This window comes from Pseudoalteromonas sp. JC28 (assembly GCF_013319255.1).
Taxonomy (GTDB): Bacteria; Pseudomonadota; Gammaproteobacteria; order Enterobacterales; family Alteromonadaceae; genus Pseudoalteromonas.
This window is the reverse complement of sequence record NZ_QOKX01000001.1, coordinates 1-115,343: the sequence shown is the minus strand read 5'-3', so window position 1 is coordinate 115,343 and position 115,343 is coordinate 1. Positions and strand designations below refer to the sequence as shown.

Below are 115,343 nucleotides of genomic sequence, written 5' to 3'. Positions count from 1 at the left end.
AACTACAAGCACCACAGCGCAGAACATTTTGATATGGATCTGGCGAGCCAATACGCTATCCATGCCGTTACAGAAGCACTTGAGCATGCAAATTTAGCCTTAACTGAGATGGACAGTACCCGTGTGGCATTTATTCTCGGTAATGCAAACTGCGGTATGTTTTCATTGATGGAGAGCCTTAAAGGTCAGCATCAACTAGGGTTTAAGTTTTATCCACCACATCAAATTGCAACCGATGTCAGCCGCCACTTCGATATTCAGGGCCCTGTAATGACTTTCACCTCGGCCTGTACCGCAAGTAGCAGTGCCATTGCTTTTGCTAAGCAACTTATCGAAAATGACCAAGCAGATGTTGTCATTGCTGGCGGTGCAGATGCCCTCAGCGAGTTAGTTTACGGCGGCTTTCAGTCGGTACAATCCTTGAGTCCTGAACCTTGTGCTCCGTACAGCGAAAAAATGGGATTAAGTTTAGGTGAAGGCGCAGGTTTTTTAGTCTTTGAATCGCAAACACATGCTAATAAGCGTAACGCAACGCTGCGATATCAATTGCTCGCGACAGGGTCGAGCTTAGATGCTCACCACGCTACAGCGCCTAACCCCGAGGGCGATGGTGTACGCCGCGCTTTTACGCAGACATTGTCCTATGCGCCCGTTGCAGCAAGTGATATTGAATATATCAACAGCCACGGGACTGGTACGCCAGCAAATGATGGCGCAGAGCTAAAAGGGATCCAATCAGCCATTGGTGAACAGGCCATGCGCGACGTCTCGGTTTCAAGTAGTAAATCTTACTTTGGTCATACCCTTGGTGCCGCTGGTGCCGTAGAACTTATTTCAACTTTGGTCAGTCAGGATGAAGGGCTTCTACCAGCAACACTGGGTGTCGACTCAATAAGGTCTTGTTGCCAAGCATATCAATTAGTGACCAATCAGGCGAAACCTCAGGTTGTTGATGTTTTTGCAGTGACTAACTCAGCGTTTGGTGGCCACAACACCAGCATGCTACTCAGTAAGCATCAGAAAACGTCGATTAACACGGCGCCAAATCCGGTGTATCTACTTGCTGCCACCAGCCTGTCTGATACTGAAGTATACAATGCTCGACAAAATAGCACCGACCACTTTGCTGAATTTAACTTAAAACAGCAGTTCCCTGCACTTTTCCAGCGCCGTACACCGTGTGTTGCACAATTTGCCTTGGGTGCCTGCCAATTTACCTTACAAGACAGCGATCTCGATCTAGCGCAATTACCACTGCCAGAATTCGCAGCCTACTATGCTAATCCCATTGGTTCGCTGGAAACCTTAGATAAAAACCTCGCATCATTTCAAGATGGCATTGCAGAGCTAAAAAGTACGCATTTCCCCAATACCGTCGTCAATGCCACATTAGGGCAACTGGCACTCGGCTTCGGCTTTAAAAACTCGGCCACTTGTGTGAGTGATTTAGGCAATGACTTTTTACATGCGCTTTGGAGCGCAGCACTTGATATGCGTGAAGGTCGAAGTCGATATGCGATGGTATGTAGCTCGCAAGACGATACTGCACTCTCGCAACAAGTCTGGGCTGCACATCAATTCCAAGCAGATATCGGTCATTTTTCCAGCGCCACGCTCTTGGCAACCAGCGAGGTGTTACCGGCAGGCTACCAACCTCTCGCAGAAATCATTGATTTTATTCAAATCAATGATGCGCAGGAACATCAAGCACTAGACAGATTATTAGCAAGCCATGCTAGGAAGCTGAGCCAAGTGGGCAATGTCGTGTTAAGTACTTATCACGATGAAGCGTTTGCCACCATTGCAGCAAGCTTGGACAGCCATTTACCACAGGCCCAACTTATAAAATATCAGCCACAAACCACGCCTCTACACAGTACAGAATTAGCAGTGCGTGCGCTAATGCATGCACTCAACACCCCAGCTGGTGATACCGAGTTAGATCAAACCCTACTCCTAAGCGTTAATCTCGCGGGAAGTATGACGGGATGTATTTTACGAACAGTAAGGAAATAAGATGACGACCGTGATCGAAGTGAAGAACTTAAGGAAGGTCTACAAAAGAACACGAAAAGTTGCCGTCGATGACGTCTCTTTTAGCGTTAGCGAAGGCGAATGTTTTGGACTCCTTGGGCCCAATGGCGCCGGAAAAACCACGACGTTGGAAATACTTCAGGGCTTGCGTAGTGCAACGTCAGGTGAAGTGACGTTATTCGGTCTTAATTGGAAGCAACACGAAACCAAACTTCGCAGCCTTATGGGTGGCGTGATGCAACACAATAACCTCTACGAAAAACTCAAAGTAAAAGAGTGCGTCGAGCTATTTGCCAGCTTTTACCCAAGCTACACGCCAATTGATACGCTGCTTGAGCGCTTCAATTTAAGCGAGAAAAAGGACGCTTGGCTAAGCGAACTCAGCGGTGGACAAAAGCAACGCGTATTTTTGGCGATGGCAGTGGTTGGCCAGCCCAAGTTGGTGTTTTTAGATGAGCCAACTACGGGACTTGACCCCACGAGTCGCCAGGAATTTTGGCACATCATTAAAGATCTCAAAGAAGCTGGTACCTGTGTGATGTTAACGACGCACTACATGGATGAGGCAGAGTTCTTATGCGACAACTTAGCCATCATTAATTCAGGTCAAATCATAGAGTCAGGCGCGCCAAGCGACATTATTAATCGCACCTTTGAGACTCCGGTGATTAAAGAACCCAGAAAAGCCACACTCAACGACGTATTTTTGAAACTCACAGGTTCCACGATGGAGAGGGAAAGTTATGCCTGAGTTAAGTCAAACTAAGTTATATCCATTTTGGCAATTAATGATGGTCAATATTCGACCTTTTTTCCGTGATAAAGCGGTATTGCTATGGACATTCGGTTTACCTATTTTTATCGCCCTATTGTTGATCCAAGCCTTCTCCGGTGGACCAAAAATGTCTCCTATGAATGTGGTGGTGATGCATGGCGAGCAAATTGAACAGAAATGGCTTAAAGCGATGGAGGAAGATCCACTCGTTACCGTTACCCGCCTCTCACAAACCGATTCAATTGTGCTGGAAGACAGCTTTGCTTCTGCTCAGCTGGCGGAAGTGATCAGCTCACCAGGCTCAGTGCTACGTAAGCTGCAAAATGAGGTGAGCCCTGAAGTTTATCTTGCCCCCAATGCTATGTTTTCTACTCATAACTCCGATGAGTCGTTAATGGCACGTAACTATCTATTGCGTCTTAAAGCGCAAGCTAACGGCGAAGAGATGCGAAGCAATGTCATTAGCGTCAAAGGTTATCGTTACACTGACTGGTTGATCCCGGGGATCATCGTGTTACAAGTCCTTGGTTTAGCACTGGTGTCGATTGCCAACAGTTTAGTGTCGGACAGACAAAACGGCTTTTTTAAACGTCTACGCCTTTCTCCTTTCAAACGCCGTGATTACATCATTGGGATCGTGCTCGCACGCTTATTCTTGCTGGTGTTCCAAATGCTGATTCTGTTCGTCGCATTTCACTTTTTATTTGGTTACACGCTGCAAGGAAACGTGCTGGATATCATTGCAGTAATGGCACTCGGTTCATTTTGTATCTGTATGCTCGGCGTGTTAGTCGGCGCCCGTAGCCAACGGGTTGAAGTCTCATCAGGGATAGCTAACTTACTTTACTTTCCGTTGATGTTTTTATCGGGCATCTATTTCGACACCGCTAACTTCCCCACTCTACTGCGAGAAATAGTTTCGTTACTGCCAACCACTGCGTTTTTGGATGCACTGCGCTTAGTCGCAAACCAAGGCGTTGAACTGGCTGCGGTAAGTCGTCAACTGATTATTTTAGGCGTCACCAGCGTGGTGTTTTTCCTCATCGTTTACTTCTGCTTTGACTGGGGAGATGAAAAATCATGATCACCGATAACTTGCCGCACAAGGCACCATTTAAGTTTGCAGACAAGATAATCGAACATTCACCGGGAGAGATGATTGTTGGACTAAAGTTTGTCTCGCATAACGAACCAGGCCTGCAAGGACATTTTCCGGATGAGCCTATTTTCCCGGGTGTGTTAATCATTGAGACCATGGCGCAGATCAGCGGCTTGTGCTGCAACAACACGCACAAAGGAGGCATGCTGTCTTCCATAGAAAAAGCCAAATTTAGTCGCCCTGTTCGCCCCGGCGAAATCATTAAAGTAACGGCAAAACTAGAAACTGAATTTGGTGCGATGGCGCGCTTTAAAGCACAAGCACACGTTGAAGATGAGTTGGTTGCAAAAGCTGAACTCACGATTGTTTACACGGATTAAGGAACTTGGTTGTGTTTACTGGAAAGACAGTAGTAGTGACTGGCGTATCCAAAGGGATAGGCAAAGGCATCGCACTCGCCTTTTTGCAAGGTGGTGCTCGAGTATACGGTATTTGTCGCACACAAACCCCCATCGCGGAGTTACACAAACCTGAGTATCAAGCTCGTTTCACTCAACAAAGCGGCAATATTACCGACAGCGAGTTCGTCAACTCCGCTATTCGCCAAGCGATAAGCGACACGGGTCGGGTTGATGTGTTAGTGAATAACGCTGGGATCACGAATGATAGCTTGTTCTCTCAGATGTCGTACGACGCTTTTCATAACGTGTTAGATATCAACTTCAAGGGTACATTGCTGTGTTGCCAAGCGGTGTTACCAGTCATGACTAAGCAAGGTGCAGGCAAGATCATCAACATGGTGTCGCAAAGTGGAATAAGCGGACGTGAAGGCCAAGCCAACTACGCGACCTCAAAAGGCGCAATTATTGGCCTCACTCGGACTATTGCACGGCAATATGGTCACTGTGGTGTTTACTGTAACGCACTCGCTCCGACGTTTATTGCAACCGATATGATTGATGATATCCCCGCAAGCATTATCAACCCGGTGCTTAAACATACCGCACTAGGTCGTGTTGGGAGTGTCAAAGAAATTGCTGATGCCACGCTATATCTCGCTTCTAGCGCCTCTAACTACCAAACTGGAAATGTGCTTCGTTTGGATGGAGGGCTTGCGGTATGAATGCTCAAGCATTTATTTTACTTTATCCAACAAGTGAGTTTGATAGCCACTTCGTTACCCATTTGCTGTCGCAAAAACATCCGTTACTCCTTATCAATGCAAGTGCTGAGGTGCTCGAGCATAATCCAGAAGCGAGCCATATCCACCTCAACGCTCCCCTCTCGGAGTTAAATACCAATACATTACTAGATTGGTTTGAACTCAATAATAATCAGCAAGAAGTGATGGTACTGCATTGTGCCAATCGCCTTGATGAAAGCAATCTACTCGAAGACATTGCCGTTGGCGAGCAAGTGATTGCGCGTCTAGAAAGCGTATTTTCGGTCCTCAGAGTCATCGCGGACAACCTCAGAGTAAGTGGTGGAAACCTCGTCTTTTTAACTCAATCAGACACCTTAAATTACGAATTAGAAGCCACCGCCAGTGTCTGTAACCACGCTCATAATGCGTTGATGATGACGCTCGCGCGCGAGTATCAAGGTAGCAAGCTGGCAGTTAACAGTTTTGTGTTACCGCTACTGGCTACCGATAGCAAAGCCGCAAGAATCCAAAAGCGCAACCTAAAAGGAGGCGTATTGGGTGCACGACCTGCAGTATACAGCTATCAAGACTTGGTGGAATACCTAGTCAACTTTATGAAAACCAACACCATGCTCACCGGTCAATCCATCGCATTCACACCAACGCTGGAGCTCAAGCTATGATGCCGGTTGACTTATACTGTTTCCATCACGCAGGTGGCTCTTCTTTGTTTTTTAGGGAATGGGCCAAACATTTACCTGCGCATTGGCAACTCCACGGCATCGACTTACCGGGCCGTGGTACTAAAGCAGGCATGCAATCTTTACGGGACTGGGATGAGGCACTTAGTCACCTAAGTAGTAGCACGCAACTTCAGCCGCGTAGTGAGCGGCTGTGCGTGTTTTTTGGTCACAGTCTTGGCGGGATGGTGGCTTATAAGCTTGCCGATCATCTTGCTAAACACGCACTGACAACACCGGATTTACTCTGTCTATCAGGGTGTCGCGCGCCAAGTATTCCTTCAGCTACCCAGTACTCAAAATTGACTGACTCGGACTTGCTCACGACTTTATATCATCTCGACATGCTGCCTAAACATCGTTTAACGAAGGACGTAGAAGCGGTTGTGGCCGCCATGTTTAAAGACGACTTTATGTTAGCCGAGCAACCCGTCAGTACTGACATTACGTTAACGATGCCGGTCGAACTGATCCTCGCCACACAAGATCACTTGGTTAAGCCTGAGTCACACCAAGCTTGGTCTGAGTACTGCGAGAACTATTTTCAATACCATCATGTCGATGGCGGTCATATGTATTTACAGCAACGCCCAACGCTAGCGTGTGAGGTGATTGTCGCCGCAGTAGCGCGACACCTAGCACGCTTGCAGCAAACAAAATACCAAAAAGCAAACTGGCAAAAGCCGTTGTGTTAAGGCGAAAAAACAAGGATCACGCAATGAACTCACAGTCCAATTCCGCCAATTTCAAGTCACTGACAACGAGGCAACTTCACGTATGGCAAGCCCAACAGCTTGATTTGGCAAATCCAGTATATAACATCGCTTGCGCGGTACAATTTACCGGCGGGCTCACAGCCGAGGCACTAGAGCAAGCCTTGGTGTTGCTATTTGCAAGGCACCCAGTTTTATCGAGTCGTATTGATGAGGCTCAAGGCGAACCACAACTCGAATTATTAGCCTGTGCCCCTAAGTTATTAGCCGTGCCTGATGAGATTGCCGCTTTTAGTGACTCTGTCACCGCCAAAACCTTAATTGAGCAAGCCATCGATATCACTAAAGAGACCTTTCAATTCTACGCTTGTAGCTCAGAAACTCGGTTGCTATTGACCATCAAAGGACATCACATCAACTGTGACCAGTGGGCATTGCAAGTACTAATGAGCGATTTACTCGCATGTGTAGAAGCGGTGCTTGATAACTCTGAACTTGATCTCGCCCCCCTTGATTATCAAGTGATGTTTGAAGAAAAGCCTGAGCGTGCAGCAACTTCACAACAGAGCGAACTCTATCCTATCGATTTTTACCAGAGTAATACTGAGGCACTAGCGCACCATTATGACGGCATCGCGTTTCGTGAAGAAAACCCAGAGGCACTCAAACAAGTAAAACAGGTGGCCTCTCAAGCTGGTGTTACGAGTTTTAGCGTCGTGCTTGCCAGCGTCTTTTTGACTTTATTTCATACCACAGGGCAAACCGATTTGACCATAGGGATCCCGATGGCTCGCCGCACCCGTAAAACACGCGCGATCTTAGGTCATTACTCAGACGTTGAAACGGTTTCTATTTGCGATATTGAGCAGTACACAGGTGCATCGCTTATCAGTGAAGTCAGTAACCAGCTCACCCAATTACTGCTTTCAGGAAATAATAATAAAGACGCTGCAAAGCATATTAATGTCACCTGTAACTACTTAGCCAAGCTAAAAAGCAATGGTATTCGTCCAGGGATCACCCCGTTGATGATTGGTCGCCAAGGGTACGAACTTGCTTTGGGCACAGCGGGAGATACCATTATCAAAGGGGTATCCATTGAGCCTGGTGTTTCACAATTTGATATCGAATTTACGCATTTTGAAACAGAAGGAGGCCTTTGTCGTAAAGTGGTCGCCGCTAAGTCTGTCTTTTCTCGCGTGGCAATGACACGGATCACCGATATTCAGGCGCGCTTTATTGAATTACTTACCCACTCTAGCGATCTTAATATCGCCGAGCTGCCTGTACTGGATGAAGAAGAGCAAAAGCTGATCTTGGCGCGCAGCAATCAAGATAATGAAACGTTCTTTTCCGACACCACTTTAAATCACTGGTTTGAACAAGCGGTAAGTAAGCACCCAGATCAAATCGCGCTACAAACCCAAACACAATCTATCGATTATAAAACCCTTAACGCCAGAGCCAACGCCCTTGCCTTGCATTTACGGGAGCAATATCAGTCTCAGTATCAGCGAACCCTCACTGCCGATACGTTAATTGCGCTGTACATGCAGCCTTCTATCGAGATGCTGATTGCAATTCTTGCTGTCACTAAAGCGGGTGCGGCTTATGTGCCGCTGTCTCCCGACCATGCCAGCGAGCGAACAACCTTTATTCTAAGTGATACTAACCCAAGCCTATTGATTGTCGATGAACAAGAGTATGCCGCTGCACAAGAAAAATGCCGTTTGGCGGAGGTGGCTTGCCCACTAGTTACACCACTCAATGCTCAGCAACAAAGCGACACAGCCCCTGTCATACACCAATCACCGCAGGATTTGGTATACATCATTTATACCTCGGGTACGACAGGCCAACCAAAAGGCGTGATGCAAACTCATGAAAACGTCGCTCGATTGTTCACGGCGACGGAGCAAGATTATGGCTTTGACCATCACGATACTTGGGTGCTTTACCATGCCTATACTTTTGACTTTAGTGTATGGGAAATGTGGGGCGCCCTACTTTATGGCGGTAAACTCTGTATTCCTGACAACAGCCTGATCCGCGATTTTGAGGCCTTTGCAGACTACTGCTCAGATAATCAAGTGACTGTGCTTAATCAGACTCCTGCCGCATTCTATGAATTTAGTGCAGCGGCACTAAGCGCAAAATTGAATTTTGACAAACTGAGGTATGTGATTTTCGGCGGTGACAAACTCAACCCCGAAATGCTCAACCCTTGGTGGAACCGCTACGGCGATGAACAGCCGCTATTGGTCAACATGTATGGGATCACTGAAACCACGGTGCATGTCACCTTTAAAGCACTCACGCAACAATCAAGTTCTAAAGCCTCTCATATCGGTAGACCCATATTAGATATGAAAGCGTACGTACTAAATTCCAAATTGCAGTTGGTCGAACCCGGTGCCTGCGGTGAGTTATATATTGGCGGTGCAGGTCTTGCTCGTGGTTATTTAAACCGCCAAGCGCTCAGTCAAGAACGCTTTATTAGCAGCCCGTACGCAAGCGAACAAGATATTCAACAAGGACGAGCCAGACTGTATAAAACCGGTGACTTGGCAAGACGCCTGCCGGATGGTGAGTTGGAGTATATCGGTCGTAACGATAATCAGGTGAAGATCCGTGGCTACCGTATTGAACTGGGTGAAATCGAAAGCGTGATCAACCAATTGCCAGAAGTTGCCCAAGCGGTGGTTATTGACCGTACCCTACAAAGTGTTCCCTACCTAGCCGCTTATATCAAGTTTAAGCCACAACATCACGGCCAAACTGCCCAAGTGAAAGCCCATGTGAGTCAAGCGCTACCCAGTTATATGCAGCCAAAAACGTGGACTGAGCTTGCGGAAATACCTTTGACTGGCAACGGTAAATTAGACCGTAAAGCGTTGCCAGAGCCTGAACTGGTAAGCCAAAGCGAATATGTGGCGCCGCAAGACGAAACGGAAGCGCAACTGTGTGAAGCATTTAAAACTTTGCTTGGTGTTGAGCAAGTGAGCACCAAAGATGATTTCTTTGCTATCGGTGGTGATTCTATTCTCACGATTCAACTCGTTGCTTTGCTCAGAAAGCAAGGCATTGAACTGCAAGTAAAAGATATCTTTGATTGTCCAACTGCAGCGGCGTTAAGTCAGCGTATTGTTAGCGTACAAGCGACTCAACGAGAGATAGCACAGGAGCAAGGCCTGCTGAGCGGACGCTTTGATCTACTGCCAATTCAACAATGGTTTTTCAATAAAGCACTACCGGAGGAGAATCATTGGAATCAGGCATTTGCAATCAGGATCCCAAGCGGCTTTAGCCAAATTCAATTACAAGAGGCGCTACACAGTTTAAGTGATCAACATGATATGTTGCGCACAACCTTTATGGAATTTGAAGGCCATATTACGCAAGAATATAACGATGTGAGTACCATGGCGCCACTCAACGTCCTTAACGGCAAGTCACACGATGTACAAGCAGAACTCAACGCGCGACAAAGCCAGTTTGATATTTGTAATGGCCCACTTTGGCAAGTTACACATATCGAAGCGTTTTGCGAAGACTACGACCTGCTTCACTTTGCACTTCACCACTTAATCATCGATGCGGTTTCTTGGCGGATCATCGCGCAAGATCTGCAAACCCTTTTAGCACAAGGAGAGTTGCTGAGTAAACGTACCAGCTATCGACAGTGGGTAGAAATGATGCAAGCGTACCCGGCAGCACACCCGCAAGAAATGGCATTTTGGCAGCGTTTAGCAACCAACTTGCCAAGCTATCCGCCAAGCATGGCTGCAACACCGTCAACCGCTTGGTTAGAGCTAGACGCGCACACCACGGCCCGCTTCATACGTGACGCGAATGCAGGCTTCAATACGCAAGGTGAAGAGTTACTACTGGCTGCTTTGTGCCAAGCATTGAGTAAAACCTTTAAGCAAACTCAGCATGCTATCACGTTGGAAAGTCATGGTCGTGAAATGTGGCGTGATGATGCTGATATCAACCAAACAATTGGCTGGTTCACTTGTTTGTACCCGCTACGCCTGACTCAACAAGCGACACTAAGCGACACCATTATTGATGCCAAAGAAGCGCTACGCCAGATCCCGAATAAAGGTCTTGGTTTTGGTAGTGCACAACTGCAAGACACCAGCTTAACGTTGCCAAGTATCAGCTTTAACTACCTGGGCCAAATGGGTGGGCAAAGCGATGCGCTTTGGCAGATAGACAACCAACTGCAAACCGAGACAAGTTCTGCACAAAACGGCTCGGATCTGATCCTCGATATCAATGCGCTAGTTCAGGGCGAACAACTCAGGATCAAAGTGGATTCATTACTAGATGGCAATCTTACCGATGCCTTCGCTACTCACTTAACACAAGCGCTACATGACGTATTGGATACAGCGCTCGAGGCGAAAAAGCGCGGCGGTGTATGCACCCCTAGCGATTTTGGCGCGGGCTCGCTTTCTCAGGAGCAACTAGCTGCACTGCAATCTCAGTTAAGTGAAACACAACTAGAACAAACCACGACTCAGTCTGAAAAAACACAAGAATTAGAGATTTAAACCATGTTGAATTTATGCCAATCACTTGCAAAGGATAACATTGCGCTTTGGGCCAATGGAGACAAACTTAAGATTGTCCATGGTGAGCAAGGACTCAGCCAACAATGGGTTGACTACCTCAAAGCAAATAAAGCCGCATTATTAGATTACCTTGTATCGCAGCAAGTTTTTTCCGAACAAGACTTTGAACAGTTGCTAGCGACTGAGCATAAAAAGGCATCTGAGATCCGTGCCATCTTTGATGCTAACAGTATGCAAAAAGGTTTTGTTTATCATCACCTTGCCCAACCAAATGACGATGCTTACCGCGTTCAGTTAGTCATCGATTACCATCAAGCACTCGATGTCGATGCTTACCAACAGGCTTGGATCTTGGCATCAATGCGTTACCCTGCGCTACGTACTGCGTTCAACTGGGAAAATGAAATCATCCAAGTGATCAAAGGAGGAGCCGGATTTACCCCAAATCACTTCAGTTTTCACGACTTGAGTAGGCTAGACCACATTGAACAACAGACACGTATCGATAAGCTCATTCACGACGACCGTAATACGCCTTTCGATTTGACTCAGCCGGGATTAATGCGCTTTGCTATCGTTAAGCGCGCCGATGCACATTACACCCTAATTAAAGCAGAACACCACAGCATCAGCGATGGTTGGAGCTTTCCGGTGATGCTGCAAACCGTGCATCAAAACTACGCCAAACTAACCAAAGGCGAGCCGGTCATTGTTGAAGAAGAAACGGCTTACCTACAAACACAAGCGCGCTATCAGCAAAATCAAAAATCTAGCGATAGCTATTGGCAAACCCAAAAGGCACAATTTGGTGAGCCCAATGATATCAACCGCTTATTGAGTAAAAATATTGACCAATCTGGCTCGTCACAGATCCACAAAGCAGCGGCGAGCGAATTAAAGCTCTCTTCAGAGCGCCATCAACAGCTCAAAGCATTTGCTAAACAACACGGACTAACGCTGAACGTCTTAATGCAATTTGCTTGGCATAAAGTACTGCAATATTACTGCGACGCTGAGCAAACCATAGTAGGCACAACGGTCTCGGGTCGTGAACTCCCCATTGACGGGATCCATGCCAGTGTTGGTTTATATATCAACACCCTACCTCTTTCCCTTGATTGGCAAGAACCGGCCAGTATTCGCACCCAGCTTACAGCGCTGAAAGAAAAAATTGCAGAACTTAACGGCAACAGCAGTGTTTCACTGTCGCAACTACAAGAGCCGAATACTCGCCTGTTCAACAGTCTATTTGTATTTGAAAACTATCCGACACCAGCGGGACAAGACGTGCTCGAATGGTCATTCGATAAGATGATTGAAAAAGTAGACTATCCGCTCACCATCAGCATTGTTGAACAACAAGATATCTTGCTACTTAAGTTGAGCTTCTGCGAAACCATGCTGGCACCAAGCAAAGCACAGCGATTGCTCACCCAAATGACATTGGTGTTAGATGCCATTATTGCTGATGAGAACCAGCCGCATAGCCAAATTTCTTTGTTAAGTAATGATGAGCGAGCACCAATGGTTGAGGTAGATGAGCATGCGGATTATTTGCACTCTACTATCCATGAATTGGTTGCTCAGCAAGTACAAAAAACGCCAACTCGAATAGCGCTGGTTGAAGGCGAAATGCAGCTGACCTATCAAGAATTAGAACAAAGCGCGAATAATCTTGCCGCCTACATTAAAGATCATGTGGACGTTGGCAGCCATCGCTTTGTTGGGCTTTTCTGTGAACGCTCTATTGCAATGGTAATCGCAAAACTGGCTATCCTAAAAGCGGGTTGTGCTTATGTACCGCTTAACCCTGATTATCCAGATCAGCGCATAGAGTATATGCTCAACGACACGCAACTTGGTTTGATTTTAACACAAAGCGAGCTACGCCCGCGTATCGAAACACTCGTTGTAAGTTGTGATGCAGAGCCGCAAATTACCTGCTTAGATAGCTTGTCTTTGTCTGATGCAGCGCCCGTACTATCAGGCGCACATGCGCAAACCGAAGCCTATGTGATCTATACATCCGGTACGACAGGTGAGCCAAAAGGCGTGGTCGTTCCACACCGTGGCGTTGTTTCTTTGGTACAAGATACTGATTTAATAAACACGTCAGAAAACGACGTGTTTATTCACCTATCTAATCCAAATTTTGACGCCGCAACGTTTGAAATTTGGACACCACTGATAAACGGCTGCAAATTGGTTGTAGCAAGTGCGCAACAAGGCGCGGATCCTGACAGCCTATCAAGGTTAATTAAACAACACGGTGTTAGTGTACTTTGGCTAACGCGCACACTGTTTGATTCGCTGTATTTACAACAACCTGATATTTATGACAATGTCCGCTGCGTACTAACAGGCGGTGAGGCAATCACTCCAAGCATAGTTAAACGCATTCTCGCCAGAGATACGCGACCAGAGTTGGTGATAAACGCATATGGCCCAACTGAAAGCACGACATTTACCACTTTCTATCCATGTGCCAATATTGATGGCCCGGTGCCCATCGGCCAAGCCATTAATCATCGCCAAGTATTATTGCTTGATAAACATCTTAATCCAGTGCCATACGGCGCGACAGGCGAGATATTTATAGCGGGTGCCGGACTTGCCTGTGGCTACCTTAATAAACCAGAAATGAGTGCTGCGCGCTTTATCGATAACCCGTTTGCAAGCGCAAAGGCCAAACAACTCGGGCTAGATAAACTGTATAAAACGGGAGACTTAGGACGTTGGTCCGAGTCTGGCGTACTAGAGTTTTTAGGCCGTAACGATCACCAAGTGAAGATCCGCGGGTTTAGGATTGAGCTTGCTGAAATAGAAGCTCAACTCAACGAATTGGCGCAAGTGAAAGTCGCCGCTGTGGTGGTATTCGAACAAGCGGGCAACAAGCAACTTGCTGCATACGTGGTACCAGAGCACGGCGAGTTAGACCTCAATGCAGTAAAACAGGAACTGGCTCAGGTTTTACCTAGCTATATGATCCCAAGCTACTTTGAAGTGATGTCGGCGTTACCGTTTAACAACAATGGTAAGCTGGATCACAGGCAATTGCCCACTCCAACCGTGGTGGATGAAGACAACTATCAAGCCCCGAGCAGCGAATTAGAAAAACAATTGTGTGGTATTTGGCAGTCAGTATTGGGTCTAGAACAAGTGGGCGTTAATGATGACTTTTTCAAAGTCGGTGGCGATTCTATTGTCAGTATTCAACTTGTGTCTGCGCTGCGTAAAGCTGGCTTTAACCTTCAGGTTAAAGACATCATTGACGCCCCAAGCGTGGCAGCGCAGGCCTATTTAATTCAACACGTTAGCACTGAAACCATTGAACTTATCACGGAGCAAGGTAGGTTAAGTGGTGAGTTTGCACTACTGCCTATCCAACAGTGGTTTTTCGATTTAGGGCTACCAAATCCACACCATTGGAACCAAGCATTTACCCTTAACTTACCTGAACACATTGAACACCCGGAGCTGACTCAAGCTATTCAAGCGCTGAGCGAGCATCATGACATGCTACGTTGTCACTTTGTTCAGACCAGCAACGGGGTAAAACAAGCGTACCAAGCGGCAATAGAGCTTGAAGTCCCATTACTTGATGCAACGGCTCTGAGTAAAGACGCGTTATTTAACGAATTGACCAAACTACAAAGCCAATTTGATTTATTCAATGGCCCCCTGTGGCAGGCAGCGTTGGTGAAAACGGCCGAGGGCAGTCAGGTATTCTTTGCCTTCCATCATGCCATTATTGATGTGGTATCGTGGCGGGTGTTAAGCCAAGACTTACAAACCCTATTAAATGGTGAAGCACTAACAGACAAGCTTACCAGCTATCGTCAGTGGGTGGATGCCATTGCCACCTACCCTTCGGCTCACCCTGAGCAAGCGTACTATTGGCAGCGGGTACAAAAAGGCTTTACTAGCCAACCCACTTACTCAGCACAATCACAATACAGCATCACGTTTGAGCAAGAAACGACCGCTAAATTGCTACGAGATGCCAATCTTGGTTTGAATACTGACATTAACGACTTGCTTTTGGCGGCACTCAATATTGCCCTACACAGCACTTTTGACAGTACCGTTAATCATATTCAACTTGAAGGTCATGGTCGTGAAAATATAGATCCGCGCTTGGATGTGTCGCAAACCTTAGGCTGGTTTACCAGTATGTATCCTGTGCGCCTTGAACACCACGACGACGTTATTGCAAGCATCGCAAACACCAAAGAAATGCTGCGCCAAATCCCGGATAAAGGCGTGGGTTATGGCGCTTTTGTGCAAGCAGACAAAGTCAGCGCAATTCGCCCTCAGGTGAGCTTTAACTACCTAGGTCAATTGAATCAGCAACAACAGCAAAACCGAGATTGGCAGCTGGATGATACTCAAGCAGGCTATGTGATGACTGAGGCAAACGCTCAGGCTGACAATGCACTGCTACTCAACATCAATGGCGCAGTTCGCGGTGACAAGCTTCACTTTGATGTGGTTTCGAGGTTGAACCAATCACAGTCGTTGGCATTTGTTGAGCACTTTGAAATGGCGCTTCATCAGGTCATTAATGCAAGCTGTGAACTAGCCGCGCAAGCGCCGCAGCAAACCCCTAGCGATATGGGGTTAAGCGACTTATCTTATGGGCATTATCAAGCGCTGAGCAAGCACTATAATATCGAAGCACTTTACCCGGCTAATAGCTTGCAACAAGGCTTTATCTATCATGCTGTTAACTTCCCAACGGATGATGCCTACCGAGTGCAATTGGTCATGGATATTGAACAAGCGCTAGAGGTTGAACACTTTATTCATGCCTGGCGTTTAGCGTCGCTTCGCTTCCCTATTCTACGCACCGCTTTTGATTGGCAAGAATGTCTACTCCAAGTAGTGTGTCGCGACGCCAGTATCGATGACAGCCACTTCACCATAGTAGATCTGTCATCCCTTGACGAGCACGGCCAACAGCAAGCCATCAGCAAAGCGCAAGCCGAAGATCGACAAGTTCCGTTTGACCTAAGTCAACCGGGGCTTATTCGCTTCACCTTATTTAAGCGCAGTGAAAACCTCTACACACTTATCAAAACCGAACACCATGCCATTAATGATGGCTGGAGTGGACCGTTAATGCTGCAAGCAGTCGCTGAGTATTATCGCCAGCTTTGTGCAGGGAAAACACCAGAGGTGCAAGCGCAGCAAACCTATTTAGAGGCGCAAGCTTATTACCTTAAAAATGCCAAGCAAACTCAGACATACTGGCAGCAACAACAAGCCGAATTTGATACCGCAAACGATATTAACTTATTACTCGGTGGTCAGTATGACTTGTCGCAAAGTCGAATCGTTGAGCAAGTGCAATCGGTGCAGTTTAGTCTTCAAGGCGAGGCGTTTAGGTCGCTACAACATACTTGTCAACAAGCTGGCGTAACCCTCAACGTTGCATTGCAATTTGCTTGGCATAAGTTACTGCAAACCTATTCTGGTGATAGCCAAACGATTGTTGGTAGCACAGTTTCCGGTCGTGAAATTCCAGTCAATGGGATTGAACAAGCGGTCGGTTTGTTCATCAACACCTTACCTTTAGTGGTGAATTGGCAAGCAGAAGCAAGTTGTAATGACATTCTCAAAGCCATTCAAAAAGGCGTAGCTGCACTCAATAGCCACAGCGACATGAGCTTGTCAAAACTGCAACGTGATGGTCAACGCTTGTTCCATACCCTCTTTGTATTTGAAAACTACCCGACTCCAGAAAATACCGGCAGCTGGAAGTTTAGAGAATCAATAGAAAAAGGCGACTATCCGATTTCTGTGGTGGCTCAAAGCGAGCAAGACCGCTTAGACTTTGTGATGCACTACAACGGGGAATGGTTAAGCACAGCGCGGGCAGAGTGGATCCTTGACCAAGTACAAGCTATTTTGGTTCAGCTTGGGGAGCGACTGACACAAAGCCATCAAAGCATTAGCTTGGTCAATAACCAAATGCAGACAACGCTTAGCCAATGGCACAACAACGCCGAGTCGTTTACCACCGACAAAGATTTGGCCAGCTTAGTAGAGCAGCACGCCGCTAACACCCCTGAGCAGACGGCCATGTTAACCAGCAGTGGTGAAGCACTGTCTTATGCCGAAGTGAACGGTAAAGCCAATGCCCTTGCACAGCAAATCCTTGCTCAGCACCCCAAAGCCCAAGCTGGCCTATTGCCTGCCGATACCCCTATCGCCCTCTACTTTTCTCGCAGTAGCGAGATGCTTATTGCTATTTTGGCCGTGCTCAAAGCCGGTGGTGCCTATGTGCCTGTTTCACCAGATTACCCAGAAGCTCGGGTTGAGTTTATTTTAACTGACACCAACACCGACTTAGTGCTAACCCAGGAAAGCCACTTGCCATCACTTAACCCTGTGCTTGGAAAAGCGGCGGCGCTCGGCGTAAACACCCATGCGCTTGCGGTGGAGCACGAGAACTTAGTGCGTCCAACCGCGTTGGCTAACTTGGCTTATATCATCTACACCTCAGGGACAACCGGACAACCAAAAGGTGTGATGCTCACTCAGCACAATGTGCTTTACTATCTTCACGCCTTAACCCGCCAGCTAGGTGACAAGTATCGTAATATCGACTTTTCTTCTAACTACTGTTTTGACCTGTCGGTGACCACCACCTTATGCCCGCTCCTTGCTGGACAAACGGTGTGTGTTTATGAAGGCGATATTCTTGATGCCGCCGCCTTTAGAACTCATCTAAATACCGCGAACGTTGGCTTTGTGAAAACCACACCGAGTCTTGCCATGGCGCTATTGCCTGGCAGCGACGCACAAGTCGATGCCCTAATGCTCGGTGGTGAAGCGCTGACTGAGCAGGCCATTGCCGCATTAAGCGACCATGTAAACGCTATTTTCGATGAATATGGCCCAACGGAAGCCACAGTCGGTGCGATGCTAGCACAGGCCTACCCACGTCTTCATCAAGGCATAGGTAAAGCCTACCCTAACGTTAATCTTCATGTGCTGTCTGAGTCGCTGCAGCCCATGCCCATTGGTGCGCCGGGTGAGTTATATATTTCAGGCCTTGGGGTTGCCCGTGGTTACTTAAACCGCCCTGAACTCAATGCTGAGCGCTTTATTGATAATCCATTTAGTCACGACCCCGCCCATAGCAAGCTGTACAAAACCGGTGACCTTGCCCGTTTCCTAGACAACGGCGACTTGGTGTATCTCGGTCGTAACGATGAGCAGGTGAAAATTCGTGGTTATCGTGTCGAACTAGGCGAGATTGCCGCTGCTATTGTCGACCAACAAGGCGTACAAAACGCTGTGGTGATTGACGTGCCTGCACCGCAAGGCAAAGCGCTGGCCGCTTATCTTGTCGCAGAGCCTGACCTTGAAATTACCGAGTTAAAGCTCGCCCTAAGTGCTGCTTTACCTGAATACATGGTGCCCAGTCACTTTACTCTAATCGAGCATATTCCACTCACGGGTAACGGTAAGCTTGACCGCAAAGCACTCCCCGTGCCAGAGCTTCAAGCCGACAACCTCTATGTGGCACCGCGCAATGCCTTAGAGACCCAACTTTGTGAGATTTGGCAACAGGTACTTGGCCTTGAGCAAGTGGGGATTGAGGATAATTTCTTCAGTATCGGGGGGGACTCTATCTCGGCTATCCGGTTGATGAATGCGTGTAATAAAGCACTGGATTTAAACATCCCAATTTCAGCCTTGTTTGAGCATACCCATATTGCCGCAATCGTCGACAACTTAGAGACGCTGAGCGTGGATATCGAGATTAAAGCAGGCTCCGGATCACAACAAGAACAAACTAATAGCATGAGGATTTAACCATGTTGTCATTGCTCGCTGAACTGAAAGATCACAATCTCTCAATCTGGTTGCAAGACGGCGGACTAGAGCTGTCATTTGGCGCGCAAGCGCCAGATGCTGCGCTTGTTGCAAAGTTAAAGTCAAACAAAACGCAGCTAATGGATTACCTTGAAGCAAAAGCAATTTTTTCAAAGGATGCGTTTAATACACTGCCAGAATTAAACCGCTATCCGCTTTCGTTTGCGCAAGAGCGTTTACTCTTTATCGAACGGTTAGAAAATGGCACCAACGCTTATCATATTCCGTTTTTGGTTAAACTCTCTGAGCACACAGAGCTTGCGCGATTAACGCAAGCACTGAATATCGTGTTAGATAGGCATGAAGTACTTCGCAGTGTCTATCGTCAAGACGAGCAAGGCCACGACTATCAAGAAGTGTTGAGCGCTTGTATTGAGATTACGCCTAGCCCTGTGGCTGACTTAGCTGCGCTTAATACGGCTGTGAAACAAGCTATTAGTACACCATTTGACTTAGCTAATGAGCCTATGTTCAAGGTTTGCTGTTGGACATTAGGCGCTGAACGTTACATGCTATTTATGTGGCACCATATTGCGTTTGATGGCTGGTCCACCGAAATCTTTATGCGTGAGCTACACCAAGCCTATTTTATGCTAGCTTCAGGCAAAACGCCTGAGCTACCAGCGCTTGAGTTACAGTACCAAGATTACGCAAAGTGGCAGCGCGAGTATCTCAGCGGCGATACCTTAACTAAGCTTTTAGACCACTGGACTGATGCACTTGCAGGCGCTGAGCAGCTTGAATTACATTCGCCACTACCAAGGCCAAATGAATATCAATATCACGGTGCCGACCACCGTATTCATTTGGGTCAGGAACGAAGCGAAGCCCTCAAGGCCATAGCCAAAACGCAACAAACCAGTCTTTATGTAGTACTGCTCAGCAGCTGGGCATTGACATTACAAGCAACCAGCGGTCAGTCAGATTTAGTCATAGGTACGCCATCTGACAACCGTCACCTAAGCCAGACACAAAATCTTATTGGCTTTTTGGTCAATAGCTTAGCCCTGCCAGTTCATATTGATAACGCACTCGACTTTAATACCTTAATCCAACAAGTGCACCAAACCTTAAAAGCGGCAAAGGCGCACCAAGATCTGCCATTTGATAAATTGGTCGACGCCCTAAAATTACAACGGGATCCGTCTCGCCATCCGCTATTTCAAATGATGTTTGCGCTTGAACAATTTAAAAATAACAGCGACGACAGCAGCCAACAGCTGTTTACGCCAGTGGATGAGTCACAGGTAAAAGCGCTCCATAAAGTGGCAAAGTTCGACATTAGTTTACTGCTACAAAATGGTGACGAAGAAGTATTTGGTGATATTAACTACGCCACTGCGCTATTTCCTAGTGACTGGATCGCAACTCTTGCTGAGCGCTTTATCAATATTATCGATCAAGTGATCGCCAGAACTGCACAGCCACTTGCAAAAGTAGCCCTACAAAATAGAACTGAGACTGACACACTCCGTGCTTGGCACAACAACGCCGAGTCGTTTGCTACCGACAAAGATCTGGCCAGCTTAGTAGAGCAGCACGCCGCTAACCCCCCTGAGCAGACGGCCATGTTAACCAGCAGCGGTGAAACGCTGTCTTATGCCGAAGTGAACGGTAAAGCCAATGCCCTTGCGAAGCAAATCCTTGCTCAGCACCCCAAAACCCAAGCTGGCCTATTGCCTGCCGATACCCCTATCGCCCTCTACTTTTCTCGCAGTAGCGAGATGCTTATTGCTATTTTGGCCGTGCTCAAAGCCGGTGGTGCCTATGTGCCTGTTTCACCGGATTACCCAGAAGCTCGGGTTGAGTTTATTTTAACTGACACCAACACCGACTTAGTGCTAACCCAGGAAAGCCACTTGCCGTCACTTAACCCTGTGCTTGAAAAAGCGGCGGCGCTCGGCGTGAAGGCGCTCAGTGTGAATACCCGTGCACTGGCGGTGGAGCATGAGAACTTAGTGCGCCCAACCGCGTTGGCTAACTTGGCTTATATCATCTACACCTCAGGGACAACCGGACAACCAAAAGGCGTAATGCTCACGCAGCACAATGTGCTTTACTATCTTCACGCCTTAACCAGCCAGTTAGGTGACAAGTATCGTAATATCGACTTTTCTTCTAACTACTGTTTTGACCTGTCGGTGACCACCACCTTATGTCCGCTCCTTGCTGGACAAACAGTGTGTGTCTATGAAGGCGATATTCTTGATGCCGCCGCCTTTAGAGCTCATCTAAATGCCGCGAACGTTGGCTTTGTGAAAACCACACCGAGTCTTGCCATGGCGCTATTGCCTGACAGCGACGCACAAGTCGATGCCCTAATGCTCGGTGGTGAGGCGTTGACCGACCAGGCCATTGCCGCATTAAGCGACCATGTGAACGCTATTTTCGATGAATATGGCCCAACGGAAGCCACAGTCGGTGCGATGCTAGCGCAGGCCTACCCTCGCCTTCATCAAGGCATAGGTAAAGCCTACCCTAACGTTAATCTTCATGTGTTGTCTGAGTCGCTGCAGCCCATGCCCATTGGTGCGCCGGGTGAGTTATATATTTCAGGTCTTGGGGTTGCCCGGGGTTACTTAAACCGCCCTGAACTCAATGCTGAGCGCTTTATTGATAATCCATTTAGTCACGACCCCGCCCATAGCAAGCTGTACAAAACCGGTGACCTTGCCCGCTTCCTAGACAACGGCGACTTGGTGTATCTCGGTCGTAACGATGAGCAGGTGAAAATTCGTGGTTATCGTGTCGAACTAGGCGAGATTGCCGCTGCTATTGTCGACCAACAAGGCGTACAAAACGCTGTGGTGATTGACGTGCCTGCACCGCAAGGCAAAGCGCTGGCCGCTTATCTTGTCGCAGAGCCTGACCTTGAAATTACCGAGTTAAAGCTCGCCCTAAGTGCTGCTTTACCTGAATACATGGTGCCCAGTCACTTTACTCTAATCGAGCATATTCCACTCACGGGTAACGGTAAGCTTGACCGCAAAGCACTCCCCGTGCCAGAGCTTCAAGCCGACAACCTCTATGTGGCACCGCGCAATGCCTTAGAGACCCAACTTTGTGAGATTTGGCAACAGGTACTTGGCCTTGAGCAAGTGGGGATTGAGGATAATTTCTTCCAAATCGGCGGCGATTCAATTGTCAGTATTCAGCTGGTTTCACGCTTAAGAGAAGCAGGATTAACTGTACAAGTTAAAGAAATATTTGCCGCCCCAACTCCCGCGCAGCTGGCAAAGCTTATCAGTGCGAATGGCGACAAGAAGGTTACGATAAAAACCGAACAAGGCCAGCTTGAAGGCGAGTTCGATCTACTGCCTATCCAGCAGTGGTTCTTCGCAAATCAGTTTGCTAACCCCGCACACTTTGCCCAAACTTTTGCCACTGTAATGCCAAGCGCAATCAGTGATGAGAGATTAGTTGAGCTATTGTCCGAGCTTGCTGAGCAACATGATGTGCTACGCCTTGTTTTCAATCAAAAGACGGCGCATATTACCCAGCAGTACCAACAAAATAATACCATGGCGCCTCTAGTTAAACTTGATGCAGACACACTCAGTGACGACGAGCTTGCCAAGCAATTAACCCGCTTGCAGTCACAGTTTGCGTTAAATTCAGGCCCTCTATGGCAGCCAATTCGTGTCAAACGCCAAAGCCAAGATGTATTGGTATTGGCCTTCCACCACCTGATCATTGACTTTGTCTCTTGGCGGATCCTAATTGAGGACTTAAATAGCCTTTATCAAGGCAAAAAATTGGCGCAAAAAACCTCAAGCTACCGTCAATGGGTTGAGACCTTAAACCAATACGCACATGTTCAAGCCGAACAAATCGATTACTGGCAAGAAGTACTTGATACTTGTCAAACACACTTAACAGCGAATAGTACACCGAGAAACCAAGTAATTAAACTTGACTCTGCATTTACACAAACGCTGCTGTTTGACGCTAATCAAGGCTACCACACAGAGCCTCGAGACCTTGTCGTCGCCGCACTGTCCCTAACTCTAGCTCATATCACTGGTAGTAATGATCAGATTATTGCGCTTGAAGGACATGGTCGTGAACACATCGCCGAAGATATAGATCATTCACGCACCGTAGGCTGGTTTACGTCATTATATCCACTAGCACTCCATGCGGGTTCTAGTCTCGAAAGCGCTATCGTCAATGCCAAAGAGCAGCTGCGTAAATTGCCAGACAATGGCGTTGGTTTTGGTCAATTCTATTTTTCCAAACAAGTGACGGGGACTTTACCAACCGTTGCATTCAACTATTTAGGCCAAATCGGTGGCACTAAAACGCAGCAACCTCATGGCGACTTTTACTTGACCGAAGCCATTACAGGTCAACCAGTCGCAAGCGAAAATAATGGTCATTACGTTCTTGATATCAACGCGGCTATTATTCATGGTCAGCTTGTCTTAAATTGCACCACAGCATTGTCTGAAACCGAATTTGCCCTATTCCAAAGTCAGTTCACTGCCAGTCTACAAGCGGTGCTGGACACGGCATTACATACCAAAGCGCTTGGCGCCAAACAAACGCCGAGCGACTATAACCTGACAGGCGTCAGCTTCGCCCACTTAGATGCACTGCGCACACGTTACGACCTAGCCGCGGTTTATCCCGCAACAAACTTGCAGCAAGGTTTTATTTTCCACCAGCTTAATAGTCCAGAAGATACCGCCTATCGTGTGCAGTCACAGATGCAGTATTTCGATAAAATTGACACTGCGCTTTACTGTCGTGCGTGGCAACTAACCTCGCTGCAATATCCAGCGCTGCGCTGCGCTTTCGATGTTGAAGAAACCATGCTGCAACTTATCGTGGATCACACCTGTGTTGATGAAGATAACTTTAGCGTGATTGATATCAGTCAATACTCAAAAGCAGAACAACAAGCACACATAGAAAAGCTTGCAAACCAAGTGCTAAATCAGCCCTTTAATTTTGCAAGACCGGGGTTATTTACACTGCATTTGGTAAAACGCGGTGAAGCGCATTATCACCTAATAAAAACAGAGCATCACAGCATTTGTGATGGCTGGAGTGGCCCGTTAGTTATGCAGACCGTTCACCAGAACTATACGCAATTACTACAAGGTCGAGAACCTGTTTTACAGGTGGATAACGCCTATTTAGATGCCCATGCTTACCTAAGAGATAATCAGGCCGCCACCAAAGCATTTTGGCAATATCATGTCGCTGATTTATCACAAGCAAACGATCTTAACACCCTGTTTAGTCACTCAACAGATTTAGAAACGCTCCGTCATAATCATGACCAGCAGGCGCTGCATTTTGTCCTACCAAACGAGATGTTAAGTAAGTTGCAGCAAGCATGTCAGCAACATTCTGTCACGCTCAATGCTGCGGTACAATTTGCCTGGCATAAGCTTATCCAAATCTATACTCGCGACGAATTTACTTTAGTAGGTACAACTATCGCAGGTCGCGACTTACCAATTGACGGCATAGAGCAAAGTGTTGGAGCTTACATCAATACGCTACCGCTTTATCTTGATTGGCCTACAGATGCTACCATCGCGCAACAACTCGAGAAGATCCAAACTGCCATTTTGGACTTAAATAGCCATGCGAATGTGTCACTCGCGTCACTGCAACAAGGCGGTAATCGGCTATTCCAAAGCCTAGTCGTTTTCGAAAACTACCCAAACCTTGAAAATGAACAAGCAGAGGCACAACAAGCTCGCTGGCAGTTTGACGCAGCACCAGAGCAAGTTGAATACCCACTTGCATTGATAGCAAAGGAGCAAGGAGAGCTACAACTTGAGCTGATGTACGACGCCAGCTTGCTTTCGCCAGCACGTGCCGTACAACTGCAATCTCAACTGCTACTTATCCTCAAGCAAGTCGCTGACAATACTCACTTACCGCATCAACACATTGAAATTGCCAATACAGTGGAAAAGGCCCGTATTCTCAACGAGTGGAATGAAACCGAGCGCCAGTCATGTGGCTTCGAGAACTTCAACGACTTATTTAGTGAAAAAGTCGCCGTATTCCCGGGTGCAACCGCTGTGGTCTGGCAAGATGAATCACTAAGCTATCAAGCACTCGACCGCCAGGCTTGCCAGCTTGCCCAGCAATTATTGGTGATTAAGGCTGAGATTTATGGCGACGAGTATCAAGGTGATTTTCCAGTCTTGTTGCTGCATGAAAAACAGTTGGACTCTATCGTTGCGATCCTCGCTATTCTTAAAGCAGGCGGTGGTTATGTTCCTGTATCACCGGAATTTCCTGACTCAAGGATTGAATATATTGCCAAGGACTGTGGTGCGAAAATCGTGGTCACCCAATCGGGATTAGTGGATAGAGTTGCGAGTACAACACTTGCCTCACTGACACATGTACTCAGCGATGCACCAATGGAGGAAACAAGCTTAGACCAAGCGGTATCGGTGAGCCCGTCTGATTTGGCTTATATTATCTATACCTCTGGTACCACAGGTAACCCTAAAGGCTTAGAAATCAACCATGCGGCACTATTAAACTATGCCACTGACGACCACTTTATCGATCCCACACAACTGAGCAAGGTCCTTAGCTTATCGAGTATTAGCTTCGACGCGTTTATTTTTGACTGCTTTGTCACACTCAGTAATGGCGCAGCACTACACCTGATAGATAAACAGACTCAACTTGATCCAGAACGACTGATTGAATACTGCCAAGCACAGCAGATTGATACGTGTTTTGTAACCACTGCGCTATTTAATCGTTTAGCTAACGAAGACTTCTTCTTACACGCCGGACTTAAACAGATTAATTTTGGTGGAGAGGCGGTCGACTTAGCTATGGTTGAGCGAGTAAAGCATCAAGCGCCAGAGCTGATGCTTTACCACGCCTACGGCCCAACTGAGACCACCGTTTATGCGACTTGCTGCTTACTCAACACTGTAAATCACGGAGCACCTATTGGCCGTGCCATTGCCAATAAATCTGCTTACGTGTTGTCGCCTGCTGGAAAAATACTTCCACCGGGCGTGGCAGGAGAGCTTTATATTGGCGGCGCGGGTATGGCAAGAGGCTATTTACACCGTCCAGATTTAACCGAACAAGCATTCTTAGTTAATCCGTTCGCATCGGATAGGTATCTCGCAAACGGTTGGAACAAAATGTATAAAACGGGAGATTTGGTTAAATGGCGTGAAGATGGCTTATTAGAGTATGTTGGTCGTAATGATTTTCAGGTGAAAATTCGTGGTTACCGCATCGAACTTGGCGAGATTGAAACTGCGATTAAGCAACAACCGCAAATTCATACTGCGTTTGTAAACGTGAATGAACAAGATGGGATTAAACGTATCGTGGCCTATTTGGTCATGGCAAATACTGAGTCACTGGGTGAGGCAAAGCTTAAGCAAACACTCTCTCACATGCTGCCGAGTTATATGCTGCCAAGTGCCTACGTCACATTAGACGCCCTACCGGTTACGGTTAATGGCAAGATTGATGCCCGAGCACTACCGCAGCCCGATTTTAGCCAAACTGAGACCCTCCATGCTCCAAACACAGAACTGGAGCGGCATATCGCTAAAATCTGGTGTGCTGTTTTGGGGATTAAGCAGGTTGGCTTGGAAGATAACTTCTTCCATATCGGTGGGGACTCAATTATGAGTATTCAGCTCATGTCGGCTCTCAAACGTGCTGGCTATTCGCTGTCGACCAAAGACATATTTACGTATCCAACCCTAAAAGCGCTTTGTGCATTTTTGGCAAATAATGAACAGGTAGAAATTGTGGCTGAACAAGGTGAGCTCAGCGGAGAAATCAAGTTATTACCTATCCAGCAATGGTTCCTCAACTCCCACTACCGTCATAAAGCGCATTTTAATCAGTCGGTCATGCTCGCACTTCCGCACAATACCGCGCTAGATACTTTGGAGCGTGCACTCGTGCAGCTGCATCAACAACATGACATGTTACGCGCTCAGTTTAGCAAAACCGAGACTTGGCAATCCCAATATCAAAGCGTTGCTGCTTGTCCAACACCAAAGCTTATCCATTTGGACACCTCGGGGCTTGATGAGCAGCAAACCGGTCTGGCGTTGAGTAAAATACACGCCCGTTTTGAACTCGGTTCAGGTGCTTTGTGGCAACCGGTTTTACTCAGCGATGATACGCCGCTAACTAGGCTTGTACTTATCGTTCATCACCTTGTTATTGATGGTGTTTCGTGGCGTATTTTGGTCGAAGACTTAAGCCGCTTGCTACAAGGCGACACCTTAAGCGACAAAACCAGCAGTTATCGCCAATGGTCAGACGTTGTGGCCCAGCATCCTTTTGAACAACAAATACCGTATTGGCAAAACGTGCTAAGCACACAACAAAACATACCTTACGGTAAATCACAACAGCGTCTTACGCATCAATTTGATACTCAGCTTACTGAGCAATTGCTACGCCTTGCTCCTGCTGGATTTAACACAGAAATCAATGATCTCTTAATGAGTGCGTTTACTCGGGCTTGGTGCAATACCTTTGCTACAAACTATTGCCACCTCACGTTAGAAGGCCACGGCCGAGAACATCTGAGTGACCATATTGATACGTCAAGAACACTAGGCTGGTTTACTAGTATGTTTCCGGTTGCTCTGAAAAATGACACGGATTTATCGACGCTGATTATTCAAAGCAAAGAAACGCTTCGTGCCATTCCAGATAAAGGGCTAGGTTTCAGCGAATTGGTCAGACGTGGGGAATTTTCCTTCAATCAATTACCTAAAGTTAGCTTTAATTACTTGGGACAACTTGATAGCAATAGCGATGCACAAGATCAGGGTATACGAATGCTAAATGCACACTCAGGCGATGCCAGCAGCAAGGATAATCAGGATGAAATGGCACTCATCGTGAACGCCGAAGTGCGTCAAATGCGACTACAAGTGGGCATTGCAAGTCAGTTAGATGAGACGCAAACCACCGCATTCATAGAGCAGTTCGATGCTGCCCTTCGAGCCGTCGTTTCACATTCGATTACAGCCGCAAATCCCCAAGGCATAAAAACCCTAAGCGATATTGAGATCGGCGCGTTGGTGAATGAAGCCGATGCACCTATTGAATGGTTTTTCTTCCCTCCGGGTGGCGGTGGTGCTGAGAGTTACTTGCAATCCATTGCTCCCAAGATTTCCGCGCCTTGTTATTGCTTCAATAACATCTACGCCGCACAGGAAAAACCAAAGGGCTCGCTCGCCTATGACTATTATCAGTTCCAAACATTGGCGTTGCAGTATGCTATTCATCTTAAAAAGCTAAAGCCTAGTGGTCCTTATCGGATTTTTGGTTGGAGTTTTGGCGCAACGCTAGCACTTGAGGTTGCCAAACTGCTGCAAAATGAGGGGGACACAGTCGAACACTTGGTATTCGTCGACCCTTGTTTTGACTATGCCACGATGCATGATGAAGTTTTTGCTCTACACCCAGAGTTCAGTCATCTTGAGCCCGATAGAATTAATTATCACTACCAAAATGATCCGGCATTTTCTAGCACCGCAAAGGTGACGCTATTTAGTGCTGGTTGTGCGGTTGAAGTGGCTCAGTCGGATAGCCTAGAGTTGCAACTTTCCAGTCATATAATCAACCGATACGTTGATAAGAATCAAAATCTTATCGAAGAAGCAATGCAACCCAGTCAGGTTCAAGTGTTCACCATGAAAGGGTCGCACAACAGTTGGGTAAAAACACCGGAAGACTTAATAAAAATGTCAGAAATTATGAACACTCTTTAACATTTTATTCGTTAATATAATGTTAAATTAAATTTTCTAGAGTGAGGCATTAAAGGGAGCTCCCCTCTTCACTCTAGGATTAATTAATTGCCACATTTTCTCACAATATATGATTAAGGAATTACAAAATGGCTAAGGAAAATGTAGATGTACTTATTATCGGCGCTGGACCTGCTGGGACAATGACCGCTGCAAAGCTAATTCAAGCAGGGTTAACCGTGAAGATCGTTGAACGTAGCCACTTTCCACGCTATGTTATCGGTGAAAGTCTTCTACCACAAAGTATGCAGCATTTAGAAGATGCTGGATTTATGGATGCGTTAGTCGCACGCAATTACCAAAAGAAAATCGGTGCTAATTTTAAACAAGATGACTTCCAAGAGTTTTTCGATTTCTCTAAAAATTACACCGACGGCTGGACATGGACATGGCAAGTTCCAAGAGATGACTTTGACAATGTACTGGCTGAAGAAGTGCAAAAAATGGGTGCCCCCATCGAATTTGGCACTTCCGTAGTCGATGCCAATATGGATCTAGAAGAACCTATCATTAAGGTAGTCAATGAGGCTGGCGACGAGCAGGAGATCCAAGCCAAATTTGTTGTTGACTCAAGCGGCTATGGCCGAGTACTAGCAAATCTACTTGACTTAAATGAACCTTCGTCAGCACCGACTCGGGCAACTTTGTTCGCGCAATTTAAACCAGCTGATGGCATAGAAACTGGGGCTGAAAACAATAAAGTAACGATTCTGGTTCACGAAGAGGATGTATGGGTTTGGCTAATACCTTTCTCTGACGGTCGTGTTTCAGTCGGCTTTGTTGGTAACCCTGAGTATTTGGAGAGTGCAGAAGGCGATGCTAAAGCGCGCTTTTTAACCTACCTTGCTCGCGATCAACATGCATCAGCAATGTTGGAGGGAATGGCGCTGTGTATGGAACCAAAGGAGATCAAAGGCTACTCTAAAGGTATCAAACAACTGTTTGGTAAAAACTTTGTCCTAACCGGTAACGCCAGCGAATTTATTGACCCCGTATTTTCAGCCGGTGTTATGTTTGCCATTGAGTCAGGCGCACGCGCTGCTGATCTCATTGTTGCGCAGTTAAATGGCGAAGAAGCAAATTGGCAGCAAGAATATGAAGCGCATATGCTTAAAGGGATTGCTGTCATGCGCACCTATATTGAAGGCTGGTACGACGGGCGCTTGCGCCGTTTATTTTTCTCAAACAACAAGCCTGAAAAAATTAAGAGCCAAATCACTTCTGTGCTTGCGGGTTATGTATGGGATGAGACTAACCCATTTGTGAACCGCAGCGAGAAAACTTTGAACTTGCTATCTGATCTCCATAATAACCCTGAAATGGCGTGATTTTAGCTTTTGAGACCGGCGTGGGAATAGCTTCTCACGCCACATAATATACTAACAAAGATGCGTTTCAGTAGTAGTGAAAGTAGTTGTGCGATGCCTATAGTTTCCCTTATTTGCGATTAAACAAAGTGGGGAATTTTGTTGTAGGCCGACCATAGATGTGGCACTTGGCGCTTTAAAGGACTTAGACAATGAAAACTAACTTTGTATACACTGCTGCACTTTCAGCGTTATTAGCAGGCACTGCACTTGCAACTCCCGCACAGGCCTCAGAATATAAAACAATTCTAATTCATGGCTTTCAAGCGGACCAACTTAACCGCCCTAACAGCACCAATGTCGAACTTGAAGGTGAAGAATACTGGTCATCTTTTTGGATAAACCACGCTGATGAGCGTATTGATTGGCCTTCTTATGAGCGTTTGCAAGGCAAAATCGCAACAGATTATATTTGGCCAAAGCTAAAAGCATTTGCAGAAAATGGCACTTGTAATCCTGGCTGTGTCTTTGTTACCCACTCAACGGGTGATTTAGTCGCGCGCTATATCTTAGATAACCAAGCAACTTGGCTTGAAAATGCGGGCCTTCAACCACTTAATATCGTTGCTACTTTTGACCTTGCAGGCGCGGGTGGCGGAAGCGAACTCGCAGACACAGCTATCAACGCTGCGACTTCTGGTGGTGTAGTAGGTGAACTAACTCGCCAAGCAGTTGAGGCATGGCTGGGCAGCATGCCTGAAGAGTTTGGTATCATGTGGGATTTAAAAGTAAATAATGCGCGACAAGTTGCTCAGTATCCGAGTGACAATGCGCCTCGCCTACGCTTTGTTGCTGATGCAAGCGACTATTACGGCCTAACTTCAGGCTTCTTACCAGGTAACGACGATGGTGTTGTATCAACGCACTCTTCTTGTGGTGCATCAGCAAAAGGTGACTTTGGTAGTTGTAGTACAAGCGTTGCTATCAACGGTCAGTTAGCCTCCCAAGACGATGCAGTAACTAGCTTTATGCCATATCACTATCCACTACTAATGAGCGCGGAATATAGCCACGGTAATCTGCCAGATGCTGGATACCAAGGCAAAGTAACAGCGGCTCGTACTCAGTTTAACGCGGGTTATAAAACGATTAGCTACAACACCTATGAAGAAACAACGGGTAGCTGGTTTTGGAAAAAAACTTACCGTTATGTTAGCGAGTCTAACTCACAAAGTTTTTCACAGTTAATACTAAACTCACTGTAACTTAACGGTTATTTTGCTAATTTCTATACCCAAGGAACTGCTCTATGCAGTTCCTTATATTAACCGAGTATTGCTATGAAAAAGTTTTTGTTGATTAGCGCCATTCTTATTGTGATCTGTATCACTGCAGGATATTTTGCCTTGCAGCGCGAAGCTCTGCCCTCAACTGAGTTAGCAGCAACACCACAAGTCACCACACCTATTTTGACACCACCAACAACACCACCAGTCACACCTAAAACTGCGATAACACAAAAACAATCACTCATCGAATCGCTACCACTGGCACAAGCTGCGCAATCAGCTGCGGCACACTATGAATATACTATTTCTCTACCGCCTTATTCACAGCCCCTTGGCAAAGGTGATTTTGATAGGCTCAATCCAAATCATTTCTATGCCATCGAAATGCCAATTGAAGAAAACAACGAACAAGTGTCTTTGTCGCTGAATCAATATCGCTTTGTACACCCCGCTACTATCGAGATAAGTTTATCTGGTAGTCAATTTTCTAATGCAACCGCAATGATACTTGACCCTACATCGCAGCAAACCTTATCTACCACCCGCCTCATAGAGTCTAATGGTATTTGGCTTGGCGCAGTCGATGGCGAGACGACATGGCCTCAAGAGCTGAATGTTGTTGTGCGTGCTAAACCAAACTCGGCTAAGGCCGTTGCATTAACAGCAAGTATCCGCTATTACCAACCCAGCGCCACACTGCTCGCCATTGCTGAACCTTACCCCGAGCAAGCTGACTTGATAATTCCATTGCAACTTAAAGTAAAGCAAAGTGGTACTTATCGTATCCGTGCAAACCTATTTACTCCCGATGGCACACCAATCAGTCATTTGGTTGAAAAGCAAAAGTTAAGCGAAGGGAAACAGGTATTCAACTTAAAAGCACATCAGTCGGTGCTTGCTCCTTTTTCAGCTAAATCCGGCCCATCCCAGTTCACGTTAAAGACATTTGTGATTGAGAGAATGTCGCCAATGCCGGGAGAGCTTGCGCAGTTTGGTGATAGCAAAATAACCGAATACCACATCACTGATTTCTACTTTGACGCACTGGAGAAGCGCCCATATAAGCCCTCGGCTGCCGAGCGTCAACGTCTGGGTTACTTGCAAAAAATGGCAGGTAAGTAAAGTAACTAACCTTTGATTCGGATAATTAGCATAAAAACAAACGGTGACCCTTTTTAGGTCACCGAGTTAGCTAAGCTATATCGCTTCAGCCGTCGTCTTGGGCTTCAGCTCAGCAATGCGATAAAAACCAAGTGCGGTGATAGATACTAAGGTCATGATGATAAACAGCATCATACCGGAGTAAAAATCTAAAATAAGTCCGCCTAAAATGGGCGCTAATGCATACCCTAATGAACACAAGCCAGCAGCACCAAAATAGCTAGCTTTCAGGTTATCTGGTGCCAACCTGTCAATATAGACATTGATGTTAGTAAACATAATTGCTTCGCTCAGACTCAACACCATCATGGCTACAATCCATCCCCAAATATTGTGTACATCATTCAAGGCCATCATGACTTGTGAAATAATCAATATCACGCCACCCGCATAAAGCCTATTTTCAATGCGCCAATTACGCATCAGATGTAGTAATGGAAACTGACAAACGATGATCACACTAGAATTTGCGATGATTAAGCTAGAAATTAGCCAAGCTAGATCGGGGACCTCTGCACGCGTCAAATACTGCACTAAGCTAGAGTCACATTGCGCATAAACCAAATACACTAAAGTTGTAGCGATGAGCACAATTAAAAAAACTTTATCTTTTCGTAAGATCCCCAGCCATTTTGCAAACTTCGGCACAGACTGAGCGGCAGACTGCAAAGCGAAAGTCTGCGCTTCACTCAGTTTAGGTCTAAAGTAAAGCAGCGCGAGCAACAAACCAATATACGAAATGCCAGTATAGATAAAGCTAAACTGCTCACCATTAAGCCCCGCCCATAGCCCGTACAATGGTCCTAAAGCCGCTCCCACATTCACGAGAAAATAGAGTAAATGCAGTGCAAGCTCTCTGTCTTTTGCGTCGGCAAGTTCTTCAGTAAGTAACGCTTTACTAGGCGCATCCCAAAGCGTCCTAGGTAGACAAGCTAAAAACACTGAGGTTGCAAACAACCACAACGACTCAGCCACAGCCAACAGTGAAAAAGAAATCACACCAACAAACACTGCCGCGTAGAGCATTTTGGTGCGACCAAAGCGATCAGCGAGATTCCCCGTATAAAACCCCAAAAATACGGCGAAAGTCGCTGACACCGTCAGCAATAAACCGACCTCTGTTGCACTCAGTCCATAATTTTCGTAAAGAATAACAGCCAAAAAAGGCCATACCATGTAGTAACTAGCGCGAACGAAAAAGTTACCAACAAGCATTACCCAAACTAAAGGTGTAAAGCGCTTTAACCGCTCAATTGCAGAGCTATTCTCCATTGATGTTCCTTGATTATTATTGATTTACGCAGAACCCTAATTCCTAAACCTTAGTTTAGGTCAAGCATTTAACTGCATTCTATTATCTTGGATACTGGAATTTTATGAAGAAAAAATTTCATCCTTGAAATCACAAAGGGAGATAAACTAACTCAATAAAATTAAGCATTAAAACCGCTTAACGTAGAACACATTAAAAAAGTCAAGACCGGGGTTGTGGTCGCTCAAACCAGCATTAGAATAATGCAGATATCGGATCCCTACTTTAGTACTGGGGTTCAAATTAACACTAAGTCCAATGCGGTCTTCAAACTGATAGTGAACACCAATGTCTTTACCCGCAAATCGAGTATCACTGACGTAGGTCATGCCAATTCCAAACTCAAAATTTACCGGCTTTCCAGCAAACTCGGTCAGTGGAACACTAAGCACTGGTGACAATGCAATGGCAAACGTCGTGTCTGAGCGTTTTGGTTTGCCGTATTCCCAATAGTTGGTGCTCAGCTCAAAATAAACATAGGCACCTTCTCCAAAACCATAATCCGCTAAACTATAATGCAAGGGACGATACCCAAGCCGCAGTCCTTTTACATCCCCTTCTCCCATCACATAATCAACTGCAACTTCACTAGCATGTGAGTAAGTAGACACAAACAACATAAGCAAGAATAAAACTAAGCGCATAACGACTCCTCTACAACGAGAGCAATTTTACGCCGTTATTTAATTCTTAAAAGACACCAAAAGACCATATAATAATTGCCATTTAAGCACCAACATGGAATTTTAATGGGTACATTAATTTAACCAAAACCAATAACAAATTATGAGTTATACTATTAAAAACGATCTTGAGAATGTGGTATGCAGTATATAATTGGGAGCGTTATAGGGATATTTAGTGTATTCAGTGCCTTAGCCGCAGCACCAACAAAAGTTGATATCTATACCGAGCATTTTCCTCCGTACCAGATAGAGCAAAAGAACGGCACCATTACTGGGCTTGCCACTGATATCGTACGCCTCATTATGTGGGAAGCAGAGCTAAGCTATCAAATTTATATGTTGCCTTGGACTCGCGCAAAAGCCTTCTCCAAAAAATCCCCTTATTCATTGCTCTACTCGATCGCCAGAACGGAGCAACGTGAAGAAAACCATATCTGGATTGCGCCACTTTGTGAGCTAAAGGTCGCCTTTTATAAGCGTGCTGATATTGCCGATCAGCAGGTGTGGGAAATATGGAAAATCAAACAACATGTTGTCGCTGTTGCGGCTGATCAACTCTCCGAAAACTATTTAAAAGCACAAGGCTTTGTCGCCGATAAGAATATGCTATCAGTAACCAGTTTTAGTCGTGCAGGTGAGCTGCTTGAAAGAGGCAGAATAGACTTTATTTTTGGTGCCGAAAATTTTGTAGATAGAATGGCTGCTAGAATGGGTTTAGTGGAGCAATGGGACAAAGTGCTAGAAGTCCCTGAGTTAAGTAAAACCCTCTATTTAACCGCCAACCCGAGCGCTCCTCCAGAGTATATAAATCGGCTGCGCGCCGCCGCTGAACGAGTGCAGATGCAACGCAAAAAGGTTGATGTCGGCTGCCCCATTGACGAGTAATTCATCGTTTGCTACTGAACTTTGTACGTCGCTGTGATAGCATTTTCAAAATTGTATACTTTATTCAAAAAACAACAAATGAAAGTACTCACAGGAATGTTATTACTCGTGCTCTTTGTAGCATGCGAAACACACGCAAGCCCAAAGATCATCAACGCGGTTTCACGCTTTGGCCACCCTCAGGTGATGAAGCCCGCAGACAAGTTTGGCCATAGTCCTTATTCGCCACTTTTTGACAACGGCGCATGGCATGGTCACTTACTTCCTGATAGCGCGGCGGAATTTGGTGGTTTCACGGGTAACGCGATTATCACCGAAGAGTATTTAACCTATTTATTTGAACGTATTGAGCGTCTACAGGTTTTTCACGGTGATATCAAATTGCAATTTGATGCAGCGCAGTACAGCCTACCAGGAGAGCTGGTACAAACGCTCAGACATGAGCTCGCGACGGTGACGATCCGCTTACGCTTTGTTAGCGAGCGCACTTCTCTTATTCAAACCACTATTCATACTAAGCAACGACTTACTTTAAAATTGGACGGCAAATTACTCCACCAACTTAGTCAACAACAAGCACTGGACCAACAATACCCTAAGCTCGCTCCAACCATGGTTGCCAGCGAAAGTGGGATCAGTACCACTTTTGGTCGTGTTCGCGATCCGTGGGCGCTTCTGACCTCTGGTAGCAACGAGTACTCAATCACCCGCACAATCCCTTTCAAAAATGTGGTGGAAAATGACCGTTATTATAGCGAGACACAAATCTCTGGTGATCTGCAGTTTTATACCGCCATAAGTTATGTCCACAATCAACAGGAACGCATACAAACAGCAAAGGCCGTTGCCGAAATTCTCTCATCCCCAGCTACGTATTGGCAACGCTCTAAAGCTCGCTGGATGGGCTATTTAGCACGCTATCAAACCTTACCACGAGATAAACAAACATTGGCGATAAAAGCCGTTGAAACCCTCATTGGTAACTGGCGATCTCCTGCAGGGGCAATCGCGTTTGATACCGTATCGCCTTCGGTCACTGCTCGCTGGTTTTCCGGCAATTTAACTTGGCCTTGGGACAGTTGGAAACAAGCGTCAGCGCTGAGACTATTTGCACCAGATTTAGCCAAGGCCAACATTGATGCCGTATTTTCCTATCAAATAGCAGCTAACGATCCTGTGCGACCCCAAGATAAAGGCTTATTACCCGATTTAATTGGTTATAACCAGCCACCAGAACGTGGTGGCGATGGCGGTAATTGGAGCGAACGGAATTCAAAACCCTCGCTGGCCGCTTGGGCGGTGTTGAATACCTACCATGCCAGCAAAGACAAAGCTTGGCTTGCACAAATTTACCCTAAACTTGTCGCCTATCGTGATTGGTGGCTACGCAACCGTGATCACAACCAAAATGGTATTCCAGAATTTGGTGCAACCATAGATAAACACCATAATAATCAAGCGGGTGAGTTGTTATTTTATCTACATGAAGGAAAGCAAAAGCATGCCCATTTTGGGCTAAAAGCCTATCGCGATGCGCAGGCACAGGGTAAACAGATAAGTATTCCCGCACAGACCGCAGCGTCATGGGAATCTGGAAGAGACGATGCTGCTAACTTTGGTTTTATCTCACCACAGCAGCTTGAGATCTATGTGAAACAAGGTGGCGATGCTAAAGACTGGCAAGTCGAATTTGCTAGCAATATGGACGCCCAAGGCCATCTGCTAGGCTACTCTTTGATGCAAGAGTCGGTTGATGGGGCCAGTTATTTTTATTCTGACACCAAAAACTTGAGTACCATCGCCAATATCTTGGCTAAGCCACAGGAAGCCAAAGCCTTTTCAGCACAAGCAAAGCAGATCGCCGATTATATTAACCGCTGCATGTTCGACGATAACAGCGGATACTACTACGATATTCGTATTGCCCCATCACCGCTTGAAAATGGCTGTGCAGGGAAACCTATCATTGAACGTGGTCGTGGTCCGGAAGGTTGGGCTCCGCTCTTTAATCAGGTCGCAACAGCGTATCATGCTAAACGCGTCTCTGAAGTAATGCTCAGCCCCAGTGAATTCAACACCTATATTCCTCTAGGCTCTGCATCCCAGACCAACCCTGCATTTGGCGCAAACATCTATTGGCGTGGTCGTGTCTGGCTTGACCAATTGTATTTTGGCTTGATGGGACTAAGTTATTATGGTTATGGAACTGAAGCGAACACTTTGCTTGATCGATTTATGCAAAATGCGGATGGTCTGCTGCAAAACGCGCCTATTCGCGAAAACTACAATCCACTCACCGGCGAGCAGCAAGGTGCACCGAACTTTTCATGGAGCGCGGCCCATATTTTGCTGATGATAGAAGCATTTGAGATGGACAAGCCCAAAGCACCAATTAAAGAAGAAAAGCCAGTTTCACAGCAAATCACTACAAACTAGCCGAAAATTTGCTAGCAATTCAGTGATGAACCGTCTACATTTTTTAAATGATACAAAAACAAAATTAGACGGATCGCAATGAGTTGGTTTTACCGTATTTACCATTTTGCCCTAAAGTGCATTGTTATTTTTATCGGGATCCCGAATCCCAAATTACATCAGGGAAAAACGGGGCTGTTAGACGCCATTAAGGCGCTGGGGTTAAAAAATGGAGATAACGTCTTAGTCGTGACCGACCAAGTGCTGCTCAAGCTCAACTTGCATCAGGTTGTGGAAAACACACTACGTGAGTCAGAGTTAGTCACGCATTATTACGCAGATGTTTTACCCAACCCAACCATAACAAACGTTGAAGATGGTCTAAAGGTCTACCAACAGCATCAGTGTAAAGCAATTATCGCGCTTGGCGGTGGCTCGGTACTCGACACGGGCAAGCTGATCGGTGCTCGAGCTGTCAAGCCGAACAAACCGGTGACTAAACTCAAAGGGTTGTTTAAAGTCTTAAAACGCCTACCGCCGAATATCGCGATCCCAACAACCGCAGGAACCGGCTCGGAGACCACCGTTGCCGCCGTTGTTAACGATCCTAGCAATCACGCCAAATATGCCGCGACTGATTTTTGTTTAGTGCCGCACCATGCCGTATTATTACCGGAATTAACCACAAGTATGCCTGCACATATCACCGCGACTACGGCAATTGATGCACTAACCCACGCCATTGAGGCACTACTGAGCATTAACTGTCTTAAGTTTAGCCGCGGCCGTGCTCTTGAGGCCTGTAGAGCCATCTTTGAATATTTACCCAAAGCACAACAAGACCCACAAAATCTAGAAGCAAGGGCGCAACTACTACTCGCTTCCCATTACGCAGGACAAGCTTTTACCAGAACTTCTGTCGGCTACGTACATGCAATTTCACACCAATTGAGCGCTCAATATGGTACGCCACACGGGCTTGCCAATGCGGTGTTACTCATGCCCGTGCTAACCTGGTATGGCGAGCGCATTAACCAGCAACTCGCGCTCATCGCCAGATACTGTGGATTAACCTCGTTAGACTATCCCGTCGAACGCCAAGCGGACGACCTGTTGGAGCACATCAAGCGCTTATTGCTTGATTTACAGATTCAAACCACGCTCGCCGAAGTACTTCCTGATGATGCCGCGCTACTCGCAGAGCTGGCGCTAAAAGAAGCACATCCAGATTATCCGGTGCCCCATTTTATGGATCCCAGCGCCTGCCAACGCATTATAAAAGGTATCGCTCCTACGCCTTAATAAGCACTTTGTTTAGTGTTTTGACTCAAAGAAATTTAAAATAAATACAAACTTTTCAAAATCTTACAAAAAAAACATCAAGTAAAAGCACTAAAAACATAAAGCCTATTAACGAACAGTTAAAAGCCAACAAACGCAAACAAAAACAATTCTCAATAACGATTTTTAATGCTAGTATGCGCGACTTTTGAAAAGCAAACTGGTGTATTTTGGAACGTTATTACTCAGAAGTATTAAGTTATATCGCTCGTTCAGTGGGGTGCAAAGATAAGGCTCAAAATATAGTCCAAGAGGCGTATACCCGAATACTAAGTTATAAAAGCAGCAATCCAAAGCAGGATAACACGCAAGAGCGCGCGCTGTTTTTTAAAGCCGCAAAAAACATTGTGATTGATCAGTATCGCAAAAATCAAACCGTTGCTGAGCCCGACGACTTCGAATTAGTCGCGCCAAGTTATTATGAGCCTGAGGCTAAGCTTGCAAGTCAACAACAACTGGCATTACTTAATCGAAGTATCGACTCCTTACCCCTAAAAACTAAGCAAGCATTTGTGCTCTATAAATTTAAAAACTTAAGCCAGCCACAAATAGCAGAGCAAATGGGGATATCTGTCAGCATGGTCGAAAAACACTTGGCAACTGCCATGCTCGCTTGCCGTAACGCATTACAAAAACAATAAGAGAATCGCAATGGACCGTCATAATGTATCAATACAGCAGCAAGTAAACCACTGGCTGGAACTCGAAAGGCAAGGGCTCAGTAAAACGCAGCAGCAAGCGCTCAATCGTTGGCTTGGTGAGAACCGTGCGCACCAAACAGCCTATCAAGAAAGTAAACAGATTGAGCGACTGTTATCGCAATTTTCAGATCAAGACATTGCACAATTAGAGAATCCACTTACACACTCGAAGCTTAAATCAAAGACAACTCAGCGGTACTTCGCCATTGCTGCATGCTTTGCACTTTTTGCGTTGAGTTTCTTTGGCTATCAAACGTGGTTCTTTCAAGTAAACAAAGACACCTTTCACGCCAGCTATCAGTCAGCACGAGGCGAATTACGCAATATCTCACTGCCCGACCAATCTCGACTGACCTTAGATGCCAAAACTTCCCTCGCTATTGATTTTGATGGCAATCGGCGTAGTAATAAACTACTCAGTGGACGCGTATTGTTTGACGTTGCCAGTGACAAAAGCCGTCCATTTGTTATCAGCGCCGGTAACACAAAAATTACCGTATTAGGTACCCGCTTTTCTGTTGATAAAAAACCCAATAGCGTTCGCATTGTGGTGGATCATGGCCGTGTAAACGTGCAAAGCCAAAATCAGCAAATAACGCTGACAAAAGGTCAAATGGCGGTCGTGGACAGTGACGGCATTGTCAAGGCTGAGTTTGATCCAAACCTCAATCTCGTTGATGCGTTTAAGCAAGGACGACTCGTGTTCGACAATACACCACTTAACGAAGCACTTGAGGAATTTAAACGACATCATGCGATAAGTTACACCTTAAGCGCTCAATCAACTGAGCAATTGGTTATTTCGGGTACTTTTGTAGCATCAGAGCTCGAAAGCTTTTTAAACTTACTTCCACATGTTCTCCCTGTAGAAGTTAAAGAGTATAACAATCATATAGTTATAGTTAATTCTCGATGATGAGATAAAAATATTCAAATTTTTATTGAGGAGTTCTCATTCTCATTCGTTTTCATCTTAGGTAATTTATTTGGACGCATAACAATGAGAACTCGCTCTGTTTTAAACACAAGACTCACTCCCTTAGCATTTGCACTCGGGCTTAGCCTGAGCCTGCCTGCAACCGCGCAGAGTCATGTTGCTTTATATCAATTTAATCTTACGCAGCAACCTATTAGCCATACCTTAACGCAGGTAGCTGAAGCTGCGAGTATGAATCTAATTGCCGATGCGAAACTATTAAATGGCCTGCAAGCCCCAGCACTTAAAGGAGAGGTAAGTTTAACCGAGGCACTAGAACGCACACTAAAAGGTAGCCAGCTAACAGCGAGCATTATCGACAACAACATCGTTATTAAAGCGGCGATTAACGGGTCAGCGCCTGTAAAAAGCAAAACCAATAATACTCAGGAAAAGGCAAAGCACAGCCAAACACCAAATCCGCAAGATAATATTGAAGTTATCACGGTCAAAGGCGATAAACTCAATCTTAATCGTGAACAGATTGCTCGAACCAAGGGTTTATCTAACTCGGATATTTTCTCAACGTTTTCTGGTATAGAGGCAAACAATATTCGAAACGAAGCTGGCGCACTTGATATTGGTATTCGCGGCGTGCAAGGCGAAGGTCGAGTGCCGATTTTCATCGACGGTAGTTTGCAATCAACGCACACAAACCGCGGCTATATGGGCTCGTCTGACAGAACCTATATCGATTCAAACTTGATAAGCTCGGTTAATGTCGAAAAAGGCGCATCGGCCAAAGCATCACCTTTCGGCTCAGGTGCAATCGGCGGAACAGTCAATATCCGAACATTGGGCACACAAGATATTCTCCAAGACGGTAAGCATTTTGGCGCTTTAGTTAAGGTAAATACGCATAACAACAATAAAACACCTGAAGTACCAGAGAGCTTTGGCCTGCAAAGTTATTATGAAATCAGCAACCACAATGACACACTCGACTTTGCAGGCGGCGGGTTTACGCTAGCAACCGCTTATCAACAGGATAACTTACAAGCAGTACTCGCTTATAGTAAGAAAAAGGTTGGTAACTACTTTGCTGGTAAAAATAGCTTTGACGACTTTGTTGAAACCGTGGAGTATGTACGTTGGGTGCCTTCAACTGATCATGAGGGGCAATATGACGAAGTAACAGTAGTCGACCAGATCCCACCTCCAGTTAACCAAAATGGCGAAGTCGTCAATACAAGCTTTGAAAGCGACTCATATCTTGCCAAACTAACTTATGCGTTTACGGACGAACAATCATTAGAGGTGAATACACGCTACCATAAGCAAGAAGCGGGAGAAATGCTGGCCACCTACTGGTACAAACAACGAGCCGGTGACACCAAGTTTTGGAAGGTGATCGATGAAAATGGCCAAGAACAATGGATGTCCGAAGAAATTCCAGAAGGCGTAGAAACCATGCCGCAGTGGGCTCCAGGCTCTGCTCTGGTAAACAGTGCCAGTGCGTTATACCGTTTTTTACCGAGTAATAACTCATTAGTCGACCTCAGTGTTAACGTTTGGCGTACCAGCGCAAGGTTACAGCAATATAATGCACTTGGCAGTAACCTGGGAGCAAATGCGGGGCAATATTTTCACCGTTATAATAATAAGCGTCATGGGATAAGTGCATTCAATACCTCTGCATTATCGTTGGCAAGTACACCGATTACTTTGACTTATGGTCTATCTTGGCAGGTTGAGAAATTAAGCCCTCATAAAGACTGGAAAGACAATTTTAATCGAGACTGGTACCCTGCTGACTTCAATTTAAAAGCCACTTCACGACATGGCAAACAAACAAAACGTGCATTATTCGCCAATGCCAATATCGATCTTGCGCCTGTAGAGTTTGCACTGAACGTAAACCTTCATGACTCGGTCAACGAGGACTATCAAACAGGCGAAAAACTTACATTTGATGCCAAAGCGGATGTGACTGTACAAGCAAATTATCAACTGCTTGATAATACAGTTATTAAAGCCAAATATAGCAACGCATATCGAATGCCAAACCTGTACGAAACAACAGTTTCTAATGAGGTGTTTTCCTACTCTAGTGACTACCCGATCACCCCTGAAAAAACGAAATCGTATGATATTGGCTTTGAGAGTGACTTTAGCAACTTACTCAGCCACGGGGATAAGCTAATTATCTCGGCGGAGTACTTCTACACAAATATTGAAAGTATGTTGGCAACAGGCTTCTTGCCTAAACCCGACGCACCTTCATGGGATCAAAAGTTCACCTTTACCAACTATGATAAGTTTGAACTTCCCGGCACGGAATTTGGCCTTCATTACCAAAGCGACTTATTTTACAGCAGGTTATCTTACACAAAGTACACCGACGTCAAAATGTGCTCACGCTTAATGGCCGAGGCTGCAGGTGTCGATACTTGTAATACGACCGGCTTTGCAGGGAGTTTAACACCACTTCGTGTGCCCCCTGAAAAAAGCTATATCGCAACGCTTGGTATGACACTCTTTAACGACACAATTGATACGGGTTTTACTTACAAAAAACACGCTGAGAAACATCACCCGGGCGGCTTTTTGGCAGGGACAGGAGTAACTGCGCTTGAGTATATTCCAGCAGGCTATCAGCTCGACTTTTACCTTGATTATATCTTTAGCGACAGCATCAAAGGCAACCTAGCGATCACCAACTTGACCGATCAGTATAAAGTTTCAAGCGGCTCAATCGTCGCGATGCCAGAACCTGGCCAAACCATTTCGATTGGCTTAGAACTCAAACTTTAATCAACACTTAGGCGCTGTACTTTTGCTTAAAGACAGCGCTATATTTTTACATCACCTTGGAGCATCAATGACTACCGTTACCTCTGCACTTTCTCGAGCGCAAAACTTAAAACATGCAACTGCAGATACCCACGACAATGTAGACAAATCCATTATGGCGCAAGACCCATTCGCCAATACACAAAGCTATCTCGATTTCTTACGACTACAGTTTTATTTTTTAAAAGATGTGAGCGCCCTTTATGAACACCCAGAGTTGTTAGCGCTTATTCCTGATTTGGCCGCGCGCCGCCGCTTAGGCTTGCTTGAGCAAGACTTTATCGACCTTGAAACCACCATCCCTACTCCCTACTTAATGCCAGAAGTAACCAATAAGACCGACGTCGCCAGAGCGCTCGGCTGGCTATATGTGGTTGAGGGCTCAAAGGTCGGTGCAGCCATGCTGGGTAAACAAGTTGGGGCCAAGCTCAATTTTGATGCGCAGCACGGCGCTCGATATTTAGCAGGCCCAGGAGCTGGTCGCGGCAGCGCTTGGCGAGAGCTTGTGCAAATCATAGACGCAATTGAATTGAGCGAACAGCAAGAACAGGCGCTAATTGAAGGTGCTCGTCAGGCATTCACCCGTTTCCAAGCATTCCAGGCACACGTTTATTCATGATGTTTAAAGCCGCCTTAGCCAACTATAAAAAAATAGCCCTACTGCTATGCGGATATCTATTTGTAGCCCTCGGTGTTATTGGTATTGTTTTGCCCGTCATGCCAACCACTGTGTTTTTTATTCTGGCTTTGGCGTGCTTTTCAAAAGCCTCTCCTAGGTTTGCCTTGTGGCTGCTAAATCACCCAAGGTTTGGCGCTTCATTAACGCAATGGAAGCAATACAAGGTTATTCCGCTCAAGGCCAAAGTCATGGCAACAGTGGGCATGACAGCAAGCTATGCGTTACTTATTTTGCTCTCACCAGCGGCCTGGTTGGCCTGTGTAGTTGGCAGTATAAAGATCGCAGTAATGTCTTATATTTATTCCAGACCATCAAAGCGTGTGTAATACCAGTTTACATTTTTATAATTTAAAACGCTCAACCAGCGTTGCTAGACGATGCGAGAAGCTACTGAGTGACTCGCTGCCTTTAGCCAAGCTTTGCATCGCCTGAGCATTCTCATTTGCGGTACTTTGTGCATCGAGCATCACCTGCTCAATTTGCTGACAATCCGTCGCTTGGTTATCAGCGGCTTGGCTGACTTCTTCACTCAACTGCGTAACCTGTAAAATAGCGTTGGCAATTTCATCCATGGCACTGGCAAGCGCCTCACTTTGTTTAACACATGAAGCAACATCACGTTGGCCGGAATTAATGGCCTCAGAGGCGCTATGTGTATCCTGTCTCAGTGCTGCGATCATTTGGTTAATTTCATTAGTCGACTCTTGCGTCCTTGATGCAAGCGTTCTAACCTCATCGGCGACCACCGCAAACCCTCTTCCCTGCTCACCAGCTCGAGCCGCCTCTATTGCTGCGTTTAGCGCCAACAGATTGGTTTGCTCAGCGATAGAAACAATGGTATCCAAGATACTGCCGATATTCTCACTATGTGTGGTCAATTTAGTCATACTCTCTACCGCTTCACTCATACGTGTGCTGAGCGATAGAATATGTTCTTTATTGTCTTGTGTGTATTTACTGACCTCGGTTTTATGCTGGTTAGCGGTATGGATGCTCGCGAGGCTATCTGACGAGCGTTCGGAAACCGCCAAAGCACTAGCTGAAATACTCTGTGCTAAGCGATTGGCATTATCCATGCGGCGCATTTGCTCAGTCGCATTATTGGCTATTTGTTTACTTTCGCTTAATGATGATTCCGATAGTCCTTCTAACTCATGAACCTGATTATTGATTGACTCTAGCAAAGCACGGAGATTGTCTTTCACCTGATTGATATTATCAATTAACTGACCAAATTCATCATCACTGCGCTTACTCATTTGCTTCGAAAAGTCTCCAGCAGCAAGGTATTTAAGCATTTTATTCACCGCAGCCAACGGCCCAAGCATTGCCCGGCTGGTTGAAACCGAGATAAACGCACCTAAAGCAATAAAAACAATCACCAATAAGATGGCGGTATTTTGCGCCCGCTCGATAAGGGTTTCAGCATTATTTTGAGAACGATTAAACGCCGCATTGGCGCTTTGCTGCATTTTCTCAAGCTCGGTTAAAATGGCAAACGCATGCTGCTCTGACTGCTTGTATAACATCGCCGCTTGCTGCTGCTGACGCAGTTTCTCTTGTACCGCGACATAAAGATGACCGGGCTCACCCAGCTTTTCCCTGAGCTTAGTCATGCCCTCACTAAACTGATTTAACAAATCATCTGCATCCATGCCATAGGCTTGGCGCTTCAAAAACGTTAGGTTATTTTCAATATTATCTAACAAAAACAGCATGTCTTGCTGGTGCTGATCTACTTGCTCTAGCGTTAAACCGCTGATCCGCTGACTGTTGTTTTCCAGTGTAAACAACATGTCATCAATACGAACGCCAGTCCCGACCATTTCTTCCAACTGCCGTGTTTTGTCTGTCTCGATTAACTCAAGATCCAGCATGGCATTGCTGGCCTGTTCTTTATCCTGTTTAAGTGCTTGATATTGCGACTGGATCCGTTGCTGCGCTTGTACAACATCTGCCTTAGCCTGCAACATTTGTTCTGCGGCACGACTGAGCTGCTCACCCAGCGCCAGAGTTTGCTTTAATGGTGTGACAAATTCAGGCATGGCTTGCGTCAATGACGTTAAGTGCCGCTGGCGCTCAACATACAGTTGCTGCTGTGTGGTAAATTGCTGTCGAGCCCGATTGATATCTTGCTCGCTTTCGAGGGTATAAGCTTGAGAAACCAACTTGCTGAGCTTAAGCTGTTCAAGTTGCAAGGCGTCAGCACTGCGCTGAATAGGCAAAGTAATTTGCCCCATATTTTGATTAGCGGACTTTATTTGCGCCAATGCTAAATAGGCAAGCACGCACGCAAGTAACAGCAGCACGCCTAATGCACTAAAGCCTAAAGTAATTTTTTGTTTTATTGTTAGTTTACTTAGCATAATGTCATTGCTCTATTTTGAGTAAACAAACTATGTTACAAATGGGATAAAAAACCAAGTAAATACTCTAAAAATTACCAACATATCTTTTAAAAATGTAGCTTCAAATTTGCGGTTTTGCTTACTTAGTTTTTGATTTTATTTTTAGTTTTAGCGATCATTGCAGTTAGGTCTTTTATTATTTAAGAGCATAACAAGATGAGAGAAACCGCAATCAACGAAGCAAAGGCCTTATGCCAAAACCATAAGAGCGCATTTTTATCTACCTTCTCTAACAACCAAAAGGGCTTTCCTTTTTCTTCTATCGCTCAATATGTTTTTCTTGAAGATAATCACTTTTACTTCTTTATTAGTGATATCGCCCAGCACACCAAGAATTTAGCCAAGCACCCGGCACTTTCGTTTATGGTGCTCGGTGATGGTGCGGTTGAAGACGTTGAAAATGCGCGAGTTACTATTCTTGGGCATGCACACAAACTACCAAGAGCGGATAGCGAAAGCCTGATTGCACAATTCGTAATAAAGCACGAAAAAGCTCAGCAATATGCCATGCTCGGTGACTTTCACCTATGGCGAATTGAAGTGGCGAGGGTTCGATATGTAGGCGGTTTTGGCCGTGCATTTTGGCTAGAAAAACAGGAATGGTACTAACGTAGGTGCTACACTGCAAAAGCGTGTTCAAACTCGCTTTCTCGTCTATGCGATTGCGGTTGATTGGTCATCTCAGCCAAGGTTTTGCGCCAAAAACCGCACGAGCTTTCAAGCTTATCTTGCATACGCACTTTCCAACGACCTTTGTATACTGACCAAATGTGTGCCATAAACTCGGTGGCGTAACGCTTTCTGCGCTCGGCAGGAGTAATATAAAGCGCACAGACTTCAAACTCTCGGCGGTTTGAAATACCTATTACGGTAAAGCCAACCAACTTACCATCTGCATAAAAAAGATAAGCGATATTGGTTGCGCTACACAGTTCAAACGAGCCCACTTGCTTTTGATAATGGCTCGCTTCTAGCAAATGTGTAAAAGTCTGCTCGCTGTATTTATCAACTCGAATTAACTCTAGTTCAACCACTTTTTTAATCTCCCGCTTGGTGTACGGTTGATCATGCTTAAAGTTTGTGGGCGAATTGTGAAGTTTTTAGATTGATTTAGTAAATTTTAGCGGCTTGACCTTTAACCAAATTTCCAGCGCAATCACCTTTTCACTTGGCGAGCCTCCATTTTCTTGTGAAATTACTTCAGGATAATGTTCAATTAAGGGCGCATCTTCTGGCTCGTATCCGCTTTGTGGCAGCCACTTTGCGAAAATATCTAATTGGAAACTCAACAAGTCTTTAATTGCTCCACGGTAATCAAAAATTGCGTATATTCCCGCGCTGAGCACATTGAGTTGATATGGCCGAGTCACCGCAGATTTTAACTCGTCGTTAATCACAATTGCGCCATCGTAACGCGCTTTATCTAGTGGCGTAAAAACGGGGTTATCATGACCAAAACCAAACTTTTGTACTTGGCTATAATCCAGTCCATGTGCACTAGCCCACGCTGCAAGCTGCTGCCAACAGGCGCTAATTCCTTGCAATTGGTAGCCTTGTGACGCGCGTAATGTACATAAAGGTAGCTGTGAAATGGAGTGTAGTTTAACCGGCTGAATAACACTGTGTCGCTCAGCTCTTAATGCGTGTATTCGGGTAAGTTGTGTCGTGTTAAGGGCCGGCTCAATGTTATTTTTTGTCACCAATTTACGTAGTTGCTCTGTTTTTCGCACACTTGAAGGAGTCACACCAAAATGCTCTTTAAACGCTCGCGAAAAGTTTGCGCTACCAGAAAAACCAAACTGTAGCGCAATATCTGTCACATTGTACTCTTCGGCTAGCAACAACATATTGGCCGCGCGCTCCAACCTCACGCGATTAGTGTACTGGCTCAAAGATTCACCAATCACAGCTGCAAAAATGCGCTGGAAATGAAACTTAGAAAAATGGCTCAGGCTCGCCGCTTGCTGTAACGAAAGCGGCGACTCTGGATTACTATGCACCCACTCAATGACAGGTTGTAACCGCCCTAAATATATCTCTTCAGCGCTTAACTTTTGCTCAGTTGATTGATGCAAGCTGTATCTCTCCCGATTGGCTCTTAGCCTGTTGATAGTGCCGCCAACACAGTATAAGTGTTAACCCTGCCGCTATAAAATCAGCCCCTACAAGTGCCATAAATACACCATTTAAGCCAAAGTAGTGCGGTGCAATAACGATTAATGGAACTAGAATAAACATCACCTTCAAGGCGCTGTAAAAACAAGCGCGTTTGGCATCACCTTTTGCTTGATAAAATCCAGATGCTAAAATTACCACGCCAAATAGCGGCATCCCCCAAAGGGCTGAGCGAAAAACGCGCTCTCCTATTTCGAGAAATTCACTCGCTTCGGTAAACAGGCTCAGCCATAGCCTCGGCAATCCCATCAACCCTAGCGTCAATAGCAGTGCAAATCCTGTCATACCCAAAAAAGCAACTCGCGTACACGCTCTTACTCGCCCACTATGTCCTGCCGCTAAGTTATAGCCGACGATAGTTTGAAATGCGATCAACATTGCAATCGCGGGTAGAATTGCAAAATTAATGATACGTCCCAGCATGCCGTGGGCGACTACCCAATTTTCGTTTGCAAAAGACAACAGCTGCCAGTTAACCACCGCAGTTTGCACGCCAAGGCAAAATTGCGTGATCAAGATAGGCATCCCGATTGCGAGGATCGGTAGCCAAGCACGAGGTTTCCAACACACCTTAACCGCAAGCAAGTCAGTACGCTTTCTTTTTAGCTGAAGCGCAATAATCAATGCCCCCAATTGCGCTGCGATTGTCGCATATGCCGCACCTGCAACCCCCAAACCAAAATGCGCGATAAATAGATAATCAAGCAGTATATTGAGCACAGCCGAGACTAATAACAACAGCATCATCAACTGCGGTTTACCCTGACCACGGAACATATCAGCCACGATAGGTAATAAAACTCCGGTAATGGCACAAAGATATAACGGCTGTATGTAGCTAAGCGCATCCTTTACAAAAACCGCTTCCACTTGCAAAAGTGATAAGAGCTCAAGTGGATAAAGCCAACCAAGTACCAAGAATACCACGCTAACTATACCGCCAATTATCAGTCCATGACCGATAACCTCTGCGGCTTTACCTACTTGCTTTGCTCCGATTAATCTTGTCATTGTGGCCGCCATACCTGTAGATACCATAGCGGTTAGCGCTATCATTAACACCTGCAGCGGGTAAACCATAGCCACGGCACCAAATGCCATCTCTGACACGTAGCGACTAATAAACCAGCCGTCAACCAAGGCATATAAACCCACAACGAGTAAACCGATACAAATGGGAATACAGGTTCGAATAAACAGCACAAATATGGGTATCTCGGCGAGCTGCACGAGCCCTAATTGATTTTTATCTTTCATGTAAACTACTCCTCAGTTGCCATAATATGGCAAGGTAAAACTACTTAACCTGAGGTTACAAATTCCAAAGAAAGATAAATATTCAAATATTGCGAAGTTGTTCTAAATTTACTAGAAATGCAAAGTAACCACAGCTTGAGCCCCTTTATTGTCCGGTAAATTCGCTAAATGCAACTCCCCTTGCTGATTACGAATAAGCTCCCTGCTCAATACCAAGCCGATACCCGATCCCTTTGGTTTAGTAGAATAAAATGGTACAAAAAGGTTATCTGGATTGGCGATACCAGCGCCGTTATCTTCTAGGGTAAAGCACCAATTTTTTGGTCTATCTATGGTTAGTGTTATGCCATCATTCCCCGCAGATTGATTTGCTTGCTCAGCATTATTGACAAGGTTGATCATAGCCTGCGTTAGCTGAGCTTCATCACAATAAACCAAGCCCTTATTAAGCGCCTTTATCTCAACACTGGGAAATAAAGCTTGCCAGCGCGATACCAGCAACTCTACCTCAATGTTTTGCATATCAACGGGTGGAAGCTGCGCTACTTGTGCGTAGTTTGCAACAAATTGCTGTAAATGAGCTGCACGACTTTCTATTACACCGAGCATAGTTTGCTGCATCTCAGGTGAAATGATATTGCCATCTTGTTGTAGGGATTGCGCCATTGAGTACACCGGAGTTAAGGCGTTTCGCACTTCATGATTGAGTACCGATAGTAGCTTTTGCCATACCTGCTTTTCATTATCTCGCAGCGCTTGCTCCACCGAGAAAAACACCAATAATTGATAGGCTCGCTGCCCCCGATATAGTTTATGAGCCGCAATGCTAAATCGAGAGATGTGCTGCGTATGCTGCCATTGTTCATCCACATACTGAAGCGCCAGAGCTTTAGCATGTGCACCATGTAACACCTGTTCTGGATACACTGTATTCATGGCATGATTGGCAAAATACACATGATGATGCGCATCAAGTACCACAATTGGCAGGGTGAGTTCGCTCATAAAATTAAATACAAAAGCTTCATTCTGACCATATTCTTGACGCTTTTGCTGTAATCGCTTGGCAGCTTCTTTGAGCTCAGCCTTGAGCAATTCAACCCGACCCTTGCGGTATTGCGCTAACTGCCATACACCAAACTCTTCATTGGTTACACCGTCCAACTGGACCGCCAAACTTTCAAGCACCTGCATTACTGATTGATAGCCGTAACTCAGTGCTAATACAGAGGGGATCATCACACCGAGCAACAAAGTGATTGCACTTAACAACGTAAGCTCAAAATAGCAGATCAACCCAAGCGCGAGCATAGCAAGTGTGATTATAGGTATCGCAATGCCAACAAGTAACTTGTGCTCAAGTGATGCCAGCTTAGCCATCAAGCTCTGCCTTTGGGCTAATATCGTACTTTTCTAGGCGTCGATAAATTGCAGATTTACTCAAACCTAAAAATTCTCCAGCGGCCACTACATTGCCATCGAAATGGCGGATCGCTCTTGCAATCATGCGTTTTTCGGCTTCTTCTAGGCTCAAAAGTGGGAGCTCTTGCTCTAGTACACCTTCCTCAAGCTCGATATCATCCGCGGTTACCTCAGGCTGAAGTCCTAAGATCACGGCCCGTTCAATGACATGAGATAGCTCACGAATATTCCCAGGCCAACTGTAACTCAATAATTTGTCTAGCGCCGCAGCAGTTAGCGAGCGCTCCCGTCCAGTATCATTACCATGGCGCTGGGTGTGCTTTGTTAAAAAATGGGCTGCTAAGCTTGGAAGCTCTGCTAATCTCGCTCTGAGTGGTGGCACCCTTAGCACCACCGTATTTAAGCGATAGAGTAAGTCCTGACGAAACTGCCCGGCGTTAATCGCTTCTGACAAATCCGTATTAGTGGCAGAAACAATCCGCGCGTTACTGCGGCGCGTTTCAGAATCTCCCACGACTTCATATTCACCCGTTTCGAGCACGCGTAATAGCTTGCCCTGAAGTGGCAGCGGCAAGCTGCCGATTTCATCTAAAAACAACGTGCCATTTTCAGCCATTTCAAACCGTCCAGTGCGGTTTGCTTTTGCATCGGTAAATGCGCCTTTGCGATGGCCAAATAACTCACTTTCAAATAATTCCGTTGGAATAGCGGCCATATTCACGCTCACAAAAGCGTGCTCAGAGCGACCGCTATTATCATGAATATATTTAGCCAACTGACTTTTTCCGCAGCCATTTTCTCCCAAAATAAGTACGTTAGCATTGGTTTTTGCAACGCGCTGAGCTTGCTGAAACAACTGAGTGGTTGCGTTATTGTCTGTGTGTGGTTCATGTAATGACGATAGCGCTTCATCACTTTTGGTGTAGCGTCTGATGGTGTTCAGCAGTCGCTGGTTGTGCCAAGGTTTTTCAATGAGGTCACATGCGCCCAACTGCATTGCTTGGACCGCAAGTTCAACTTTGGCCCACGCAGTAATAACAACCACAGGCACACTTATTTGCGCTTGTCTCAGCCAACTAAGAAATTGCAGCCCTTCTTTTCCTGAGGTTGTATCTCTATTGAAGTTCATATCAAGCAAAATAAGCGCAACGGGCTGCTGCGATAAAATAGCTTTAGCTTCATCAGGGTGTGCGGCTTCAAGGCTCATAAAACCATGACTTTGTAGCACTATGGTGGCTGACATTCGCACGTCAGGGTTGTCGTCGATGATTAAAACTGGCGTCATCACTTCCTACTTATATTCTGTTTGGGCTTACGCCCAAACTTTAATGTTTTAATGCTCGCATTGGTGTCGAGTTTATTAACTGTCTCATTGGGTAAATCGCCGTGGCTAACGCAAAAGCCAACATGGTAACAATCACTACAAACAACCAGCTGGATTTTGCCAACAACCAATCTGACGAAACACTTATATAAAATCCCGCAACGACCATAATGGCAGCCAACATCGCCACTAGCATCGGCGCGATGGTATCTGACAATAACAACCGATATAAGCGGTGTCGTTTGGCACCAAGTGCCATTCGTATCCCAAACTCGTAGCGTCTTTGTTGAAAGCTATAGTTAAGCACACCGTAAATGCCCACCCCAGATAACAACAAACAAAAACCACAAAGCGCAAAGCTTAGCAGTAAAGTCAGGCGCTCCAAATAGGTAATGCTCTGATATGTCTTTGTTAAGTTTAAAAAACGCCATATTCCCGCCTGACCATTCACGGCGCTGATGGCATTTTGGATCTGAGCGCGAGTAAGTGATGCTCCCGGTTCCATTTCTATCATAAATGGATAACCCAAAGGCAGCGCGGGTAGCCAAACGGTTTTACCTTGAAGTTCATGATGACGTTTAGGGTAATTGAAGTTTTTTGAAATACCTACGATTTCAGCAGGTACATCTGGGTTAAAAATAAAATACGTTTCACCAATCACATCCCCATCTGGTTTTAACGCCTGTGCCGCAGCCCAAGAAACAATAGCCTCTTCCTTTTCGCCTCGAATTGCAGCTTCGCTAAAAGTGCGCCCGGCAACGAGCTCAAGCCCAGTTAATGCAAAATAATCCGGCCCAACGTTACCTCTAACCATGCTCGGTGTCCATTCACCCGCCATATCTTGCATAGCAACCACAGGGACATCGCTTTGTAATGGACTTTCTCCATGGGCTACGCCTAACACGCCCGGAATGTTAGTCAGCGCGAGTTTGAATCTTTCAATATTGGCATAACGCGCGGGAAATGGAGTGGGATCTGCGGGAATATGTAGCATCACGCTATACATATTGTCCAACTTTGTTCCGAGCGGTCTAAGCAAGGTATCGGCGCTTTTACACAACACTAAGGTCGCCCCAAGCACCAACACAGTGGTAAAAAACAGCTGTACCGCAACCAGTGTTTTTGTCGTCGCTATGCGTACCGCTTTTACGCTGCCTTTACCTGACGACTGCATGCTTTGCTTAAGCTGGCTAAAATCAATCATGCGTGAAGTTACAAACGCAAACAATAAAGCCAATAACAGTACGGTTAGGATAGCACTGAGCAGTACAGTGGTATCTAAGGTTAAGGTATCAATCAGCGGCAAATAACCACTGGTGAGCGATTTAACTAACCTCAGCTCCCACGCCGCAATAAATAACCCCACCAGCACAGCGCCTGACACCAATAACAGCGCTTCTAGCAAAATTCCACGAAACAACAGCTTACGCTTCGCACCGAGCATAGCTTGTAAGGCCAGTTGCTGCTGGATGGTGTGAGCTCGAGAGATAAACAAATTACTCACATTAAAAATTGCAATGAGTACCAAGCATGACACACTCAACAACACGATAATGGCAAGCTTGTCATGTCCCGCCAGTTCTACGTCACGGTACGAACGTACTATAGGTTCAATATCAAGTAACGCTTCGTCGGCCGATTTCCATTCGCTTTGGTGCAGTTGAGCATTTTGATATAGCTGCTCTACGAGGATATCCTGACCACTATTGACTGGTAATATCGCCAGTAACTTCAAGTTGTTTAGTCTGCTACTCCACGGATGATACTCGCCGCGCTGATCACCAAAAAATCGCTCATCTTCAGAAAAACTAAGCCACAGCGCCCCATTTCCTTCACTTAAAAAGTAAGGATCAATATGCGTACGCGCAGCAACACCGACGATGGTGTACAGTCTGCCAACAATCCGCAAACTCTCCCCAAGCACATTGTCATCACCATTGAAGTATTGTTGCCAAAGTTTATAGGAAATAATGACCTCTGGATTTTTCTGGCTAATGCTTTTCGTCGGCGTTAGGTATCGCCCCAGTGCTAGCGGCATTTTCACCATACTAAAATAATCCGAACTTGCAAAAGTCAGCGTAAGCTTTGGCTTGCCAGCTAGATTTTCAACCACATCGGAAAAGCTACTGATCAAAGCTCGTTTTTCAAATATGGAGGGGATCTGATACCAGTTCAGCATATTTTGAAAGCTTTGCAGCCCTTCAGACGCCCTGTCTTGGTATACGTTTTTTTGTTCGACCACCACAAATCGTGATTCATTTTCAATCTCAAGCGGCTTAATAAAAAAGCCACTAAACAGACTCAATGCGACAAAAAAGCAGCTTAACGCGAGTGCCAACGTCAGTACTAGCGTGATACAAAAATTCGGTACTTGAAGCAAACTTTTGATTGCCAGCCCTAGTTGACGCCGAAGTTGCAAAAACCCCATTACACCACCTCCGCAGTACAAATATCGCGTTTTGCAACGCTTGATGAAACCTGTACACCATCTAAAAGCTGAATTTGCCGCTTGGCATAACCTGCATAGCGAATATCGTGCGTCACCATGCAAATGGTTGTGCCTTGCCTATTCAACTCTCCCAGCAACGCCATTACCGCATCCCCATTTTTAGAATCGAGGTTTCCAGTTGGTTCATCAACTAATAAGATACTTGGCTCGCCTGCAAGCGCACGCGCAATAGCCACTCGCTGCTGCTGTCCACCAGATAGTTGGTTTGGTTTATGTTTTGCTCGGTGAGACATTTCAACTTGCTTAAGCGCGCCCATCACACGGCGCTCAATTTCGTCAGTCACAAGCGCAGGCTCTCGATACTGAAGCGGTAAAGCCACATTATCAAATACCGTTAACCCATCCAGTAGATTAAATGACTGAAAGACAAAACCGATATGCAAATTACGCAGCTCTGCTTGCGTGTCTGCGTCTAGCGTACTGGTTTCTATATCTTGGATGCGATAGCTGCCCGACGTGATGTCATCTAATAGTCCAAGAATGCTCAATAGAGTGGATTTTCCCGATCCTGACGGGCCAGTTATCGCAACATAATCGCCCATTTCAATTTCAAGGTTAATGTTGCTAATGGCGTGAGTTTCAACATCCTCGCCAAAGAACACTTTGCTCACTTGATGTAATGCCAAAATTGTCTTGTCCATTTGTTCTTCCTTTACCGATTGAGTGATTTAATTGTTATTTTTTCTAGGTGCTGGTAGTCAGACATTTCTGACACCACCACTTGCTCACCGGATACACCGCCTTCGAGTACTTCTATGGCATTGCCGGCTAGTTTACCAAACTTGAAACTTTTTTTGATAAGCATGTTGTTTTGTTTATCTAAAACAAATAACTGACTCTGAGATTGTGGAGTTGCACGCGGTGGCTTAATAAGTGAAAGTGCGGCGGTCTTTTTTGCTGTAAAAATTTGCCCTTCAACAGTCAAAAGTGGGCGAGCATTGCTTGGCAGTTCCCCAAGTAATGCCAGCTCTATCGCAATACGCCCGTCTTGTACGATGGGCACAATGCGGCTAACCTTTGCCTCAACCTGACCAACAAAGGTGTCTACTACTGCTCGTTGACCTAAGATAATCTCGCTTGCTTCTCGCTCTGGCACCAGTAAGTCGGCTACCAAAGTTCGCTCACTGCCCACCACGGCTAGCGCCTGCCCGCGTGTAATTGCTTGACCTTGACTAACATGTACTTGCTGCAACATGCCGCTGATCCCCGCAGTGACTTGTAATTGCTCCACCGTCTGAAGCGCGACCTGATAGCTCAGCTCATATTCTTTTAATAGTTCTAGCTCAATCTCAATTCTTTGCTTGTGTAATGCACTGGTTTGGCTAAGTTGCAGCTGAGCGAGCTTTACTCGCTCGCTTAACTGAGCAACAGTTAAGATTGAGCGCTGATGATCTAAGCTTGAAACTATGCCTTGAGTAACTAATTGGCGCTCAGCCTGCTCTCGCAATTTGGCATTTTCAAGCTCACTGCTGAGTAGGGTATTTTGTCCTTTCAATACTAGTCGCTCACTTTCTTGGCTTAGCCTTAACGCTTCAACATTGGCTTTTTGCCTAGCGAGTACTAGTCTTTCTCGGTGGAGCTGCTGAGTTAACTCAGGATTGGTTAACTGTAAAATAACGGTGTCTGGCTCTACCCTACTGCCTGGAAGATGCAGTATGGTTTCAACTTGAGCTGCAAATGCGGTCGTGATCTCTCTACTGATCTTTGAGCGTAACCTTCCATAGCCTTTAACACTAAATTCTATTGGCCCGGATTGAATAGAGGCAAACTTGAGTGTTTCTACATCTAGCTGGTGCTTGTCCGGTAAGAACAACATACCAAAGAGTATAATTAGGGTGACAGTCACAATTAATCGCCACCTAAAAGCCTTGACAGGTGGTTTTGTCAGAGTCGTTTTAATATCCATCGCTTCACTGTATTAATTTTTTATACGTAAAAGCGACATCCATGCCAAAGTTAAGCCATTGAATTATTGTGCTTTTTTATTTTTTGTTTGTGTTTCTTTCCCAACAGTGGGACTGTGGCAGAGCTTTTCTGGGAATTTTTGAAGTAAATAATGAATTGGAAGTCTAGAAAGTAACTCTTAGTTACGCTTTAACTTGGTCATAGTTAGAGGTGTATAACCGATGTAAGCTACACACCTATGATAGGTCGCGAAGTTTACAGCAAACTAGAGTGTCTTCCAGACCAAGATATTGTCCCCACGTCTAACACAACGCTGCACGACATCGCCGATATAGTGTTTTGCGCCTTCAGAGAATTGTTTATCTGCGTAGTAGCAAAACTTTGTTGAGTCGTAAGTTTTTGCTTGTTTGTTATTTACTTCAACATTATTCGCTTCAGCAGCAATTGAAAAAACAGGTGCTAATAGCAAAACTGAAAAAATATATTTTATCATTTTAATTTCCTTTTTATTCAGCCCACAAAGCCTATGGGGTGTTTCATTTACATGTTAAGACGGGTATATCAACCGCAACAGCCAAGCTCTTATTACATTTCAACCTGCGCAGAAATTACCTAAAACAACTTAAAAGCAATAAAAACTGACTAATTTTAAATCGTACCTATTTCAATTCCAATGTCAATTATTTAACACCGACCACCGAATTCTAAAACTCTATAGAAGTCTTTAAGAATGATGCTAATCATATTAACACTGGCCCTATTGAACTATATTTTATGTCTATATACGTGGAGGTATTCTTAGACTCTAATACTATAATCGCCAAATCGCTTTAAAGGTTTTGCTCGCCAAATAGAAAAATAACAGCGGCATCAATACTAACTTCAGTAGCAAAAGCGATACCACGTTTAAGAAGTCGATAAAGAGTGACTCAGCAGCGTCGAGCATATCGTTAATACCACTAGAAACGGCTTTAATTGCTCGACTTAACGTCCCCTCATTACTACCGTGTAGCTGCTCATTGAGCCTTTCTATTTGTTGTTGATGTTGATCTTTCTCTCTATTAATAAGTGCAATTTGAGTATCAATTTTAGCCTTATCACTAGCCAATCGTTGTTGCTTTTCAATCAGTGGTTTTGCCTCTTCACTTTTGGTAAATGTTAACCATTCGGATAAACTTCGGTTCGCTTGAACCGCTTCAATATCACCTTCCAACGCGGTAATTTCAGCATGTAGCTCGGTAGCTTCACCATGAAGACGGATCTGTTGTTTTGTCAATAACGCTATTTGTTCACTATGGCTTTGCTTTTGACCGGTGATTTGGGCCTTTATTTTTGCACTTTGCGCACTGGTCTTTGTTGCTTGAGATTGGAAGAGATCAACACTGCTCGACACAACTTCACTTTGTTTATTTATTTCTTGGTCCAGTAAGAGTTGGCTAGTGAGACCTGTCGATAGAATTACAAAGGGAACCACAAAACGGATCAATAGCATCGTGGCTAATATTTTAGTTCTAACCGTTTGCCAAAACCCTAGATAGCAGCACACGAAATATCCAATGACAGTGACAGTAAAAGCAACACTAAACAATACATGAGTAGAAATGGTGTAGAGAATTCGTTGTATAAACAAAGAGCCAATGGCTAGTTGCATCACATCAGAAATGTATTCAGCTAAATCATTGATAGGATCGAGTAGCTGCGCAGGTTGAATGCTTGCAACACCAATCCCAACCTCGGCAGATTGCAGCAAAGAAATAGCGCCATTTACTGTACGTGCTGAAGCATAGACGAGCGAGGATTGTAGCAGCGCTCCATCAATGAACTCCGTCATGGTGAGATTGAAAGCTGATGACCAACTTAATACCACCAAGATAGTAAGTAATACAAATTTACCTATTTTAGCCCAGACCATCTACATACACACCTAGAATGCTAAAGGTTTAGTATTGATGAACAAAGCTTAACTAAAACTGATCTTACTTGTGATTTTCTGGATAATTGGCTACCACAGATAATGTCCGCTTTACAAATGTATTCAGCGCCCGCTCTGGAAGAAAAGGTTGTCGCCCTTCAAGATTAAACTGTGATAATAAGCGCTTAATCTCTTCATCGTTCTTTATTTGCTCAACCGACTTACCCGCCTGATTCAAAATCTTCACCCGCTCAACCAAAGCGAATGTTTGAATTCTATGTTCTTCGAGTTCTCTTTTCGATGTAGGTTTGCCATGACCTGGCACAATCAACGTATTTTGATCGCCAATCGATAAAAGTAAGTCTACCGCTTTATTAAAACCCGTTAAGCCCCCAGCATAAAATGTTGGATGCCAGTTTGTGGTGTAAATGTCCCCGGTGAACAAAATATTGCTCGTAGGATGATAGAGAATGTTGTCATTGGCGGTATGTGAAACTGCTTGAGTATGCTTTATCACCCCAAGCTCCTTTAACCCTTGTGGGCTGTCAATAAGTGTAAAACCTTGTTGTTGGAAAAAAGCATTACCACTGGTGTGATCCGAATGACTATGCGTATTTAGCAGGTATTTTTTCTCGGTCTGAAAGCTATTCTGTATCAAATCATTGAGCTTTGGCAAATCCGCATCTTCAGCTGTGGGGTCAATGATCACCACTCCCCTTTTCGTTGCAAAGATCCCAATGTTTGTGCCATAACTTTTATCTCTAACGACTTTTGCTGTGTCAGATTGATAAAGCACTTCAAACTCACCGCTATAAGTTGGCTGAGCAACAATTAAGCCCAATAAGACGAACCCCGTAATAGACCGCATTTCACACTCCTTTCTACATTAGACTGTTCACGTTATAGCCATTATGACTTCTTTACAAGCCTATTGCTCCACCAGCCTACTTTCCTCTCGGTTTTATGGAGCGGCCAGGCTTTTCCTCAAGCGGTTTATCTGGCCATCGGTGTTTTGGATATCGACCACGCATTTCTTTGGCCACCTCAAAATAAGAAGTTTGCCAAAAGTTGCTTAAATCACTGGTGGTTTGGATTGGCCTTTTCGCTGGAGATAACAGCTCAAATCGCACTGCGACTTGACCATTGGCGAGCGTTGGCGACGTCAATTGACCAAACATTTCTTGTAACACCACAGAAACGGTTGGCCCTTGGTGCTCATCGTAGCGGATCGCGACTCGCTTATCGCTTGGCGTAACATAAAACTCAGGTGCTTGCGCTTCGAGTTGCTGTTGCTGCTCCCAAGTGAGTGTCGCTTGAAGCAGGTTAAAAATATCCAGTTGCTTCAGTTGTTTGATAGTGTTTACGCCCGTCAAATAGGGCAATAACCAAGTATCAAGCTGCGCTATCAAACTTGACTCAGATATCTGTGGGAAGGTATTCAATTGTTCACTTAACCATTTAGCTCGAGCGAGCCAAGCGTGACTTTTTACCGACCAATTGAGCAAACCAAGTCCTTCCGATGTGAGAATATCCTTCACACATTGGGCAAACGCTTCTTTGGGGATCTGACTCAGGTTTTGCTCTTTTAATACCAGAGCATGATATTTAACTTGTTGCCGGCCCTGAATCGCCTCTTTTTTACTATCCAGTTGATACTGCACCACCTCACTCAAATATGGCGCTAGCTGCTCAAGTAATGTGCTCTTTTCGATTGCGCAGCTTAGAAATACCAAGCCATCCTTATTTTTGCCATCCACATCACAAACAATCAAATAAGCCTGACCTTGCAGCGGATCGCCGTCACGTAATGTCACCCCCCGACCATTCGCAAGTAAGTAGCGATTGTCCCCTAAAGGACGTTTTTGTGCAGCTCTGTCAGGAAAGGCATGGAGCAATAAAGTAGGTGCTAAGGTTTGAATATCTACAAGGGCGATTGCTTCACTCTTGAGACTAATTCCCAGTTTGTGTGCAAATGATTTGGCCAATTTTACGGCCTGCTCTGCGGCAGCTCTGTGCAAGCGATATGCTTTGGCGGCACGGGTACGGTCTTGCACAAACTCTACCAATGCCAATACTCGTTCACATACATCACTTGTGTTAGCTTGTACTACAATATCTCGCTCGCTCAATATTGCCGCCAAAAAACAAGCAAGTTGTTGCGAAATTAGCGTCTCACATCGCAGTAGCATGCTGGCAAGACGAGGCGAAACCCCCAGTTGTAGTGCACGCTGCCCAGCAGTTAACACTTTATTATGCGCATCGACCAAGCCAAGCGACTGATTCAATTGACAGGCCACCGAAAAATGTTGCACCGGTGGCGATGTTAGCCAATTCGCGTCCTTGTATTGTGTCACGCCCCACGCGCTGAGCTCTAACGCTAAGTCAGAAAGGTCAGTGGTGGTTATTTCTTCTGGCTGAAAGTCACTTAAGTTATTATGCTCGCTTTCGCGCCAAAGACGTAAACAATGGCCCGCTTGTAGACGACCCGCACGCCCTGCACGTTGTGTTGCTGATGCCTTTGAGATCATCACCGTATCGAGCCGCGAGAGACCGCTTCTAACGTCATAGGTTAAGCGTTTTTCAAGGCCAGAATCTATAACCATAGTGATCCCGGTTATAGTCAAACTGGTTTCAGCAATATTGGTCGAAAAAATAATACGTCTTGATGCGCTGGCGCTTTTACTGAGTACTTTCTCTTGCTCAGATAAGGGTAACCCGCCGTACAAAGGCAGAAGCTCAATATTACTTTGGTCAAGCACTTGGCACGCCTCAATGCAGCGCTGAATATCAGCCTGTCCGGGAAGAAAAACCAATACATCACCATCGCTTTGTAGAGTGAAAGCGTGACGCAGCACACTTAACACATGATCTGCCAAGTAACGACTCGCTTTACCGACATATTCAATTTCAACAGGATAGGTTTTACCAGGGCAAGATAACCTTGGTGCACCATCCAGATAATTCGATAAAAGCTCGGAGTCTATCGTTGCAGACATCACCAGTAATTTGAGGTCGTCGCGATACGCTTGTTGCACTTCAAACGCGAGCATTAAAGCTAGATCCGCATGAATAGAACGCTCATGGAATTCATCGAAGATAATAAGTGCAACATCACTGAGTTCGGGATCCGCTTGAAGACGGCGAGTCAATACGCCTTCGGTGACGATTTCCAAGCGGGTGTTGGATGAAACACGTTGCTCGTTTCGGATTTGATAACCGACTCGCTCACCGACCGATTCCCCCAGCTGTTTGGCTAAATAAGTCGCGATAGATTTTGCAGCCACACGACGTGGCTCAAGCATAATAATTTTTTTACCGGAAAAAATATCAGCTTGCAGTAAACGCAGCGGCACTAAGGTCGATTTACCTGCGCCGGGCTCGGCTTGTAATACCAGACGGTTATCATTGTTTAAGGTGGAAATAATCTCGGGGATGAAGGCTTCAATCGGCAGCAAAACTATAGCGCTTTATTATTCTATCTTGTTCAATATGATACACCTAAACTGGATGTCTCCAAACAGCAGAATTCGCTTAACGAGTATTACAAGCATAAATAAGATCGGATAGATTTGACCACGTTTTTAGTTTGCCTGCTTGTAAATATGAGCGTAGATTTTGCACCATGTGCTCTGCCGGACTCTGTACTTCCTCGTCTCCAGTGTGCACGCCAACCCAGGCATTACGATGAGATTCTTTCGCAAGATATAAGCCACCGTCGGCTAACTCTAACACATGTTCCCAGTTAAGCTTGTCTGGTTGTGTTGGGTCAAACGGGAATGGAGCAAAGCCAATTGAGCAAGTACAGTTGATAGTTTGATCGTTCACCACAAATGGATAGCTCTCCACTTGGCGACGGATCCGTTCTGTCACTTCGTGCGCAGCCGCTCTGTCCATATCCGGCATCACCAACAAAAACTCTTCCCCACCCCAGCGCACTAATATATCTGACTCTCGTGTGCATTGCTTGAGGATTTCAGCAAAGTCTTGCAACACGATATCTCCTGCGGCATGGCCAAAACTATCATTGATATTTTTAAAGTGGTCGATATCAATAATCACAAAAATTAGATCGGCATTCTGTTGTGTTTGCGGAATTTGCCACTTTTGCCTGTACACTTCAATGGTGCCATCGATCACGCTAAAAAAATGATGCCGATTACTCAGACCGGTCAAGCTATCGGTGAAACTAAGGGTTTGTAACCGCTTATTTCGCTCTGCGAGTTCCTCAGTACGCTGCGCAACCTGACTTTCTAACAGCTTGGTGTAACGGCGATTTTGCCAACGCCAATAAAAGACCAGCGCTAAGGTAAATACAAGCAGGACTATCAATAACCAACGCTGCTGGCTTAATCTTGCATTTTCTATCTGTTGCTGATGCGCCATAATCTGCTTTGCCTGCTGGGCATTGTCTCGCTCAAGCTCATTAAGTGCCTGCTTTTGTTGGGCAAGAGAATATTGCGCTTCTAGCTTAAGTAGTTTGTTATTACGCTTTTGCAAATTCAGTGACTGCTCGGTAACGGCATAGCGTTTTAAATAACGATGCGCTTGCTGATAGTCTCCAAGCTGAGCATAGGCTGAGGCCAGTATCCACTGCAACTGAGATTGAAAAAGTAAAAAACGAGTGCCGAGTGTATCTCTCAGCCCAGCCTGAGCTAAATCAATTGAAGTTGCAAAATCGCCACTTTGTAAAGCCACTCTGGCACGCTGCACTGCCGACATAATCCGCATTCTTTGGTTTTGAACCAAATAATCCGCATTGTCTAACTCATCTAGAATTTGCTTGGCTGGTAAATATTCACCGAGCTGTAAATGAGCCCAAGAACGCGTCAGCTTTAACTGCGCAAGCGTCTCCTGCCGAATGCCTGAAATCTCTGGTACGAAAGAGGACTTAAGCGCTAAACGATAAGCGCCCTTATCCATATTCAAGCGCGACTGCCATAAACTGATATCGGCTTTTACCTGGGCATTATCATCAATTTGCTCAGCCAGCAATGAGGCTTTATCTAAATAGCGCTGCGCTAACTCATAGCTCTCTAAGTCAATATCAAGGTGAGCGATGGCGAGATAGGTGTTTGCCTTTAAAAATGTATTGTTATCGGCTTCGGCCAACTGCAACGCTTGTTGGTGCAAGTCGAGACCATCCTCAAACTCACCAAAGTGTTGAACTATACCACCCTCTAACAGTAATGCTTTGATTTGCAACGGCTTATTACCTTGCGCACGCGCTTGCTCTCGAAGTGCTCTGATGTCCGGTAATAAAGACAAGTCATAATCTTGTTCAGCCGACATTTGTAGCGCATTTAAGTTGCGCTGTATTTGTTCTGATGATTCGTAAGCAAAACCACAAAATGTAATTAGCGCACTTACCAATATGCAAAGCGATACCACAGCTGGCTGCATTAGTCTCCTCCCACCAGCATTTCAGCGTTAGCCACCTGCCAATTCGCCACTTTTTTGTTGATAAAACCAGATTCTGTCAACGCCCGTTTGATCACGCCTCGTCGTTTAAGTATTTTTAACCCACGATTGAGTGCCGCAAATATTTGCACGCCTTCAGGATGATTTTTACTGACGACAAAATGCCGAGAGTCTGGCAAGACAACCTTAATATTTTCGATTGGGACATATTCTTTACCTTCAAAATTTAAAGTTAAAGAATCACTCACGCTAAAATTAATCAACATAGTGTCGACGACATCACTTTCTACCATTGCCAACATGGTTTCCCACGGGCCAATAAAGCTCACCATGTGTAAATCTGTATTCATCAAAGCACGCCAATCCACTTCCCATTGCGGGTTAGATACCACATTCAGCTGCCGAAGCTGTGAAAGCGGCGTTTGCTGCAGTGCGACATTACGCTTGGTGACGTAAAGCCCAGCTTCGTAATCTCCTACTTCAACAAGCGGATCTGAGATAAATAATGAGCCGCGATAGTCCACGATATTTTCATGCCAAACACTGCGAGCAAGGATTAAACTTTCCCCAGCGATCAGATCGGAAAACTCTAAAATATTCACCGAAGGTTTTGGATTAAATACAACTTTGCGCGTCTCACCACCAAGAAACAAGGCCTGCTGTAGTAACACCATTTCGATGATTTCAATATGAGAACCTTTGGTGGTTGGAAAAAAAGAATCAACGTCTAAAACGTCACGACCAGCAAGAAAGTGCTCATAACGCTGACTGAAATTTTCACTACTGATAATGTCAACAACCAGCTGATTGCTCCCCCAACAGAGATTGGAAATAAAAAGGAGTGAAAACAGCCACTTCATCTTCATTGTTGAGTAAAGCCTTATTATTAACAGTTATTCAACTCAGTATACTTGAATTTAGCGTGCTCTGTTAACTACTAAACAACATATTCTAATGAATTTGGATTTGAAATTTATCAGCCCGCCAATAAACGTTAAAACTCAAGAAATGAAAGCAATAAAAAGCCCAGCTAAACTTAATCTCAGATTAGGTTTAGCTGGATGCCAATTCAGCTATTATGCGGTTTCATATCCTAAGTTAGGACCAAGCCAACGCTCCGCTTCTTCCAGCGACATCGCTTGACGCGCAGCATAGTCTTCTACTTGATCTCTTTGAATACTGGCAACGGCAAAGTACTTAGAATCTGGATGTGAGAAATACCAACCCGACACCGCTGCTCCCGGCCACATGGCGTATGAGCTAGTCAGCTTCATACCGATACGGTTTTCGACATCTAACAACTGCCAAATTTTTTGTTTCTCGGTGTGTTCAGGGCACGCTGGATACCCTGGCGCAGGACGGATCCCTTGATAGTTTTCACGGATAAGTTCTTCGTTACTTAGCGCTTCATCCGCTGCAAATCCCCAGTACACTTTACGCACTTGCTCATGTAAATATTCAGCAAATGCCTCGGCTAAGCGATCTGCGACCGCTTTAATCATGATCTTGTTGTAGTCATCTTGCTTGGCATCAAATGCATCTGCTAAGTCATCTTCTTCAAGACCACCAGTGACGGCAAATGCACCGAAATAATCAGGTGTGCCTTTAGGTGCAATATAATCCGACAAACAATAGTTAGGGAAATCGGTTTTTTCGGTTTGCTGACGCAGCTGACATGACGTAACCAAGACTTCGCTGCGCGACTCATCGGTATAAATTTCAATATCATCACCCACGCGGTTAGCAGGGAACAATCCAATCACACCCAGTGGCTGTAAAGTGCCCGCTTGTTCTAACTGATCTAACATGGCATTGGCATCATGAAACAGTTTTTGCGCCTCTTCACCAACCACTTCGTCTTGTAGAATACGTGGATATTTACCGGCCAATGACCAGGTCATAAAAAATGGCGTCCAGTCGATATAATCGCGTAGCGTTTTAATGCTCACGTCTTTAAACTCGGTGATCCCCAACTTATTTGGCACCGGTGGCGTGTAGCTTTGCCAATCAAGTTTTACCGCATTATCGCGCGCACGCGCCAAAGTAACCGGTTTTGAACGTGGTTTTTTACGCGCCTGCTGCTCCCGTACTTTGACGTATTCGTCCGCGGTTTTTGCTAAAAACTCTGGCTTTTGGGTTTTACTTAGCAGGCTAGATACCACACCAACCGCCCGACTGGCGTTATTGACGTAGATCACACCTTTATCGTACTGAGGTTCAATTTTAACCGCAGTATGCGCTTTCGATGTGGTTGCACCACCAATGAGTAGAGGAATATCGAAGCCGCGACGCGTCATTTCTTTCGCAACATGCACCATTTCATCAAGGGATGGCGTAATAAGGCCAGACAGACCAATGACATCAGCGTTTTCGTCAATGGCCGTTTGCAGAATTTTCTCTGCTGGCACCATCACACCCAAGTCCACGACTTCGTAGTTGTTACATTGCAGTACCACGCCCACAATGTTTTTGCCAATGTCGTGTACATCGCCCTTAACCGTGGCCATGATCACTTTACCGTTACTAGAGCCTTCTTCTTTTTCAGCCTCAATGTAAGGGTCAAGATAGGCAACCGCGCGCTTCATCACTCGAGCAGATTTCACCACTTGAGGCAGGAACATTTTGCCCGCGCCAAACAAGTCGCCAACCACGTTCATACCATCCATCAGTGGCCCTTCAATCACTTGAATTGGCTTATCAAACTGTTGCCGACAGGCCTCGGTATCCTCGTCGATAAACTCGGTGATCCCTTTAACTAAGGCGTGCTCCAAGCGTTTTTCAACTGGCCAAGAACGCCACTCTAAATCTTCCTGCTTTTCGGCTTGCGCCATGCCCGAGTATTTAGGCGCGATCTCAACCAATCGTTCGCCAGCACCGGCGTCGGTATTGAGGATCACATCCTCAACGGCATCACGGAGCTCTTTTGGAATATCGTCATACACGGCTAACTGACCGGCATTGACGATCCCCATATCCATGCCTGCTTTAATCGCATGGTAAAGAAACACAGAGTGGATCGCTTCACGCACCGGGTTGTTACCACGGAATGAGAAGGATACGTTAGATACCCCCCCTGACACTTTACAGTGCGGCAGGTTTTGCTTAATTCTGCGCGTGCCCTCTATAAATTCTACGGCATAGTTATCATGCTCTTCGATACCCGTAGCGACCGCAAAAATATTAGGGTCAAAAATAATGTCTTCTGGCGGAAACCCAAGCTCGTCAACCAAGATTTTGTAAGAACGCTGACAGATCTCAAACTTTCGCTCTGCGGTTTCCGCTTGACCAACTTCATCAAATGCCATCACCACCACAGCAGCACCAAAGCGCTTGATGATTTTGGCTTGGTGGATAAATGGTGCCTCACCCTCTTTTAAGGAGATTGAGTTTACAATGGCTTTACCTTGAATACATTTCAGACCCGCTTCAATGACTTCCCATTTAGACGAGTCGACCATGATGGGGACTTTAGAAATATCCGGCTCTGACGCTATCAGATTAAGAAACTTCACCATCGCAGCTTTTGAGTCCAACATGGCTTCATCCATGTTGATATCGATCACTTGCGCGCCGCTTTCAACCTGCTCTCTGGCAACATCCAGCGCGGTTTCGTAATCTTCTTCTAAAATTAAGCGCTTAAATTTTGCCGATCCCGTTACATTGGTACGTTCACCGACATTGGTAAATACTGCTGTTTGTGTCATGGTGAATTCCTAATTTAAGTTACAGGCTTCAAGACCTGCCAAACGCATCCGCACTTCGATGTTAGGCAAGCTACGCGGCTGGGTTTGCTCAAGGCCTCTCGCGAAGGCGCGAATATGTTCGGGCGTGGTGCCACAGCAGCCGCCAACAATATTGATAAACCCTTCATTGCCCCAATCGATAATCTCTTTTGCCATGTCATCGGCTTCTAGGTCGTATTCACCAAACTCGTTAGGAAGCCCTGCGTTTGGATGTACAGAGGTAAAGGTCTCACAAACCCGTGACAGCTCTTCTACATACTGTCTTAATAAATCTGGGCCTAGCGCGCAGTTGAGGCCAATAGAGATTGGCTTAATATGACGAATGGAGTTATAAAACGCCTCGGTGGTTTGCCCTGATAGCGTGCGACCGGAAGCGTCGGTGATCGTGCCCGAGATCATAACAGGCAGAGTGAGGCCCGCTTGCTCGAACGCTTCTTCTACACCGTAAGACGCGGCTTTGGCGTTGAGCGTATCAAAAATAGTCTCAATCAAAATAAGGTGAGCACCGCCTTCAATAAGGGCAAGCGTTGATTCGACATAGGCTGCAACCAACTTGTCAAAAGTGATATTGCGAAAACCAGGGTCGTTTACATCAGGAGAAATCGAACAGGTTTTTGACGTTGGGCCAAGTACACCTGCCACATAGCGAGGCTTGCTGGGATCTTTGGCGGTAAATTCATCACATACCGCACGTGCAAGCTTCGCCGATTCAAGATTAATCTCGCGGCTTAGGCTTGCCATGTCATAATCTTCCATCGAGATGGTGGTGGCGTTAAAAGTATTGGTTTCAATGATATCTGCGCCAGCAGCTAGATAATCGCGATGGATCTGTTTGATTATCTCAGGCTGCGTCAAACTTAGCAGATCGTTGTTGCCTTTGATAAGGACATGCCAATCTTTAAAGCGCTCACCACGATAGTCTTGTTCTTCTAATTTGTGCTTTTGGATCATGGTTCCCATTGCACCATCTAAGATCAGAATACGTTGCTGCATTGCTTGCTTAAGCTGCTCTGCTATTTGCTCACCGTTTACGGCTACATTATTCGGCATAATTGTTAGTCCTTACATCTTGGCTAACTAAGTTAATATCATAAGGTGTGGTTTGGTAAACATAGTAGTTTAACCAATTTGAGAATAACAAGAATGCATGGCTTTGCCATGTCTTAGATGGACGTTTGCTGGTGTCATTCTCAGGAAAATAGTTCTCAGGCTGCGGTGCGTTGGCCATTTTTTCACAATCGCGAAGATATTCTTTTTGTAGCGTATCGGCGTCGTATTCAGGATGACCGGTAATGTATACTTGGCTACCTGAGTGATTTTTAATTAAGTAAGCGCCCACTTTTTCAGAGCCTGCTAACACCACTAGGTCTTTACACGCATTAATTTTATCGATGTCGATGTGGCCATAACGTGAGTGTGGCACCAAAAACTCATCATCAAAACCGCGAGTGAGCGCCCCGTGGTCAAAATAACAGTGGTGCTTAAATACGCCACACAGTTTGTCATTTTTGAGTGCTCGCTTTAACCCATAATGGTGATACAAACCGGCATGTGCGGCCCAACAAGAAAACAGGGTTGAAGTAACATGGTGCTCAGCCCAATCAAAAAACGCCTGTAATTCCTGCCAATACACCACATCGTCATATTCAAGATGCGCCAGCGGCGCACCGGTGACTATCAAAGCATCATAGTTTTGATCTTTCACATCCGAAAAATAGCGGTAAAACATATCTAGATGTTGCTCTGAGTTTTCAGAGCTACGGTGGGTGTCCAGTCGCAACAAATCAACATTCACCTGCAAAGGGGTATTTGCCAGTAATCGGATAAATTGCACCTCAGTCTCCACCTTATTCGGCATCAAGTTTAATATCGCGAGCCGCATTGGGCGGATCTCTTGCGTTGATGCACGACTTTGTGGCATCACGAACACATTTTCATGACGCAATTGGGCAATGGCTGGGAGTTCGTCGGTGACGGTGATTGGCATGCGCTGCTCCAGACTAATCGAATGGCATTATTATGGACAAAAACTGGAAAAATTCAACCTCTAGATGTATGGACGTCTAAACATTTGTGATAATAATTTGATGCCTAACCTCTCACTGATTATTTCAATTTATGTATACTTGCCATCATATAAATAAACACAAGAAACTTGATATTTATGATTGGTATTGGCGAAGCGGCAGCGATTGCGGCGGCTGGGGTATGGGCTGGCTCAACCATACTGTATAAACGATTTAGCCATCACCTTAGTCCATTTGAGTTGAACGTTAGCAAAGGCGTCATCGCTTCTGCTTTGATGATCTTGTGTTTGCTCATCGCAGGTGATGCTATGTATCCGACCTTACTCTCGAGCTGGGGCTGGCTGATAGCCAGTGGGATACTGGGCATAGCGATTGGTGACAGCGCTTACTTTGCCGCACTCAGAAATATAGGCCCTGCTCGCACTTTGGTTATTGAAAGTCTTGCACCTGCCATCGCGGGGATCTTAAACATTGTGCTCCTTGGTGTTTATCTCAGCGCATCCGCTTGGCTCGGCATTGCAGTGACAACCGTTGGTGTGATGTTGGCGATTAAGCCAAGTAGAAGCCAGCCGGTATTAGACAAAAAACATTATCTCTTGGGAGTCTGTTTTGCACTCACGGCTGCCATTTGCCAAGCTGCGGGTATGGTGCTTTCCAAAGGTGCGCTAAATAACGAAAGCATTAGTAGTTTGTGGGCGGCACTTATTCGCTTGGGATCCGGCACCCTATTTGTGGCCTTTATTGTTGTTTGTTTGAAATCACAAAGCCTGTTTAAAGCACTCACACTTAAACAAATCGACGGTAAAAACTGGTTATTCGTTGCAGTGTTTTTTGGCACCTTTATTGGGCTTTGGCTACAGTTAATTTCCGTTAATCATACTGATCCCGCTATCGCACAAACCATCTTTGCAACGGCACCGCTTATGGTGATGACAATTGGACTACTGCGCAGAGAAGCTATTACTAAGTCTATGATGTTTGGAGGCCTAATTGCTTTAGCTGGGGTGTTTTTATTGCTAAAGGGATAGCCAATATCACACTTAATATGTGTGCATATTGGCCTGAATTTGGGGTTAATTTACCACCGAAACAGAGGCAAAATACAAAAAGTAGTCAACCTAAGATTTATTAAAGGCAGACACGACTTTTTGTTACCACTATATTAATATGTAAAAACAATGTATATAGACTAATATTTATGCCTTTGCTTGCTTTGTTTTTCGCATTACTGCTCGTTGTGTTACCGGCGCATGGTTCAGAATGCCCAGGTGCCAATAATGCTAATCTCACAAGCCAGATTTTGTCTTGTAAGCAACATCTTGAAACGCTTGAACCCAACGGTGCTCAAGCTTTTGATGCACATCTTGAGCTTGTTAGCTTGTATCGTCGAGCGGGTGACATAAAGCTCAGCAATCAAATACTGGATGAGTTGATGGCATGGAAGTTAACCACACTCCAACGCTTTCAGGTGTTAAGACAAAGTGGTATTAATCGTTATCGCCAGCGCAATTATATTCAAGCGCTGGAGAGCTTCCACGAAGCGCAAACGCTTGCGGCTAAGTTGCAACAAAACGAACTCCTGGGTAAATCGGCAAACGATTTAGCTAATGCCTATCAGGCACTCGGAGATTTAGACACCGCCCTTACTTTATTTTTAGAAAGCTACCAAATAGCGAAAGCAACAAATGACCTACAGAGACAAGCGATCACGCTTAACAATTTAGGGAATGTATCGAGGGATATTAATCAGTTGGATGATGCCATCCTCTCGTTTCGTCAAGCCCACGCGCTCCACCAGCAAGCTGGCGACCAAACTAAAGCGAATCACACCTTGCTAAGCATCGCGGAGGTATTTTACAAAAAGCGCGACTACAACAAAGCAACTGAAATAATTGAAGATTTACTTCAACCTTTGACACAAAGCGGTGCCTATACCCAATTGTCTCGAGCCTATTTATTATTGGCCGAAATTGCCATTGCTCAAAATCATATCACTCAGGCACAACAGCAACTTGCTTCATTTAAACGTACTCGGCAACTAATTCAACACGGTAAAGTGGATCAGCGAGCACTGCTTATTGAGGCCAAACTCAAGCAGCTTGAGGGCGATAACCTAACAGCACAAACGATACTTAAACAGGGGCTTGAAGCACATAATCAGCAAAATAGTCAGCTTACGGAGTTATTTTACATTGCCTTATTGCAGTCCCAACTACAAACACACGCTTATAAAGAAGCGGTAGAGACCGCACAGCGTTATAATGACACGCTTAAAACTAGTCGTGTACAAAGTGAAAACCTTTATCAATTTCGCCTTCAAAGCGCTAACGTCTTGACCGCGCCTAAGCGCCAAACAGAGACAAGCATGTTGTCTCATGTACTCGTCGGGTTTATCACATTTTTAGCAGGTGTTTTGGTTACTTACTGCTTTATTCGCAATACCGCCCGCGCCGATACTCATGGCGTGCACAGTAAACATACGAGCATTGATGAACAGGCCGCTAGACAATTAATGGTTGAGGTAATGACACTCACTTTGACGCTTTGGGAGCAAAGTAGTGGCAAAACTCGTGTCGAATTAGCGGAAGAAAGCAAAGTGTGGAAAGTGAATATCGATGATGGTCGCTTACGAGTGCGCACTCTTGAACGCTATCTTAATATCAAAACGCTGCCCAAAAAGCCGCGTATTCGAAATATTGTTACCACGGCACAATATGTACTCACTCAATGCCAAGACGCTAATTTCGATACTGCGCCCCTTTCTCAAAAAGTTGCACAACTGGAGCAAATCATAGCGTGCTCCAACGCTACTTGATGTTTACAACAAAGGGGCTTTTGCCCCTTCTCTAGTTATCCGTCGCGGTCTCACATAAATAGCATGCTAAAGTCACGCCCATACCGGCCTCATACTCTTGGTGATGACGGTCTCCTTTGAATTCAAAAGGTCCTTCAAAGCGAGGATACACTGTCATATCAGGCTTTAGGCTATTACTAAAGCCTTTCATATTTTGATGTAGAGATTGACACATTTTATTACCCATATCATAAGCAAGTCGCCAATCATCAAACTGGCCACAATCTAGTCGTGGTGTAATACGACCAGGAATACTCTGCTTAGGACTGGTACAAACGTTACTTCCTTCACTATGTAAATATTTAAAGGTTCCAGCAGTTAATGTCATTTTACCTAGCAGAATCGTTTGCCGCTTTGGACATTTCGCCCCATCAGCAACTTCGAGCTGCGCTATCATTTCTGGGCTATGGGCTTGTACAAAGCTCGCAATCAAAGTTGCTCCCAACACTATTACTCGTCTCATAACTGTCTCCTTATTGGTTATGACACCGTTACTCGATTGCGAATGTACTCACGCTGAGACTCCAATAACGGCGATAGCAAAATCCTGCCTCAAGCGAATATTGATTGCAGCAAAAGTTACGGGGCAATTGGGTAAATTCGGGTAAAAATATAAGCAGACCTTTGATATTTAAGTTTTTATTTACCACAGCTTGATATCAAAACTTACCTAACCCAACGCGTCCGTTTAATATCAAAGGTTTTACCCAAGTTGACCCTAACTGGCCCTACAACCTCCTATTCAATCGCTGAAAAAGTTTCCAACATCACAAGGCAAGTTAACAATGCATGAGGCATGTTGACTCTGCACAACGATGAAGGAATAGAAAAATGAAACAGAGAAATTTCACCCCCAAATTAGTCAGCCTAGTTACCAGCACGTTGTTACTGGGTAGTATTTCGCTACAAGCCGCAGAAGAATATGGAGAAATGGCCCCCTCTCAAGTAAGCCCAGAAGCGTGGCAAGCCATTTCAAACTGGTCTCAAGACCGTGTTTCCTTGCTTGAATATATCTCCGACAACGACGAAGAATATGAATTAGACCGCTATGTCGATAGCTTGATCCGCGACTATCGAGATGGAGAGATGCTAAGCCAAGCAAAAGCTTTAGATCAAAACGTATTATCAGCATGGGAAAATGCTTTTACCGAGCAAACGCCTGAAGATAACTTTTTCTTTACTCGATATCTTATTCAATTTAAACCGACGGTATTCGAAAAATGGACACAACAGCAAAAAGTGCCAACGCTCAGCCAACATTTAGAGCGAAATGCATCGCAGCTTTACAGCACTTGGCACATGGAGTACGCAGCTCCTAAACGTAAAGGGCTCTCGGTACTTGAATACGATAGGACGCTACCGTCAGATATTCTTGCCGAATTAAAAGAATTGCTGACTAAAAAACCCATCTTCGGGCCTAAGTCACAATGCTCATGTCAGATGGTGACCCCTTCAACCAGCACAGGCCAAGTAGTCACTAACTACCCATCAACCCAAACGCCTTGGAGCACATCCACCAGCGATGGTAGTGGTTTTTCTAAGCACCATGCTTATGTCAATACCTCAGCCTACGGCGCCTTTCACTCAGCTAAGGGGAAACGTTGGTCAAAAAATAAAGCGCTCAGTTTCGATAACACCTCAGCCCATAACTCGACAGAGTTCCACGTCAAAATGTTGTGTGCAGACACCGGGGGATTTGCATGTAATCAAAGCAATGCCTGTTCGGGCAATTTAGAAGTCAGAGGCACTTATTCAGCTCGCTACCATGTAACTGGGCAAGCTAAAAAAATCTGGTCAAAAGGTACCAACTCACACGCAACCGACGGCGCAAAATTTGCGGTCGATTTGCCAGGAGCTGCACCTGAAGTCATCTTGTTTAATAAAGCCGGTGGCGCAGCCATGGGATATAACACCACATGGAATTTAAACTCCACCATTGGAGTCGTTAAAGCCGCACTTGGCATTACTTCTGCAATCGTCAATGGCAACCCTGGCAGCTTGCTTGATGGTCAATTGGCCGATGCGCTCATCACCAACTTGGCAGGCATGATCACGCGTTCGGGTAATCAAGCCAGTGTTACCACCACAATGCGCGCGCGCTTTGATTCGTCCGACGTCAGCCCTTTCTTGTTGCAACCCAATGAGGTGTATCACTTTACCCTTGATTCAAAAGGTCGGGTGCAAGCCAGAGGCTACGGTGGTTATTCGGACAGTCATTACGAATATGGTAGCTCAGGCGCGGTGATGTATGCGGCAAATCACTTTACCTGCGGCAGCAATGTCAATGCCCCAGCACCAACAGGGTTATGGTTCTATTCGTCACAATCCGGTCCAGATAGCGACGCATCATTACGTAGTGACGTTGAAAACTGGCTCTCTGTGCAGCTCAACAAACCCGTTAATGCAGGCCAACGCCAAGGCATCATTCACTAGGTTTTGCTAAGGGTGGCCATGCGCTGCCCTACTCCAATAAGGAAAGATTATGAATAAGTTCATCGCCACTACGCTTACCTGCTGGGTTTTGTCTTTAAGCGTTAACGCCTCAGCAGAGTCAGGGCACTACGATACATCAACCCTACCGCTATTATTTCACGCAGGACAACAAGGTTATCAAGCCCTTTCACCTTGGTATTCTTTTCAGTATCAGAACCAACGGATCACCTTACAAACATGCGCAGAAGATGCCTGCAAACAAACGCTGCAATTTCCCCAATTAGAGCAAACTGCACCATTCAATAGCGAGACGTATGAGCCCAGCTATCAAGGTGAAGCTGGAAACATGAAAAAGTTAGAGAGTTACTCTCAACTCCAGCTCGGTTATCTAAAAGAAAACAGACTCTATGCCAGCGGCAATCAACGGCGCTTACTGTTCACGTTACAACTCGCGTCGGGTAAAGCTGAGTTACCCTTTGTATTTAATGATAACTATGACGAATCTCTGGCAAAAGATAAGTCATCCCTTACTCGAAGTTTCTCCTCCTGCGCCAAAGCCTGTAATACCACTTGGCAAGCATTTAGCGTGGATAAATCTGGTCAATATAGTCCGGCTATTTTTGTTCGAGATGAAACCGGAAATTGGCTTATTCAAAGTACTCGCGACGCAATTCGCATTGAACTTACCACCTTAATCGGACAATATCAGCCACCGGCGCTGCGTCATCACCACAATGACACCACACAGTCTAGCTATTCGTTGAATGACGATAGTTTAATTGTTACTCGCCAAGCTGATAGCGTATCTCGTCACATACTTAACCAAACTCAGGTTGTGGGTCTAAGTGATAAGCATTGGTTGCTGCTTCAAAATACCGACCTCACCCTCACGGATAACAACTCAAATATACAAGCCAAGCGTCCAATCGCGCAACTTGAGCTATCACGCTTACTGGCAAGCTATCTTGATAATGATCGCTTATATTTATTAGGGTTATCACCAAGAGACGCTGTGATTAAACCATCGCAGCAAACGATTATGACGCAGTATCCAAAGCTTCATGAAGACGCCCTCGTTGCCACCTCTCTACTGGAACTAGATTTAGGACTACAGGTTATTTCGGCCACAACGGTATTTATTCCTGACACCGAGTTTGCTGATATTCGCATTACTCGCAAGGCGTGGGGAATATTGGTTAGCTCCGGCGAAGTTTCGGCACGTTCAACAACACATACATATGAAAGCAACCAATCGGCATCGGCAATGTCTGGCTGCCCGATGATAGCCAGTGGCTATGGTTATGGCTTGCTATGCTGGAAGGCATTAAATAACCCAACACTCGCCTATACTCCCAATGCCGCAAGCACAATGATCCCAACGACGGTGGTTGACAACACAACGCCAAATCTAATGAATCAATTAGAAAACAATCAATATGGGATTATTTTTAAAAATGGGGCAACGCCAACCGATCCGGGTGGAGTGTGGACTCATCCAGATAATGTTGCCACCAGTAAGGAAGATTTAGGATTGGCTGTGGCCATGTACCATTATCGCTGGGGATCACCTGTCGCGGCAAATATCGTCTACCCATCAGGAAGCCCCGCACATCCTGTGATGTTTAGAAAGGCGGAGTATCAAGCGGCGAATAGCAGTAATTTGCCACATAATGTTTGTAATCATTTTGCTGCCAGCTCAGGTTACCCTGAGTATCAGGCGGCTGATGCTTGTATGACACAGCCAGGTTTTGGCCTATTTAGCCTCGAAGATCTTACCTTCGACCGTTGGCAAGGAGGGAATTATTATCCGAACCAAACAGTCAGTGGGCAGGATAATTCTTGGTTTCCTTGGTATACCAACTTTGTTGGCGATCCACCGGTAACAGAAATCTTTGAACAGGCCTCGAGTGCTGAAATGCTTGCACGATTGCAATTTAACCTAGCGCAGTTTGGTAAAATCAACCAAGACACCTATGTTAACGGCACACGCTTTAGCCAAGACACAGTCACCGGCTTCTACCGCTGCAGCCACCAATAACCAGCAGAAGCAAGATATTCGTATTCGAAACTCGCAAATTGTTAACAATGCATTAAACTTCATTCAACTGTTCAAAAAGGAATGAAGTCATGCGCATCATCATCGCCATTGCGACGCTCAATTTAATTGCTTGTAGCAGCACGTTTGCAGTCCAACAAGCGAATACCAAAGTATTAGGCGCTTACTCAATGTTCGCGCCTTCCACTACAGAAGCCCCAAATATCTACGCGCGCGTCGTTGTTGACGGCGTGCTCAGCGACGCCAACCAATGCCCAAGCTTACTCTTTGGTAAAAAATCCATGCCGATGCAGTTGCGAGCAATGCGTCCGAACCAAACACATTTTCCGGTTTCAGTATGCGAAGCGAAAATCTCCCCAAACACGGCTTATACCGTCAGTGATAGTCAATTCTCGTTAGCGCCCGTGACATTCGATCCGAATAAAATTGCGGTTTTTGGCGACACTGGCTGTAAGTCATCAGTTTGCGAAAACAACACTGCTGCCGAGCCGTTTAAAACCCTCGCAGAGCAAGGGGCAAAGCAACAACCACAATTGTTGCTCCATATGGGGGATTTCAACTATCGAGGTACCGGAGGTGCGATTTCCGGTGATACCTATGCTTATGACGCTGGCGATGGTGGATATGGTGGTACTAGCTGCGGTCTCAACGATACCTACTACAGTCAAAACGCGATAAATAGCCCAAGACCAGATACATGGAGCAACTGGCAAGCCGACTTTTTTGCCGCAACAACGGATCTTTCAGCAACCGCACCATGGATTTTTGCACGAGGCAATCATGAACTTTGTAGCCGCGCAGGAATTGGCTGGTTTTACTTTTTTGGCCCGGGAGCCAGTCTTCCTGATGCCATTGACCAACAGCAATGTCCATCTCAAGGGGATTATAATCAACCGCCACAATCTGCAAGTGCCCATATCATTGTGCAAAACTCCTATACCATCAACTTAAAACCGCTCAGTGTTTGGGTAATGGATAGCGCCAATGCCTGTGATGCCAGTGCAGACAATGGCCTAACAAAAGTCTACCAACAGCAATATCAACGACTCAATGTCAGAAGCGAACTACTCAAAGCCAAACCCATGTGGATTATGAGCCACAGACCTATTTGGGGCGTTGAAGACCCGGCAACCAAAGACACACTAAACGTGATGTTGCAAACCGCGCTGAAGAACACCAGACAAGGTAAGTTGCCTGCTCACGTAACTTTATCACTCGCTGGACATATGCATATTTATCAGTCTTCAACCTTTGCTGCCAGTACCGCGCGTCCTGCGCAAATCGTTGTCGGCAATAGCGGCGTCAGCCTCAGTGATACCAATGCCTTTAGCGAATTTGATTATGCACTTGATAGCCAAAACGCAATCGTTAACGAACAAGGTAAGTTCGGCTTTTTATCCATTAAGCTTGGCAAAGATGGCGCGTGGCAAGGAGAGTTTTTGGATGAAAGTGGTGCCGCTTTTCTAACCTGCAGCAGCGAAACTACAGATAAACAAGCGGTATGTCGGGCGAAGTAAGCGCGACTCTTACATCCTAATCACTGGCAACTTGAGTTGCTCGCCTTGTATCATCGTGTTTTTGATACCAGGCGAGTAACACCACGGTAGCAGCAGCGACCACTGCAACCCCAAATCCAAGATCCACGGTAAAGTGTTCAACGACCCACCCGGTCAACGCAGCCCCACCTGCAATCCCTACACCGAGTCCGGTAATTAGCCAAGTTAAGGCTTCAGTGAGTAAGTGTTTTGGTACGCTTTGCTCAACCAGACCCATGGCAATGATCATCGTTGGAGCAAACGCGAGTCCCGAAATAAACATCACTACCGCCAAGCCATAAACGTGGTTAACACTGAGTAATAGCACGCTCGCGATCAATGTGAACATCGCAAAACGTACAAGCAGTACTGGCATAGACAGACGCCACTTAACGGCTCCAAATCCAAACCCAGCGATACAAGAACCAAGCGCGTACATCGACAATACTAAGCTGGCCGCAATTGGCATACCTTGCTGCTGAGCAAAAGCGATACTTAATACATCGATTGCACCAACAATTACACCGAGTGCCAATAACACTAAACTAAGCAACTTAACCGTGGAATTAGCCAGTGCGGAAGTTCGGGTCTGATTTTCACTTTGTTCTATTTTTGGTTCGGTGTCCTTTTGCGACACTAACCAGATACTGCCTATCACAAACAAAATAACCGCTAGCAACGGACCGGCTTGAGGAAAGAGCAAGCTGCTCAGTGCAATCGCAAGTGGAGGTCCTATCACAAAGGTAATTTCATCCAGTACCGACTCAAAAGAATATGCCGTATTAAGTAAGCCTTGATCTGATTGTATCGCGCTCCACCTGGCCCGAACTAAAGCCGGAACACTTGGCATAATGCCCGCACACATGGCTAAAACATAAAGGCTCCAAAGTGGCGCTTGCAAGTGACTCAGTAGCAACAATGCCAGCGCAGATACAGCACTGAACAAGGTCGCAGGGATCACAACCTTGCGTTGCCCTACCCTATCAATCAGTCGCGACAACTGCGGCGCAGCAAATGCCATGGTGAAGGTAAATAGCGCAGCAATGGAACCTGCAACCCAATATGAGTCATAGAGTTGCGAAAGCATGGTGATTAACCCAATCGCCATCATAGAGAGCGGCATACGAGCAATAAAACCAGCACAGCTAAAATGCTTAGTTCCTTTTATCTTAAAAATTTCGGAGTAAGGATTATTCACTGATCTCTCCTTGAGATTATTTTCACATACAGTGTGTATGTGAAAATAATTGACATACACACTGTATGTCAATTATAAATTGCGTAGTTCTTAATAAGGATCGCAAAATGACAACAAGAAGCAGCATGATGGAGAAAACCCGCAGCGAGCTATTGGCCCAAGCCAGAGTGCTTTTTGCAAGTAAAGGATTTGCAGGGACGGCGTTAGAAGAGCTGACAGCGGACGTAGGACTCACTCGAGGAGCGCTGTATCATCACTTTGGCAACAAAAAAGGGTTGTTTTACGCGGTCGTACAGCAACTAGATAGTGAAATGGATATCCGGCTCCGTGATATTGAACGTAGTGAAACCTCACCTCAGCAAGCGCTTTTGAAACGTGCAGAAACTTACTTGGATATGGCTACGGAGCCCGAGATACAGCGTATCATATTACGTGATGCGCAGTCGGTATTAGAGCCTGAACAACTCGAAAAGGCAGCGTCAGGGTGTGTGGCATCAATCACACAGTTACTAAGTGTAATCGCACCGCAACAGAGTTCTCAAGCGCATAAAACTAGCGCTCAATTTATCAATGGTGGATTAACGAGTCTCGCACTTTGGATTGCAAATCATCAAGTACCCGATCAAGCCGTAGATGATGCAAAACGTACCGCATACGAATTATTAAACCGTATTATGTTAGCTTAGGTTTTACTTAATCAGTAACAACGCGCCGAATCATTCGAACTGTTCTAGCGTATGCATAAGACTAAACGGATGCTGTAAAAACTCGGCTTGGTAGGTTTTATTGCGAACACTTTCTGGTAGCTGGTTAAACTCCAGCTCCGTTTCAACATAATCGAAATAAACGCTGGAGCTTACCGTGTTTAACGTATTCACGAACCTTAAGACTTCTGACTGCTTTTGCACCGCTAAATTCGCGGCAACAAGTCTGGCGAATTCGCCATATTCTTCGGCTTCACATTCCCTTTTTTGGTGAATATAAAAATAAGATAAAACGATACCTCGCTGCTGCGAGGTAATATTAAGACTGCGCAATTGCTCTTCTGTAATAGCACGCTCACTTTCGCATGCCGCTTTTCTATCACCCAGTTGTGTTACTCTATTTAACAGCTCACTAAGCAGCGTCTTTTGAACTGGTTCAAGTTGTTCGACTGGATACTCAATAGTCGGCGTAAGATCTACTGACATTGTTTCAGCGTTAGTTTGCGGCGCGAACGCAAACAATATCAAAACTAATAGCAGGGATTTCACAAATATTCCTTTTATCACTCGTGTCCGTGAACTTGCTCCAAGCTTTGAAACAAATTAAAGTTATCTCGAAGAAAATCCGCTTTTAGCGCGGCCGTTTTAACGGTCTCAGGTAAAGCGTTAAACTCAGCCTCAAACTCAATAAAATTTGCGTAACGCCCAGAAGATAGCACGTTCATTGCTTTCACCAGCTTAAGCTCCCTCGGGCTCTTATGCATCACATAATTTATAGCGACTGTCCTTGTAAAAGCGCCAAACTCCGCAGATTCACACTGATTTTTGTTCAAACCATCAACATAAAAAAGCACAGTGGTGTAGTACTCTACATCCATTTTGAGTGAGTCCAATTGCGACCTTTTCAACACAGTCGCAACGTTGGCACATTCTATCCGTTTGTTGTGTAATCGGTTATAGTCCTTAATTAATTCAGCCATAGCGTGCTGCTCAAGGCCATGTAGTGCTAGGTCATGCAGTAAAGTGGTAAGTTCATTAGGTGGCAGCGGTAGCTGGTTAAGCACATTTTGATAGTCCGGTGTGGCGGACGCTGTACTCATATTTACTATAAAGCCAACGACCAAAAAAGCAGGGGATAAATTCATTGCAAAATTCCTTTTTGACTGTATTGCCTCCAAGCGTACAGTTCTTGCAATAAATAGACAATGAACAAAAGCGTGGCTCACTAGCCACGCTTAGTTAGTTTATAGTCTGCTAAAAATCATAGCTAAAACTTAAGCTGTAATTTCTCGGCGCACCATAGCGATACTGATCAAAGAAGCCTATTTGGCTGTAGTACTTTTCATCGAAGAGGTTTTCTACGTTGAGCTGTAGCGCCATATTGTCTGCCAGAGCGTAGTTTGCCATCAAGCTAACCAGTGCATAAGCATCTTGCTCTAGCCTATCGTTGCCCGTTACTGAATAAGTGTCATCCTGCCAGTTCACGCCACCGCCAATCGTCAACTCAGGTAAAGCATTCACAAATTGGTAAGTCGTATACAACTTAAATTGCTTTCTTGGATTATCCGTATTCACTTCAACGCCGTTGGCATCTTCTGCTTTGTATTGTGAATAACCCAAATGCACATCAAAACCGTCAGTTAACTGACCCACCACTTCAAATTCGAAGCCTTTACTGGTTGTGCCTTCAGCAGCATATTGCGCGACTGTATTTACCGAACCAGGAACTATGTATCCAACATCATCTTGAGCTAGGTTATCTTGTTCGATTTGGAAAATCGCCAATGTTGTTTGCAGCGTGTCATCTAGATAGGTACTTTTTAGCCCCACTTCGTATGATTTTCCTTTGATTGGCTCAAGGAAATCACCATTACGGTCTTGGGCATTTTGCGGCTGGAATATTTCAGTGTAACTTGCATACACTCGCTGCGTTGTCGACAAGTCGTACAAGGCACCAGCGTAAGGTATAAATACGCCATTGTCGCCAAAATCAGTGATGACGCCATAGCTTTCGCCTTCGCGCTGCCAGCTCGACAAACGACCACCCGCTATTACTTTAAGTTCATCGCTAAGATTTAGCCTTGTTGCGGCGTAAAACCCTTTTTGCTCGGTATCCATATCTTGAGCAACTGAGGTTTCTGTGCCCCACGTCGGCTCAGGAAAATTACCATCCCACTCGTAAAAATTGCCAACTGGCAAAAAGGCATTATCGAGCGCAGCAAAAGTGAGGGTATCGGCGCTTTGCTCACTGTAAAGCGCGCCAGTTACGAAATCATGCTCACGACCAGCGAGTTGATAAAAACCTTTAAGCTGGATATCAAAGCTGTCTTGGTTACTTTCACCTGTACTTTTATAGGGCCAAGACGCTAAGCCCTCACCTGTTGTTTTATCCAACGTGCCGAATAAATACAGCAGCTCTGTATCTTGCTCGTATTTCAGCTTGTTGTAATTGGCGACCAGTTCCCAACCATTTGCAAAGTTGTGGCTAAAGTTCACAAAAGCATTGGTGCCAGTAGTTTGCCACTCAGTCCAATTTGCAGCTGTGGTTTTTTCGACTTCCCAGTCTGTCTTACTTCCATCGGTAAAGAAAGTAGGTAATGCCCCCCAAGTTGGACTGGTAGGGTCGTTACGCTGATAGCTTGCACCAACGCGGATCGTCGAATGCGTGCTTAAATCCGCTTCTAGTACCCCATAAAGCACGGTACTTTCGTCAGAGAAGAGATCTAGATACGAGTCACCTTCTTCATACTTCGCGACCACTCGTCCACGCACACTGCCATCGTTAGTTAATCCATTGGCAACGTCCACCATCACTTCTTTATTGTTCCAGCTTCCCAAAGAGACACTGGCAAAACCTGTGAGGTCGGTGCTATTTGCATGTTTGCGTACTAGGTTAATAGAAGCTGAAGGATCGCCCGCGCCGGTTAATAACCCCGTCGCACCACGCACAAACTCCACGCGCTCATATATCGCAACATCCGCGATGGTTTCACCTGAATCACCTGCCAAACTCCATGACAAAGGAACGCCGTCAATTTGATAATTGGTAATGTCAAAGCCACGTGACTGCAACGTATTACGAACATTATCAACTTCTTTCGCTGACACCCCAATCGCATTTAACACAGTATCGGTTAATGTATCGAGTTTTTGCTCTTTGATCCGTGCAGCGGTAATAACACTAACAGATTGCGGCGTCTCAAGAAGTGATAACCCTAAGCCAGTTGCGGTGTCTATCACTTCATTGACGGTGTATTTTCCCGTCACAACTATTTTTTCAATTTCTTCTTTATCTTGCTGTGCTGCTTGCACCTGTAATGCTGACGTGCCGAGCGCTGCCATAACAGCAAATGAGAGCGTTTTGAGAGGCAGAGTGTTCACTGGGTTCATCCTAATATTGTAAAAATCGAAACGATCATAATGCAGATGATAACCATTAGCAATAACATTAAGGTAAATTACAACCAGTTTCGAACCCGATTTAAGGAACGTTCCCAAAATAAGTAAACAACTAATTTAAAACAACTTTCCTATAAAAGAAACAAGAAAGATAAACCGCTAAACGAATAAAACATGCCATTTAACGCACATCCAAATGAATATAATTGCCATTTACACTTTTAAAAAGATATACTTTATTTACATTTTTGCGCAAATACTCCCTCAGCTTTAATTTGTCGCCGTCATTCAAAGAACTAGGAACACACAATGGCAAAGAAAATAAGCAACAAGTTTTGGTTTCAGTTGCATGGTTGGTTTTCACTGCCAATATGGCTACTGTTTTGCTTTATTTGTATCACAGGTACCATTTCCGTTTTCAGCCATGAACTTACATGGCTTACCAACCCTGATTCTCGGGCATATAACCCCAGTCAGGTAAGTGAGATGTCAGCGGGCTCAGTGTTACGCACGTTTAAAGATGAGTACCCAAGTGCAGATGTCATGGGGCTCAATGTGAGAGAGCCCTATTTGACCTATGTGGTGATGTTTACCGACGTCGACAAGCCCTATGCGCTTGCATACGTAAACCAGTACACAGGGGCTGTTCAGGAAATAAATGACGGCAATACGTTTATTAACTTTATGCGTTCATTACATGGCTGGCTGCTATTTCCATGGCAAAACGGCTACAGTGTTGGTTACTATTTAGTGGCGTTTATGTCACTGATCCTACTGGGCGCGTTGATCACAGGCCTGGTGGTATACAAAAAGTTTTGGTTGGCGTTTTTTCAGTTTAAGCTGCGTAAATCACAAGGAGGTCGTACCCTTGCCGCTGACATCCATAAACTCAGTGGAGTATGGTCGCTTTGGTTTATGACCGTAATGAGCCTCACCGGACTGTGGTATTTAACGCAAGCGGTGCTGTGGCATGCTGGTGTTGAACTAGAACATCATGAAACATTAAATGCTGCGGATATACCCAACTCAACAATAAACGCGAATGCAGTGGAAACCAGTGTTGACCTAGCGCTCGGTGAAATCCAACAGCAGTACACTGACTTTCGCCCAAGTTACATCATGCTACCTGAGCATAACCGCGATACGCTCAAAATCAGTGGCGCAAACGACTACATACTCTATGACGATTACAGCATAAATATCGCCTACAACACTTGGAATGATACTGTCGTTCATCATGCAAACCCTGATTCAATGACAGGCTTACAAACGGTTATGCACATCACAGATCCACTGCATTACGGCACCATAGGAGGGATCTGGACCAAAGTCATCTGGTTTATTTTTGGCTGTATTTTATCCGGGATGTCGGTCACTGGATTTATCATGTATCAGCTTCGGACCAAACGCGCGCGTAGCCAAGAACGGAGCAATGCAAAACAACTAAAAGCACAGCAAGGGTAAATCGCCATGAATGCAGTCAAACGCTTTATACAACACAATAAATATTGGTTAAATGCCCTATTGCTGGTGTTGCCAGCTTGGTTTTATTATCAATCATTACATCCAGAGTTTCCCGCTCCATTGGCGGAGCAAACACTTGGAGAGTACAGCATTACACCAATGCCTTTTGACGACAAGCCACCATACATCCACGATAACTTATACGTCAAAGACTTCTTACTACTGTTCAATAAAGGTGACGTTGAATCTGTGCGCCAAGGCTATCTCAATATCGGCCCCAACGCGATGCCACTTGCACAGCTTATGAAGCATGAGCTCGGGATCCTTCACGGCACAAAACACGGTCAACACGTACATGCTTTAGCAAAGAAAACATTATCAAAAGACGACAAGGTTTGGCTGACGATTGAAACTTGGCAAGGCGAAGTCATCGTCATGAATTGGCCACTGCCAGAGTATTTAATCAAAGAAAGCGCATAGAAAAGGGGCATCTCGCCCCTACTCGAATTAAATTGCACTTAAGACTCAATAGAAATCAGGATATTATACCAGTTGTATTAAGTAAATGATCTATCTTGAAGCGGGGAAATAGCTTTAGTAGCACCGCTCTCGCGTCCTGCTACCGCTAAGGTACCTATATCCATATAGGCAAGGCAAAAATTTTGCTATTTAGTTGTTCTAAATGAGAAATTTTTAACGAAGCTAATATGCTATTTCACCCTTCAAATTGATTAGAGAATTAATTCAATTGGTATTAGTACCCCACCGCTGCGCTATCTGCACGCCTTGGATCTGAGGAGCCAAATAGACCTTTATCGGTAAGCATGATTGACTGGGTTGAGCCCATCGCATTCTGCTCTGAAAGTGTGTGTCCTTTGTTTTCTAGTAGACGTCGAGTATCCACATTTAAGCTACGTTCAATACGAATTTCATCTGGTAACCATTGGTGGTGAATACGCGGAGCCACGGTTGCTTCAGCGATGTTCAAACCATGATCAATAACATTCATAATGATTTGTAGCGTGGTGGTGATAATACGCGAGCCACCTGGGCTACCCGTTACCAAAAAGGGTTTACCCTCTTTCATTACAATCGTAGGTGTCATCGAACTCAGCGGGCGCTTCTTTCCTTCAACAGCATTAGCTTCTCCACCAACCAAGCCAAAACCGTTTGGTGTGCCGGGCTTTGCCGAGAAATCATCCATTTCGTTGTTAAGTAGAATGCCAGTGCCAGCCGCGACAATACCTGAGCCATAGCTAAAGTTGAGCGTATAAGTGTTACTCACTGCATTGCCCCACTTATCTACCACAGAATAATGCGTGGTTTGGTTACTCTCATAAGGTAATAATTTACCGGGCTTAATCTCACGGCTTGGCGTCGCTTTGTCTGCGTTTATTTGTTTACTGCGCTGCTTTGCATATTGCTTATCCACCAATGCTTTAACGGGTACGTCGTAGAAATCAGGGTCGCCCAAATATTCACTGCGGTCAGCATACGCACGCTTCATGACCTCAGCCATTATATGGACGGTAGCAGCGCTATTATGCCCAAGCTCACCAATAGGGTATTGCTCCAGCATGTTTAGCATCTCTATGATATGCACACCACCAGATGAAGGAGGTGGCATAGAAACGATGTCGTAGCCGCGATATGTACCTTTTACTGGTTCACGTTCTACCGCTTTATAGCCTTTTAAGTCATCCAGCGACATAATGCCACCAGCTGCTTCTACCGCAGCAACAATTTTCTTTGCTGTCTCGCCCTGATAAAAGCCCGCGCTGCCTTTTTCAGCGATCAGCGCTAAAGAGTGGGCAAGATCTGCTTGCACCAGCCATTCATTTGGCTTATAGCTGCTACCATCTTTTTTATAAAACACGGCCTTAGACGCCGGTACATCGAGCATTCGTTCTTTAATATAATTATGAGAAAGCGAGTTAGCTAAATCAGAGGTCACTTTAATGCCATCACGCGCCAATTTGATTGCAGGCTGGATAACCTGACTAAGTGTCATGGTGCCGTATTTCTCGAGTGCTAACTCCATCCCCATAACCGTTCCGGGAACGCCCACGGCAAGGCCGTGCTGAAGGCTTAGCTTTGGGTTTACCTCGCCGTTTTCATCAATAAAGATGTCTTTGTGCGCACGGCTCGGCGCCATTTCGCGATAATCAATCGCAATGGTTTTATTCTCTTTTGCCAGATGCACTAGCATAAAGCCACCACCGCCGATATTTCCGGCCCTTGGCAAAGTCACGGCAAGACTAAAACCTACTGCAACAGCCGCATCAACGGCATTGCCACCTTGCTTTAAAATCTCTACACCAACCTGACTAGCAAGTGCCTCTTGGCTAGATACCATGCCGTGTTCAGCCCATATTGGCTGTGCCGTGGCTTTAGAACTAAATATTGGTGACTCGTCAGCTTGCGCCGTGTTACCAAACGCAACACCCGTACATAAGGAAACAGAGCAAGTCCACACCAAGGCTGTTAATTTACGCATCTTCATCCCGTTTTTTAATTATTCTCATGTTGCAGTGTTGCATGATTAAAAAGACCAAACAATATCGATGCGTTGGGCGACTGACAGTGCAAATTTACGTTACACCATAGTTACTGCACTCAAGGCTAAAAAGCAGCTTGTCATCGAGCATTGAAGTTACACAGGGTTGAAATAAGGCAATTTAGAAAAACACAAATTTAACCTTTAAAAAACATATTTGACAAATAATTTACGCTAGGTACAGTCAATAATGTAGTTTGTTTTTTGTACTACAATTCAAGCTTTCACAATAAGGAAAATAAGATGAAATTAACACTAACAAAAAGAAAGATAAAACAACTGAACCATACTGCAGGCTTGGAAAAAGCCCAAACACCAAACATCGCGGGAGGTTATTTAACCGCGGTTTGTGACAGAGAAATAACCGAGTTATGCAACACGAAAGCATTTGGTTCTTGCTATAACTGTGGCTCTCTTCGCTGTTAATACGCTTTCTTACCACCCAAAGGAAATGAAAAATGAAAATTAAACTGAATAAAAAGCCGCTTAAAAACTTAAACAATGCTCAAGCTATTGCACCACAAGCAACCCCCCAAATTGGTGGTGGTGTAAACCGTTTGACTGATTTGGACTGTGTACCGACTAACCGCCACGATTGTCGTACAGGTGCTATCTCTTGTTACGGTGATCACGACTGTGCTTTCACAAATAGACAGTATATGTGCGATTAATTCTTTTTAGGCCCGTACTTGGGCCTATTTTGGAGTCTCGACCTGCTTAAAACACTAATCCTAGCTCACGCAACTCGCGCTCAGCTTGAGCCGCATTAAAGAACTGAATGCCATGTAACCCAACCTGCTTTGCACCTTCGACGTTCGCTAAGACATCATCAAGAAAAACACAGTCACCTGCCGCCAGTTGGTAGCGCTCCAGTAAATGAGTAAAAATAGCTTTGCCGGGCTTCATGCAGCCAAGCTCAGCAGAAATAATTTCTCCGTCAAAGTGTTGCCAGAAAGTATGACGCGCTTTTAGGTGACTCACAATCTCGTGCACATTATCGGTTAGGGCATAAGCACTATATCCAGCCGCCTTTAGGCGCTGCATCAGTGCAAGCGTGCCATAAAGTGGGATCAGTGATTCTTTGATATAAAAGAACAGTTCGTCAGCTTGCTCAGAGGTTAAGTGACAGGTTTGTATAAAAGCGTGCTTGGTGTCTGCTTCAGTCAGTTCGCCTCGATTAATCGCAAACCAAATCTCACTATGGAACAGCTGCTTAGCTAGACTCTCAACGTCGCATTGGTTGCCAAAGGTAAGCCGAACTATCTCCTCCGGTGACCACCTCACAAATACGTTACCGACGTCAAAAATTACGTGTTTAATATTGCCAATTGCCATCCTTGAACCTCTTTAGTTAGTTTAAATATGAGCGTTTATTATGCATATATTTATCACTTACGCACGGCTAATTCGGTAGACTCCAATGAAATAAAATCAATCATGCATTTGTTGTAAATACTCGCTAAAAAAGGTTAGAAAAGCTTTGACTTGGCGAGGTTGGAACTGCCTAGATGGATAAATCGCTTGCAGCGCGACTTTATCTGAGTCCGTTGGACTAAATCCCAATGTTTGAGTTGGCAACAACTCCACCAATCGCCCCGCTTTAATATCTTTGTGAACATCTAACCACGACTTGATGGTGATCCCAAGCCCTTGAATAGCCCAGTTTCGCAATACTTCTCCATCTGAACTCACTAAACAGGTAGGCACGGTTTCAATGATGGTTGCTTGCGTGTCTTTGTCGATAAAATACCAATCGTTTAGCGCCTGTCCTGCTCTTTCCAGTACTAAACAACGATGTTGCTGTAATGCTTGATAGCAATCTGGTGTACCATACCGTTCGAGATAGTTTGGGGCAGCCACCAGCATTCTGCGGTTGTTTAACAGAGGCCGAGATATCAAACTGCTATCATTTAAATTACCATAACGAATGGCGATATCAGTGCCAGACTCAACTAATTTGACCAAGCCCTCCCCCAAGCTCAAGTTAACCACCACCTGTGGATGCTGCGTGGCAAACTCCGCAACGGCGGGAACCACGTACTGACGACCAAAGTCTGAGCTTGCTGCAATTTTGAGTGTGCCTCTCAAATCGGGATCGGCATCTTGCAGTAGCGCCTCCGCCGCCGCAACCTCCTCAATGACTCGCACACAGCCCTGATAAAACCGCTCTCCCGCTTCGGTCAGTTTGATACTTCTGGTGTTTCGAGTAAGTAAACGGGTTTTATAGTGCGCTTCAAGTGCATTGATCCGTGCGGTCATGCTCGCTGGAGAAAGCCCTAATACTCGCCCTGCCGCAGCCAGGCCATCAGAGCGCACCACTTGAACAAAAAGCGCCATATCGTCTGCTTTGCTTTTCATTATTCACCTTTTATGAAAAGTAATTTTATATAAAAGCCAATTATCAAATATTAATAAACAAATAGACTGTTCTCAACACATAAATCGCTAACACCAATGGAGGTAACACACCATGCAGTTAGATCACTTTTTGTTTAGAGCACATGACATGGCAAAAATGGCAACCTTTTTTGAGCAAGTTCTTAGGCTTAAAGAAGGCTTACGTCCACCTTTTCCATTTCCAGGAAAGTGGTTTTATGGCGACCAACAGCAACCTTTCATTCATCTGGTTGAACAATCACCACATACCCAAGCACAGGCTGAATACCTTGGTTCTGCGCAAAACACAAGAATGAGTACTAGCAACATAGATCATATTGCATTTCGTGGTGACGATTACCCCGGGTTAATCGCCCGACTAGAGCATTTTGGCGTTCGCTACGTGGAACGAGATGTCCCCATTAGCAATGAGCATCAAGTTTTTATCTTTGCACCTGAATCTCTAAAAATTGAAGTGCTGTTCCCACGCCACATCAACTCACTTGTCCAATAATTAGGAGAATACTATGTCTGATCCATTATTATTTACGCAGAAAAAACTCGGTAATTTAATCTTACCAAACCGCATTTTGATGGCACCAATGACCCGCTCTCGAACAACACAACCGGGAGATATCCCAAACCAGTTGATGGCAAAGTACTACGCCCAACGCGCTTCGGCAGGGCTTATCATTAGTGAAGCCACACAAATCTCTTGTCAGGGCAAAGGATATTCATTTACTCCCGGAATTTATACTGCTTCGCAGGTTGCTGGATGGAAAGAAATCACCTATGCAGTCCAGCAAAAAGGTGGCCGTATTTTCTGTCAGCTTTGGCATGTCGGTCGTATGTCTCACTCCACTTTTCATGAAGATGGCCAACCCGTCGCCCCCTCAGCATTGGCGCCCGACGCACAAGTGTGGGTGGTCAATGAAAAAGGAGTGGGTGAAATGGTCGATTGCCCAACACCGCGCGCACTGGCAACCCAAGAAATACAGAGCATAGTCGAAGATTATGTCCATGCGGCTGAGAATGCCATGATGGCAGGGTTTAATGGCGTCGAGATCCACGCTGGTAATGGCTACTTAATCGACCAGTTTTTACGCCGCAGCTCTAATCAACGTCATGATCAATATGGTGGCTCGAAGGAAAACCGAATTCGCTTTGCGGTTGAAGTTATCACCGCGATTAGCCAAGCGATTGGACCTGAAAAAGTAGGGATCCGATTAGCGCCTTTTATTACCCAACGTGGCATGCAAGACGAAGAAGCCATTGATACTATTTTGCTCGCCGCGGAGCACTTTAACCGCTTAGGCATTGCCTATGTGCACTTAGCTGAAGCGGACTGGGATGATGCGCCGGTCGTGACGGAGAGTTTTAGGCAAGCACTAAGAAGAAAATTTCACGGCGCCATTATTGTGGCGGGAAATTACGAGCCAGAGCAAGCCGAAGCCCTTATTGAACAAGGCCTAGTCGACTTTGTGGCTTTTGGTCGCAAATTTATCTCCAACCCAGACCTCGTATACCGTCTGACTCATCAATTACCTTTGAGTCCAATCAACCCTGATGCGCCTTTGTTTGGTGGTAGCGAGCAGGGCTACACCGACTATGCAGATTTTCAACAATTAAGAGCAAAAGGTGCAATATGAAGCCATTATTACTGAACTTATCCCTAGCCTCCATGGCATTACTCGGTGCAACCAATGCAATTTCATCACCTGAGTTTACACTAGAAAGCCCAGATCTTGTTGCCGAAAAATCTATTCGGCCATTTCAATACTGGGATCAATTTGGCTGCGAGGGAAACAGCACACGGCCAACCTTAGTTTGGTCAAATGCACCTAAACAAACCAAGAGCTTTGCGGTGACATTTTACGATCAAGACGCGCCAACCGGCAGCGGATTTTGGCACTGGCAAGTGTATAACCTGCCCAAAGACACGACTCGGCTTGCAGAAACTTTACCAAGCCAAGCCATTGAAGGTAATACGGATTTAGGAAAGCCTGGGTACTTTGGCCCGTGCCCACCTATTGGTCGCAAACATAAATACACCTTTACCGTGCATGCACTAGATGTAGATACACTCCCCGTGCCAGCTGGTGCAACGGCACCACTTACTGGATTTTTTATCCAACAGCATAGCTTAGCGCAGGCAACACTTTCTGTGTATGCAGGCCCAAGAGCCGCAGGAGAATAACCATGCGTACCACGTTGACCACAAGTATTCGAGCGCTACTAACAGCAACCGCCTTGCTTGCAGGCACAGCCCACGGCGCTGAAATAGAGTCTGGCCATTACTGGCCTGATGATGCTCAATTGGTGATCTCTATCTCCATGCAGTTTGAAGCAACCGCGCAAGACCCAAGCGATCCTGGGCCATTTCCTCAGCAAGAAGCGGGCTACCCCGACACCGTCGCTCCTACTTGGTATCAGTATGGCATGAATGAAGGGATCCCACGATTGCTTAAGCTTTGGGATAAGCACAACATCAAAGTGACGTCCCACATGGTAGGAAAAGCTGCAGAGCTTAATCCTAAACTTGCCAAAATGGTGGCAGAAAAAGGGCATGAAATTTCAGGTCATGGACAAAACTGGACACCACAATACTCGATGACACCCGAAGAAGAACGTGCATCTTATATTCACAGTGCAGATGTGCTTGAAAAGATCACCGGGCAAAGGCCAAAAGGCTTTAACGCATTTTGGATGCGCCATTCTGAGCAAACTCTAACTATTTTGCAGTCCCTTGGTTTTGTCTATCATATTGATGACTTATCTCGGGATGAGCCTTCGTTAACACCGGTCAATGGCAAGCCTTTCGTTGTTGTCCCCTACACCTTTAGAAACAACGATATCGTGCGCTATGGCGGCAGCTCCGCAATGACAGCAAAAGCCTATTTGCAAGAGTTAAAGGACGAGTTTGATGTGCTTTATGAAGAAGGAAAATCCCAGCGCCGCATGATGTCTATTAGTGCACACGACAGACTCGCAGGCAGCCCTGCACGCGTAAAAGCACTTGACGACTTTATTCACTACGCTAAATCGCACCCAAAGGTTAAGTTTATGCGCAAAATAGACATAGCGAAATGGACCCTAAAACAGCAAGACGTACCAACCAACCCAGAACGCGTGTTTTAACAAATAATAACGCTGCAATTCATAGGCTCTATTGATGAGCCTATTTTCTTCTGCGCACTTGCAAATACAATCGAGCTTCCCAAAACCACAATTTTTATTTTCGAAACCGCAAAAAGCACTCCTTCCATGCAAACAGACAAAACAAAAAATCTAATAATTTCAGTAAATTAAATTTTGGCATGCGACTTGTTATCTACTGAGTAATAACAACCCTCATTCCACCAGAGATATCAACATGGATATACAAGTCGAACATAAAAAGCGCAACAAGGTTAGCTGGATGTGGGCTGTTGGCGGAACCATTTTCGCCATCGTTATTATATGGCTGCTAATACAGCCCTCAGCGCAGGCATCTTTGCCTATGGCAAAAACATGGATTGCGGAGGTCCAGCAAGGAGATTTAGAAGTCAGTGTATCTGGATATGGTCAGCTTAAATCGAAAACGCCGCGTTTGATAAGTGCCGCGAGCGATGCCACGGTTGAAGAAATTGTGTTGCGCCCAGGTGCACAAGTTAACCCCGACAGCATCATTATGAAGTTACAAGATGCAAATTTGGCCCAATCTTTAAAAGATGCCAAACGCAGTTTGGCACAATCGCAAGACCAATATCTACAGCTCGATATCAATCAACAACGAGAACTGCTGTCTCACCAGGCAGATTTGGAAATTCTGAGATCTGAGTTAGAAAGTGCCGAGCTGGAGGTTAGCGCTCAAGGAGAGTTGGTTGAAGATGGGGTTGTTTCTAAACTCGACTACCAACGCGCGGTACTTACCCATCGCCAGCTGAAACGTCGCATTAATATTGAACAACAGCGAATATCACAATTGCAGACCTTACACAAAGCCAACCTGCAGCTTGCGCAGTCAAATATTGATGCCAGTAATGAAGCATTTTTATTGGTGCAAGATAGGGTGAATAAGCTCACTGTACGGGCTGGGATCAAAGGAGTATTGCAGCAACTTCATGTGGAACTTGGACAAAGTGTCTCTCTTGGCACTCAATTGGTGTTAGTTGGCAGCACCACTGATTTATATGCGCAATTACAGATCCCACAAGCCTATGCCCAGCAAATAAAGCTGGCTCAGCATGTGAGCATCAATACCCGTAACGACTTAATTGAAGGCCAAGTGTCGCGCATTAATCCAATGGTACAAAATGGCAATATTGAAGTTGAGGTGACACTGCCTAAAAGTCTGCCCGCGAGTGCTCGCCCCGAGCTAAATATTGAGGGAAAAGTCTCTATCGACAAATTGAGTTCCGCACTGTTCATCGACAAACCCGTCGGTGCAAAACCTTATAGTCAAGCAACCTTATATCTTGTTGATAAAGAAAAACAACAAGCCCACGCAATTCAAGTACACTATGGCGCAGAAACGTCACAGCACATTCAACTGCTCAGTGGCGCTTCGACAAATCAGCAGTTTATTTTGTCGGATATGGCATCTTATGCCGACACACCCGTAGTGACTTTGAGCAAATAACAAACCAAAGGAAGAACAATGAATAATAAACACGTTATTGAACTTAAAAACATCACTAAAAAGTTTGTCCTCGGCGGAATGGAAACACTGGCACTGCGTGGCGTAAACCTCAATGTAACTCAGGGCGAATATCTGTCAATTTCAGGCCCATCGGGCTGCGGTAAATCAACACTTCTAAATATTCTTGGTTTATTAGACAGCCCAAGCACCGGCACCTACACAATTGCGGGTAACGATGTCAGTAACCTTGACGTCAACCAAAGAGCCACACTAAGAAATAAACATATTGGCTTTGTGTTTCAGTCATTTAATCTCATTGATGAATTGAACGTCTTTGACAATATCGCCTTACCTATCAAGTACAGTAGCACTGCACTCTCAAATACTGCGTTAAAAGAACGGGTAATGACTTGCTTGGAGTTAGTACAAATGACCCACAGAGCAGAACATAAGCCCAATCAACTGTCAGGCGGACAGCAGCAACGTATCGCCATCGCCCGTGCACTCGCCAATCAGCCAGATATTCTGCTTATTGACGAACCTACAGGAAACTTGGACTCAAAAAATGGCGATGCCGTAATGAACATGCTGAGCGACCTAAACGCCCAAGGCACAACCATGTGTATGGTTACCCACGACCCTAGGTATGCAGACATGGCAAAACGTAAACTGTTCTTGTTAGATGGGGTGATGGTGGATGAAATGAATTTGGAGATGGTGGGATGATAAAAGAGGAATTTAAGCTCGCACTGTCAAATCTGAGGAAGCTTCCGGGATTTAGTCTTACCGTACTTGTCACCCTAGCATTAACCTTAGCAGCGCTAACGGTAGTGATTAATATCAACCATAGATTGATCACGCAACCGCTCCCCTACCCAGATGCAGATAAGCTGTGGGTGACCGATCAAAGCGAAACCATTAATGGAGAAACCCAATATGGATTCCAACTGCTCTCCACCCAGTTTCAGCTATATCAAGATAAGCAATTTATCGACAAAATGACGATGATGCACTTGGTATCATCTCGTTTTATGGACATTAAGGATATGCCCACGGTAGACATAATTCGAGTGACTCCCGAATTCTTTGAGTTGTTAGGCACGCCACTGCATCTTGGTCGCGCGCTAAAGCAAGACGAAGGCGTCAGCGATGAACAAAAAGTTTTAGTCCTGAGTTATCATTCTTGGATAACGCACTTTAATGCCGATCCAGATATCGTTGGTAGCTACACCTCCATAGATCGTGAACGCTATCAAATTATCGGAGTAACGGGAGAAGCGTTTGAAGTGCCTGAGATCTTTGGTGGCTTTCCCGTTAGCGGCTTTAGTAGCTTTCCGGAGCCTGTCACCACCACCTCGCACTGGAATAACATCAGTAGCCAGTTTAACGGTATCGCTCGACTGAAAGCAGGTGTAAACATTGAGCAGATGAATCATGCGCTGGGCGAACAGATTAACACGCTTTACCAATCCCGTGAAAACGTAGCGCCTAACACGCGAATTGGCGCTCAGTTTACACCACTGCGCGACAAAATAGTTGCACGAAGTGATGAGCTCGCCATTACCTTGTTGTTCTCAGCTGCGGTTTTGGTGCTCATTGCCCTGACCAATGTTGTTAATTTATTTCTCTCAAGGGCTGCGCAAAAACAGCGCACCATGGCAATTCAAGCGGCACTGGGGGCAAAGCCTACTCACATTTTTGTCAGTATGTTTTGCGAAAGCGTCCTGTTAGTGGGGGCAGCTACTATACTCGGATTATTGCTTGCCGAGTGGTTGAATGTTTGGTTAGCAAACGACTTGAGCTATTTATTTAGTCGCATGCAGGGCTTAACTCTAGATTGGCCGACCATAGTGGTTGCTTGTGCACTGAGTCTGATAATGGCGCTACTCATCGCCTGGTTTACCAGCAAACAAGTAAACTATTATGCCCTAACAGATGCGCTACACAGCAGCGGTAAAGGCACTGGCGCGCAAATTTCCAAGCGTACTCGTCAAGTGTTGGTGGCATTACAAGTATGCTTTGCCAGTATTTTACTCTTTCTTGCAGCCAACAAATTAGTTCCCGCATACGCGCAAATGACCCATCCCACTGGGTTTGATACTGAGCATTTGTACTATGTCCGTATCGACGGCAGTGCCACAGGAATCGATAACTTTGAGCTTGGCAAGCAAATCAAACAGCTTTTAGCCAATCAAGCGAGCATCACATCGATATCGGCAAGTTATGCTTCGCCTTTGCAAATGGGATGGCAAAATTATTTGTATGACCAAAATATTGCGCTGATCGGTATCGTCAGTTTGTCCTTTTACGACGAAGACGGTTTCACTGCGCTTTCACTACCACTTGAGCAAGGAAGCCGGTTTACACCGATCATGGCCTCAGGCTCAGACAACAATGAAATAATTCTCTCGGCCTCACTCGCTAAGCGTTTGTACAAAGATGAAAATCCAATCGGTCAAACCCTCTATGCTGACAGAGAGGTGCCAAGAAAAGTGGTTGGGGTTGTGAGTGATATTTACGTACCTACGGGCAACCGAGGCTATACCTTAGAGCGCTATTACTTGCCTGTCACTGAAGGCAGCACATCTTTTATTATCAAGGGGAATTCTGCACTGTCAAAAGTCCAATTAACTCATGCTCTCAAGGTCATTCATCCGAGTCTAAACTTTGCTTTTTTTGAGCCTGTAGATGGCATGCTAACCCAGAGGTTAAGACAAACTTGGCTGCAAGCAATGTTGACTGTCGCTCTATTAGCCCTTACCTTAAGCCTAGCTGGCGCCGGGATCTACGGCGTGCTCAACTACAGCGTACAAATGCGTCGCTATGAGCTTGGCATTCACTTGTCGTTGGGCGCACATACACACAAACTGATAGCACAAGTGCTCAAGCAGAGTCTAACACCGGTAATGATTGGCCTTGGAGTGAGTGCATTAACCGTTGCAATCGGATATGGGATACTGACAAAGATAAGTACAACAGCTATTTCCGTGAGCTGGTTCGCTGTTATCGTGACAATCCCTATCATGCTGCTGATTGCGCTCATCGCAAGCTATTTACCTGTGCAAAGGGTGATAAGCCAAGATCCCATTAAAGCGCTAAGAGACGAATAAGTTAATAATAACAACAGGAATGCGTAGGCAAAGCGTGGCGTGTAAACGCTCTTTGCCTACAACACACTATGCAAGGTTCAATTTTAATCGTTGATGACAAGGCCGATATCCGCCTTAGCTTACAGTTTTTACTAAAAAACCACGGTTTTACCATTTTCCAAAGTAGTAGTCTTTATTGTGCCGCTAAGCAGCTCAATGCGCACGACATTGATATTGTACTGCTAGACATGAACTATGAGCTCGATACGACATCCGGCGATGAAGGTCTCGCTTTTTTGAGTCAGTATGCAAGCCAAAGTAGCGCAACCTTTATTGCGATGACCGCTTGGTCTAGCGTCGAACTCGCCGTCGAAGCCATGCAGCGCGGCGCCAAAGACTTTTTTGCCAAGCCTTGGGACAACCACGCTGTAGTAATGATGGTGAAAAAGCATTTAGGGCTAAAGCAAATCACTGCAAAACAACAATCGGCTTCCCCCCTACTAACCACAGCTAAAATAGCGCCAAATGTAGACCATGCTGATGCGTTACTCTGGTTAAGCCCTACGATGCAAGCGCTAAAAAGCCAACTTGATCGCATTGCCAAAACCAAAGCGAATATATTGCTTAGAGGGGAAAATGGTACAGGAAAATCACAAATTGCCAGCTACATCCACCAGCAAAGTAACACCACAGGCAACTTTGTGAGCACCAATATGGCGGCCATTCCAGAGTCACTGTTTGAAAGTGAAATGTTTGGCCATGTGAAAGGTGCGTTTACTGACGCTAAACAGGATAGACAAGGTCGTTTCTCAATGGCTGAGCAAGGGACTTTGTTTTTGGATGAGGTAGGCACACTCACAGAGCCTCAACAAGCGAAGCTACTACGAGTATTAGAAACAGGGGAATATGAAGCTGTTGGCTCGAGCAAAACGCAGCATGCAAGCTGTAGAATTATTAGCGCAACTAATGCAGATTTAGAGTCGCAACAACAAGCAAGTCAATTTCGTAGTGACCTGTATTTCAGACTAAATACAATGGAGTTTGAGATCCCACCACTGCGCTTGCGTCGCACAGAGATAATTCCGCTGGCCGACTTTTTTATTCAAAAGCACGCAATGACCTACGAACTAGACGTAAAACCTTTGTCTCATGCAGCACAAACAAGACTACAAAGTTACGCATTCCCGGGTAATATCCGTGAACTTAGCCATATGATGGAGCGTGCGATTTTGCTGTGTGATGGCACTGAAATTGAAGAAAGCGCGCTTTCTTTAAAATCTGTGGTAACCACAGAGCAGAGTGAGCCCGAAATGATGACGCTAGATCAAGCCGAGCAAAAGTTGATTAAAATGGCGCTGTGCCAATGCCATGATAATGTGGAAGATGCAGCTGTTTTACTTGGGATCAGTAAAAGTGCCCTATATCGTCGCCTTGATAAGTTTGATATCAAAACACGATGAGCTTGCCTATGAAAAAGCCTAACTTTGAACAGACTATCGAGATTTTTTGTCTGGTTATTTGGTTGCTGTTCACCGTGCTCAGCGCTTTTTTTATGGTCATCCTTGAGGTCTCAACACTCAGTGTTATCACCTACTTTATCCTTGTCCTTTGTCCGCTCGCACTGCTGCTGTATCATTTTAAACAGCGCGTAATACAACCTTTTTATCACCTCTCAACCACCATAGAGGCGATTAAAAACGAAGAGTATGGGCAGCGCTTTTACACCTCTGACAGCTCGGGAATTCTTCACAGTTTGCTGCAAGAAACACAGCAATTATGTCAGCAGCTGCAATCATTCAAATCAGAGCGAGACCACCAAGCCATATTACTGTTCAGACTCATTGAACAACTGCCCAGCCCCATCGTAATTTTCGATAACGACACTGCACTGGTGCATGCCAATGAAGCCTTCTCAAATTGGATTGGCAAACCATGGCAAAGCCAGCGTTTATTAAAAGCGCATAAGTTTAGCCTTGAGTATCATAGTGGACATTGGCACTTTAACCACCCCACCTTAGGTGATGAGTGGCAACTTCGCTATAGCGAGCTTACCATTGCAGGCATGCAGGCGCACTTAGTGATCTTAACCGATGTGCAAGCGGTTGTCAGTCAAGCTCAGCGCGACGCTTGGCAAAAAATGATCAGAGTGCTCAGCCACGAAATTCATAATTCTCTCTCGCCGATTAAGTCACTTGCTCAAACCTTGATAGAAATTCCCACCACGCAAGAAAATCAAGCCGATTTTGAACAAGCGCTTGGCGTGATTGTGCAGCGCAGCGATGGCCTGATGTCATTTGTTAATCGCTATGCAAGCGTTGCAAAACAGCATCAACTTCATATAGAAGCGATATCCATAAGTGACTTACTAACGCCGCTCGTAGGGCTTTTTGACAATCGCGTGAGATTAACCATTGAACAGAACTTTACGCTGCAAATTGATCAAAGCTTACTTGAGCAGGCACTTGTAAACCTGATTAAAAATGCCTTGGAAGCTGGAGGTGAGCGCAATACTGTTTATGTCAAAGCGTACCACAATCATAAATTCGCAGGTATTGAAGTACTCGATGAAGGTCATGGCATAAAGAACGCTGACAACCTATTTGTACCTTTTTACACCACTAAAGCAGCGGGTAAAGGGATTGGTCTCATCTTAGCTAAAAATATCGTTGAACAGCATAACGGAAAACTGAGCTTAACCAATCGTAAAGATGCGCAAGGCGCAATTGCTCATATTCAGCTTCCACTGGTGGCAGTGAATAAGTGAGTGTTCACCGCCACTTCTAGGCAACATTTATTCAGACATTTTAAGCATCGCAATCAACTGACGGCCAGCAGCAATGGTATTGGTTTCACCACTATAGATGTTGCCGCATTCTTTCGATTCAAACTTTGCTTTAGTCCAAACAAGTAATAATAAGTGTTAACCGATTAACTTTGAGCCCTCGTAAAAGTGCTGCCGATGCTCAAGGTAGCGCATCCACACTCTATCCATTTGCGACTGATATAATTTTGCGCCATGTTTGTAATCCGTACCGTGCAACAGCAGCATATCCGCAAGTTGCATGCTGCTGGTCATGGCATGCAACATACCTTGCGAAGAGAGCGGATCAAAGCTCATGCTCGCATCACCCACCGCATACCAGCCTTTTGCTGCGCAACTATCCAAACGGGCCGAATTTGCACTTACCATTGGGTGCAGGTGCGCTGTTTCTATATTCACCAAGTCCACTAAGGTGTTAAATCCCCTCACCTGCTTTACTTTGGCTAAAAAATCTTGAGCGTTGGTAATGTTGCACTTTTTGATCGCATCAGCGCAAGCCTGCCAAGAAAACACCCGAGGCTGCATATTAGGATCGAGTGAAGAGCATGCCGCGCTCGGCGCACTATACCACCAGCCATTTTCTTCATCGCTTATCACCGCAAACTGTTTCGTCGTGGCAACCTCTGCGGTAAGCCACAGTGCCATTTGCTTATCAAACTGTTGTAGTTTTGCACCGAGTCGCCTCGCCAGATGACAGGCGCGACCGGTGGCATCAATAAGCAGTGTTGTCGTGATAGACATGTCAGTGTCGCAACCTTCAACCCTAACTTGCCACCCTGATTGTGTTTGCACCACATCAGTGAGCTTTGTAGGAGATAATAAAGGGATACCACGAAGCACTAATTGATCACGAAGCTGCTGTTCAAAATGCTGCCTATGAATGTGCCACCCCAAACCATCGGGGTTTTTAACGTTATCCACTATGGTAGGCGATTCACTACCCCAAAACGAAATCATACCGTGACAAGTGAGATGTTCCGGGCTTTGTAGTAAGTGCAACAAGTTAAGCTTTTTGAGAATTCTAGACGCCGCAGGCGGTAAACACTCGCCCACTTTGTCTTTAGCTGCGGCGAGCTTATCGACTACTATCACCTGATAGTGAGGATGCAAGGCAAGTGCAGCAATGCATCCTGCAATGCCTGCACCTACAATTACAATATCCGATTTCCTTTCAGCCATATTAGCCCTTATTATTTGCGATTCCGGCGGTGTGCTTTGTCGGTTTGTGACAAATCAGGACGACAATCTCGCATGCTTTCATTACGACTTGTTGTCAGCAGTTTTTCTGCTTTGTGATCAGCTTTGACTGGTGTTAACCCTACTTGCATGGTGGTTGGAAAACCTGTTACGCCTTTTTCTGTCTTCGGTAATACCACCGCCAATTGACCAAACCCAGTGATCATACTGTTGATCTGCTCAATATAGTTGTTTGAAGGGCCTATCGGCAAATCGTTTAGCCACAGCTCCCGGTCATTAAATGCTGCTTGTCGCTCTGCAAATGGCCTAGTTTCATCAACTACCCTGTGATAATTTTGCTCGCTAAGCATATTATTTGGCACTCGTGCAGGCCAAAAGGTCGGTAAATAAGGGTCGTAAGCTTCATTGTAGCCATCGCGACAACTCGCGGTATCTGTTTGCCAAGGAATGGCCATCCAACGCGTAATGCCACCAGCAACCTGCCCCGTTTTTAATGGGCCGCTCGAATGCAGCGCGATTTCTGATGTCATTTCCACGCCATAATTGGTGCCGTGGGTCGGTGCAGTATCTTCTGAATGCTTAAGACGGAAAGCCTCGCTATACATGCCCGCTGTACGCATTGGCCAAGTCATTTCACATCCAGGATGGAAAGCATCCGCTAAACAGAACTCCATCGCCGCTTTAGTTAACATCTCTGGTTGCTCAGCAACCGGAATTTCATCAATGCTGGTTGGGGGGCGATAACAAGGGTCGTAATCAGAATCAAATTCGCCATTCGACCACTGCTGTAACATATTCAACTGAATTTCTGTCAGGGTGACAAACTGCCTTGGCGAGTCATCGGCATCTACACTCATCGCATCGCCGTACAACCAAGGCCACAGCTGCGGTGCGGTAGCAGCAAATTTAGGGTTCCAACTATGTTTTTCATCCGCTGTGGTGACTTTTTCTATCTGTCTAAAGTTATTAAAGAGATTACGTCTTGCTTCTTGCCATGTGCGTGAGTTGTCATTTAAACGGCTGATCCAAGTCTCTGAAGTAAAATCAAAGGGGCTATTCCAGCCAAACCCTGCGGCAAATCCCGCATTAACCCATTGTAAATCGGTTAACCTTTGGAAAATTGGCAGAATGTCTTTACTAAAGGAGGGGTTACCTTCAGGTGCTGGTAGCATCTTGGCATCAACTGCAACCTGGCGCATTAAATCCCACATGGTTCGCGGAGATTTTTGCATTGGCGCGTAATCTGGTGGCGCACAAATAACCCATGCAGGTTTCACATCAAGTGCTTTGCCTTGATATTTCACCTCAGCAGTTACAGGGCCGTCCGAAGTATCGTCGTACCAGCCTTCATTATTACCGAACGTGATCGCCTCGTGGCCTTGAGGATTTTCTGACACCCCGTGTCCACCAAGCATAAGTAAGCGGCCCTTGTCATCGGTACGCATTTCGCCTAAGTACACTTTTTTACCAGCAAAGCATCCTTCAAAGCGACTACAACCACACCCAGAAGCAATACCACTGATCTGCTGCGCCCCACCATCAATGAGCAAGCTGTCACGGTCATTTACATTGAGGTTGCGCAGTAAACTCGGCTCGGCCTCCATCGCCTCTGGAATATCCAACGCTAATTGAAACTCATACCAAGATGCTTTTTGATTAGCCAAGCGAGCATGCCAAATGATAGAAGCGCCATCGTCGCAAGTGAGTTCTTTAACGATGTTGCCCTCGGCGTCCAATCCATAAATACGAAAACGCGCGGCTTGGCGCTTCAACGCTCCCGTGCTATCGCGATAGTAATTCATATCTCTTGGAATGGCGGTATCGACCTCAGGGCCAATAAAAAATTCTTCAGGACTGTTACCAACCCGCATTACACCTATGGGTGGGTATATGGCAGCTGAAACAATGGGGTTTTGATTGCAGTGATGTGACATGTTGTAATCCTTTTTACAGTGGTTCAATTCATGAAGCATTACTGCAGTGTAGAAGCTATTTCTGACTTAAACCATTACATCGAATTACAACTTAAACACGAAAATATTTTGCTTAATCTAAGATTTGGATAGGGAATGTTCTAACTCATTGTTGTTAAAGTACAACTTAATTTACCTCCTAGTCTAACCAGAGAATTTTAGGGAAAACACCGCTTCCGCATCCTTCTCTCGCTATGGTGCCAGCTTCCTATAAGCAAGGCGAATTTGCTAACCAATATAGCTATTGGTTAGTAATTAAACACCGTTTGCACTGGAACTGACTGCTAGAAAGGTATTAACTATCCACAACTCAAGTTAATTAGCGAAGGAACTTATATTTTTTATATCATGTAGTCCACAACATTGCAGCACAGGAAGGCTTTCTCTAAAATACATCTAACTTAAAAAAGAGATTGGAAACTCATGGCTCAATATATTTATACCATGTCGCGGGTGAGCAAAGTTGTGCCACCTAAGCGCACTATTCTGAAAGATATTTCTTTATGCTTTTTCCCGGGCGCTAAAATTGGTGTTTTAGGCCTTAATGGTGCAGGTAAATCGACCTTACTTCGCATTATGGCGGGTGTGGATAACGAATTCGAGGGCGAGGCACGTCCGCAACCTGGTACTAAGATCGGTTACCTACCGCAGGAACCTGTACTAGACGAAAGCAAAACCGTTCGTGAAACGATTGAAGAAGCAGTTGGCGAAGTTAAGCGCGCCCTGAATCGATTAGACGAAGTGTACGCAGAGTACGCAATGGAAGACGCTGACTTTGATGCGCTAGCTAAAGAGCAAGGCGAATTAGAAGCTATCATCCAAGCACATGACGGCCACAACCTAGATAATGCGCTTGAGCGCGCTGCCGATGCGCTTCGTTTACCAGAATGGGATGCGAAAATTGAGCACCTATCAGGTGGTGAAAGACGCCGTGTTGCTATCTGCCGCCTGTTACTTGAGAAGCCAGATATGCTGCTTCTTGACGAACCGACTAACCACTTAGATGCCGAGTCGGTTGCGTGGTTGGAGCGCTTCCTTCATGACTACGAGGGCACAGTGGTAGCGATCACCCACGACCGCTACTTCCTAGATAATGTAGCAGGCTGGATTTTAGAGCTTGACCGTGGCCATGGTATTCCGTGGGAAGGTAACTATTCTTCATGGCTTGAGCAAAAAGATGCACGTTTGAAGCAAGAAGAAAAATCAGAGAAAGCACGCCAGAAGTCGATTGAAAAAGAACTTGAATGGGTACGCTCAAATCCAAAAGGTCGTCAAGCTAAGTCTAAAGCACGTATGGCGCAGTTTACCGAGCTTCAGCAAAACGACTATCAAAAGCGTAACGAAACCAACGAGCTATTCATTCCACCTGGTCCTCGCTTAGGCGACCAAGTGATTGAAGTGAGCAACTTACGTAAGAGCTTCGGTGACAGATTGTTGATTGACGATTTGAACTTCAACGTACCTAAAGGTGCAATTGTTGGGATCATCGGTGCAAACGGCGCGGGTAAGTCAACGCTGTTTAGAATGCTAAGCGGTCAAGAGCAGCCAGATAGTGGTAACATCACTATTGGTGAAACGGTTGAAATCGCCACTGTTGAACAGTTCCGTGATGACATGGACGGTAATAACACCGTATTCCAAGAGATCTCTAACGGCCAAGACATTCTTAAAATTGGTAACTTTGAAGTACCAAGCCGCGCCTATGTTGGCCGCTTTAACTTTAAGGGCAATGACCAACAAAAGTTTGTAAAAGAGCTGTCTGGTGGTGAGCGCAATCGTCTGCACTTAGCAAAACTACTAAAAGCAGGCGGTAACGTACTGTTGCTGGATGAACCAACCAACGATCTAGACGTTGAAACGTTACGAGCCCTAGAAAATGCGATTTTAGAATTCCCGGGCTGCGTTATGTGTATCTCGCACGACCGTTGGTTCCTAGACCGTATCGCGACCCACATTCTAGACTACCGTGATGAAGGCCAAATCAACTTCTTTGACGGCAACTACACTGAATACGAAGAATGGTTGAAGAAGACCTTTGGTGCTGAGGCGGCAGAGCCTAAACGTATCAAATATAAGAAGATTGGCTAACAATTAAAACATTAGTCTATCAACGATGATAATCTAAGGCTCTTCGTTAGGAGCCTTTTTTATTTTTTAATACTTGCTTAGCTTTATTCATGCCGCACTGTGGAGGCAAGTCGCAAATCAAATTGCAGTAGCAATCCCATCCAAGCGGCGTAATTTATTGTCATTGTTAGTAGCGAGCACAATGATATAAGCTATTCTTTACCTATACGGACTATTAGGATCAGTAATGAAAGAACGTCGACGTTTTTCCAGAGTTATTTTTTCAAACGAGGCACAGTTTATGGCCTCAAGCGGTGATTTTAGCTGCGAAATCTTGGATTTGTCGCTCAATGGCGCATTACTCACCCTGCCCGATGGCTATGTGCCACTTAAAAACGACCCTGCAAGTTTAAACTTTTATCTACCTGGTAGTGATATTCAAATTACAATGGAGGTAGAGGTTCGTCACGTTGAAGAAGGTCATCTAGGTGTACATTGCCGCCAAATCGATCTCGATAGTGTGACGCATTTAAAGCGCCTTATTGAACTTAACCTGGGAGATGATGATATACTTCATCGCGAGCTAGAGCAGCTCACCTACGATGATGATTAATACCAATTCGCTTAATTAAGCTAATTGATATTAGACGGATCGATTTTACACTTATGTTAAGAATTTCTGTTGATGAACACCCACACTGGCGTGAACAAGCAAAAGCCCACGGCTTTGAGTTTCATACTATGCTTGGTGAAAAGTATTGAGACGAAAGTGCATATTATCAATTTACGTTAAAGCAAATTGAGCAAGACTTGGAAGATCCAAGTGACGAACTCCACCAAATGCGCTTACACCTTGTCGATTTAGTGTGTAATGACGAGTCTCTTCTGCAACCGTTTGCTAATCCTGAGTCTCAATGGGAATTAGTGACTCGCTCATGGCGTCATCGAGACCAAGCGCTCTATGGTCGCTTTGATTTTAGTTACGATGGAAAGTCACCAGCCAAGCTGCTGGAGGCCAATTTCGACACGCCCACCAGCTTATTCGAAACGGATTACTGGTAGTGGCTTGAAGAACAGGTAAAAGCCGGTAAGTTACCACGTAATGCGGATCAATTAAATGACCTTCAAGAAGCGCTGATAGAGCGCTTTTATCAACTGCATACATGCTACCGTGGTGCTCCCCTACACTTTTCTTGCTGCAAAGAAAGCTTTGACGACTTGGGCACCATTCAATATATGCGCAGTTGCGCGATGGAAGCCGGACTCAAAGCGAAACAAGTTTTTATCGAAGATATCGGATTTGATAACCAACACTTTGTCGACCTTGATGATTCAAAAATCCAATGGATGTTTAAGCTATACCCATGGGAATTTATGTTTCAAGATGAATATAGCGAACAATTATCGGAAGCAAAAGTGCAATGGCTAGAGCCTCCAAGGAAAGCGATTTTATCTAATAAAGTAATCTTACCTTTGCTATGGCAAACCTTTCCAAATCACTCAAATCTGTTACCGGCATACTTTGAACAGGACAAGCATAAAATTGCAAGTAGTGAGTCCGACTATGTGAAGAAGCCATTATTTTCTCGTGAAGGCGCGAATATTGAGATCCGAAAAGATCAACAGCTGCTTGCACAGTCTGCAGGTGGATATGGCGAAGAAGGTTATATTTATCAAGCTTACTCACCTTTACCCAAATTTGCAGGCTTCAATACGCTCATCGGCTCATGGATTGTCGGCGATAAAGCAGTTGGAATTGGTGTCCGTGAAGATAAAAGTCTGATCACCCAAGATCTTAGCCGTTTCTTACCCCATATAATTGTTGGCTAAACTCATTGAACATTAAATAACTTAGTCGGTATGGAACAAATGTGTTCCATCTCTCAAATTAGTGTTTAGCCGAGAATAAAAGCTTATTAAATTCATGCCATTCGTGCTTTTTTAGACAAACACTTGGCAAAACCCGCCGCAAAAATTAACACAAACTTAACCAGTGTACTAAAGTAGTAACTGGGTTTTGCATCAAGTTGAGAAAACAATACCTGGCTTGTTGCAACAAATTTTTGGGAAGTGCACTCAACAGGTTGGAGTGCATAGATACGTTATAGATCACTTAGCGAGCTAGGAAGTAATGCCAATTGGTATAAAAGCAGTCAGCCTCAAAAGTGTGAGACATCGTCGACTAAGGAACTCACATGACTCACTACAAAATAGGTACAGACATTAGTCAAAAACCCATTCCAGAAGCGGTCAAAGTCGCAGTGATAGGGGCTGGCATGTCTGGTTTGTATAGCGCTTGGCGATTACAGTGCGAAACAGACGTTGATGACTTCGCCATTTTTGAGCGCAGCAACCGCACAGGTGGAAGATTGGACTCAGATCTTATCCATTTCAGAGATAACCGCGCAGGAGCAAAGCCTGACAGCACCATTACAGTCAAAGAAGAACAAGGTGGTATGCGGTTTCTATTTGAGGGTATGGATGACCTAATGGCCCTCTTTCTAAAGTTAGGCCTAGAAGATCAGATAGTCCCGTTCCCCATGAATAGCGGCGGTAATAACCGGCTCTACTTTCGCGGTACCAGCTTTTCGGTAAACGATGCCGAACAAGACGACTATCATATTTGGTCGGCACTTTATAACCTCGACCCAAACGAACAAGGTGTTAATCCCAAAGACATTATTAATGTTGTTTTTAATCGTATCTTGCAAGTGAATCCACAGTTCGATTCAAGGCCAGAGGTTCGCGGCCCAGAGTTTTGGCAGGATTTCCGTCTGCAATGTCAATGGCAAGGTGAGCCACTATGTAATTGGTCTTTGTGGGATTTACTCACTGATATGGGTTATAGCCAAGAATGTATCACCATGCTGTATCGTGTTTTGGGCTTTAATGGCACCTTCTTATCGAAAATGAATGCGGGGGTTGCCTATCAGCTTTTGGAAGACTTTCCTGCAGATGTCGAATTTAGAACCTTTAAAGACGGCTTTAGCACCCTGCCAAACGCGCTGGTGGATAAAATAGGTAAAGAGAAGATTTACCTGCAAACGAGCATCGATAGCATCGCCTTTGATAAAGCAGACAATCTTTATGTACTTAAGTACACCAAAACCGAGCAAGACGGACAGATAAGCGAAGGAAAATTTAAAGCTGAAAAGCTTATTTTAGGGCTGCCAAGGCTCGCGCTTGAAAAGTTGTTCATAGCGTCAGATGTATTCAAACAGCTACCAAAGCAGCGGCGCGATGCGTTATGGGATACATTGCAAAGCACAAGCAACCAACCGCTCCTGAAGATTAATTTATATTACGACACTGCATGGTGGGGAACCGGCATGACAGGCCGCCCAGCTGTCAGCTTTGGACCTAACTTTGCCGATTTACCAACGGGTTCTGTTTATCCCTTTTATGCTTTAGATGATGAACTCGCAGCCGCGCTTATGTATAACGAGCGTCATGCCGAGCCTAACTCTGAAACCCAACACAAACTCGAAGGGATAGAAGCCGCTAAATACAGTCGCCCAGCCGCATTGACTATTTACTGTGATTATCTAAATATTAATTTTTGGAGTGCACTGCAAAATAAAGGTGAGCTTTATCATCACCCTCGTGAGTCGGAACTCGTTGAATCTATTCCCAGTGATATATTTCCAGCCTCGGAAGCGGTTGTACGACAAGCGACACAATTCTTTAAAGACATTTTTAATACACATTATGTTCCACAGCCCACCCTCACAAGCGCTCGAATTTGGGAAGGGAACGTGAATTTCAATGTCCCTGAAAATCTTCAATTTGGTTTTGGTGTACATCAATGGGCGATTGGAGCGAATGATAAAGACGTCATCGAAGATTTAGTAGAGCCGTTGCCAAATCTGTTTACCTGCGGTGAAGCTTACTCTGATTATCAGGGCTGGGTAGAAGGCGCATTACGTTCGACAGATTTAGTGCTACAAAAAGGGTTTGGCTTAGCGCCACTAAGCGAAGTCTTTGAAACAGACCAAGGCTGTAGCTCGTCAGAAGCAATACAAATCGCCTATCGAAAAATTGCTAATGAAATGATTATGGAATATATCGATCCTAATTTTTCGCCAAATACTAAAGACAAAGTAACGCTTGCTGATGCCAATAGTGTGCTTGGCGTCAACCTCAGTTATTTCGATAAGCCCTAACCCGCCTCTCTAGTAACGAGGAGTTTTTTACTCCTCATTATCCCTACCTTGCAGAACTAATTGATAGTTTTCGATCAACTAAAACCGTTCCGGCGTATTTCAAGTTAGTCCAAGCTCCGCTGATCTGAGCCCTGTGATAAGTATTCTACGCTTTTGTGATAAAAACGTGATAACTCCGTGAGCCTATCTCAATATCTTGCAGCCATGATAAGGAGACTGTTAATCCTAATAAGAAGAGTACATCATGAAAGCAAAAATCCTGACAACATTAGTCGCAACGTGTTTATCAAGCGCTGCGTTGGCACAAGACCTTGAAGTAAAAATCACTAACCTCACTCACGGTATTTACTATACGCCTTTACTGGTGGCTGCTCATAATCAAGATACCGCTCTTTTCAAACTCGGTGAGCAAGCTTCTGAAGCATTGCAAGCCATGGCCGAAGGCGGTGACATTTCAGCTTTAGGACAAATCCTCGAAAGCTCAAACGCCAATATGGTCGCCAACCCAGCTGAGGGGCTACTTGCACCCGCAGGCTCTACAATGGCGATGATATCTACCAGTGAGGGAAATACGCATCTTTCAATTGTGGCAATGCTACTTCCTACCAATGATGGATTTGTAGGATTAAATGCGTGGCCTATTCCAAGCGCTGCCGGCACCTATGAAGTTTACCTTAATGCCTATGATGCGGGTACTGAAGCGAATAATGAATTGGTTGTCGAAGGCTCTGGTGCACCCGGTATTTTAGGGATCCCGGCATCGCCAGGTGCAGCTCCTGGAACTCAAGGTGCTAGCGTCACAGCAAGTGAAGAAAACACCATGGTCCATATTCACAGAGGCAACGTAGGTGACAACGAGCAAGTCGGCGGTAATAGCGATCTGCATAACACCGTGCACCGTTGGTTAAATCCCGTAGCTAAAGTAACAGTAACCGTAAAATAAGGGGGAGCTATGAAAGCGAAATTAGCATTAATTGCCATGTCTGCGCTCCTGCTCAGTGCATGTGGAGACAATGACAATAATATGGTGATGCCAGAGCCTCCGGTTGAGCCAGAGCCAGTTGAGTATGAGTTTGCCATCACTATCACGAACCTTACACACGCACAGCCTATGTCACCAATTGCAGCGCTGCTTCATCAGTCTGGTCATTACTTTACTGTCGGCATGCCAGCAAGTGAAGCATTAGAGCAACTTGCAGAGGGCGGAAATAACAGCGATATTATAGCCGACGAGATGACACAAGCATCCGTCTCAACGGATGGACCTTTAGGCCCCGGTGCGACAACCAACCTTTCCATCAAAACTACAGACCTTTCTGAGCTTAAATTATCGCTATTAACCATGATGGTGAATACCAATGATGGATTCTCCGGTCTAAATGCTATAGACGTCTCTGCGTTGCCCGTAGGTGAGGTGCAAATGTATCGAACACTTGCCTACGATGCTGGCACTGAGCTGAATAGTGAAGCCGCGGGAACCATACCAGGCCCAGCAGACAGCGGTGAGGGCTTTAACGCAGAGCGCAACGATAATCACAACATGGTGACGATGCACAGTGGTGTAGTTGGTAGTGATGATGGACTCCAAAGTTCAACGCTCACTAGTATCCATAAATTTGATAACCCGCTGCTTGCAGTCACTATCGAGAGAATTAAATAGCCTATGCGCAAACGTCTGCCATAGGCGTTTGCGCTTTCATAAAGGGCTATTTATGTTAGAAACCGTGTTGCTAGTTGAAGATGACTTAGACATAGCGAGATTACTCCAAGTGCATTTAGAGGAGTTAGCTTTAGAGGTCACGCATGTTGCCGACGGCAGTCAAGTATTGTCGGCTGCTAAAGCGAACGATTTTGCCGTGATTTTACTGGATTTAATGCTACCTAATATGGATGGACTAACCCTTTGTCGAGAGCTTAAGGCGCTTCACCCTATGAGTAGTGTCATCATCGTCACCTCAAAAAGTAGCGATATCGATAGGATCATTGGACTAGAAGTTGGTGCGGACGACTATATATGCAAGCCTTTTAATACGAGAGAGTTGCAAGCAAGAGTGAAAGCGCAGCTACGCCATGTCAGGCAACTTAAGCAACCAATGCAGACTGAAAATGTGGACTTCCCACGCGATAAAATTGCAGTTGGAAACTTAGTTATCGATGCCTGTTGTCATGAAATTTCGTTGGCTAATGTTAGATTAGACCTTACTGCAACCGAATTTGAGCTGTTGCAGTTTTTTGCTAAACACCCAAATCACGTGTTTTCTCGAACCCAGTTATTAGAATCAGTATGGGGCTACCAACACTCAGGATACGAGCATACCGTTAACTCCCATATTAATCGTCTGAGGGCAAAGCTTGAAGCTATTTCAAATAATACGGTGATAGAAACAGTATGGGGTGTTGGTTACAAATTAAATTCAGCCTCTCTTTACGGGCAAAGCGTATGAAGCTCTCACTCTACAAAAAACTCGCACTGATCTTATTTGTCACTTTCGTTGTCATTGCAGCGATTTTTGTGTGGTGGACTCAAGCGCTATCTCAAGTCTCTAAGTCTCAAGCAGAACAACAATTACACCTCGCACTTGCGACCCATCTTGTTGACGATAATCCCTTGATAAAAGAGGGAGTGTACGACTATGACGGTTTGAGTAATCTATTTCACACCTTGATGCTCTTAGGCCCCTCATTCGAGTTTTACTTCGTCTCCCCTGAAGGTAAGTTATTAACTTACTCTGCCGCCCCTGGAGAGGTTAAACGTCAGAAAATTGATGTTACCCCTTTAAAAAAACTCCTAAAGAGCGATAGCCAACTACCTGTATTTGGAGATGATCCGAGGAGCGTTAACGGCAGTAAAATTTTCTCTGTAGCCCCTGTATTTAATCAAGATATTTTGCAGGGTTATCTATATATCATCATCGGCTCATCAAAATACGATAGCATTATTGAGCAACTAAAAAATTCAGACAAGGTGATGCTTGGTGTAAGTTGGTTATTAGGCACTTTGTTCTTTTTGCTGGTTGTTGTCCTGCTACTACTTAATAAAATCACTAAGCCCGTGTCCAGACTGACTCAATATATAGATCATGTCAGCCAAAACCAGTTTAATATTAGTCGTGATGCTCAAATAAATTGGCCCGAAGAACATGATGAGATCCATCAGCTGGGTCGCAGCGTCAATGCTATGCTGGATAAAATTCAGCAGCAATTAACCACACTTAACCTCAAAGATGAACAACGTAAAGAACTACTTTCACAGCTAAGCCACGATCTCCGCACACCACTTGCCTCGCTTAAAGGTTACATCGAACTGATAGAAAAACAAACGAGTGACACAAATATCGTTTCACACATCAAAATTGCCAGCAAAAATATAAATCAGCTCAATCATCTTATCGCGCAAATTTTTGAACTCGCCCATCTAGAAGCAGGACATACCAAACTTCATATTGAGCCCTTTAATCTACTTGAACTTATGTATGACGTTGCGGCTAAATTTACATTGCAAGCTAAACGGCGCGGAATAACCATCTCAATAAGCCCGAGAGCAAGCGAAGTTAGTGTATACAGTGATATCGGGAAATTAGACAGGATTTTATCAAACCTCATCGATAACGCTATCAGACATACTGATGCTGGTGGCGAAATACAGCTCACATTACAGCAGCAACAAGATATTGCTTTAGTGAGTGTTAATGATACTGGCATTGGGATAAGCGCCGCTGATCTTCCCTATATATTCGACGCTAGCTTTCAGGCCAAAAATAGCCTAAGTAACCGCAAACACAATGCAGGGCTAGGCCTTGCGATCACAAACGAGCTCGTTAAATTATTAAAAGGAAATATTAGCGTATCAAGCAAGCTAAACCGAGGTTGTAAATTTACAATTACACTGCCACTTTGATTTGCTAATTCTCCTTCTTTAGGTACCTACAGGAAAGTAGCATATTCTAGACGTATAGATATACAAATCGGTGGATAAACCACCTCCTACCATATTGCACTTTGCTTATGCTGTAGTGAGAGCGAGTTTATCTCGAGAAGGTGATCACTTTGTAGATTGGGAAAGCCTTCAGCGTTTTCGACTTGGATGTGTATGCATACAAATCGGCGGGTAAACCGCCTACCACGTCGCACTGTGCTTATGCAGAGGTTGGAGCGAGTTTATCTCGCGATGTATTGTGATCCAATGTACAAAAACTCTATAGCTAATTGTGCGAAAACTACGGGAATATGTGGGAGAGTTCGGGATTGAGTGAGAGCCTATTTTAAAATGAGTTTGATATTGTGAAAATCAGCGGCGCTCAAAAATTTGCGCCGCTTTTTTGTTTTGCTAATTAATAGACGGAACAGTTACCGCTTTTTGAGCCTCACCATTCTGTGCATACGCAGTTTGCGTTTCTTTACTTGTATCGATCATCACCTGCATTG

78 protein-coding genes and 1 pseudogene (1 of these 79 running past the window's edge) are annotated in these 115,343 nt (G+C 45.2%); 49 read left to right on the top strand and 30 right to left on the bottom strand.

The window, feature by feature from the left end:
* The 13 genes from DS891_RS00395 to DS891_RS00335 form a co-directional block, all read left to right on the top strand.
* A protein-coding gene (locus DS891_RS00395; protein WP_174168508.1) for a beta-ketoacyl-[acyl-carrier-protein] synthase family protein crosses the window boundary here: on the top strand, positions 1-2,016 show its 3' portion. Its footprint begins 168 nt before the window's first position; only the last 2,016 of its 2,184 coding nucleotides appear in the window; its start codon lies off the left edge, out of view; its stop codon occupies positions 2,014-2,016.
* A 1-nt stretch (position 2,017) separates the two neighbouring features.
* Positions 2,018-2,785, top strand: coding sequence for an ABC transporter ATP-binding protein (locus tag DS891_RS00390; protein WP_010369407.1), 768 nt, complete (start codon positions 2,018-2,020; stop codon positions 2,783-2,785).
* On the top strand, positions 2,778-3,893 hold the full coding sequence (locus DS891_RS00385) for an ABC transporter permease (RefSeq protein ID WP_010369409.1): 1,116 nt from the start codon (positions 2,778-2,780) through the stop codon (positions 3,891-3,893). Before DS891_RS00390 ends, DS891_RS00385 begins: the two co-directional genes overlap by 8 nt.
* Positions 3,890-4,288 (top strand): 3-hydroxyacyl-ACP dehydratase FabZ, encoded by a 399-nt coding sequence (fabZ, locus tag DS891_RS00380; RefSeq protein WP_010369411.1) that lies wholly within the window; start codon positions 3,890-3,892, stop codon positions 4,286-4,288. The genes DS891_RS00385 and fabZ overlap by 4 nt, the downstream gene beginning before the upstream one ends.
* A gap of 11 nt (positions 4,289-4,299) precedes the next feature.
* On the top strand, positions 4,300-5,031 hold the full coding sequence (locus tag DS891_RS00375) for an SDR family NAD(P)-dependent oxidoreductase (protein ID WP_010606256.1): 732 nt from the start codon (positions 4,300-4,302) through the stop codon (positions 5,029-5,031).
* Complete coding sequence (locus tag DS891_RS00370; protein WP_102056428.1) at positions 5,028-5,735, top strand: hypothetical protein; 708 nt, start codon at positions 5,028-5,030, stop codon at positions 5,733-5,735. Before DS891_RS00375 ends, DS891_RS00370 begins: the two co-directional genes overlap by 4 nt.
* On the top strand, positions 5,732-6,487 hold the full coding sequence (locus DS891_RS00365; protein ID WP_102056427.1) for a thioesterase II family protein: 756 nt from the start codon (positions 5,732-5,734) through the stop codon (positions 6,485-6,487). Before DS891_RS00370 ends, DS891_RS00365 begins: the two co-directional genes overlap by 4 nt.
* Positions 6,488-6,510: 23 nt before the next feature.
* Positions 6,511-11,064 carry a non-ribosomal peptide synthetase gene (locus tag DS891_RS00360; RefSeq protein ID WP_174168507.1) on the top strand — a complete coding sequence of 1,518 codons (4,554 nt, stop codon included), beginning with the start codon at positions 6,511-6,513 and terminating at the stop codon, positions 11,062-11,064.
* A gap of 3 nt (positions 11,065-11,067) precedes the next feature.
* Entirely contained in the window at positions 11,068-18,912 is a 7,845-nt protein-coding gene (locus tag DS891_RS00355; protein ID WP_174168506.1) for a non-ribosomal peptide synthetase, read from the top strand.
* A 2-nt stretch (positions 18,913-18,914) separates the two neighbouring features.
* Positions 18,915-28,727, top strand: a complete 9,813-nt coding sequence (locus DS891_RS00350; RefSeq protein WP_174168505.1) for a non-ribosomal peptide synthetase — start codon at positions 18,915-18,917, stop codon at positions 28,725-28,727.
* Between the two features lie 128 nt (positions 28,728-28,855).
* Positions 28,856-30,094 carry an NAD(P)/FAD-dependent oxidoreductase gene (locus DS891_RS00345; protein WP_174168504.1) on the top strand — a complete coding sequence of 413 codons (1,239 nt, stop codon included), beginning with the start codon at positions 28,856-28,858 and terminating at the stop codon, positions 30,092-30,094.
* 191 nt (positions 30,095-30,285) lie between these two features.
* Positions 30,286-31,338: a hypothetical protein gene (locus tag DS891_RS00340; RefSeq protein ID WP_174168503.1), complete on the top strand. Its 1,053-nt coding sequence runs from the start codon at positions 30,286-30,288 to the stop codon at positions 31,336-31,338.
* 75 nt (positions 31,339-31,413) lie between these two features.
* Positions 31,414-32,484 (top strand): hypothetical protein, encoded by a 1,071-nt coding sequence (locus DS891_RS00335; RefSeq protein WP_174168502.1) that lies wholly within the window; start codon positions 31,414-31,416, stop codon positions 32,482-32,484.
* 75 nt (positions 32,485-32,559) lie between these two features.
* Here the strand turns inward: DS891_RS00335 and DS891_RS00330 are convergent, their stop codons facing one another.
* Positions 32,560-33,795, bottom strand: coding sequence for an MFS transporter (locus tag DS891_RS00330; RefSeq protein ID WP_174168501.1), 1,236 nt, complete (start codon positions 33,793-33,795; stop codon positions 32,560-32,562).
* Between the two features lie 168 nt (positions 33,796-33,963).
* Positions 33,964-34,479 carry an acyloxyacyl hydrolase gene (locus DS891_RS00325; RefSeq protein WP_010604071.1) on the bottom strand — a complete coding sequence of 172 codons (516 nt, stop codon included), beginning with the start codon at positions 34,477-34,479 and terminating at the stop codon, positions 33,964-33,966.
* 180 nt (positions 34,480-34,659) lie between these two features.
* Here DS891_RS00325 and DS891_RS00320 point away from each other — a divergent pair, with 180 nt between their 5' ends.
* The 8 genes from DS891_RS00320 to DS891_RS00285 all read left to right on the top strand — a co-directional run bounded on the left by DS891_RS00320 (position 34,660) and on the right by DS891_RS00285 (position 44,637).
* Positions 34,660-35,406: an ABC transporter substrate-binding protein gene (locus DS891_RS00320; RefSeq protein ID WP_010604072.1), complete on the top strand. Its 747-nt coding sequence runs from the start codon at positions 34,660-34,662 to the stop codon at positions 35,404-35,406.
* Positions 35,407-35,484: 78 nt separating this feature from the next.
* Positions 35,485-37,842 carry an alpha-glucosidase gene (gene ygjK, locus DS891_RS00315; protein ID WP_254605631.1) on the top strand — a complete coding sequence of 786 codons (2,358 nt, stop codon included), beginning with the start codon at positions 35,485-35,487 and terminating at the stop codon, positions 37,840-37,842.
* Positions 37,843-37,920: 78 nt separating this feature from the next.
* Positions 37,921-39,123, top strand: coding sequence for an iron-containing alcohol dehydrogenase (locus DS891_RS00310; protein WP_174168500.1), 1,203 nt, complete (start codon positions 37,921-37,923; stop codon positions 39,121-39,123).
* A gap of 209 nt (positions 39,124-39,332) precedes the next feature.
* Positions 39,333-39,803: a sigma-70 family RNA polymerase sigma factor gene (locus DS891_RS00305; protein WP_010604075.1), complete on the top strand. Its 471-nt coding sequence runs from the start codon at positions 39,333-39,335 to the stop codon at positions 39,801-39,803.
* A gap of 10 nt (positions 39,804-39,813) precedes the next feature.
* Positions 39,814-40,779, top strand: a complete 966-nt coding sequence (locus tag DS891_RS00300) for a FecR domain-containing protein (RefSeq protein ID WP_174168499.1) — start codon at positions 39,814-39,816, stop codon at positions 40,777-40,779.
* Positions 40,780-40,863: 84 nt separating this feature from the next.
* Positions 40,864-43,593: a TonB-dependent receptor gene (locus DS891_RS00295; RefSeq protein ID WP_010604077.1), complete on the top strand. Its 2,730-nt coding sequence runs from the start codon at positions 40,864-40,866 to the stop codon at positions 43,591-43,593.
* Between the two features lie 67 nt (positions 43,594-43,660).
* The gene (locus DS891_RS00290) at positions 43,661-44,251 is read left to right on the top strand and encodes a biliverdin-producing heme oxygenase (protein ID WP_174168498.1); all 591 of its coding nucleotides are present in this window, start codon (positions 43,661-43,663) and stop codon (positions 44,249-44,251) included.
* Entirely contained in the window at positions 44,248-44,637 is a 390-nt protein-coding gene (locus tag DS891_RS00285; protein ID WP_174168497.1) for a YbaN family protein, read from the top strand. The genes DS891_RS00290 and DS891_RS00285 overlap by 4 nt, the downstream gene beginning before the upstream one ends.
* A gap of 15 nt (positions 44,638-44,652) precedes the next feature.
* Here DS891_RS00285 and DS891_RS00280 read toward each other — a convergent pair whose 3' ends face one another.
* On the bottom strand, positions 44,653-46,677 hold the full coding sequence (locus tag DS891_RS00280; RefSeq protein ID WP_174168496.1) for a methyl-accepting chemotaxis protein: 2,025 nt from the start codon (positions 46,675-46,677) through the stop codon (positions 44,653-44,655).
* 198 nt (positions 46,678-46,875) lie between these two features.
* On the opposite strand from DS891_RS00280, the gene DS891_RS00275 reads away from it, so the two are divergent.
* Entirely contained in the window at positions 46,876-47,328 is a 453-nt protein-coding gene (locus tag DS891_RS00275; RefSeq protein WP_010604081.1) for a HugZ family protein, read from the top strand.
* Between the two features lie 8 nt (positions 47,329-47,336).
* Here DS891_RS00275 and DS891_RS00270 read toward each other — a convergent pair whose 3' ends face one another.
* The 17 genes from DS891_RS00270 to metA form a co-directional block, all read right to left on the bottom strand.
* Positions 47,337-47,753: a GNAT family N-acetyltransferase gene (locus DS891_RS00270; protein WP_010604082.1), complete on the bottom strand. Its 417-nt coding sequence runs from the start codon at positions 47,751-47,753 to the stop codon at positions 47,337-47,339.
* A 66-nt stretch (positions 47,754-47,819) separates the two neighbouring features.
* Entirely contained in the window at positions 47,820-48,794 is a 975-nt protein-coding gene (locus DS891_RS00265) for a GyrI-like domain-containing protein (RefSeq protein ID WP_010604083.1), read from the bottom strand.
* Positions 48,778-50,151 (bottom strand): MATE family efflux transporter, encoded by a 1,374-nt coding sequence (locus DS891_RS00260; protein WP_174168495.1) that lies wholly within the window; start codon positions 50,149-50,151, stop codon positions 48,778-48,780. Before DS891_RS00260 ends, DS891_RS00265 begins: the two co-directional genes overlap by 17 nt.
* 111 nt (positions 50,152-50,262) lie before the next feature.
* On the bottom strand, positions 50,263-51,531 hold the full coding sequence (locus DS891_RS00255; RefSeq protein WP_174168494.1) for a PAS domain-containing sensor histidine kinase: 1,269 nt from the start codon (positions 51,529-51,531) through the stop codon (positions 50,263-50,265).
* On the bottom strand, positions 51,524-52,858 hold the full coding sequence (locus tag DS891_RS00250; protein ID WP_174168493.1) for a sigma-54 dependent transcriptional regulator: 1,335 nt from the start codon (positions 52,856-52,858) through the stop codon (positions 51,524-51,526). Before DS891_RS00250 ends, DS891_RS00255 begins: the two co-directional genes overlap by 8 nt.
* A gap of 40 nt (positions 52,859-52,898) precedes the next feature.
* Positions 52,899-55,325, bottom strand: a complete 2,427-nt coding sequence (locus DS891_RS00245; RefSeq protein WP_174168492.1) for an ABC transporter permease — start codon at positions 55,323-55,325, stop codon at positions 52,899-52,901.
* Positions 55,325-56,047: an ABC transporter ATP-binding protein gene (locus DS891_RS00240; RefSeq protein WP_010604088.1), complete on the bottom strand. Its 723-nt coding sequence runs from the start codon at positions 56,045-56,047 to the stop codon at positions 55,325-55,327. Before DS891_RS00240 ends, DS891_RS00245 begins: the two co-directional genes overlap by 1 nt.
* An 11-nt stretch (positions 56,048-56,058) precedes the next feature.
* Positions 56,059-57,252 (bottom strand): biotin/lipoyl-binding protein, encoded by a 1,194-nt coding sequence (locus DS891_RS00235; RefSeq protein ID WP_349288885.1) that lies wholly within the window; start codon positions 57,250-57,252, stop codon positions 56,059-56,061.
* A 324-nt stretch (positions 57,253-57,576) separates the two neighbouring features.
* Positions 57,577-57,804: a DUF1496 domain-containing protein gene (locus tag DS891_RS00230; protein WP_010604090.1), complete on the bottom strand. Its 228-nt coding sequence runs from the start codon at positions 57,802-57,804 to the stop codon at positions 57,577-57,579.
* Positions 57,805-58,122: 318 nt separating this feature from the next.
* Positions 58,123-59,223, bottom strand: coding sequence for a hypothetical protein (locus DS891_RS00225; protein ID WP_174168490.1), 1,101 nt, complete (start codon positions 59,221-59,223; stop codon positions 58,123-58,125).
* Between the two features lie 64 nt (positions 59,224-59,287).
* Positions 59,288-60,091 carry an MBL fold metallo-hydrolase gene (locus DS891_RS00220; RefSeq protein ID WP_174168489.1) on the bottom strand — a complete coding sequence of 268 codons (804 nt, stop codon included), beginning with the start codon at positions 60,089-60,091 and terminating at the stop codon, positions 59,288-59,290.
* Positions 60,092-60,167: 76 nt separating this feature from the next.
* Positions 60,168-62,678 (bottom strand): ATP-dependent helicase HrpB, encoded by a 2,511-nt coding sequence (gene hrpB, locus DS891_RS00215; RefSeq protein ID WP_174168488.1) that lies wholly within the window; start codon positions 62,676-62,678, stop codon positions 60,168-60,170.
* A 76-nt stretch (positions 62,679-62,754) separates the two neighbouring features.
* Positions 62,755-64,623, bottom strand: coding sequence for a GGDEF domain-containing protein (locus DS891_RS00210; RefSeq protein ID WP_174168487.1), 1,869 nt, complete (start codon positions 64,621-64,623; stop codon positions 62,755-62,757).
* Positions 64,623-65,507, bottom strand: coding sequence for a hypothetical protein (locus DS891_RS00205; protein WP_102056404.1), 885 nt, complete (start codon positions 65,505-65,507; stop codon positions 64,623-64,625). The genes DS891_RS00210 and DS891_RS00205 overlap by 1 nt, the downstream gene beginning before the upstream one ends.
* 210 nt (positions 65,508-65,717) lie before the next feature.
* On the bottom strand, positions 65,718-68,345 hold the full coding sequence (gene metH, locus DS891_RS00200; RefSeq protein WP_010604096.1) for a methionine synthase: 2,628 nt from the start codon (positions 68,343-68,345) through the stop codon (positions 65,718-65,720).
* 9 nt (positions 68,346-68,354) lie between these two features.
* Positions 68,355-69,434, bottom strand: coding sequence for a homocysteine S-methyltransferase family protein (locus DS891_RS00195; protein ID WP_174168486.1), 1,080 nt, complete (start codon positions 69,432-69,434; stop codon positions 68,355-68,357).
* Entirely contained in the window at positions 69,424-70,371 is a 948-nt protein-coding gene (gene metA / locus DS891_RS00190) for a homoserine O-succinyltransferase (protein WP_130126639.1), read from the bottom strand. The genes DS891_RS00195 and metA overlap by 11 nt, the downstream gene beginning before the upstream one ends.
* A gap of 177 nt (positions 70,372-70,548) precedes the next feature.
* Here metA and DS891_RS00185 point away from each other — a divergent pair, with 177 nt between their 5' ends.
* Positions 70,549-71,439, top strand: coding sequence for a DMT family transporter (locus DS891_RS00185; RefSeq protein ID WP_174168485.1), 891 nt, complete (start codon positions 70,549-70,551; stop codon positions 71,437-71,439).
* Between the two features lie 170 nt (positions 71,440-71,609).
* Positions 71,610-73,226 (top strand): tetratricopeptide repeat protein, encoded by a 1,617-nt coding sequence (locus DS891_RS00180; RefSeq protein ID WP_174168484.1) that lies wholly within the window; start codon positions 71,610-71,612, stop codon positions 73,224-73,226.
* Between the two features lie 31 nt (positions 73,227-73,257).
* On the opposite strand, the gene DS891_RS00175 is transcribed toward DS891_RS00180, so the two are convergent.
* Positions 73,258-73,728, bottom strand: a complete 471-nt coding sequence (locus tag DS891_RS00175; RefSeq protein ID WP_174168483.1) for a hypothetical protein — start codon at positions 73,726-73,728, stop codon at positions 73,258-73,260.
* Between the two features lie 368 nt (positions 73,729-74,096).
* On the opposite strand from DS891_RS00175, the gene DS891_RS00170 reads away from it, so the two are divergent.
* From DS891_RS00170 to DS891_RS00160, 3 genes are all read left to right on the top strand, one after another.
* Positions 74,097-75,698 carry a hypothetical protein gene (locus DS891_RS00170; protein WP_174168482.1) on the top strand — a complete coding sequence of 534 codons (1,602 nt, stop codon included), beginning with the start codon at positions 74,097-74,099 and terminating at the stop codon, positions 75,696-75,698.
* 49 nt (positions 75,699-75,747) lie between these two features.
* Positions 75,748-77,736, top strand: a complete 1,989-nt coding sequence (locus DS891_RS00165) for a hypothetical protein (RefSeq protein ID WP_174168481.1) — start codon at positions 75,748-75,750, stop codon at positions 77,734-77,736.
* 89 nt (positions 77,737-77,825) lie between these two features.
* On the top strand, positions 77,826-79,271 hold the full coding sequence (locus DS891_RS00160; RefSeq protein WP_174168480.1) for a metallophosphoesterase: 1,446 nt from the start codon (positions 77,826-77,828) through the stop codon (positions 79,269-79,271).
* A 16-nt stretch (positions 79,272-79,287) separates the two neighbouring features.
* Here DS891_RS00160 and DS891_RS00155 read toward each other — a convergent pair whose 3' ends face one another.
* Positions 79,288-80,487: an MFS transporter gene (locus tag DS891_RS00155; RefSeq protein WP_174168479.1), complete on the bottom strand. Its 1,200-nt coding sequence runs from the start codon at positions 80,485-80,487 to the stop codon at positions 79,288-79,290.
* Between the two features lie 107 nt (positions 80,488-80,594).
* Between DS891_RS00155 and DS891_RS00150 the strand changes: the two genes are divergently transcribed.
* Positions 80,595-81,173, top strand: a complete 579-nt coding sequence (locus tag DS891_RS00150; RefSeq protein ID WP_174168478.1) for a TetR/AcrR family transcriptional regulator — start codon at positions 80,595-80,597, stop codon at positions 81,171-81,173.
* A gap of 30 nt (positions 81,174-81,203) precedes the next feature.
* Here the strand turns inward: DS891_RS00150 and DS891_RS00145 are convergent, their stop codons facing one another.
* From DS891_RS00145 to DS891_RS00135, 3 genes are all read right to left on the bottom strand, one after another.
* The gene (locus DS891_RS00145; RefSeq protein ID WP_174168477.1) at positions 81,204-81,740 is read right to left on the bottom strand and encodes a hypothetical protein; all 537 of its coding nucleotides are present in this window, start codon (positions 81,738-81,740) and stop codon (positions 81,204-81,206) included.
* 14 nt (positions 81,741-81,754) lie between these two features.
* Positions 81,755-82,336, bottom strand: a complete 582-nt coding sequence (locus tag DS891_RS00140; RefSeq protein WP_174168476.1) for a hypothetical protein — start codon at positions 82,334-82,336, stop codon at positions 81,755-81,757.
* A 109-nt stretch (positions 82,337-82,445) separates the two neighbouring features.
* Positions 82,446-84,572 carry a TonB-dependent siderophore receptor gene (locus DS891_RS00135; RefSeq protein WP_010604110.1) on the bottom strand — a complete coding sequence of 709 codons (2,127 nt, stop codon included), beginning with the start codon at positions 84,570-84,572 and terminating at the stop codon, positions 82,446-82,448.
* 327 nt (positions 84,573-84,899) lie between these two features.
* Here DS891_RS00135 and DS891_RS00130 point away from each other — a divergent pair, with 327 nt between their 5' ends.
* Complete coding sequence (locus DS891_RS00130) at positions 84,900-86,054, top strand: PepSY domain-containing protein (protein ID WP_174168475.1); 1,155 nt, start codon at positions 84,900-84,902, stop codon at positions 86,052-86,054.
* A 6-nt stretch (positions 86,055-86,060) separates the two neighbouring features.
* On the top strand, positions 86,061-86,534 hold the full coding sequence (locus DS891_RS00125) for a hypothetical protein (protein WP_174168474.1): 474 nt from the start codon (positions 86,061-86,063) through the stop codon (positions 86,532-86,534).
* 274 nt (positions 86,535-86,808) lie between these two features.
* Here the strand turns inward: DS891_RS00125 and ggt are convergent, their stop codons facing one another.
* Positions 86,809-88,551, bottom strand: coding sequence for a gamma-glutamyltransferase (gene ggt / locus DS891_RS00120; protein ID WP_174168473.1), 1,743 nt, complete (start codon positions 88,549-88,551; stop codon positions 86,809-86,811).
* A 303-nt stretch (positions 88,552-88,854) separates the two neighbouring features.
* Between ggt and DS891_RS00115 the strand changes: the two genes are divergently transcribed.
* On the top strand, positions 88,855-89,037 hold the full coding sequence (locus tag DS891_RS00115) for a hypothetical protein (RefSeq protein ID WP_174168472.1): 183 nt from the start codon (positions 88,855-88,857) through the stop codon (positions 89,035-89,037).
* A gap of 32 nt (positions 89,038-89,069) precedes the next feature.
* Positions 89,070-89,282, top strand: a complete 213-nt coding sequence (locus DS891_RS00110) for a hypothetical protein (protein WP_010604115.1) — start codon at positions 89,070-89,072, stop codon at positions 89,280-89,282.
* A 46-nt stretch (positions 89,283-89,328) separates the two neighbouring features.
* Here the strand turns inward: DS891_RS00110 and DS891_RS00105 are convergent, their stop codons facing one another.
* Both DS891_RS00105 and DS891_RS00100 read right to left on the bottom strand, forming a co-directional pair.
* Positions 89,329-89,946, bottom strand: a complete 618-nt coding sequence (locus DS891_RS00105) for an HAD family phosphatase (protein ID WP_174168471.1) — start codon at positions 89,944-89,946, stop codon at positions 89,329-89,331.
* Positions 89,947-90,042: 96 nt separating this feature from the next.
* The gene (locus tag DS891_RS00100) at positions 90,043-90,969 is read right to left on the bottom strand and encodes a LysR family transcriptional regulator (RefSeq protein ID WP_174168470.1); all 927 of its coding nucleotides are present in this window, start codon (positions 90,967-90,969) and stop codon (positions 90,043-90,045) included.
* A 112-nt stretch (positions 90,970-91,081) separates the two neighbouring features.
* Between DS891_RS00100 and DS891_RS00095 the strand changes: the two genes are divergently transcribed.
* The 9 genes from DS891_RS00095 (at position 91,082) to DS891_RS00055 (ending at position 101,461) form a co-directional block, all read left to right on the top strand.
* Positions 91,082-91,501: a lactoylglutathione lyase gene (locus DS891_RS00095; protein ID WP_174168469.1), complete on the top strand. Its 420-nt coding sequence runs from the start codon at positions 91,082-91,084 to the stop codon at positions 91,499-91,501.
* Positions 91,502-91,514: 13 nt separating this feature from the next.
* Complete coding sequence (locus DS891_RS00090) at positions 91,515-92,636, top strand: alkene reductase (RefSeq protein ID WP_174168468.1); 1,122 nt, start codon at positions 91,515-91,517, stop codon at positions 92,634-92,636.
* A complete protein-coding gene (locus DS891_RS00085) occupies positions 92,633-93,184 on the top strand; it encodes a YbhB/YbcL family Raf kinase inhibitor-like protein (protein WP_174168467.1) in 552 nt (183 codons plus the stop codon). Before DS891_RS00090 ends, DS891_RS00085 begins: the two co-directional genes overlap by 4 nt.
* A gap of 2 nt (positions 93,185-93,186) precedes the next feature.
* Complete coding sequence (locus tag DS891_RS00080; RefSeq protein ID WP_174168466.1) at positions 93,187-94,125, top strand: polysaccharide deacetylase family protein; 939 nt, start codon at positions 93,187-93,189, stop codon at positions 94,123-94,125.
* A 235-nt stretch (positions 94,126-94,360) separates the two neighbouring features.
* A complete protein-coding gene (locus DS891_RS00075; RefSeq protein ID WP_174168465.1) occupies positions 94,361-95,608 on the top strand; it encodes an efflux RND transporter periplasmic adaptor subunit in 1,248 nt (415 codons plus the stop codon).
* Between the two features lie 18 nt (positions 95,609-95,626).
* Entirely contained in the window at positions 95,627-96,334 is a 708-nt protein-coding gene (locus DS891_RS00070) for an ABC transporter ATP-binding protein (RefSeq protein WP_130164581.1), read from the top strand.
* A complete protein-coding gene (locus DS891_RS00065) occupies positions 96,331-98,718 on the top strand; it encodes an FtsX-like permease family protein (RefSeq protein WP_174168464.1) in 2,388 nt (795 codons plus the stop codon). Before DS891_RS00070 ends, DS891_RS00065 begins: the two co-directional genes overlap by 4 nt.
* 68 nt (positions 98,719-98,786) lie before the next feature.
* Entirely contained in the window at positions 98,787-100,157 is a 1,371-nt protein-coding gene (locus DS891_RS00060; protein ID WP_174168463.1) for a sigma-54 dependent transcriptional regulator, read from the top strand.
* An 8-nt stretch (positions 100,158-100,165) separates the two neighbouring features.
* Positions 100,166-101,461: a PAS domain-containing sensor histidine kinase gene (locus DS891_RS00055; protein WP_254605628.1), complete on the top strand. Its 1,296-nt coding sequence runs from the start codon at positions 100,166-100,168 to the stop codon at positions 101,459-101,461.
* A 156-nt stretch (positions 101,462-101,617) separates the two neighbouring features.
* Here the strand turns inward: DS891_RS00055 and DS891_RS00050 are convergent, their stop codons facing one another.
* A complete protein-coding gene (locus tag DS891_RS00050; RefSeq protein WP_174168461.1) occupies positions 101,618-102,697 on the bottom strand; it encodes an NAD(P)/FAD-dependent oxidoreductase in 1,080 nt (359 codons plus the stop codon).
* 11 nt (positions 102,698-102,708) lie between these two features.
* On the bottom strand, positions 102,709-104,649 hold the full coding sequence (locus DS891_RS00045; protein WP_174168460.1) for a LodA/GoxA family CTQ-dependent oxidase: 1,941 nt from the start codon (positions 104,647-104,649) through the stop codon (positions 102,709-102,711).
* Between the two features lie 462 nt (positions 104,650-105,111).
* Here DS891_RS00045 and ettA point away from each other — a divergent pair, with 462 nt between their 5' ends.
* From ettA to DS891_RS00005, 8 genes and pseudogenes are all read left to right on the top strand, one after another.
* Positions 105,112-106,776, top strand: coding sequence for an energy-dependent translational throttle protein EttA (ettA, locus tag DS891_RS00040; RefSeq protein ID WP_010604458.1), 1,665 nt, complete (start codon positions 105,112-105,114; stop codon positions 106,774-106,776).
* 226 nt (positions 106,777-107,002) lie between these two features.
* On the top strand, positions 107,003-107,368 hold the full coding sequence (locus DS891_RS00035) for a PilZ domain-containing protein (RefSeq protein WP_010378318.1): 366 nt from the start codon (positions 107,003-107,005) through the stop codon (positions 107,366-107,368).
* Between the two features lie 53 nt (positions 107,369-107,421).
* A pseudogene (locus DS891_RS00030) lies at positions 107,422-108,585 on the top strand (glutathionylspermidine synthase family protein).
* 365 nt (positions 108,586-108,950) lie between these two features.
* Positions 108,951-110,918 carry an FAD-dependent L-amino acid oxidase gene (locus tag DS891_RS00025; protein WP_174168459.1) on the top strand — a complete coding sequence of 656 codons (1,968 nt, stop codon included), beginning with the start codon at positions 108,951-108,953 and terminating at the stop codon, positions 110,916-110,918.
* A 244-nt stretch (positions 110,919-111,162) separates the two neighbouring features.
* Positions 111,163-111,861: a spondin domain-containing protein gene (locus DS891_RS00020; RefSeq protein ID WP_174168458.1), complete on the top strand. Its 699-nt coding sequence runs from the start codon at positions 111,163-111,165 to the stop codon at positions 111,859-111,861.
* A gap of 9 nt (positions 111,862-111,870) precedes the next feature.
* Complete coding sequence (locus DS891_RS00015) at positions 111,871-112,578, top strand: spondin domain-containing protein (RefSeq protein ID WP_102056368.1); 708 nt, start codon at positions 111,871-111,873, stop codon at positions 112,576-112,578.
* A 52-nt stretch (positions 112,579-112,630) separates the two neighbouring features.
* A complete protein-coding gene (locus DS891_RS00010; protein WP_174168457.1) occupies positions 112,631-113,362 on the top strand; it encodes a response regulator transcription factor in 732 nt (243 codons plus the stop codon).
* Positions 113,359-114,816 (top strand): HAMP domain-containing sensor histidine kinase, encoded by a 1,458-nt coding sequence (locus DS891_RS00005; protein ID WP_174168456.1) that lies wholly within the window; start codon positions 113,359-113,361, stop codon positions 114,814-114,816. Before DS891_RS00010 ends, DS891_RS00005 begins: the two co-directional genes overlap by 4 nt.
* Positions 114,817-115,343 lie beyond the last annotated feature (527 nt).

Coding starts and splice junctions, on each gene's coding strand:
- DS891_RS00390 (WP_010369407.1), top strand. CDS start 2,018: ATGACGACCGTGATCGAAGTGAAGAACTTAAGGAAGGTCTACAAAAGA.
- DS891_RS00385 (WP_010369409.1), top strand. CDS start 2,778: ATGCCTGAGTTAAGTCAAACTAAGTTATATCCATTTTGGCAATTAATG.
- fabZ (WP_010369411.1), top strand. CDS start 3,890: ATGATCACCGATAACTTGCCGCACAAGGCACCATTTAAGTTTGCAGAC.
- DS891_RS00370 (WP_102056428.1), top strand. CDS start 5,028: ATGAATGCTCAAGCATTTATTTTACTTTATCCAACAAGTGAGTTTGAT.
- DS891_RS00365 (WP_102056427.1), top strand. CDS start 5,732: ATGATGCCGGTTGACTTATACTGTTTCCATCACGCAGGTGGCTCTTCT.
- DS891_RS00360 (WP_174168507.1), top strand. CDS start 6,511: ATGAACTCACAGTCCAATTCCGCCAATTTCAAGTCACTGACAACGAGG.
- DS891_RS00355 (WP_174168506.1), top strand. CDS start 11,068: ATGTTGAATTTATGCCAATCACTTGCAAAGGATAACATTGCGCTTTGG.
- DS891_RS00350 (WP_174168505.1), top strand. CDS start 18,915: ATGTTGTCATTGCTCGCTGAACTGAAAGATCACAATCTCTCAATCTGG.
- DS891_RS00345 (WP_174168504.1), top strand. CDS start 28,856: ATGGCTAAGGAAAATGTAGATGTACTTATTATCGGCGCTGGACCTGCT.
- DS891_RS00340 (WP_174168503.1), top strand. CDS start 30,286: ATGAAAACTAACTTTGTATACACTGCTGCACTTTCAGCGTTATTAGCA.
- DS891_RS00335 (WP_174168502.1), top strand. CDS start 31,414: ATGAAAAAGTTTTTGTTGATTAGCGCCATTCTTATTGTGATCTGTATC.
- DS891_RS00330 (WP_174168501.1), bottom strand. CDS start 33,795: ATGGAGAATAGCTCTGCAATTGAGCGGTTAAAGCGCTTTACACCTTTA.
- DS891_RS00325 (WP_010604071.1), bottom strand. CDS start 34,479: ATGCGCTTAGTTTTATTCTTGCTTATGTTGTTTGTGTCTACTTACTCA.
- DS891_RS00320 (WP_010604072.1), top strand. CDS start 34,660: ATGCAGTATATAATTGGGAGCGTTATAGGGATATTTAGTGTATTCAGT.
- ygjK (WP_254605631.1), top strand. CDS start 35,485: ATGAAAGTACTCACAGGAATGTTATTACTCGTGCTCTTTGTAGCATGC.
- DS891_RS00310 (WP_174168500.1), top strand. CDS start 37,921: ATGAGTTGGTTTTACCGTATTTACCATTTTGCCCTAAAGTGCATTGTT.
- DS891_RS00300 (WP_174168499.1), top strand. CDS start 39,814: ATGGACCGTCATAATGTATCAATACAGCAGCAAGTAAACCACTGGCTG.
- DS891_RS00295 (WP_010604077.1), top strand. CDS start 40,864: ATGAGAACTCGCTCTGTTTTAAACACAAGACTCACTCCCTTAGCATTT.
- DS891_RS00290 (WP_174168498.1), top strand. CDS start 43,661: ATGACTACCGTTACCTCTGCACTTTCTCGAGCGCAAAACTTAAAACAT.
- DS891_RS00285 (WP_174168497.1), top strand. CDS start 44,248: ATGATGTTTAAAGCCGCCTTAGCCAACTATAAAAAAATAGCCCTACTG.
- DS891_RS00280 (WP_174168496.1), bottom strand. CDS start 46,677: ATGCTAAGTAAACTAACAATAAAACAAAAAATTACTTTAGGCTTTAGT.
- DS891_RS00275 (WP_010604081.1), top strand. CDS start 46,876: ATGAGAGAAACCGCAATCAACGAAGCAAAGGCCTTATGCCAAAACCAT.
- DS891_RS00260 (WP_174168495.1), bottom strand. CDS start 50,151: ATGAAAGATAAAAATCAATTAGGGCTCGTGCAGCTCGCCGAGATACCC.
- DS891_RS00255 (WP_174168494.1), bottom strand. CDS start 51,531: ATGGCTAAGCTGGCATCACTTGAGCACAAGTTACTTGTTGGCATTGCG.
- DS891_RS00250 (WP_174168493.1), bottom strand. CDS start 52,858: ATGACGCCAGTTTTAATCATCGACGACAACCCTGACGTGCGAATGTCA.
- DS891_RS00245 (WP_174168492.1), bottom strand. CDS start 55,325: ATGGGGTTTTTGCAACTTCGGCGTCAACTAGGGCTGGCAATCAAAAGT.
- DS891_RS00240 (WP_010604088.1), bottom strand. CDS start 56,047: ATGGACAAGACAATTTTGGCATTACATCAAGTGAGCAAAGTGTTCTTT.
- DS891_RS00230 (WP_010604090.1), bottom strand. CDS start 57,804: ATGATAAAATATATTTTTTCAGTTTTGCTATTAGCACCTGTTTTTTCA.
- DS891_RS00225 (WP_174168490.1), bottom strand. CDS start 59,223: ATGGTCTGGGCTAAAATAGGTAAATTTGTATTACTTACTATCTTGGTG.
- DS891_RS00220 (WP_174168489.1), bottom strand. CDS start 60,091: ATGCGGTCTATTACGGGGTTCGTCTTATTGGGCTTAATTGTTGCTCAG.
- DS891_RS00210 (WP_174168487.1), bottom strand. CDS start 64,623: ATGCAGCCAGCTGTGGTATCGCTTTGCATATTGGTAAGTGCGCTAATT.
- DS891_RS00205 (WP_102056404.1), bottom strand. CDS start 65,507: ATGAAGATGAAGTGGCTGTTTTCACTCCTTTTTATTTCCAATCTCTGT.
- metH (WP_010604096.1), bottom strand. CDS start 68,345: ATGACACAAACAGCAGTATTTACCAATGTCGGTGAACGTACCAATGTA.
- DS891_RS00195 (WP_174168486.1), bottom strand. CDS start 69,434: ATGCCGAATAATGTAGCCGTAAACGGTGAGCAAATAGCAGAGCAGCTT.
- metA (WP_130126639.1), bottom strand. CDS start 70,371: ATGCCAATCACCGTCACCGACGAACTCCCAGCCATTGCCCAATTGCGT.
- DS891_RS00185 (WP_174168485.1), top strand. CDS start 70,549: ATGATTGGTATTGGCGAAGCGGCAGCGATTGCGGCGGCTGGGGTATGG.
- DS891_RS00180 (WP_174168484.1), top strand. CDS start 71,610: ATGCCTTTGCTTGCTTTGTTTTTCGCATTACTGCTCGTTGTGTTACCG.
- DS891_RS00175 (WP_174168483.1), bottom strand. CDS start 73,728: ATGAGACGAGTAATAGTGTTGGGAGCAACTTTGATTGCGAGCTTTGTA.
- DS891_RS00170 (WP_174168482.1), top strand. CDS start 74,097: ATGAAACAGAGAAATTTCACCCCCAAATTAGTCAGCCTAGTTACCAGC.
- DS891_RS00165 (WP_174168481.1), top strand. CDS start 75,748: ATGAATAAGTTCATCGCCACTACGCTTACCTGCTGGGTTTTGTCTTTA.
- DS891_RS00160 (WP_174168480.1), top strand. CDS start 77,826: ATGCGCATCATCATCGCCATTGCGACGCTCAATTTAATTGCTTGTAGC.
- DS891_RS00150 (WP_174168478.1), top strand. CDS start 80,595: ATGACAACAAGAAGCAGCATGATGGAGAAAACCCGCAGCGAGCTATTG.
- DS891_RS00140 (WP_174168476.1), bottom strand. CDS start 82,336: ATGAATTTATCCCCTGCTTTTTTGGTCGTTGGCTTTATAGTAAATATG.
- DS891_RS00130 (WP_174168475.1), top strand. CDS start 84,900: ATGGCAAAGAAAATAAGCAACAAGTTTTGGTTTCAGTTGCATGGTTGG.
- DS891_RS00125 (WP_174168474.1), top strand. CDS start 86,061: ATGAATGCAGTCAAACGCTTTATACAACACAATAAATATTGGTTAAAT.
- ggt (WP_174168473.1), bottom strand. CDS start 88,551: ATGCGTAAATTAACAGCCTTGGTGTGGACTTGCTCTGTTTCCTTATGT.
- DS891_RS00115 (WP_174168472.1), top strand. CDS start 88,855: ATGAAATTAACACTAACAAAAAGAAAGATAAAACAACTGAACCATACT.
- DS891_RS00110 (WP_010604115.1), top strand. CDS start 89,070: ATGAAAATTAAACTGAATAAAAAGCCGCTTAAAAACTTAAACAATGCT.
- DS891_RS00105 (WP_174168471.1), bottom strand. CDS start 89,946: ATGGCAATTGGCAATATTAAACACGTAATTTTTGACGTCGGTAACGTA.
- DS891_RS00100 (WP_174168470.1), bottom strand. CDS start 90,969: ATGAAAAGCAAAGCAGACGATATGGCGCTTTTTGTTCAAGTGGTGCGC.
- DS891_RS00095 (WP_174168469.1), top strand. CDS start 91,082: ATGCAGTTAGATCACTTTTTGTTTAGAGCACATGACATGGCAAAAATG.
- DS891_RS00090 (WP_174168468.1), top strand. CDS start 91,515: ATGTCTGATCCATTATTATTTACGCAGAAAAAACTCGGTAATTTAATC.
- DS891_RS00085 (WP_174168467.1), top strand. CDS start 92,633: ATGAAGCCATTATTACTGAACTTATCCCTAGCCTCCATGGCATTACTC.
- DS891_RS00080 (WP_174168466.1), top strand. CDS start 93,187: ATGCGTACCACGTTGACCACAAGTATTCGAGCGCTACTAACAGCAACC.
- DS891_RS00075 (WP_174168465.1), top strand. CDS start 94,361: ATGGATATACAAGTCGAACATAAAAAGCGCAACAAGGTTAGCTGGATG.
- DS891_RS00070 (WP_130164581.1), top strand. CDS start 95,627: ATGAATAATAAACACGTTATTGAACTTAAAAACATCACTAAAAAGTTT.
- DS891_RS00065 (WP_174168464.1), top strand. CDS start 96,331: ATGATAAAAGAGGAATTTAAGCTCGCACTGTCAAATCTGAGGAAGCTT.
- DS891_RS00060 (WP_174168463.1), top strand. CDS start 98,787: ATGCAAGGTTCAATTTTAATCGTTGATGACAAGGCCGATATCCGCCTT.
- DS891_RS00055 (WP_254605628.1), top strand. CDS start 100,166: ATGAAAAAGCCTAACTTTGAACAGACTATCGAGATTTTTTGTCTGGTT.
- DS891_RS00050 (WP_174168461.1), bottom strand. CDS start 102,697: ATGGCTGAAAGGAAATCGGATATTGTAATTGTAGGTGCAGGCATTGCA.
- DS891_RS00045 (WP_174168460.1), bottom strand. CDS start 104,649: ATGTCACATCACTGCAATCAAAACCCCATTGTTTCAGCTGCCATATAC.
- ettA (WP_010604458.1), top strand. CDS start 105,112: ATGGCTCAATATATTTATACCATGTCGCGGGTGAGCAAAGTTGTGCCA.
- DS891_RS00035 (WP_010378318.1), top strand. CDS start 107,003: ATGAAAGAACGTCGACGTTTTTCCAGAGTTATTTTTTCAAACGAGGCA.
- DS891_RS00025 (WP_174168459.1), top strand. CDS start 108,951: ATGACTCACTACAAAATAGGTACAGACATTAGTCAAAAACCCATTCCA.
- DS891_RS00020 (WP_174168458.1), top strand. CDS start 111,163: ATGAAAGCAAAAATCCTGACAACATTAGTCGCAACGTGTTTATCAAGC.
- DS891_RS00015 (WP_102056368.1), top strand. CDS start 111,871: ATGAAAGCGAAATTAGCATTAATTGCCATGTCTGCGCTCCTGCTCAGT.
- DS891_RS00010 (WP_174168457.1), top strand. CDS start 112,631: ATGTTAGAAACCGTGTTGCTAGTTGAAGATGACTTAGACATAGCGAGA.
- DS891_RS00005 (WP_174168456.1), top strand. CDS start 113,359: ATGAAGCTCTCACTCTACAAAAAACTCGCACTGATCTTATTTGTCACT.